Origin of the sequence: Pandoraea sp. 64-18 (genome assembly GCF_001899225.1) — a bacterium.
Lineage (GTDB): Bacteria > Pseudomonadota > Gammaproteobacteria > Burkholderiales > Burkholderiaceae > Pandoraea > Pandoraea cepalis.
The window spans coordinates 233,304-348,222 of the sequence record NZ_MKVU01000006.1 but is presented as its reverse complement, the minus strand read 5'-3'; the positions used below and the strand labels follow the sequence as shown (position 1 = coordinate 348,222).

General features: G+C 63.2%; 106 protein-coding genes, 1 tRNA gene and 3 pseudogenes (2 of these 110 only partly in view). 60 read left to right on the top strand and 50 right to left on the bottom strand.

Features of this window, described 5'->3' with window-relative positions:
• The 8 genes from BGP02_RS04300 to BGP02_RS04265 form a co-directional block, all read left to right on the top strand.
• Positions 1–259: the 3' portion of a hypothetical protein gene (locus BGP02_RS04300; protein ID WP_017233434.1), read on the top strand. 65 nt of this gene lie to the left of the window's left edge; the window shows 259 of its 324 coding nt (coding positions 66–324); its start codon lies beyond the left edge, outside the window; its stop codon occupies positions 257–259.
• Entirely contained in the window at positions 240–1,751 is a 1,512-nt protein-coding gene (locus BGP02_RS04295; protein WP_261938350.1) for an amidase, read from the top strand. Before BGP02_RS04300 ends, BGP02_RS04295 begins: the two co-directional genes overlap by 20 nt.
• A gap of 105 nt (positions 1,752–1,856) precedes the next feature.
• Positions 1,857–3,254, top strand: a complete 1,398-nt coding sequence (locus tag BGP02_RS04290) for an MFS transporter (RefSeq protein WP_017233436.1) — start codon at positions 1,857–1,859, stop codon at positions 3,252–3,254.
• 36 nt (positions 3,255–3,290) lie between these two features.
• Positions 3,291–4,724 (top strand): MmgE/PrpD family protein, encoded by a 1,434-nt coding sequence (locus tag BGP02_RS04285; protein ID WP_286797919.1) that lies wholly within the window; start codon positions 3,291–3,293, stop codon positions 4,722–4,724.
• A 29-nt stretch (positions 4,725–4,753) separates the two neighbouring features.
• A complete protein-coding gene (locus BGP02_RS04280; RefSeq protein ID WP_261938352.1) occupies positions 4,754–5,926 on the top strand; it encodes an acyl-CoA dehydrogenase family protein in 1,173 nt (390 codons plus the stop codon).
• Positions 5,923–7,113 (top strand): CaiB/BaiF CoA transferase family protein, encoded by a 1,191-nt coding sequence (locus BGP02_RS04275; protein ID WP_150610394.1) that lies wholly within the window; start codon positions 5,923–5,925, stop codon positions 7,111–7,113. The genes BGP02_RS04280 and BGP02_RS04275 overlap by 4 nt, the downstream gene beginning before the upstream one ends.
• A 36-nt stretch (positions 7,114–7,149) precedes the next feature.
• Positions 7,150–7,899 carry a GntR family transcriptional regulator gene (locus tag BGP02_RS04270; RefSeq protein ID WP_017233440.1) on the top strand — a complete coding sequence of 250 codons (750 nt, stop codon included), beginning with the start codon at positions 7,150–7,152 and terminating at the stop codon, positions 7,897–7,899.
• Positions 7,900–7,945: 46 nt separating this feature from the next.
• The gene (locus BGP02_RS04265; protein WP_286797915.1) at positions 7,946–8,755 is read left to right on the top strand and encodes an HpcH/HpaI aldolase/citrate lyase family protein; all 810 of its coding nucleotides are present in this window, start codon (positions 7,946–7,948) and stop codon (positions 8,753–8,755) included.
• Positions 8,756–8,788: 33 nt separating this feature from the next.
• Here BGP02_RS04265 and BGP02_RS04260 read toward each other — a convergent pair whose 3' ends face one another.
• Positions 8,789–9,706, bottom strand: coding sequence for a LysR family transcriptional regulator (locus BGP02_RS04260; protein WP_286797913.1), 918 nt, complete (start codon positions 9,704–9,706; stop codon positions 8,789–8,791).
• Positions 9,707–9,825: 119 nt separating this feature from the next.
• Here BGP02_RS04260 and BGP02_RS04255 point away from each other — a divergent pair, with 119 nt between their 5' ends.
• Both BGP02_RS04255 and BGP02_RS04250 read left to right on the top strand, forming a co-directional pair.
• Positions 9,826–11,157, top strand: coding sequence for an MFS transporter (locus tag BGP02_RS04255; protein ID WP_286797911.1), 1,332 nt, complete (start codon positions 9,826–9,828; stop codon positions 11,155–11,157).
• 2 nt (positions 11,158–11,159) lie between these two features.
• A complete protein-coding gene (locus tag BGP02_RS04250) occupies positions 11,160–12,662 on the top strand; it encodes a M81 family metallopeptidase (RefSeq protein WP_286797910.1) in 1,503 nt (500 codons plus the stop codon).
• A 140-nt stretch (positions 12,663–12,802) separates the two neighbouring features.
• On the opposite strand, the gene BGP02_RS04245 is transcribed toward BGP02_RS04250, so the two are convergent.
• Together BGP02_RS04245 and BGP02_RS04240 are read right to left on the bottom strand one after the other, a co-directional pair.
• Positions 12,803–13,081 (bottom strand): hypothetical protein, encoded by a 279-nt coding sequence (locus tag BGP02_RS04245; RefSeq protein ID WP_286797909.1) that lies wholly within the window; start codon positions 13,079–13,081, stop codon positions 12,803–12,805.
• A gap of 28 nt (positions 13,082–13,109) precedes the next feature.
• Positions 13,110–14,279, bottom strand: a complete 1,170-nt coding sequence (locus BGP02_RS04240) for an HPP family protein (protein ID WP_268566494.1) — start codon at positions 14,277–14,279, stop codon at positions 13,110–13,112.
• A 140-nt stretch (positions 14,280–14,419) separates the two neighbouring features.
• Between BGP02_RS04240 and cynR the strand changes: the two genes are divergently transcribed.
• The gene (cynR, locus tag BGP02_RS04235) at positions 14,420–15,391 is read left to right on the top strand and encodes a transcriptional regulator CynR (protein WP_268566493.1); all 972 of its coding nucleotides are present in this window, start codon (positions 14,420–14,422) and stop codon (positions 15,389–15,391) included.
• Here cynR and BGP02_RS04230 read toward each other — a convergent pair.
• The 14 genes from BGP02_RS04230 to BGP02_RS04165 all read right to left on the bottom strand — a co-directional run bounded on the left by BGP02_RS04230 (position 15,372) and on the right by BGP02_RS04165 (position 28,601).
• On the bottom strand, positions 15,372–16,001 hold the full coding sequence (locus BGP02_RS04230; RefSeq protein WP_286798178.1) for a methyltransferase family protein: 630 nt from the start codon (positions 15,999–16,001) through the stop codon (positions 15,372–15,374). The two genes, cynR and BGP02_RS04230, sit on opposite strands and share 20 nt — an antisense overlap.
• Positions 16,002–16,215: 214 nt before the next feature.
• Complete coding sequence (locus BGP02_RS04225) at positions 16,216–17,187, bottom strand: type II secretion system F family protein (protein WP_261938360.1); 972 nt, start codon at positions 17,185–17,187, stop codon at positions 16,216–16,218.
• Positions 17,188–17,210: 23 nt separating this feature from the next.
• Entirely contained in the window at positions 17,211–18,188 is a 978-nt protein-coding gene (locus BGP02_RS04220) for a type II secretion system F family protein (RefSeq protein WP_286797905.1), read from the bottom strand.
• Between the two features lie 42 nt (positions 18,189–18,230).
• Positions 18,231–19,541, bottom strand: coding sequence for a TadA family conjugal transfer-associated ATPase (locus BGP02_RS04215; protein WP_286798176.1), 1,311 nt, complete (start codon positions 19,539–19,541; stop codon positions 18,231–18,233).
• Positions 19,542–19,628: 87 nt separating this feature from the next.
• Positions 19,629–20,837, bottom strand: coding sequence for a CpaE/TadZ family protein (locus tag BGP02_RS04210; protein ID WP_286797903.1), 1,209 nt, complete (start codon positions 20,835–20,837; stop codon positions 19,629–19,631).
• 28 nt (positions 20,838–20,865) lie between these two features.
• Positions 20,866–21,306, bottom strand: coding sequence for a TadE/TadG family type IV pilus assembly protein (locus BGP02_RS04205; RefSeq protein ID WP_150564063.1), 441 nt, complete (start codon positions 21,304–21,306; stop codon positions 20,866–20,868).
• Positions 21,303–21,824, bottom strand: coding sequence for a TadE/TadG family type IV pilus assembly protein (locus BGP02_RS04200; protein WP_130026360.1), 522 nt, complete (start codon positions 21,822–21,824; stop codon positions 21,303–21,305). The genes BGP02_RS04205 and BGP02_RS04200 overlap by 4 nt, the downstream gene beginning before the upstream one ends.
• Before the next feature lie 9 nt (positions 21,825–21,833).
• Positions 21,834–23,066: a pilus assembly protein TadG-related protein gene (locus tag BGP02_RS04195; protein ID WP_286797900.1), complete on the bottom strand. Its 1,233-nt coding sequence runs from the start codon at positions 23,064–23,066 to the stop codon at positions 21,834–21,836.
• Positions 23,067–23,220: 154 nt separating this feature from the next.
• Positions 23,221–23,553, bottom strand: coding sequence for a hypothetical protein (locus BGP02_RS04190; RefSeq protein ID WP_017233456.1), 333 nt, complete (start codon positions 23,551–23,553; stop codon positions 23,221–23,223).
• A gap of 24 nt (positions 23,554–23,577) precedes the next feature.
• Positions 23,578–25,353 carry a secretin GspD/PilQ domain-containing protein gene (locus tag BGP02_RS04185; protein ID WP_286797897.1) on the bottom strand — a complete coding sequence of 592 codons (1,776 nt, stop codon included), beginning with the start codon at positions 25,351–25,353 and terminating at the stop codon, positions 23,578–23,580.
• An 82-nt stretch (positions 25,354–25,435) separates the two neighbouring features.
• Positions 25,436–26,278 (bottom strand): Flp pilus assembly protein CpaB, encoded by an 843-nt coding sequence (gene cpaB, locus BGP02_RS04180; protein ID WP_017233458.1) that lies wholly within the window; start codon positions 26,276–26,278, stop codon positions 25,436–25,438.
• A 12-nt stretch (positions 26,279–26,290) separates the two neighbouring features.
• Positions 26,291–27,724: a DUF8689 domain-containing protein gene (locus BGP02_RS04175; RefSeq protein WP_268566490.1), complete on the bottom strand. Its 1,434-nt coding sequence runs from the start codon at positions 27,722–27,724 to the stop codon at positions 26,291–26,293.
• Positions 27,725–27,755: 31 nt separating this feature from the next.
• Positions 27,756–28,295, bottom strand: coding sequence for an A24 family peptidase (locus BGP02_RS04170; RefSeq protein WP_268566489.1), 540 nt, complete (start codon positions 28,293–28,295; stop codon positions 27,756–27,758).
• Between the two features lie 120 nt (positions 28,296–28,415).
• Positions 28,416–28,601 carry a Flp family type IVb pilin gene (locus BGP02_RS04165; RefSeq protein WP_017233461.1) on the bottom strand — a complete coding sequence of 62 codons (186 nt, stop codon included), beginning with the start codon at positions 28,599–28,601 and terminating at the stop codon, positions 28,416–28,418.
• A 1,205-nt stretch (positions 28,602–29,806) separates the two neighbouring features.
• Here BGP02_RS04165 and BGP02_RS04160 point away from each other — a divergent pair.
• Genes BGP02_RS04160 through BGP02_RS04150 form a run of 3 tightly spaced genes read left to right on the top strand, consistent with a single transcriptional unit; the run spans position 29,807 to position 33,088 of the window.
• Positions 29,807–31,102 carry a glycosyltransferase family 87 protein gene (locus BGP02_RS04160; protein ID WP_286797892.1) on the top strand — a complete coding sequence of 432 codons (1,296 nt, stop codon included), beginning with the start codon at positions 29,807–29,809 and terminating at the stop codon, positions 31,100–31,102.
• 29 nt (positions 31,103–31,131) lie between these two features.
• Complete coding sequence (locus BGP02_RS04155; protein WP_286797890.1) at positions 31,132–32,046, top strand: phosphatase PAP2 family protein; 915 nt, start codon at positions 31,132–31,134, stop codon at positions 32,044–32,046.
• On the top strand, positions 32,027–33,088 hold the full coding sequence (locus tag BGP02_RS04150) for a glycosyltransferase family 2 protein (protein ID WP_017233464.1): 1,062 nt from the start codon (positions 32,027–32,029) through the stop codon (positions 33,086–33,088). The genes BGP02_RS04155 and BGP02_RS04150 overlap by 20 nt, the downstream gene beginning before the upstream one ends.
• A gap of 4 nt (positions 33,089–33,092) precedes the next feature.
• Here BGP02_RS04150 and BGP02_RS04145 read toward each other — a convergent pair whose 3' ends face one another.
• The 5 genes from BGP02_RS04145 to BGP02_RS04125 all read right to left on the bottom strand — a co-directional run bounded on the left by BGP02_RS04145 (position 33,093) and on the right by BGP02_RS04125 (position 36,399).
• Positions 33,093–33,428 (bottom strand): GtrA family protein, encoded by a 336-nt coding sequence (locus tag BGP02_RS04145; RefSeq protein ID WP_502688461.1) that lies wholly within the window; start codon positions 33,426–33,428, stop codon positions 33,093–33,095.
• Positions 33,429–33,470: 42 nt separating this feature from the next.
• Positions 33,471–34,208, bottom strand: coding sequence for a class I SAM-dependent methyltransferase (locus BGP02_RS04140; RefSeq protein WP_261938372.1), 738 nt, complete (start codon positions 34,206–34,208; stop codon positions 33,471–33,473).
• Positions 34,209–34,432: 224 nt separating this feature from the next.
• Positions 34,433–35,482: an aldo/keto reductase gene (locus BGP02_RS04135; RefSeq protein WP_286797885.1), complete on the bottom strand. Its 1,050-nt coding sequence runs from the start codon at positions 35,480–35,482 to the stop codon at positions 34,433–34,435.
• Positions 35,482–35,844 (bottom strand): TIGR04076 family protein, encoded by a 363-nt coding sequence (locus tag BGP02_RS04130; RefSeq protein WP_286797883.1) that lies wholly within the window; start codon positions 35,842–35,844, stop codon positions 35,482–35,484. The genes BGP02_RS04135 and BGP02_RS04130 overlap by 1 nt, the downstream gene beginning before the upstream one ends.
• 18 nt (positions 35,845–35,862) lie before the next feature.
• Positions 35,863–36,399: a cupin domain-containing protein gene (locus BGP02_RS04125; RefSeq protein WP_286797882.1), complete on the bottom strand. Its 537-nt coding sequence runs from the start codon at positions 36,397–36,399 to the stop codon at positions 35,863–35,865.
• 234 nt (positions 36,400–36,633) lie between these two features.
• Between BGP02_RS04125 and BGP02_RS04120 the strand changes: the two genes are divergently transcribed.
• The 5 genes from BGP02_RS04120 to BGP02_RS04100 all read left to right on the top strand — a co-directional run bounded on the left by BGP02_RS04120 (position 36,634) and on the right by BGP02_RS04100 (position 42,007).
• Positions 36,634–36,918 carry a DUF3311 domain-containing protein gene (locus tag BGP02_RS04120; protein WP_286797880.1) on the top strand — a complete coding sequence of 95 codons (285 nt, stop codon included), beginning with the start codon at positions 36,634–36,636 and terminating at the stop codon, positions 36,916–36,918.
• Positions 36,915–38,426 carry a sodium:solute symporter family protein gene (locus tag BGP02_RS04115; protein WP_286797878.1) on the top strand — a complete coding sequence of 504 codons (1,512 nt, stop codon included), beginning with the start codon at positions 36,915–36,917 and terminating at the stop codon, positions 38,424–38,426. The genes BGP02_RS04120 and BGP02_RS04115 overlap by 4 nt, the downstream gene beginning before the upstream one ends.
• Before the next feature lie 136 nt (positions 38,427–38,562).
• The gene (locus BGP02_RS04110) at positions 38,563–39,777 is read left to right on the top strand and encodes a porin (RefSeq protein WP_286797876.1); all 1,215 of its coding nucleotides are present in this window, start codon (positions 38,563–38,565) and stop codon (positions 39,775–39,777) included.
• Positions 39,778–40,257: 480 nt separating this feature from the next.
• A complete protein-coding gene (locus BGP02_RS04105) occupies positions 40,258–40,473 on the top strand; it encodes a DDE-type integrase/transposase/recombinase (protein WP_286797875.1) in 216 nt (71 codons plus the stop codon).
• 196 nt (positions 40,474–40,669) lie between these two features.
• Positions 40,670–42,007: a DEAD/DEAH box helicase gene (locus tag BGP02_RS04100; protein ID WP_286797872.1), complete on the top strand. Its 1,338-nt coding sequence runs from the start codon at positions 40,670–40,672 to the stop codon at positions 42,005–42,007.
• A gap of 265 nt (positions 42,008–42,272) precedes the next feature.
• On the opposite strand, the gene BGP02_RS04095 is transcribed toward BGP02_RS04100, so the two are convergent.
• On the bottom strand, positions 42,273–43,292 hold the full coding sequence (locus BGP02_RS04095; protein ID WP_286797870.1) for an AraC family transcriptional regulator: 1,020 nt from the start codon (positions 43,290–43,292) through the stop codon (positions 42,273–42,275).
• Between the two features lie 177 nt (positions 43,293–43,469).
• Between BGP02_RS04095 and BGP02_RS04090 the strand changes: the two genes are divergently transcribed.
• From BGP02_RS04090 to BGP02_RS04020, 15 genes are all read left to right on the top strand, one after another.
• The gene (locus BGP02_RS04090) at positions 43,470–44,450 is read left to right on the top strand and encodes a quinone oxidoreductase family protein (protein ID WP_261938376.1); all 981 of its coding nucleotides are present in this window, start codon (positions 43,470–43,472) and stop codon (positions 44,448–44,450) included.
• Positions 44,451–44,475: 25 nt separating this feature from the next.
• Positions 44,476–45,324, top strand: coding sequence for a TauD/TfdA dioxygenase family protein (locus BGP02_RS04085; protein WP_286797868.1), 849 nt, complete (start codon positions 44,476–44,478; stop codon positions 45,322–45,324).
• Positions 45,325–45,355: 31 nt separating this feature from the next.
• Positions 45,356–46,411, top strand: a complete 1,056-nt coding sequence (locus tag BGP02_RS04080; protein ID WP_261938378.1) for a beta-keto acid cleavage family enzyme — start codon at positions 45,356–45,358, stop codon at positions 46,409–46,411.
• 130 nt (positions 46,412–46,541) lie between these two features.
• A complete protein-coding gene (locus BGP02_RS04075; protein ID WP_410007591.1) occupies positions 46,542–47,864 on the top strand; it encodes an MFS transporter in 1,323 nt (440 codons plus the stop codon).
• A 40-nt stretch (positions 47,865–47,904) separates the two neighbouring features.
• On the top strand, positions 47,905–48,468 hold the full coding sequence (locus tag BGP02_RS04070) for an RBBP9/YdeN family alpha/beta hydrolase (protein WP_261938380.1): 564 nt from the start codon (positions 47,905–47,907) through the stop codon (positions 48,466–48,468).
• Between the two features lie 151 nt (positions 48,469–48,619).
• A complete protein-coding gene (locus BGP02_RS04065; RefSeq protein WP_261938381.1) occupies positions 48,620–49,291 on the top strand; it encodes a DsbA family oxidoreductase in 672 nt (223 codons plus the stop codon).
• A gap of 3 nt (positions 49,292–49,294) precedes the next feature.
• Entirely contained in the window at positions 49,295–49,594 is a 300-nt protein-coding gene (locus BGP02_RS04060) for a DUF1289 domain-containing protein (RefSeq protein ID WP_315973436.1), read from the top strand.
• Positions 49,591–51,228, top strand: a complete 1,638-nt coding sequence (locus BGP02_RS04055) for a 3-(methylthio)propionyl-CoA ligase (protein WP_261939860.1) — start codon at positions 49,591–49,593, stop codon at positions 51,226–51,228. The genes BGP02_RS04060 and BGP02_RS04055 overlap by 4 nt, the downstream gene beginning before the upstream one ends.
• 82 nt (positions 51,229–51,310) lie before the next feature.
• Positions 51,311–52,438: a porin gene (locus tag BGP02_RS04050; RefSeq protein WP_261939861.1), complete on the top strand. Its 1,128-nt coding sequence runs from the start codon at positions 51,311–51,313 to the stop codon at positions 52,436–52,438.
• A 76-nt stretch (positions 52,439–52,514) separates the two neighbouring features.
• Entirely contained in the window at positions 52,515–54,146 is a 1,632-nt protein-coding gene (locus BGP02_RS04045) for a methyl-accepting chemotaxis protein (RefSeq protein ID WP_286797866.1), read from the top strand.
• Positions 54,143–55,162 carry an AraC family transcriptional regulator gene (locus BGP02_RS04040; RefSeq protein ID WP_286797865.1) on the top strand — a complete coding sequence of 340 codons (1,020 nt, stop codon included), beginning with the start codon at positions 54,143–54,145 and terminating at the stop codon, positions 55,160–55,162. Before BGP02_RS04045 ends, BGP02_RS04040 begins: the two co-directional genes overlap by 4 nt.
• 152 nt (positions 55,163–55,314) lie before the next feature.
• Complete coding sequence (locus BGP02_RS04035; RefSeq protein ID WP_261938383.1) at positions 55,315–57,105, top strand: acyl-CoA dehydrogenase; 1,791 nt, start codon at positions 55,315–55,317, stop codon at positions 57,103–57,105.
• Between the two features lie 14 nt (positions 57,106–57,119).
• Entirely contained in the window at positions 57,120–58,793 is a 1,674-nt protein-coding gene (locus BGP02_RS04030) for an electron transfer flavoprotein-ubiquinone oxidoreductase (RefSeq protein ID WP_286797863.1), read from the top strand.
• A gap of 57 nt (positions 58,794–58,850) precedes the next feature.
• Positions 58,851–60,044 (top strand): beta-ketothiolase BktB, encoded by a 1,194-nt coding sequence (bktB, locus tag BGP02_RS04025; protein WP_261938385.1) that lies wholly within the window; start codon positions 58,851–58,853, stop codon positions 60,042–60,044.
• A gap of 30 nt (positions 60,045–60,074) precedes the next feature.
• Entirely contained in the window at positions 60,075–60,926 is an 852-nt protein-coding gene (locus tag BGP02_RS04020; protein ID WP_286797861.1) for a 3-hydroxybutyryl-CoA dehydrogenase, read from the top strand.
• Between the two features lie 229 nt (positions 60,927–61,155).
• Here BGP02_RS04020 and BGP02_RS04015 read toward each other — a convergent pair whose 3' ends face one another.
• The 8 genes from BGP02_RS04015 to BGP02_RS03980 form a co-directional block, all read right to left on the bottom strand.
• Positions 61,156–62,535, bottom strand: coding sequence for an MFS transporter (locus tag BGP02_RS04015; RefSeq protein ID WP_286797859.1), 1,380 nt, complete (start codon positions 62,533–62,535; stop codon positions 61,156–61,158).
• Positions 62,536–62,607: 72 nt separating this feature from the next.
• Positions 62,608–63,759 carry an FAD-dependent monooxygenase gene (locus BGP02_RS04010; RefSeq protein ID WP_261938388.1) on the bottom strand — a complete coding sequence of 384 codons (1,152 nt, stop codon included), beginning with the start codon at positions 63,757–63,759 and terminating at the stop codon, positions 62,608–62,610.
• A gap of 42 nt (positions 63,760–63,801) precedes the next feature.
• Positions 63,802–64,581, bottom strand: coding sequence for a maleate cis-trans isomerase family protein (locus BGP02_RS04005; protein ID WP_286797857.1), 780 nt, complete (start codon positions 64,579–64,581; stop codon positions 63,802–63,804).
• Complete coding sequence (locus BGP02_RS04000; RefSeq protein ID WP_286797856.1) at positions 64,578–65,066, bottom strand: acyl-CoA thioesterase; 489 nt, start codon at positions 65,064–65,066, stop codon at positions 64,578–64,580. The genes BGP02_RS04005 and BGP02_RS04000 overlap by 4 nt, the downstream gene beginning before the upstream one ends.
• Positions 65,063–66,772, bottom strand: coding sequence for an AMP-binding protein (locus tag BGP02_RS03995; RefSeq protein ID WP_286797854.1), 1,710 nt, complete (start codon positions 66,770–66,772; stop codon positions 65,063–65,065). The genes BGP02_RS04000 and BGP02_RS03995 overlap by 4 nt, the downstream gene beginning before the upstream one ends.
• Before the next feature lie 29 nt (positions 66,773–66,801).
• On the bottom strand, positions 66,802–67,080 hold the full coding sequence (locus BGP02_RS03990) for a hypothetical protein (protein WP_232424593.1): 279 nt from the start codon (positions 67,078–67,080) through the stop codon (positions 66,802–66,804).
• Complete coding sequence (locus BGP02_RS03985; RefSeq protein WP_232424594.1) at positions 67,077–67,724, bottom strand: VOC family protein; 648 nt, start codon at positions 67,722–67,724, stop codon at positions 67,077–67,079. Before BGP02_RS03985 ends, BGP02_RS03990 begins: the two co-directional genes overlap by 4 nt.
• Positions 67,725–67,776: 52 nt before the next feature.
• Positions 67,777–69,063, bottom strand: a complete 1,287-nt coding sequence (locus BGP02_RS03980) for an alpha/beta fold hydrolase (RefSeq protein WP_286797851.1) — start codon at positions 69,061–69,063, stop codon at positions 67,777–67,779.
• A gap of 97 nt (positions 69,064–69,160) precedes the next feature.
• Between BGP02_RS03980 and BGP02_RS03975 the strand changes: the two genes are divergently transcribed.
• Entirely contained in the window at positions 69,161–69,931 is a 771-nt protein-coding gene (locus BGP02_RS03975; protein ID WP_232424595.1) for a TetR/AcrR family transcriptional regulator, read from the top strand.
• Between the two features lie 39 nt (positions 69,932–69,970).
• Positions 69,971–70,165 carry a hypothetical protein gene (locus tag BGP02_RS03970; protein WP_286797849.1) on the top strand — a complete coding sequence of 65 codons (195 nt, stop codon included), beginning with the start codon at positions 69,971–69,973 and terminating at the stop codon, positions 70,163–70,165.
• 125 nt (positions 70,166–70,290) lie between these two features.
• Here the strand turns inward: BGP02_RS03970 and BGP02_RS03965 are convergent, their stop codons facing one another.
• The 4 genes and pseudogenes from BGP02_RS03965 to BGP02_RS03945 form a co-directional block, all read right to left on the bottom strand.
• A complete protein-coding gene (locus BGP02_RS03965; protein ID WP_286798170.1) occupies positions 70,291–71,343 on the bottom strand; it encodes an ArsO family NAD(P)H-dependent flavin-containing monooxygenase in 1,053 nt (350 codons plus the stop codon).
• 76 nt (positions 71,344–71,419) lie between these two features.
• On the bottom strand, positions 71,420–73,183 hold the full coding sequence (arsA, locus tag BGP02_RS03960; protein ID WP_286797847.1) for an arsenical pump-driving ATPase: 1,764 nt from the start codon (positions 73,181–73,183) through the stop codon (positions 71,420–71,422).
• Between the two features lie 9 nt (positions 73,184–73,192).
• On the bottom strand, positions 73,193–74,038 hold the full coding sequence (gene arsD, locus BGP02_RS22315; RefSeq protein WP_150564084.1) for an arsenite efflux transporter metallochaperone ArsD: 846 nt from the start codon (positions 74,036–74,038) through the stop codon (positions 73,193–73,195).
• Positions 74,039–74,175: 137 nt separating this feature from the next.
• Positions 74,176–74,313 (bottom strand): annotated as a pseudogene (locus BGP02_RS03945) (arsenate reductase ArsC); the annotation flags it as partial.
• A 228-nt stretch (positions 74,314–74,541) separates the two neighbouring features.
• On the opposite strand from BGP02_RS03945, the gene BGP02_RS03940 reads away from it, so the two are divergent.
• The gene (locus BGP02_RS03940; protein ID WP_286797845.1) at positions 74,542–75,726 is read left to right on the top strand and encodes a thiolase family protein; all 1,185 of its coding nucleotides are present in this window, start codon (positions 74,542–74,544) and stop codon (positions 75,724–75,726) included.
• A gap of 369 nt (positions 75,727–76,095) precedes the next feature.
• On the opposite strand, the gene BGP02_RS03935 is transcribed toward BGP02_RS03940, so the two are convergent.
• Positions 76,096–76,185: transfer RNA gene (locus BGP02_RS03935), tRNA-Ser, on the bottom strand.
• 313 nt (positions 76,186–76,498) lie between these two features.
• Between BGP02_RS03935 and BGP02_RS03930 the strand changes: the two genes are divergently transcribed.
• Positions 76,499–78,223, top strand: coding sequence for an acyl-CoA synthetase (locus BGP02_RS03930; protein ID WP_017233493.1), 1,725 nt, complete (start codon positions 76,499–76,501; stop codon positions 78,221–78,223).
• A gap of 18 nt (positions 78,224–78,241) precedes the next feature.
• Here BGP02_RS03930 and hemW read toward each other — a convergent pair whose 3' ends face one another.
• Genes hemW through rph form a run of 3 tightly spaced genes read right to left on the bottom strand, consistent with a single transcriptional unit; the run spans position 78,242 to position 80,816 of the window.
• Positions 78,242–79,462 carry a radical SAM family heme chaperone HemW gene (gene hemW / locus BGP02_RS03925; RefSeq protein WP_268566469.1) on the bottom strand — a complete coding sequence of 407 codons (1,221 nt, stop codon included), beginning with the start codon at positions 79,460–79,462 and terminating at the stop codon, positions 78,242–78,244.
• Between the two features lie 5 nt (positions 79,463–79,467).
• Positions 79,468–80,085, bottom strand: a complete 618-nt coding sequence (rdgB, locus tag BGP02_RS03920) for an RdgB/HAM1 family non-canonical purine NTP pyrophosphatase (protein ID WP_150564087.1) — start codon at positions 80,083–80,085, stop codon at positions 79,468–79,470.
• A 2-nt stretch (positions 80,086–80,087) separates the two neighbouring features.
• Positions 80,088–80,816 carry a ribonuclease PH gene (gene rph / locus BGP02_RS03915; protein ID WP_017233496.1) on the bottom strand — a complete coding sequence of 243 codons (729 nt, stop codon included), beginning with the start codon at positions 80,814–80,816 and terminating at the stop codon, positions 80,088–80,090.
• A 211-nt stretch (positions 80,817–81,027) separates the two neighbouring features.
• On the opposite strand from rph, the gene BGP02_RS03910 reads away from it, so the two are divergent.
• From BGP02_RS03910 to BGP02_RS03895, 4 genes are all read left to right on the top strand, one after another.
• Positions 81,028–81,957: a YicC/YloC family endoribonuclease gene (locus BGP02_RS03910; protein ID WP_165385319.1), complete on the top strand. Its 930-nt coding sequence runs from the start codon at positions 81,028–81,030 to the stop codon at positions 81,955–81,957.
• A gap of 5 nt (positions 81,958–81,962) precedes the next feature.
• Positions 81,963–82,640, top strand: a complete 678-nt coding sequence (gene gmk, locus BGP02_RS03905; protein ID WP_017233498.1) for a guanylate kinase — start codon at positions 81,963–81,965, stop codon at positions 82,638–82,640.
• A gap of 90 nt (positions 82,641–82,730) precedes the next feature.
• On the top strand, positions 82,731–82,937 hold the full coding sequence (gene rpoZ / locus BGP02_RS03900) for a DNA-directed RNA polymerase subunit omega (protein WP_017233499.1): 207 nt from the start codon (positions 82,731–82,733) through the stop codon (positions 82,935–82,937).
• A 60-nt stretch (positions 82,938–82,997) separates the two neighbouring features.
• Complete coding sequence (locus BGP02_RS03895) at positions 82,998–85,421, top strand: RelA/SpoT family protein (RefSeq protein ID WP_017233500.1); 2,424 nt, start codon at positions 82,998–83,000, stop codon at positions 85,419–85,421.
• 66 nt (positions 85,422–85,487) lie between these two features.
• Here the strand turns inward: BGP02_RS03895 and greB are convergent, their stop codons facing one another.
• On the bottom strand, positions 85,488–86,051 hold the full coding sequence (gene greB, locus BGP02_RS03890; RefSeq protein ID WP_286797839.1) for a transcription elongation factor GreB: 564 nt from the start codon (positions 86,049–86,051) through the stop codon (positions 85,488–85,490).
• Positions 86,052–86,250: 199 nt separating this feature from the next.
• Between greB and BGP02_RS03885 the strand changes: the two genes are divergently transcribed.
• On the top strand, positions 86,251–87,150 hold the full coding sequence (locus tag BGP02_RS03885; RefSeq protein WP_150564088.1) for a pirin family protein: 900 nt from the start codon (positions 86,251–86,253) through the stop codon (positions 87,148–87,150).
• A 100-nt stretch (positions 87,151–87,250) separates the two neighbouring features.
• Here BGP02_RS03885 and BGP02_RS03880 read toward each other — a convergent pair whose 3' ends face one another.
• Complete coding sequence (locus tag BGP02_RS03880; protein WP_286797836.1) at positions 87,251–89,773, bottom strand: cation:proton antiporter domain-containing protein; 2,523 nt, start codon at positions 89,771–89,773, stop codon at positions 87,251–87,253.
• 191 nt (positions 89,774–89,964) lie between these two features.
• On the opposite strand from BGP02_RS03880, the gene trxA reads away from it, so the two are divergent.
• The 15 genes and pseudogenes from trxA to BGP02_RS03805 all read left to right on the top strand — a co-directional run bounded on the left by trxA (position 89,965) and on the right by BGP02_RS03805 (position 106,534).
• Positions 89,965–90,816 (top strand): thioredoxin, encoded by an 852-nt coding sequence (gene trxA / locus BGP02_RS03875; RefSeq protein ID WP_286798169.1) that lies wholly within the window; start codon positions 89,965–89,967, stop codon positions 90,814–90,816.
• A 32-nt stretch (positions 90,817–90,848) separates the two neighbouring features.
• Entirely contained in the window at positions 90,849–91,226 is a 378-nt protein-coding gene (locus BGP02_RS03870) for a cupin domain-containing protein (protein WP_017231675.1), read from the top strand.
• Positions 91,223–91,810, top strand: coding sequence for a P-loop nucleotide/nucleoside kinase family protein (locus tag BGP02_RS03865; RefSeq protein ID WP_017231676.1), 588 nt, complete (start codon positions 91,223–91,225; stop codon positions 91,808–91,810). Before BGP02_RS03870 ends, BGP02_RS03865 begins: the two co-directional genes overlap by 4 nt.
• A 275-nt stretch (positions 91,811–92,085) precedes the next feature.
• Complete coding sequence (locus BGP02_RS03860; RefSeq protein WP_286797833.1) at positions 92,086–93,054, top strand: amino acid ABC transporter substrate-binding protein; 969 nt, start codon at positions 92,086–92,088, stop codon at positions 93,052–93,054.
• A gap of 136 nt (positions 93,055–93,190) precedes the next feature.
• Positions 93,191–93,319: pseudogene (locus tag BGP02_RS03855) on the top strand (amino acid ABC transporter substrate-binding protein); the annotation flags it as partial.
• 260 nt (positions 93,320–93,579) lie between these two features.
• Complete coding sequence (gene kdpF, locus BGP02_RS03850) at positions 93,580–93,672, top strand: K(+)-transporting ATPase subunit F (RefSeq protein WP_017231679.1); 93 nt, start codon at positions 93,580–93,582, stop codon at positions 93,670–93,672.
• Positions 93,669–95,474 (top strand): potassium-transporting ATPase subunit KdpA, encoded by a 1,806-nt coding sequence (gene kdpA / locus BGP02_RS03845; RefSeq protein ID WP_286797830.1) that lies wholly within the window; start codon positions 93,669–93,671, stop codon positions 95,472–95,474. The genes kdpF and kdpA overlap by 4 nt, the downstream gene beginning before the upstream one ends.
• A 28-nt stretch (positions 95,475–95,502) precedes the next feature.
• Positions 95,503–97,629 (top strand): potassium-transporting ATPase subunit KdpB, encoded by a 2,127-nt coding sequence (kdpB, locus tag BGP02_RS03840; protein WP_286797828.1) that lies wholly within the window; start codon positions 95,503–95,505, stop codon positions 97,627–97,629.
• A 77-nt stretch (positions 97,630–97,706) separates the two neighbouring features.
• Complete coding sequence (kdpC, locus tag BGP02_RS03835) at positions 97,707–98,291, top strand: potassium-transporting ATPase subunit KdpC (protein WP_017231682.1); 585 nt, start codon at positions 97,707–97,709, stop codon at positions 98,289–98,291.
• A gap of 183 nt (positions 98,292–98,474) precedes the next feature.
• Positions 98,475–101,291: a DUF4118 domain-containing protein gene (locus BGP02_RS03830; protein WP_261938408.1), complete on the top strand. Its 2,817-nt coding sequence runs from the start codon at positions 98,475–98,477 to the stop codon at positions 101,289–101,291.
• Entirely contained in the window at positions 101,284–101,994 is a 711-nt protein-coding gene (gene kdpE, locus BGP02_RS03825; RefSeq protein ID WP_017231396.1) for a two-component system response regulator KdpE, read from the top strand. The genes BGP02_RS03830 and kdpE overlap by 8 nt, the downstream gene beginning before the upstream one ends.
• Before the next feature lie 286 nt (positions 101,995–102,280).
• Positions 102,281–102,598, top strand: a complete 318-nt coding sequence (gene sugE / locus BGP02_RS03820) for a quaternary ammonium compound efflux SMR transporter SugE (RefSeq protein WP_017231395.1) — start codon at positions 102,281–102,283, stop codon at positions 102,596–102,598.
• Positions 102,599–102,878: 280 nt separating this feature from the next.
• The gene (locus BGP02_RS03815) at positions 102,879–103,475 is read left to right on the top strand and encodes a DUF4126 domain-containing protein (RefSeq protein WP_026131485.1); all 597 of its coding nucleotides are present in this window, start codon (positions 102,879–102,881) and stop codon (positions 103,473–103,475) included.
• Positions 103,462–106,011 carry an ABC transporter permease gene (locus BGP02_RS03810; RefSeq protein ID WP_286797821.1) on the top strand — a complete coding sequence of 850 codons (2,550 nt, stop codon included), beginning with the start codon at positions 103,462–103,464 and terminating at the stop codon, positions 106,009–106,011. Before BGP02_RS03815 ends, BGP02_RS03810 begins: the two co-directional genes overlap by 14 nt.
• A 79-nt stretch (positions 106,012–106,090) precedes the next feature.
• A complete protein-coding gene (locus BGP02_RS03805) occupies positions 106,091–106,534 on the top strand; it encodes a group II truncated hemoglobin (RefSeq protein ID WP_017233267.1) in 444 nt (147 codons plus the stop codon).
• A 67-nt stretch (positions 106,535–106,601) separates the two neighbouring features.
• Here BGP02_RS03805 and BGP02_RS03800 read toward each other — a convergent pair whose 3' ends face one another.
• From BGP02_RS03800 to BGP02_RS03785, 4 genes are all read right to left on the bottom strand, one after another.
• Positions 106,602–107,522 (bottom strand): hypothetical protein, encoded by a 921-nt coding sequence (locus BGP02_RS03800; protein ID WP_286797818.1) that lies wholly within the window; start codon positions 107,520–107,522, stop codon positions 106,602–106,604.
• Between the two features lie 22 nt (positions 107,523–107,544).
• Complete coding sequence (locus tag BGP02_RS03795; protein WP_286797816.1) at positions 107,545–107,952, bottom strand: hypothetical protein; 408 nt, start codon at positions 107,950–107,952, stop codon at positions 107,545–107,547.
• Positions 107,953–108,249: 297 nt separating this feature from the next.
• Positions 108,250–109,263 carry a hypothetical protein gene (locus BGP02_RS03790; RefSeq protein WP_017233270.1) on the bottom strand — a complete coding sequence of 338 codons (1,014 nt, stop codon included), beginning with the start codon at positions 109,261–109,263 and terminating at the stop codon, positions 108,250–108,252.
• Between the two features lie 38 nt (positions 109,264–109,301).
• Positions 109,302–109,739: a tetratricopeptide repeat protein gene (locus BGP02_RS03785; RefSeq protein ID WP_017233271.1), complete on the bottom strand. Its 438-nt coding sequence runs from the start codon at positions 109,737–109,739 to the stop codon at positions 109,302–109,304.
• Between the two features lie 369 nt (positions 109,740–110,108).
• Between BGP02_RS03785 and BGP02_RS03780 the strand changes: the two genes are divergently transcribed.
• Positions 110,109–110,840 carry an alanyl-tRNA editing protein gene (locus tag BGP02_RS03780; RefSeq protein WP_286797812.1) on the top strand — a complete coding sequence of 244 codons (732 nt, stop codon included), beginning with the start codon at positions 110,109–110,111 and terminating at the stop codon, positions 110,838–110,840.
• A gap of 55 nt (positions 110,841–110,895) precedes the next feature.
• Positions 110,896–111,507, top strand: a complete 612-nt coding sequence (locus tag BGP02_RS03775; protein ID WP_039830161.1) for a DUF924 family protein — start codon at positions 110,896–110,898, stop codon at positions 111,505–111,507.
• A 20-nt stretch (positions 111,508–111,527) separates the two neighbouring features.
• Here the strand turns inward: BGP02_RS03775 and BGP02_RS03770 are convergent, their stop codons facing one another.
• From BGP02_RS03770 to BGP02_RS03750, 5 genes and pseudogenes are all read right to left on the bottom strand, one after another.
• Entirely contained in the window at positions 111,528–112,061 is a 534-nt protein-coding gene (locus BGP02_RS03770; RefSeq protein ID WP_261938412.1) for a DUF2062 domain-containing protein, read from the bottom strand.
• Positions 112,062–112,328: 267 nt separating this feature from the next.
• Entirely contained in the window at positions 112,329–112,925 is a 597-nt protein-coding gene (locus tag BGP02_RS03765) for an LOG family protein (RefSeq protein WP_286797808.1), read from the bottom strand.
• A 3-nt stretch (positions 112,926–112,928) separates the two neighbouring features.
• Positions 112,929–113,597: a TetR/AcrR family transcriptional regulator gene (locus BGP02_RS03760; protein ID WP_017233276.1), complete on the bottom strand. Its 669-nt coding sequence runs from the start codon at positions 113,595–113,597 to the stop codon at positions 112,929–112,931.
• Positions 113,598–113,739: 142 nt separating this feature from the next.
• Positions 113,740–114,135, bottom strand: a pseudogene (locus tag BGP02_RS03755) (diacylglycerol kinase); the annotation flags it as partial.
• A 77-nt stretch (positions 114,136–114,212) separates the two neighbouring features.
• Positions 114,213–114,919 carry the 3' portion of a glycosyltransferase family 4 protein gene (locus BGP02_RS03750; protein WP_261938413.1) on the bottom strand. The gene runs 328 nt beyond the window's last position, so the window shows 707 of its 1,035 coding nt (coding positions 329–1,035); the start codon falls outside the window, past its right edge; its stop codon occupies positions 114,213–114,215.

Here is a 114,919-nt window from a genome sequence, read left to right as displayed (position 1 = left end):
CGTCGGCCCGACCGCAAGCCATTCCACACCCCCTACCGACGGATCCGGGCGGGTCGACGCGACCAGCGCCGCGCGCTGGGTCGATCAGTTCGGCTCGGCGCCGCTGAGCCCAGTGCATGCGGTCGCACTCGCCAACGCCGCACATGGCATCACCGACGCCGTCGCCCGCGCAGCTCGTGCGCTCGACTGGCTGACGCCCGACGCCTTCGACGCCACGCTGCGCCAGCAGGAGACATGCGATGCGCACGCTGCATGTTGATGCACCGGTCTCTGCAACGGCCTCAGCGCCGGGCCGCGAGATGTCCGACGCCACTTGCGTTGAACGAACCGCCCTGGCGCTCGACGCTGCGGGTGTCGCCGGTCTGACGGGCGGCTTCGTGCGCCTGCGTGGCGATGCAGCGCTCGACCAGGCGCGCACCGTCGACAACGCGGTCCGTGACGACGTCGCGCTGCCCAACAGCCGCGTGCTGGGGGCGACCCTCGCGCACAAGGACATGTTCTTCCGCGCCGGCGAGCTGACCGAGTGCGGTAGCCGCATCCTCGCTGGTAATCGACCATTGCATACGGCTACCGTGCTCGCGCGCCTCGATGCAGCAGGCGCGGTCGATCTCGGTGCCCTGCACATGGCGGAGTTCGCCATGAGCCCGACAGGCTTCAACGCGCACCTCGGGCATGGCCGCAACGCCTGGTCGCCGGAGCACGTCAGTGGCGGGTCGTCCAGCGGCAGCGGCGTGGCCGTCGCACGCGGTCTGGCGTTCGCCGCGCTCGGCTCCGATACCGGCGGCTCCGTCCGGATCCCAGCCGCCGTCAATGGCGTCACCGGCATCAAGCCGACCCAGCACGCGGTCTCGACCTACGGCGTGATGCCGCTGTCGCCAAGCCTCGATTGTGTCGGCGTGCTGGCGCGTACCGCGGCCGATGCGGCGGCGGTGCTCGAAACCGTCTGGGGGCCGGACGCCAACGATCCCCATTGCCTCGTCAGCCAAGCGCGTGATTTCACGACCGCGTTGGCGCAGCCCTTGAGCGAGCGCGACGTCGTCGCGGTGCCCGAGTTCGACACCACGGCACCGATCTCCGACGAAATCCGTGCTGCCGTTGCACGGGTGACGCAAGCGCTCGAAGCCTGCGGCGCGACCATTCGCAAAGTCGCGCTGCCCGATCTGCGCGAAGCCGGTGCGCTTGCCACGTTGGTGTTGGGCGCCGAAGCCGCCTCGATCCACGGTCAATGGCTGCGCGAGCGGCGTGACGAGTATGGCGAGCAGGTCTTGCGCCGGCTGGAGCGTGGCCTCCTGTATCCGGCCACTCGTTACTTCGACGCGCTGCGCCTGCGAGCCGGCTACACGCAGTCGTTTGTCGAGCGCTATCTGACAGGCGCACAAGCCCTGCTGCTGCCGACGTTGCCGTACGCGGTGCCGACCATTGCCGAGACGCTCGACGGCGATGCGGACGAGATCGAACGGCGCTTCGGCGACTTCTCCTACTGGACACGTGGCATCAACTACCTGGGGCTGCCGGCGGTTGCCGTACCGGCAGGGCGCACGCAGAACGGATTGCCGACCGGGGTTCAGTTGATCGGTCGCGCGTGGCACGAGGACACCCTGCTGCGTCTCGCGCATCAGTTGCAACAACATACAGACTGGCACCTGCCGTCAGTGGACCGTCTCGGGCCGCTCGATCACGCAGCGATGCCGGCGGGTCTTGATACGGCGCGATCGTCAGTGTCACAGTTAGCCATGGACAGGAAGAAGTAACGCAAGCCCAGAACGATGACGCCATCGTTCGCCGCAAGTCAATTTTTGCTCGCATCACGTTCGCTTCAGACGAACGGATGCCGCCAACGTTCAGGAGACAACCGTATGAACGCAACCTCTGTCAACGCTGGGGCCCGGCTCGACCGGCTTCCCCTGGCGAGGTTTCACTGGAAGATTCTCGGACTCATCAGCGGTGGCGCGCTACTCGACGCCTTCGATGTCTACCTCGCCGCCGGCGTGCTCGCGGCGCTGGTCAAGAGCGGCTTCTCGACGCTGCAGCTCAACGCGGCCTTCATCTCGGCCACCTTCTTCGGCATGCTGATCGGCTCTGCGCTGGCCGGCTACGTCGGCGATCGCTTCGGTCGACGCTATTCCTACCAGATCAACCTCGCCGTATTCGGCATCGCGTCGCTGTTCGCGTGCTTCGCGCCGAACATGGCCACGCTGATCGTGCTGCGTTTCATCATGGGCCTGGGCCTCGGTGCGGAGCTTGTCGTGGCCGCCGGCACGCTGTGCGAGTTCGTGCCGCCAGCCTACCGAGGACGCTGGATCTCATTGATGGGGCTCATCATCAACTCGGGTCTGCTGATCGCCACGAGTGTCGGGTACATCGTGATCCCGAACCTCGGCTGGCGCTGGATGTTTGCCATCGCAGGCGCGGGGGCGCTCGCCATCTGGATCATGCGCAAGCGCATGCCGGAATCGCCGCGCTGGCTCGAATCGGTGGGTCGCACCCAGGAAGCGGAAGCCACGCTCGCCGAGATCGAGGGCCAGGTGAAGCGTCAGTTCGGCGCGCTGCCGCCGGTGCCGCCCGCGCAGCCGGTGATGGCGCGCAACGTGCCCCTGTCGGTGCTGTTCACGAAGCCCGTGATCGGCCGCACGCTCACCGCTGCGCTCACCTGTGTCGCGATCAATGTGGCCGTATATGGCTTCGTGGCCTGGCTGCCGACCTTCTTCGTGAAGCAGGGACTGACGGTGGTGCAGTCGCTCGGATTCACCACGCTGATGGCCTTTGGCGCCCCGGGCGGTGCGTTGGTCGGTTACCTGCTGGGCGATCGCCTTGGACGTCAGCGCGGCCTCGTGCTGTTCTCGGCGGCCACGATCGTGCTCGGCTTCCTGTATCCGCAAATGCGTGATGCGGTGTCGATCTCGGTGGTCGGTTTCTGCCTGGTCACGTCGATCTATACGGTCGTCACGCTCGGTCTGTATGGCTATATCCCCGAGTTGTTCCCGACGGCGTTCCGTTTGCGTGGCACGGGCTTTGCCGGCGTGTGTGGCCGTGCGGCGTCGATGAGCACGCCGTATCTGGCTGTCGCCCTGTTCCAGCACTTCGGCATCTCCGGTGTACTGGCGATGGTGAGCGGCGTGCTGGGCCTGCTGATCGTCGCGCTGCTGGTGCTGCGCGTGGAAACCAATCAACAGTCGCTCGAAGATATCAGCGTGCCCAACGACGTCGGTCTCGGTGGCACCGCGACAACCCGCGCCATGCGTGTAGAGCACTAGCCCCAACACCTTGCATCCGTTCAGAAAGGAGACAGCATGACTTCAGAAGTGAACCACACGCCCCAGGGGATCTCGGCGACGCTGGCCTCGTTCGCTCTGGGCCTTTCGCTCGACGCCGTGCCCACGGTTGTGCGCGAACGCGCCAAGCACTTGCTGCTCGACGCGATTGGCCTGGCCTATGCGTCGCAGCCGGCCGACTTCACCCGGGTCGCGCTCGAAGGTCTCACGGCCCTGAGCGCCGGAGACAAAGCGGGCGCGACGGTGATCGGCCGTGGCCAACGCCTCAACACACGCGACGCGATGGTCATGAACGGCGTGCTCGTGCATGGCCTCGACTTCGACGACACGCATTCGCGCGGCGTGATCCATGCCACCGCGAGCGTGTTGCCGTGCGTGTTCGGCGTGTCGGAACTGCGCGGTGTCGATGGCGCCCAGACGCTGGCGGCTTACATCGCCGGCATGGAAGCGGCCACGCGCATCGGCTCGGTGGCGAAGGGAGGATTCCATCAGGTGGGATTCCATCCGACCGGTGTCGTGGGGATCTTCGGCTGCACGCTGGCGGCCTCACGCCTGTTGGGCCTGACCGCACAGCAGGCTGCAATGGCGCAGGGCATTGCGCTGTCGATGGCCAGCGGCAGCCTCGAATTCCTGCAGGACGGCGCCTGGACCAAACGCTTGCATCCGGGCTGGGCCGCACAGTCGGCGTTCACCGCGGCGACCATGGCGGCGCACGGCTACATCGGGGCATCCGCACCGTATGAAGGGCGCTTCGGCCTGTTTTCGAGCTACCTCGGCGAACAGCGCGGCAATGCCGATCTGGCGCTCGCGACTGAAGGCCTCGGCGAGCAATGGCAGATCGAGGAAGTGGCGATCAAGCCGGTGCCGGCCTGTCATTTCACGCATGCGTTCGCCGATGCCGGCACGGCGTTGCACAAGGTCTGGCAGCAACGAGGCGCGAAGATCAGTGAACTGGGCGATCAGGTCGAGCGCATTCGCGTGAAGGTTCCCGAGGCGGTCGTCAAAACAGTGTGCGAGCCGGTGGCCAACAAGCGCCGTCCGGCGAACAGCTACGACGCGCAGTTCAGCGTACCTTATGTGGTATCGAGTGCCTTGATCAAAGGCCACTTCACGCTCGACGAACTCGAACCGGCGGCGCTGCGCAATGACGCGGTACTCGCGCTGGCGGCGAAGGTCGAGTACGAGATCGACCCGGCCAGCACTTTCCCGCGCCACTATACGGGGGAAGTCGTGTTGGAACTGCGCGACGGCAGCACGCTCGCGCATCGCGAGGCGATCAATCGCGGCAGCGCGGATCGTCCGCTCAGCAATGCGGAAATCGTGGAGAAGTACGTCGCCAATGCCGCGCGTGTACTGCCGCAGGCACGCGTTGACAAGGTACGCGAGACCGTGCTCGCTCTCGACCGCCTGCCGGCGGGCGCCCTGCAAGCCGTGCTCGGCGAGGCGGTCTAGGCCGTGAGTGAATGTCTGGAGATAGTGAGATGACGCAAGTGGAAAACAACACCGCAGGGCAAGGCGAGGACGATACCCTGATCCTCGACATGCTCGACCGCTTCCTCAAGGTGGAGGTCAAGCCCTACGTGCATGCCCTGGAGAAAGCCGACGAGTATCCCGCCGAGATCGTCGAGCAGATGAAGGAGATGGGGCTGTTCGGTTGCCTGATCGCGCCCGAGTATGGCGGATTGGGGCTCTCGACCCGCACCTATGCGCGCATGATCGAGCGCATGTCGGCGGTGTGGATGTCGCTCAGCGGCATCGTCAATTCGCATCTGATCATGGCGATGACGGTGCAGCGCAACGGCACACCGGACCAGAAGGCCGCGTTCCTGCCGCGCTTCGCGACCGGCGAGTTGCGCGGCGGTATCGGCCTGACCGAGCCGGATTGTGGCACCGATCTGCAGGCGATCCGCACGACCGCCACGCGCGACGGCGATCATTACTTGGTCAATGGCGCGAAGACCTGGATTACCAACAGTTTGTACGGCAATTGCCTGGTGCTGCTGGTCAAGACCGATACGACGGCACAGCCGCGACATCGCGGCATGAGCCTGCTCATAGCGGAGAAGGGACCCGGCTTCGAAGTGAGCCGCAAGCTGGAAAAGCTCGGTTACAAGGGCATCGATACTTGCGAGCTCAATTTCGACAACTACCGCGTGCCGGTCGATCGCCTGATCGGCGGCGAGGAAGGGCGTGGCCTGAAGCAGATCCTGAGCGGGCTGGAACTGGGTCGCATCAACGTCGCGGCGCGCGGTCTCGGCATCGCGGTGGCGGCACTCGACGCCTCGGTCGCGTACAGTCAGCAACGCAAGACCTTCGGCAAGCCGATCTGCGAGCATCAGGCGATTCAGCTCAAGCTCGGCGAGATGGCGACACGCGTGCATGCCTCGCGGTTGCTCGTCGATGCGGCGGCGCAGGCGTATGACCGCGGCGAACGGTGCGACATGGAAGCGGGCATGGCGAAGTACTTCGCCACGGAGGCCGGCGTCGAGAACAGCACCGAGGCGATGCGCATCCATGGCGCCTATGGCTATTCGAAGGAATTCGACATCGAGCGTCTGTATCGCGATGCGCCGCTGCTCGTGATCGGCGAGGGGACCAACGAGCTGCAACGCATCATCATCGCGAAGCAACTGATCGAGAGGAATCCGGTATGAGCCTGCCACTGTCCGGACTGCGGGTGATCGCAGTCGAGCAATACGGTGCCGGTCCGTTCGCCACGCAGCATCTGGCCGATCTCGGCGCCGACATCATCAAGATCGAGAACGCGAAGGACGGCGGCGACGTCGGCCGCGCGGTCGGCCCGCACTTCTTCGGCGAGGGCGACAGCCACTTCTACGAAGCGTTCAATCGCAACAAGCGCAGCATGGCGCTCGACCTCAAGAGCGCGGAAGGCCGGGAGATCCTGCTCAAGCTGGTCGAGTCCGCGGACGCCGTGTTCGACAATCTGCGCGGCGACCTCCCCGTCAAGCTCGGCCTCGACTATGCGTCGCTGGCGCGCGCGAACCCCGCGCTGGTATGCGTGCACTTGTCGGCCTACGGCCGCACCGGTTCGCGCAAGGCGTGGCCCGGCTACGACTACCTGATGCAGGCCGAGGCCGGCTATCTGTCGCTCACCGGCGAGCCGGACGGTCCGCCCGCGCGCTTCGGCCTGTCGATCATCGACTTGATGACCGGCACGACCGCCTCGATGGCGTTGCTCGCCGGGGTGCTCGAAGCACGCAAGACGGGCACGGGGCGCGACCTCGATGTCAGTCTGTTCGACGTGGCGCTGCATAACCTGGCCTATGTGGCGACGTGGTACCTGAACGGCGGACACATGACGCGGCGCGAACCGCGTTCGAGCCATCCGTCGCTCACGCCCAGCGAGTTGTACCGTACGCGCGACGGTTGGATTTTCCTGATGTGCAACAAGGAGAAGTTCTGGGGCGTGCTGGCGCAGGAGATCGGCAAGCCGGAATGGATCACCGACCCCGAGCTTTGCAACTATGCGGCGCGGCTGAAGCATCGCAATCGCGTGCGCCGCGAACTCGACGACGTGTTGATGACCGAGGACACGGCGACGTGGATGCAGCGCTTCGCGGGCAAGGTGCCGGCGGCGCCGGTGCACGATGTTGCGCAGGCGCTCGACAATCCGTTCGTAGCCGAGCAGGCGCGCGTGATGGACTTCGAGCACCCGGAACATGGCCCGATCAAGGGCGTGGCGTCGCCGGTGCGCATCGACACGCCGCTGCCGGCACGCGCGGCGCCGCGAATGGGCGAGCATACGGACGAGGTACTGCGCGAAGCCGGGTTCGGCGACGACGCGATTGCTTGGCTGCGCGAACAAGCTGTGGTGCAATGACACCATTACTCCTCACCGGCAACGCCGACCACGCGCATGACCCCATTGCTTAACCAGCAGCCACGCTATCTTCAGCTCGCGCAGACGCTGATCCACGAGATCCGCGATGGTCGATACGCGGTCGGTGACTTCCTGCCGACCGAATTCGATCTGTGCGAGCAGTTCGGTGCCAGCCGCTTCACGGTGCGCGAGGCGGTCAAGCGCCTGGTGCAGATGGGGCTGGTGGATCGCCAGCCCGGTGTCGGCACGCGCGTGTTGGCGCGCGAGGCGGTGAGCGGCTACCAGCAGGTGATGCGCCAACTGGGCGACTTGCAGCAATACACGGCCGACACCGAGCTGGAGATCCTCGCACGCGATCTGGTCGAAGTCGACGAGACACTGGCGCCGGTGCTGCGCGCCGGTAATGGTGAATCGTGGCTGCATCTATCGGCGCTGCGGCGCAGTGGCGGCGAGCCGGACCCCATTTGTGTCAGCGACATCTATATCCATCCGGCGTTTCGTGCGCTGGAGGGGATCGCGGACAGTTCGCACGTGCCGATCTACACGCTGATCGAAGAACAGTTCGGTGAGAAGATCGCGGCGGTGCAGCAGGAGATTCGGGCCACGCTTATCACGCCGGCGCAGGCGCGCTGGCTCAACGTGAAGCCGAAGTCGGCGGCCTTGTGGATTTGCCGGCGGTATCTGAATCGCCGCGAGGAAATCGTCGAGGCGGCGATCAGCATTCACCCGGCCGACCGCTTCAGTTATTCGGAAACATTTCAACGCGACTGGCGCGCCGCCTCCTGACACCCCGTCAATGCGTCGGGAAGGGCGCCCGCGCAAAGGGGCACCCATGAACGCTGTATCCACGTATCTGTTCGTTCCCGGCGACCGTCCGGATCGCTTCGACAAGGCGCTCGCCACCGACGCGGCACGCGTGATCCTCGATCTCGAGGACGCCGTTTCTCCCGACAACAAACAAGCGGCGCGCGACGCGCTGTTTCAATGGCTGGCGCAACACGGTGAAGACGCGCGCGTATTGGTGCGCATCAATGGCGTGCATACGCCCTGGCACGCCGACGATCTTCGATTGGCCGAGATGCCGGGCGTCGCGGGGATCATGTTGCCAAAGACGGAGCGGGCCGACGAGATGCAGTCGTTGCGCGCCCGCTTGCGCGAGGCGCAGACGCTTTACGCGCTGATCGAGACGGTCGACGCGGTGGTACGTTTGCGCGAACTTGCAGGGGCGCCGGGGGTGACGCGCCTGGCGTTCGGTACGGTTGACTTCTGCGCGGACGCCGGCATCGGCGACGACGTTGCCGCGCTCGATGCGATTCGAACGCAGTTCGTGATCGAGTCACGCTATGCGCGGTTGCCGGCGCCCATCGATGGGGTGACGGTCGCCATCGGCGACGACGACGCGTTGCGTGCCGATGTGCGTCATTCACGCGCGTTTGGTTTCGGGGCAAAGCTTTGTATTCACCCGAGGCAAGTCGGGATCGTGCGCGACGGTTTCCTGCCGACGCAACAGGAAGCCGAGTGGGCGACGCGGGTGCTCGATGCGGTCGCCGCAGGAGGCGCAGGCGCGATCGCCGTGGACGGCAAGCTCGTTGACCGACCGGTAGTGGAACGTGCCAAGGCGATCGTGGCGCAACTGGTCTAGGGGCTGCGCCAATAGCGCCCGTTGACCCCAGGTTCAATGGCTCTCCGAAAACATCGTCATCCGCTTCAGAATCCACGTCAGCAACGTTTCCGCCGCCGGGGAAAGCGGACGACGAGACTTCACCAGCACCCGCGCCTTCGCTGCTTCGAAGAGGGGATGTGCGATAGGCAGTGCGACGAGTTCGCCGGCATCGATTTCGCGGTACACGGAGAAGGCGCCGATCAGCGTCGCGCCTTCTCCGCGAGTCACGAAGTGGCGTAGTACCTGAAGCGAGTTTGTGGTCAGCGTTCGGCGGATGTCGACGTTTTCCGTGTAAGCCAGCATCTCGACAACCTGTCCAAGCCCGAATGCGGGCGGCATCAGCGCCAACGGATATTGCAGCATTTCCTCGACGGTGACGGTACCGCCTCGCAGTGCGAGCGGATGCCGGGTATTGACGAGCAGCACGATCGGCTGCGACGACGTTGCGCGGAATTCAATCTCCGGGTGGGCGGGCGGGTTATAGGCCAGACCGATGTGCGCGCGGCTCTGCGCCACCTCCTCCAGAACGTTGTTGACCGGCAGGATATCGACGATCACGTCGAGTCCGGGGAACTGCATGCAGAAGTCGTTGAGCACCTCTTCCATCAGGCCGTCGATGTAACCCTCGCTGATCGCGAGCCGGACATTGCCCCGCTTCAAACCGCGCAGCGCCTCAAGCCGATCTTCGAACTGCTCCTGTTGCGACTGACATCCCCGCCAATATTCGAGGAGGTGCATGGCCGCTTCGGTCGGCCGGACACCCCGCGCACGCCGCTCGAAAAGCGGTGAGCCAATCTCGTCCTCGAGCAGCCGGATTTGCCGAGTGATCACCGACGCCGCCGTATTGAGGCTGTCGGCTGCCGCGCGGATCGAGCCGTGCGTAAGCACTTCGTGAAAATACCGCAAACGCCGTTGATTCAGTTCACGCACCGTGTCCGTCCTCGGTTAAGTGTTGCCAAATGAGCAACGATAACCGACTTAGGTTGCTCTTGCTCTTCGGTTTTTGGCTGTTAATGATGAATTCATCCTAAGCACACCGGAGAACGCTCTTGTCCGCTATTCCTTCCACGCCTCTCACTGAACGGCACGCGGCGCTTTATCGCAAGCTGAACTGGCGGCTGCTTCCGTTTCTGCTGCTTTGCTACACGTTCGCGTACCTCGACCGGGTAAATATTGGTTTCGCGAAGCTTCAGATGCAAAGCGATCTTGGCTTCTCCGATGCCGTGTACGGTCTCGGCGCGGGTATTTTCTTCCTCGGCTATGTGTTGTTCGAAGTCCCGAGCAATCTCCTCTTGCCGAAGGTGGGCGCGCGCAAGACCATCAGCCGGATCATGGTGTTGTGGGGGGTGACTTCGGCGTCGATGGTGTTCGTGCGTTCGGAGCCGATGTTCTACACGATGCGGTTTCTGCTCGGCGTCTTCGAGGCGGGATTCGCACCCGGCATGATCTTCTACTTGACCTATTGGTACGGTCGCGCGCGCATGGCGCAGGTCATGGCGATTGTCATGCTGGCAGGTCCGATCGGCGGCATGTTTGGCGGCCCCCTGTCGACGTGGATCATGACGGCGTTCTCCGGCGCGCACGGCCTTGACGGCTGGCAGTGGATGTTCTTGATCGAGGGATTGCCGTGCGTGGTGTTCGGCGTGCTCGCGCTGTTTGTGCTCGACGACCGGCCAGCCGACGCACGTTGGCTGAGCGCCGACGAGAAGCGCCTGCTCGCGTCGGAACTCGATGCCCGGGGCGGCTCACATCATTCGTTCGCGCAGGTCGCCAAGGATCCGCGGGTCTATTGGCTCGCGTTGCCGTACTTCTGCTTTATCTGTGGGATCTACGCGGTGAGCTTCTGGCTGCCGTCGATCATCAAGGCGGCCGGCGTGCGAGACACCCTGCAGATCGGCTTTTACTCGGCGATACCTTACGTCGCGGCGGCCGTCGCGATGCTGCTCGTCGGCCGCAGTTCCGACCGGCGCGGCGAGCGTCGCTATCACAGCGCAGTGCCCGCACTCATCGGTTCGGTGACGCTGGCGCTCGCCACGCTCTTCAGCAGCGATCTCGCGCTCTCGCTGACCTGCATGACGATTGCGACCGCCATGATGTGGGTCGCCTATACCGTGTTCTGGGCGATGCCGTCCGAATACCTCAAGGGCGACGCCGCATCGGGCGGCATTGCGCTCATCAACACCATCGGGCTGATGGGCGGTTTCCTGAGCCCGACGATCATCGGCTGGGCGCAGGGTGCGACCGGCAGTCTGCACGCCGGGCTGTATGTGATGGTCGCGCTGCTGGCCATCGGCGCCATCGTATTGCTCGCGATGCGTCCGGCGCACCGCTTGACGTCCGTGACGCCCGATCCCGCCCCCACAATCTCACCAGAGGTCTGATTTTGTCCCGTACCCCTCCGACCATTTTGATCGCCGGTTTCCAACACGAAACCAATACCTTTGCGCCGTCGAAAGCCGCTTACGAGAACTTCGAGCGTGGCGAAGGCTTTCCGTCGATGTCGCGCGGCAGCGACGTACTCGCGCTGCGCGACGTCAACATTCCCGCCGGCGGCTTCATTCGAGCGGCGGAGGCTGCCGGATATGCGCTCTCGCCGGTCATCTGGGCAGGCGCGAGTCCGTCGGCGCACGTGACGCGCGACGCATTCGAGCGGATCGCGGGCGAAATCGTGGAGGCGGCGCGCACGCAGCGGTTCGATGCGGTGTATCTCGATCTGCATGGGGCGATGGTTGCCGAACATGTCGACGATGGGGAAGGCGAGCTGCTTGCGCGCGTACGCGAGGTCGTCGGCCCGAGCGTGCCCATCGTCGCGTCGCTCGACCTGCACGCGAACGTCACCGAACGAATGTTGCGCAGCGCGAATGCACTCGTCGCGTATCGCACGTATCCGCACGTGGATATGGCCGAGACGGGGGCGCGTGCCGCCGATCTGCTTGCACGGTTGATATCGGGGGAAGGGCTGCATCGCGCGTCGCGGCGATTGCCCTTTCTCATTCCGATCAATGGCATGTGTACGCTGCTCGAACCATCGCGCGGGATGTACCAGCGCGTCGGCGAGGCGGAAGTGGGCGATGTCGTATCGGCATCGTTCGCACCGGGGTTTCCGGCGGCGGATTTTCCTGAATGCGGTCCGGTGATCTGGGCGTACGGGCATACGGCCGACGCCGCGAATGCAGCCGTCGACGCGCTTTACCGGCGCATGATCGACGAGGAGTCTGCGTGGCGCGTCACGTTCCTGTCCCCCGATGCCGCGGTGCAAGAAGCGATGCGATTATCCGAAGGGGCGAGTCGTCCGGTCGTCATTGCCGATACGCAGGACAATCCCGGGGCCGGTGGCGATGCCAACACGATGGAGATGCTGCGAGCCCTTGTTCGTCATGGGGCTAAACGTGCTGCGATCGGCCTGATATACGATCCGGAGGCTGCGGCGTTAGCGCATCGCGCGGGCATAGGCGCGCAGATCGAGACGTCGTTGGGCGGGCAGTCGGGCGTGCCTGGCGACCAACCGTTCGTCGGCAAGTTCGAAGTCACGTTCCTCTCCGAGGGTCGGTGCCGCTATGACGGCCCCATGATGAACGGCATGCAAGCCGAACTTGGCCCGGTCGCGTGCTTGCGCATCGACGACGTGTTGATTGCGATCAGTTCCAGCAAGGCGCAGATGCTGGACCGCAATCTGTATCGCGTGGCGGGAATCCAGCCGGAGGAGATGCGCATTCTCGTGAACAAGAGCTCGGTGCATTTTCGCGCGGACTTTGAGCCAATCGCCGAGGCGGTGTTGGTGGCGAAGGCGCCGGGCCCCATGACCGCCGATCCCGCCGATCTGCCCTGGACGCGTCTCGCCCCCGGCATGCGCACTCGCCCCGGCGGTGAGCCTTTTGGCGGGTAGCGTCGGTGCTACACATCAAATACCAGGACGTCTGGGCGGATGCCGCCATGCACGACACCGTCGTTAGGCTGGCCTGACTGAGAAATAGGCGAGAGGCATAGGGAAGGGCGATAGTCGCCCGTCCCGGACCACCGCTCGCTCTATGGCATCCGCGGCGACGCTTGCGGCGCCCGATGCACCCGCCTTGGTTCTTCCGTGGCGTCGCCGCGTCGGATCATCTCGTCAATCTCAGCCCGCAATTGCTTGACGAGGACATCCACCGCCTCAAAGCATTTCCCGACCGAGGGCGCCACTTGTCGGTGCGCGACGATCCTGCGCCTGTCGCGATAGCGTATCCACGCGATGTACCCGTGATGCTCAAGCTCGAGCGCAGCCTCGATGTGGACGGACCGATAGGTTTCGATGGTTCTCAGGTTCATGCCCCCTCCTGGTAAGTGCCCGGAAGATCTACGCGGCTTCGAGCTGGTGAATTTGCGTTCCCGCGTGAAGTCCCGCAATCAAGTCGCTCTCCGTAATCATTCCGATGACACGATTGCCGTCATCAACCACTGGAATATGGTGGTGCCCAGTCGTGGAGAACGTGGGCAGCAGGTCGAGAATGGAATCTGAGCCCTTTGCGGTACACACCCGGGTCGTCATTACCGAGCCGACCGATCGGGGGTTGTCCTTCCCGGGGAGAAGCCAACCGAGCGCGTTGCCAATGCTTTGCGGTCCGGCGGCACGTCCAAGCTCGCGATGGATGTCATACCGCGTCACGATGCCGACGATCTGATGATCGGTGTCGCGCACCGGAAGCGCCTTGATGGCGTGACGCTCCAGCAACTTGAGCGCCACCGAGCAATCCGTCTCCTTGAGCACTGTCAATGGCGACTTCGTCATGATGTCCTGGCACGTCAGGCCGTGAAATGTTCGACGGCAGGCGGCGAGTTGGGTTTCTCGCAGGAGCGCCTCCAGGTCGTCGATGTCCACGTCGATGAATTCATTTCGACGCGCCAGCACGGCTTCCAGATCTTTACGCGTGAATCCGCCGCCGGTTTCCATCGAAGCATCCGCCGATTCCGTCGCCTTGATCTTTACCACGCGATGCGGATAGCGGTGCCCCGTGAGCGAGTGATAAATGATGGCGAGCGACACCAGCACCGTCGACTGCAGGGCAACGGGGGCAATGGCGAAGGCATAGCCCATTCCATGGATGCCGGCCCCGCCGAACACGGCGGTCAGTGCCACGGCACCGGCGGGCGGATGCACGCAACGCGCTGCAAACATCGCCAGAATGGCTACGGAAACGGCGATCGCGCCGGCAATCGGCACATTCGTAATGACGATGCCGCACGTGACGCCGACAATGGCGGCGATGACGTTGCCGCCAATCACCGACCACGGTTGAGCGAGCGGGCTGGCGGGTACGGCAAAGAGAAGCACCGAGGAAGCCCCCATCGGGGCGATCAGCAGCGGAAAGCGGCTGGAGAATCCGGGGAATAGATGGATGGTCAGCCCGGCAATCGTCAGCGCTGCTGCTGCGCCCAGGCCAGAGCGCAGGCGTTCCCGTGCACTGAGGCCCGTGGCGTTCGGCAGAAACGCGCCTAACCATGCTTGCATCTGCTTTTGAGTCAACATACCCTTTCGAATTGTTATGGTGTGAAGGAAAAAGCGCCTCGCCGCACGCGTGACTTCGATCGGTGGGCCATCCATGATTCTGCCTTTGCGCGTCGATTGAGTCCAAGACGTGGTTGCAATGGTCCCGATAAGTTCAAGTTATGGAGAACCGCACCGTGGTCCCGCGTCAGATACGGTATTTGCTCGCTGTTGCAGAGCACAAGAACTTCACGCGTGCTGCGGACGCGTTGGGCGTTTCCCAGCCCGGGTTGTCGCAGCAAATCAAGCAGCTCGAGGACTACCTCGGAACGACGTTGTTTGACAGAACCGGACGGTCAATCCGACTCACCGATGCTGGCGAGACATACGTTGCGCATGCGCGCAAGGCGCTGTTCGAGCTTGAAGCCGGATGGCGGGCATTGCAGGAGGTTGAGGATCTGTCGCGTGGGGTACTTCGCGTGGCGTGTACGCCTTCATTTACCGAATCGCTGATGCCGAAATGGGTGCACTCGTTTCACGAGCACTATCCGAACGTCCATGTGTATTTGTCGGAGATGTCGCTCGACGCCATCGAAGCGGCGTTGTGCGCGGACGAAAGCGACATTGGCGTTGGATTCACCGATGTTCGAACCGAAGGCATCCAGGTGACGCCCCTATTCGAGGAGCGGGCAACGCTTGTCGTCAGCTCGACGCATCCATTGCGCTGCGAAGGGGTTGCCATCACCTCGGCGCAATTGGCGAGCCTGCCGCTTGTGATGCTCGTCGAAGGTTTCGCCGCTAGAACGTATGCGGATGCGTATTTCCGAGCGCACAAAATCGCGCCTAACATCGCCGTCGAGGCCAACTCCATCAGTGCGGTACTGAGAATTGTCCAGCTTGGGGGGATGGCCACCGTATTGCCCCAGGTCAGCGGGGATGTGCCGACAGGACTCTCGCATCTCGATCTGCCGGAGCCCATCACGAGCCGTACCGTGGCCATTCTGGAGCGGCAGCGGGTCCACCGAACCGCGGCCGCAAAGGCCTTTGCGAACATCGTGATGTCGTCGACGCGTCAGCTTGGGCTTGCGTCGTCATTCATCGACGACGACCTTCGTCGGCCCGACGGCACTGTCGTCAGAACACCCCGGGAATGACGCGGTAACGCACGATCGCTCGATAGGCCCGATATTCCGGGTCGTGGGACAAGAGCCGTTCTTCCCGAAGCAGACGTCCAATCTGAAGGGCGTACAAGCCGGCATAGACGAGCAGGTTGCGCCAACCGAAGTTCGTCGACAGAAAGCCTATGTCCGTGATGAAGTAGCCGAGATAGATCGGATGCCGGACAAGACGATAGGCACCGCGGGTCACGATGCCCCGGTTTGCTGGCAAGATGCCGAACGACCGGCGCAGCGACGCCTTGGCGAACAGTTGCCACAGAATGCCGGCACAACACAGGGTTGCACCCACCGGCTCCGGAATAAGCCGGATGCCCGGCGCCAGCTCGATAGCCAGGAAGTAGAACGTGCCGCCGACCGACAGCGCAATGCTCACCGGTCGCCAGTCGCGCTTCTCGGGAATGCGGGCAAACAGCGACAGACCGACGGTCAACGACGACGCAAGCGCAAGCAGCAGCACCGTCAGACGGGCGGGGTCCAGGCGCCATTGCAGGATGGCCGAATACGCAAAGATGCTTAGCAGCAGCGCGGAGCCCACTCGCACCGATATCTCCACCGCCATTTCACGCCACTGAGGTCGAGACTGCATGCCCGGTTCGTCACGGGGCAGGGCACCGTCCAGGGGTAGATCCACATAGTTTTTGCTTTCCATGATCCAGGTCCTTGATGCTGGTCACGTCGGCACCTCGCGTGCCGGTCGTTTTTGCTCTGTCCCCCGCGCCGCAAACAACGCGGGGTGTTGCCGTCAAGCGATGCCGGTGTAGTTCCGGAGCCGGCGTCATCGTGGTAATGCCATGCCCGCGCTAATTGATCGAACCGGAAAGCGAAGGCAGCAACACCCGGTAGATCTGAAGGAACGCCGGGCCAAGCAGCACCAGCAGCAACGTCGGGAAGATGAAAAAGATCAGCGGGAACAGTAGTTTCAGCGCGATTTTGGCCGCGCGCTCCTCGGCCCGTAGCCGCCGCTTCATTCGCAAGGTCTCCGACAACACCCGCAACGACGCCCCGATGCTGGTCCCGAAGCGCTCGGCCTGGATCAGCATCGACACGAACGTATCGATATCCTCGACGCCCGTTCGCAGGCTCAGATTGCGCAAGGCACGCTCCTTTGAATAGCCCGACCGGAGTTCGAGCAACATCAAGTCGAATTCGCGCGCGAGCACCGCGCTGCGAACGTGGATTTCCTTCGCGACACGGGCCAGCGCCGCATCCAGGCTCAAGCCCGCTTCGACACACACGGTCAACAGATCGAGTGCGTCCGGAAAATCCTCGAAAATCACGCGTTGGCGCCAGGCGATTCGGCGCGTCAGAATGCCGTTCGGCAAATAGTAGCCGATCGCACCGAGCAACAACAGAACGCTTAGGAGCAGCGTGCGGTTGATCGTCGTGTAGTGCGTGCTCGCAATGTAGTAGCCGATCAACGGCAGCACCAGCGCCAGCAATGTCTTGGCCGCGAAGTAGAGCGCGGGCGCCGACGCATCGCGCCAGCCGGCGTTCATGAACTGCACACGCAGGACGGAACTCTCCCACCCCTCTTTGGGCAATGAGAGTTTAGAGATCGGTTGCGACCATTCGGCGAGGCGCTCAATCCATTCGCGTGTGCCGGTCGGCTCGCCGGGCGCGTCCGCCGACGTGCCGGCGCCGAGGGCCCCCACGCGAGCACGCGTTTTCGTTTTCTGGGGCCAGAACCAGATCGCTGCGACCAGCGCAATGCTGAACGAGATCACGAAGACGCCGACCAGCAGGACCATTTGGCCTTGATTGAGTTGTGGCATGACAGTTCCCCCGCCGTCGCCGTTCACACGCGGATGCGAATAATCATGCGCATCCACACCATTCCCAACGCCATCAGCACCAGCGCCACCACGGCCAGCTTGATGCCGGCGGGGTCGTGCCAGAGAATTTCAAGAAACGCCGGGTTGACCACCATGATGATGCCGGCGGCGCCGAACGGCAGCACCTCCAGAATATTGGCGGACAGACGTCCTTCGGCCGATAGCACCTTGATCTTTTCATACAGCTTGAGCCGCTCTCGCGTGAGCTCGGCGATGTTGCCCATGATCTCGGCGAGATTGCCGCCGCTCTCGCGCTGAATCATCACCGCGATGATGAAGTAGCGCAGATCGGCGACAGGCACGCGTGTCGCGAGGTTCAGCAGGGCGTCGTTGAGGCTGACGCCGTAGTTGATTTCGTCGAACATGATGTGGAACTCGCCGCCGATAGGGGCCGACATTTCATCGCCGACCATCTCGATCGCCCCCGTGAACGCGTGTCCCGCGCGCAATGCGCGGGCGATCATGTCGGCCGCTTCCGGCAACTGGCGTTCGAGTTGCGCAAGTCGACGTCTGCGACGACGCATCACATACAGGACCGGCAAGCATGCCGCCAGCGGCCCCGCGATGAGCGCCAGGCGCCACGGCAGCGGCAATATCAGTACCAGGATCACTGCCCCGGCGCCCAGTAGCAGCATGAACGTCAGCAGGCGGCTCACCGACCACGAAAGCCCCGACTGTATGATGAAGAGATCGAGACTGTGGACCCGCGGCATGCGCATCAGAAGCTGTTCCAGTCTCGGCGAATCGCTCAGCATCCGCGTCTTCAGGATCGACGTGTGCTCCCGATCGACATGGCCGCCGGCCGAGAGCGAGCGAATGCGCGACTCGATCCGTTTGGCGGCCGCGCTGTGCTGGTTGCTCCACCACTGATAGACGGCTTCGATGGCCAGTACCACGGCCGCGAAGAGCAGAATCGCGAAAATGTAGAAGTACGGACTCATCGTTTCCTCCCACTGCGGGACGCCTGTCGGGCGCGGGTATCGTCACACTTCCAAGCGGCGCGACGGATCGTAGATGGCATCCGGCAAAGCGACGCCGAACGCCTGAAGGCGCTCGGAGAACTTCGGACGTACACCGCTGGCGACGAAATGACCTTTCACCTCACCATTGCCACCGACCCCCGTCCGCTTGAACGTGAAAATCTCCTGCATGGAGATGATGTCGCCCTCCATCCCCGTGATTTCCTGCAGGCTGACCAGCCGACGACGTCCATCTGTGAGGCGTGCCGTCTGCACGATCACGGTGATGGCCGAAGCGATCTGCTGACGCATCGCCTTGGGCGGTAGTTGCAGGCCCGACATGCTGATCATGTTTTCCATTCGGGTCAGGGCATCGCGCGGGGTATTCGCGTGGATCGTGGCGAGCGACCCCTCGTGACCGGTATTCATGGCATTGAGCATGTCGAGCGCTTCCGCGCCGCGCACTTCGCCAAGGATGATGCGATCAGGGCGCATCCGCAACGCGTTGCGGACCAGCGTGCGCTGCGTGATTTCGCCCTTGCCCTCGATGTTCGGCGGACGCGTTTCGAGCCGCAGCACATGCAACTGGTGCAACTGCAGTTCGGCGGCATCTTCGATGGTCACGATGCGTTCGGTGTCCGGGATGAAGCTCGAGAGGATATTGAGCAACGTTGTCTTGCCGCTGCCCGTGCCGCCTGAGATCAGCATGTTGACCTTGGCGTGCGTCAGCGCGGACAGTACTTCGGCCATCGGCTCCGTGAGTGTGCCGAGACGGACGAGGTCGGTCATCTGCAACGCGGTGGTGCCGAAGCGGCGAATCGACAACAGCGGACCGTCAATCGCCGACGGGGGAATGATGGCGTTGATACGCGAGCCATCCGGCAGGCGGGCGTCGACCATCGGACTCGACTCGTCGATGCGGCGCCCCACGCGAGAAACGATCTTCTCGATGATCTTCATCAGGTGCGCGTCGTCGTAGAACGTCACGGCCGTCGATTCGAGCTTGCCGAAGCGCTCGACATACGTGCGTTTGTGCGTGTTGACGAGAATGTCGGAGATGGTCGGATCGCGCAACAGGGCTTCGAGCGGTCCCAGGCCGAACATCTCGTCGTAGATGTCGCCGGCGAGCTGCCGGCGTTCCGCGTCATTGACGAGCACGTTCTGCTCGCCCACCACACGATCGATCAACTGCACGAGTTCGTGTTTGACTTGCGTGTCCGACAGGCGTGCGAGCTTTTCCAGCTCGACGCGTGCCAGCACCATCTCGTGCATCTTGCGCTTGAGCTCACCGTAATGCGGACCGATGCCGGAGGCGACCTGGAGCGGTGCAGCCATGCGCTCCGACGACGTGGCCGGACTCAGCAAAGACGGGGCATCGAGGATTGGCGACATGATGATCTCCCAGAGGCAAAGTTGCGACGATCAAACGAGGGTGGGCCGCCCGGCGGACGCCTTGCGGAAGAGCTTGCCGATGAACGAACCGCCATTCGCCGGCGCGATGCCTGCGCTCGCGTGGGCGCCCGCCATGCTCGATGCCAGACCGCCCAGCGCCCGGGTCAAGGCACTGCGCTTGAACAACTTGAGCACCGGCACGCCTTGACTGGTGGCGGCGGCCGCGACGGCGCCATCGTCGGGCAACACCACCAGTGCCGGCTTGCCGATGACCTTCGCCACCTCCTTGGCCGCGACGGCATCGTGCCGTCCGGCCCGATTGAGCACGTAGTGGACCGTGTCCATGGCGACGCCCTGACGGCGCAGCAAGTCGAACAGCCGACGACTCGCCCGCAGGAATGGCATGTTCGCCCGCAGGACCACGTAGATGTGATCGCTGCGTTGCAATGCATAGAGGGTGAGCGGGTTGAGGATCTGGCCGATGTCGAACACCACAAGGTCGTAACGGCTTGCGGCTGCGGCGAGAATGCGCTTCAGGCAAGCTTCCGTCACACCGAGCGCGGCGACCGGATCGCCCGCGCCGGCAAGGACATCGAAACCGTCATCGACGTGCGTCACGCACCCTTCGAGGAACGAGGCGTCGATGCGATCGGCTTGCGCGCAAACGTCCGGCAGGGTCGTCGGCGGCGTCTTGTCGCTTATCAGGAACGCCGCGTCGCCGAACTCCTGGGCGAGATCAATCAGCAGCACGCGGCTGCCGGTCTGCATCGCAAACTGATAGGACGCATTGCTCGCCACGAAGCTGGTGCCGGCGCCGCCCTTGCACGACATGAACGAGACGGCGCGCATCGGGTGCGGCGCATCGTGCCCGTGCTGCATCGACGCCCGGGCGAGGGCGTCGGTCAGCGCGTGTTGATCGACCGGCCAGGGCAGCACGTCGCGGGCGCCGGCGCGCATCGCCGAAATCAGCAAGGCGGGTGACGATTCGGCCGACACGAGGATGCAAATCAGTTTCGGCAACTGCTGGCAGAGCATCTGAATGTCGTGCAGTTCGCCCTGTTGCATGCCTGGCAAATCGATCACCGCGACATCATGCTCGCCCAGCCGTGCGGCCGACGTGAGCAATTGGGCCGGTGTGGCGAGCAGCGTCGAGCAATCGTACTCGGGGCGGTCGCGCGCGAGGCGGGCGATCAACGCCAAACGGTCCGATGCTTGCGAAACGAGCAATACTTTCAGCATGATGGCCTCGTCTGTCTTTTTGCGATGTTCAACTGCACACGTTCCCACCGGACGCGCTGGTCAGGCTTTCGCGCGGCAACGTCGTAGTGAATGGGGGCAACGTGACCGAAATCGGGACAAAGGGAATAAAGGTGTTGACGGTTAGCCCTGTGTAGCTGACCGTGACGAGCGAGCAACTGCTCGTGTCGCAACCCGACGGCGTGTACGCCACCTGGATATTGGCCGTGGCGAGTTGTGGCATGAGGCTGATCATCTTGCTCTGCACCGCGCTCGCGCCCACATCGCAGACGACCGCTACGCGTGCCCCCAATCGCGCCGCTTCCGCAGCGGTATTCCAATAGAAGAGAATGCGCGCGAACTCCATCAGGCCGATCAGCAAGGTAATGAACAAGGCCGACACAATGGCGAATTCGACGGCGGCCGCACCGCGCTGGGGGTCGCGCCGACAGGATAGGCGAGGGGGCTTCATAGCACTTGCCTCATGACGGTCTTGATATCGCCGAACGTCAGACCGGAGAAGTTCAGGATCGCCTGGATCGGCGAGTACTGATATCCCGAAATTTTGACCGACACCAGATTGATGGTGCCGACCGACGTGCCCGCGTTGCTGTTGTTGGTGGCGTCGTACACCATGTAATTGGCGTAGGTCAGGTCCTGGCAGCTTGGCGCGGTGGTGCTGCTGCGATCGCAGACGACGACGTTCGATGTCGTCAGATTGCCGATCAGCGGCGTTCCGGTGCAGCCGGTATTGCCGTACACGGCCAGGCATTTGGCCCCTGCGAGGGGGTAGTTCGGGTCTATCGGCGAGAACTCGGACAGATAGCGCGTGGCGTTGCGAACCGATTTCGTCAAGGTGTCGTACTGGTAGATGGCGTGTCCCATCTCGACCATCCCGCCGAACAGCCCGAGCAGCACGGGCAGCACGAGACCGAACTCCACCGCGACCACACCGCGCTGATTTCCGTGACGATGACGCAGGGGTGTCATGGTCGCCTCCTATTGCACGAGAACCGGCACCAGCGGCCCGACCGCGCCGACCGACCCAGGCGTGCCTTGCGTCGCGCACGGGCTGCCGACATCGCCCGCTTTGCCGCGGTACTCGAGATGGACCGAGTCGATGTCGCCGCCCTGTTGCATCGGATCGAGCATCAGCACGCAGGCCCAGCCTGTGAGCGTGAATATGGCACCGCCGCTGCCGGTCCCAGGGTTCGAGCAGTCGACCATCGGCGCTATCGGCAACCGCCGATCCGCGCCCGCCTGATAGACCGACTTCGCCGCGGCGGTTCCTTTGGTCTTCAGCCCGGTGGCCGTATCGCCCTGATACGCCGCGTTGTTTTTGCGCTGTGTCACGAAATCGCTGTAGGCGTTCGCCTGCGCGCTCCACGTCTTGGCGTCATAGGCGAAGCCTGTGAAGTCCGTGGTGGACGTGCCATCGTTGGGCGGTGTCCCGCCCTGGTAGATGCCGAAGCGCGTGTTGTAGGCGGTATCGAGCGACGCCTTGTTGCCCGCGGTGCCGACCGTGGTGCCCACCACGGGCAGGTTGCATTGCCCCGACCCCGTGAGTTCGCCCGAGAGCGACGGCGTGCCGCTGTTACCGCTGCCGGTCAGGTTCGCCCAGCCGAAATCGCCGCCCGCATAAGTCCCGGTGGAGCTGTCGCCCTTGCCCACCAGCCATTGGCCGATGCTGTAGCTGCTTGCCGGCGAGAATTTCGACGGATCGCAAACGAAGACGGGGATCGCACATGTCGTCTGCGCCGAGGTCGTGGTGGCCACGGCGCGTGCCGACACAGAACCGGGGCCGATGCTGACACCCGGCAGCACGTTGAGCACCTCGATGAGCCAGTTGGCGATGCCGCTCATCGAGGTGGTGCATTGCACGTACTTGATACTGGCCAACGATCCGGTCACGCTGCCCTTGTCGACATAGGCGCCGGTCGCCGTCGTGCTGTACGTCACGCTGCTATCTACCGTCATGGTCACGGGGGTCGACTGGAACAGGGCGGTATTGATATGCCCGGCGGCGATGCCGGCGGCTTCGGACACTGACAGCGGGGTTGCGCCGGTCAGGTCTCGCGCGGCCGACAGCGCGCACGCATCGGCGCTGTTTTGCAGTTCGCTGCGTGTGACATAGAGCTTGCCGAGATCAAGCGCGAGACCGGCGAAACCGATCAGAACCGCCAGCATCAGCCCCACGACAATCGCGATGGCGCCGCCTTCGCGTCGCGGCATCCGACCTCGGGCACGGCGTCGAGTAGGGAGGTTTCGCATGATGAGCAGGCCTCGCTTGAGCGTCAGGGTGATGGAGTGGTGCGCGACGGTCGCGCCTGTCGCGCCCGCCGCACACGCAGCGTTACGAGTGCGTGAAGAACGTGTTACGGACGCGCTACTGACCGGTATCCCCGGACGGCGCCGACATGGGCGAGCCGCCGCTGCTTACTCCGATGACGAACGGGCTGGCCGTTGGCGTTGGCGAGCGCAGCGACTTGTCGTAGTTCTTCATCGCGGCCACGGCAGCACGACCGTCTGTGCCGCGCGCGTCGTCATCCGTCGGCGGCCCGGGATGAATGATCTGGGCGTGCATGACATTTCTCACCGACTCGCCCATATGCGCATCCCAGATCGGCGATGAACTCATGCAGCCGGCAAGCGTGAGGCAAACCGCAGTGCTCGCGCCGATAGCGGCGCAGCGCAACATCATCGTGGTGACTGTTTTCATGATGGTTCCCCAGGATCACGGGTCTCAATGGGTATAAAGCTGGCGCATCGGATCGATCGACGCGGTGCGTTGGGGCGTGCCGACCTCGGGCGCGACGCTCACGTCACTGCGCACGGCGTTCGGCGCCGGCTTGGCCGGGACACTTGATAACGAAGCATCGCGCGCCGCGTTCACCGACGGACTGGCGCCATCGGCGGGCCGGGTGACGGGCGTCGGTTGCAAGCTCGACGGCGGCACGCCCGGTTGCGGCGGCGGTGCGGCGGGCGTGTCTTGTGCCGGGGATTGCGCCGGGGCAGGGGCCTGGACGGGCGCCACTTTGCGACGTCCTTCCATATTGCCGGTGGCGTAGACGTCGATGGCGCTGGGTGTGGTAAAGCTGTCCGTCGGCAATGGCGGGGTTGACGCCGTGCGCAGAGGCTTCACGAGATGCGGCGTGATGATGAACACCAGTTCGGTCAGGTCGTTCTGGAACGACGTGCTGCGCATCAGCGCGCCGAGCACGGGGACTTCGCCGAGACCCGGGAACGCTTTGAGCGCACCGCTCACGTTGTTCTGCAGCAGGCCGCCGATGGCGAACGTCTCGCCGTCGCGCATCTGCACGGTGGTGGATGCGCGGCGTGTCGTAATCAGCGGCAGGATGTTCACGCCGCTGACATTGGTGGACGTGAGCGTTACGCCCGTCGGCGACAGCTCGGAGACTTCCGGTGCCACCTTCAGGTTGATGCGGTCGCCGTCAAGCACGGTCGGCAGGAACCGCAGGGCCACGCCGAACTCTTCTTGCTGAAGCGTGATCGTGGTGGTGCCGTTGGAGCTGCTCTGCGGCACCGGGATGAAAATCTTCCCGCCGGACAGGAAGCTGGCCTCTTGTCCAGACAGCGTCACCAGATTCGGTTCCGCGAGAATCTTCACGAGGTTGTCGGTCTTCTGGGCATCCAGTTGCATATTCAGCGGCAGCCGGTTCGATTTTGACGCCGACAGGAGGGTCCCCGCGCCCGACAGCAGGCTGCTTACGATCCCGCCGGTCCAACTCCCGAAGCCGCCCTGCAGGTTCAGTGCCGACCCCATCTGGTTGATGAGGGTTTTGGAGACCTCCGCGACCTTCACCTCGAGCATGACCTGTTGCGGCGCGTCGACCGACAGCATGTTCAGCACGTTGCCTTCGGTTTTGCCGCGCTTGGCGTACGCCTTCGCGATCTCGACCACCTGCTGGGCGGACGCGGCGCTCGAGACGCGTCCCGCCAACACCAGGTCACCCCCCGCGCTCGTCACGCGGACGTTTCGTTCGTCGGGCATCAACTGTGCGATCGACGACTGCAATCCGCCGGCATCGCTGTTGACGGCGACATTGATCACATCGCAGCCGCCACTGCGTCCCTGCACGATCATGTTGGTCGTGCCGACCGCGAGACCGAGCAGGTACATGGTCTTGGGCGCCACCATCGCGGCCTGTACCACCGTCGGATCGCCGAGCGTGCGGTTGCGCACCGGCTCGTCGAGCTGAAGTATCGTCGACTTCCCGATCGGTACGGTGACGTCGCGTGTGCTCCGCAGATTTCCCGTGCAGTTGGGGCCGCGCACGGTCACGGCCGGTTGCGCTGGGGCCGTCGGCGCCATGCTGATCGTCATCTGCACCGGCCCGCCGGCGGCGACCGGTTTGCCGGGCGAGGATGTCCCGTTGGCAATCACACCGTACTCCGCAGCGGTCTGCGCCCCGGCGTGCGACATCGCGGCGAGCGCGCAACAAGCGACCGCGGCGATGGCCATGCGGCGAGCCTGACTGGTTTTGCGAATGTTTTTCATGATGTTCCCCGGGGTAGCGCGCGTTGGCGCGCAGTTCGGCATTGCCGTGTGACTCGTGACAGCGTTGACAGGCCTGTTGTAATTAGAAGCACTCCACGCCGCCGTGCGCGCCCGACAGCACACCCACGCAGTCGCCCGCGCGGGCTGGCGCGGGCCGCGAAGGCTTGCGTATCACCGCGGCACGCACGGGCTCACGGGCGGCGACTGGCGGTGCCGCCACCGGTTCGTTCAGCAGCGTCATCTTGGTCGCGCCTGTGGTCGCCAATGCCGCGCCGTCGACCTGGTTGCGCAGTACCAGCGACAACGTGCCGACACTTCGCGCGAGGTCGAGCTTTTCGGCCTGCTCGGGCGTGACTTCGAGCGTTACGGCGTTGACGACCTTCGGCGCGGTATCGTCGCGGCTGACTTGCTGTGCCACGGCGAGCACCAGGATCTTCTCCAGCACGATCTTGGAAATGCTCTGATCGGTCGGCCCTTTGCGCTCGGTCTCGCTGGTGTTGACGATGACGTCGACGTAGTTGCCGGGCAGCGCGAAGCCGGCCACGCCGACCACGTCGTTGACTCTCACCGTGATGGCTCGCTTGCCCTCGCCGATGACCGCCGACAGACCGCCCTTGGTCCCCAGCGGGGCGAGCTTCGATTCGAGAATCGGCTCGCCGCGCTGCATGCCGACGCGTGCGACTCGGCCATCGAGCAGCTTCGGATCGTGGAACGCCCCTTGTGGAATGCTGTCGGCGGGCCAGTTGGTCATCTTGATGAGTTCGGTGTTGAGGGGCTGGCCGAGGCTGACGTCGCCGGCGGCTACGGCAACGGAGGTCACCGAAGCCGCGGACTGACGCGACAGCCATTGGGCGGCAAATACCACCGAGGCCAACCCGGCCACGATGGCGATCAGCAACATCGATAACGCCTTCGGGTTTTTCATGATCGTTGCTCCTCAGTGATGATCGAACGGTGTGGCGAAAGGGGCGTCGCCAAGCGAGCGCATGCCATCGTCCTGCCAGCTTCGACGTCCCCGGTGATTCATGTCGAAGTAACGGCGCCATGCATCGTCGAGCAGGTCCGCGGTGACCGTCATCGCGCTTTCCATATAGCGACACTCAGCTTCGACCTGCAGCAGCAAGTCGCGCGGGTAGCAGGCCATCAGCGGCGTGGCCGACATGCCGTGAAGCTTTTGCGTCAGGTAGTCGAAGGCATCGTCCCCAGCGACGAGCCCAAGGCGCCGGCATTCGGCATCGAAGATGCGGCGGTAGGCGTCGGGCTCCATCGCGCCCACGTAAAGCTTGCAGCCCAGCCTGCGCAGGAACGGTTCGTCGCAAAGCTCCCACGGATTGAGGTTCGACGAAAACACGGGCCATACGTCGAACGGCACGATGAAGCGACGTCCGGTGTGGAGCGTATGGACATCGATGTTGCGATCCAGTGGCACGATCCAGCGATTGGCGAGTGCCTGGGGCGGCGCCATCTGCCGGCCGAAGTCATCGATGATGTAGATACCGCCGTTCGCCTTCATGTGCGGGGGCGCCTGATAGAAGCCGGTGGAGGCGTCGTAGCAGACCTCCAGCATGTCGAGCGTCAGCTCGCCGCCCGAGATCACGAGCGGGCGCTCGCACCAGAGCCAGCGGCGGTCCCGCAGGTGCGGCTGACCGGCGATAGTCGCGTCGGCTACTGGAACATGCACGAGCGGATCGAACACCTGGATGACCTCGCCCGACACCGAGATGGCGAAGGGGATCGGCGCCGCGCCTTGAAGCAGCGTGCCCAGGCGCTCGGCCAGATAGGTCTTGCCGCTGCCTGCCGGACCGAACAGCATCAGGGGGCGTCCGGCGTTGAGCGACGACGCGATTTCATCGAGCAAGCGGGCATCCAGCGTTGTGCCCTTGAAAGCTTGTTTGACGAACGTGCGCTTGACCTGCAATTTGCGCACCGAGTGGGCCTTGACGGACGTTACATAGGCGTCGAGCGTCACCGGTGCCGGGCCGACATAGCTGCAAAGGTTCATCGCTTCGCGTGCTCGCGCATGGCCGGCATCGGTCAGCCGAACGTGAACGTCCGCGTCCAGGGCGCCCCGATGGGTGATTTCCATCAGGTGTTCGCGCACGGTGAAGGCGATCAGCTCGTCGAGCACGCTCAGCGGTAGCTTGAGACCGTCCATCAGCGCCAGCAGCGTTGTCTTGCCGCTGACGAAGCAGGATTTGCTGACGAGATCAACGAGAAACGACATGTCGAGTCCCGTATCCGCCACCGACCGGAGCGCGGGCGCGGCGTTGGCGCCTGCCTCGTGGCCGTTCGCAAAATGCGATGGCGTCAATGGCGACATGCCGTCGTTGCCTTGCGGCGTCGTCGAATCGGTTACGCTGTGTTGATCCATGATGCGTACCCCGTGACTGTTTCCGTGGAGTTCAGGCCTGTGCGAACAGGACGCCAATCGTGCCCAGCGCGATCGCCAGTCCGTAAGGAATGGCGCCGACCGATGCGGCAGCCCTCCCTGGAGCCGGCGCGTCGTACCTGCGCGGCCCCCATTGGCCGACGATGGCGCGGGCATTTCTGAACAGTTGCACGGCGTTTCCGTGCAAGAGCGACAAACCGATGCTCCAGACGCCGCCGAGCACGAAGGTGGCGATCGCTACATCGAAGGCCTGATGTGCACCGATCCATGCGCCGACGGCCATCATCAGCTTCACATCGCCGGCGGCCATGCCGCGCAGCAGATAGAACGGCAGGAACATCGCCAATCCAGTCAGCCAGCCAAGCGCCCAAGCGGCGCTCCCGTCAAGCCAACCGTGGACCCAGATCTGCATCGCCAGCGCGGCGAGCCATGCGCTCCCGACCAGGCGATTGGGAATGCGTCGGGATTGCCAGTCGCAGGCGGCGGCCACGACGACCAGCGTCACCGTGCCGAATGCGCTCAGGTTCGGTGCCATGAAAGGGCTGTCGAGCATGATCGTTACCTCGCCTATCGTTCGGAATCCGCGGCTCGCACTTGCGAGGGGAAATATTGCGGGTGACCGGGGGGGAGCGGGGTTCGCTCCTTGAGGCCACCCGCCTTGATATCGGCTCGCTCAACCGTTCGCCGACGTCAGCGCGGAACCAATCTTGCTGAACGTCGAGTTGAGCTGAGTGCCGACGATCGTCACCGAAGCGAGGATCACGACGGCGATCAACGCGGCGATGAGTCCGTACTCCACGGCGGTGACGCCGCTTTCGTCCTGGATGAAACGTTGGCAAAACTTGACGATGGTTTTCATGACAATCTCCTTGCACTTGAGGTGGCGGGATATCCTTCGTTGGCACGATGGATTGGGAATGAAGGGCTGCGGGATGCGTTAGGGCAGCCCTTCGAAAGCAGTGACGTGACGGCACGACCCCGAACAGGGGCGACACCGTGACGTGCTAGACGAGAGGTAGCAGGGACGTGGCGCGTAGCGCGGCAGGGCATCACATGCCGCCGCACGTTGCAAGGCAGGCTCGCCGAAGGCGCAGGGCTTGCGTGCCCGTACGGAAGCCCTCGGCGATCTGCTGACAAGCATGGATCGGGTCCACACATTTTCTAATACCCCTAACGGGCGACCGCATGGCTTGACGACTTCGCCTGCGGCTATTCGCCGGCGCCGCCTCATCCTGCGAGATCCTCATCTCGCTCGGACCGGAGGGGCCTGCCGCGTACGGCTACGATCCTCAACCGGTCCGCCCCGTGATTGAGCGGCACGCCAGGGACTGAGCAAGAGACAGGCCAGCACCCCCCGGGAGGCTGATTCGGCGTGCCTCTCACGGGGGCGTTGCCTCAGCGCAGGGCTGCCAACCCAGGAATGTTTCGCGAAAAATGTTTCAGAACTGAAACATGCAAGCGCAAACCCTGCCGTTTCCACGCCTTATTCGCTAAATCGATGAAACGTGGTTTTTAGCTTTTTTCTAGTGGAAACCCTTTGTTCTCTTCCGGAAAGTAAGGGGGACTACGGGTCGGGAAATCAGCTAAATACATTCACCGATATCTGTATTGAATAAGGGGTATCACTGACAAAAAATGATCCCATTGATCCCATGGATTTTTTTCTTGAAATAACCATGAAATCCAACAGGCAAGCCAATCTTCACGGGATTTAACGTATGACGATGATCTGGATTAGACACTGGTATTCGTTATTTGTTAGACGTTGCTGAGAATCCTTAGACAACCTAAAAGATGGGGTATAGAAAGCTGCAGGAAAATGAAGCAAATTTGAAACGCGCAGTCGTCAATTGACCTAAGCAGAAGATTATTTGGGAGAAACACTGACTTGATATTTGTTTGGGAAGCAGCAAACAATGGTTTTCATAAAGCGCACGACATCCCGAGCCGTCAGCAACGACACTCGCCACGCGCTGCACCGTGGCGATGCACAGTCAAATGAAAAACGAAGCGGCATCGGTTTCACGCAAACGTAGCGTTGAAGTGATCTTTCGGGGATTCAGCATGAAGGCCAGACGCCGGACGGACGTCCATCGTGCGCGCACGGTCATGCGGACCGGCATCGGGTCGTCCGCACGCGGCAGCGGCGCCGCGCCGCCGCATTGGCTCGATGTGCGGCGCTTGAGGCTATACCCTCTCACTGCCCTGATTTGCTACGTCATCCTGGTATTGGGATGGATCGTCCGTCGATCCGTCCTTCATCAACCCGATGTACCGCCGCTCGCCCTCGACTTCCTGCCGTTCTGGAGTGCTTCCTATCTGGGGCTTCACGGGCACGCGCTGGACGCCTATGACGTCATCAAGTTGACGCGGATCGAGACCGTCGTCGAACCGTACATGCGCGACCTGAACGGGATACTGCCGTGGTTGTATCCACCCACCATGCTGCTGTTGGTGCTGCCGCTTGCGTGGTTGCCGTACTGGATGGCGTATGGGGTGTTCGCGATTGCCGCGTTGCTGCTGTTCATTCGTGTCGTGCGTAAGATCGCGCCATGGCCACAGGCGATTTGGCCGATCCTTGGGTTCCCCGGCATTGCGTTGGTCCTCGTCGCCGGGCAAGCCGCCTGCTTCACCGCCGGACTCGCCGGGCTTTCGCTCTGGCTCTTGCGTCGGCACGCCGGGTGGGCTGGGGTTTGTGCGGGCTTGCTGTTCGTGAAGCCGCATCTCGCCATTCTTTTTCCGTTGGCCTTTCTTTGCTGCCACGCCTGGCGCGCGCTCGCGGCATGCCTTGCAACCGTCCTGGCAACCTGGCTGCTCAGCCTCGTGGCGTTCGGTCCGGACACCCTGCTGGCGTTCCTGCACGGTGTACAGGCGGCACAAGGGACGGTTGCCGAAGGGCAAGCGCATCTCTTCAGGATGCCGACCGTTTTCATCATGGTCCGCATGATGCATGCGCCGATATGGGTCGCGTATGCCTTGCATGCCGTGGCGGCGCTAGCGGCGGTCGCGGTCGTCGCGAATGCCTGGCGCAAGCCGTGCGCCTATCCCTTGCGCGCCGCCGCGCTCGTTACCGCCAGCCTGCTGATCAGTCCTTATCTCTATGACTACGACATGGTGTGGCTGGGGCTGGTGATCGCGTGGCTATGTGTTCACGGCGTGACGCATGGCTGGCAGGTTGGCGAACGCGAGTGGTTGGTGGTGCTCTGGCTTGCGCCGTTGCTGGGCCTCGTCGTGGTGGATTTTGTCGGCTTCCAGTTCCTGCCGTTCGTCACGTTGACGACCCTCGTCGGCATCCACCTCAAGATCCGTTCCGGAGCACAGGCAGTCCTTACACGACCGATCGGCGAGGTTGCATCATGAACTGGCTTCGAATCAACGTCTGCGTTGCCTTGGCGGCCGCCATCGGATTGGCCGTGCTGCGGATCGGTATCGTCCCGGGTAGCCTCGTCCTGCCGGCAATGGCCTGCGTGACGCTTGCCGGCGTGTGGCTTGTCTACACGCGTTATCGCCCGGACGAACGGGTTCGCACCGCGTGTTCCCAGGTCATCCTCCTGATCGTCTTCAGTCATGTCGCGGCACTGCTCAGCTATGTCGTGGTCGCGACCGACGCGCCGCTTGTCGATGTCACCCTTGTGAAAATGGATGCCTGGCTGCATTTCGACTGGCCGGCCTGGCACGCGTTTGTGCGTGCCCATCGACCGCTGTCACTGGCGCTCGCGCTCGCCTACGCCAGCGGCATGCTGCAGATCGCTTTCGTGGTGGTGTTCCTCTCGTTGACCGGGCGGTTGGTCGAGGTGCGCGTGTTCTCGACGGCCATGGTGTTGTCTTGTCTGGTGACGATCGCCGTCTCGGGCATCGTGCCGGCGGCCGGCGCTTTCGTTCATTTCGGTGGAGACCCGGCGAAGCTCGCCGATCTGACCCATTTCGACGCGCTTCGACAGCATCGACTCGCGGTCGTCGATCTAGGGCAACTTCAGGGACTGATCTCGATACCGTCCTATCACGCGGTGCTGTCGGTCCTGCTCATCCACGCTGCCCGTGGATCCCGGCGGCTCGCTCGGGTGTTCCTGCCCTTGAACCTGCTGGTGATTGTGTCTGCCATCAGCGAGGGTGGTCACTATCTGGTCGATATTCTCGCCGGCATCGGCGTTGCTGTCCTTGCCATCCTCGTCGCGCGTCGTCTCCTTGGCGTCGTGCCGGAAACCACGATGGCGACGCGTCATGTCATCGCGCGCTCAAGCGGCGCTGTGCCGCCCATCGCCCCTTCGGAACAGGGAGTCCCTCATGTCCAAATCCACGGATAAAAAGCGGATATCGCTCGTCGTGCCGTGCTTCAACGAGAGCGAAGCCATCGACCCGTTCTTCCGAAGCATATTGCCGATTCTGGAGGGCATGACATCGATCGCTTTCGAGATTGTTTTCGTCAACGACGGCAGCCACGACGACACGCTGGAGCGACTTCTAGCCTATCGTAGACGCGACGCTCGCATACGCGTCATCGACCTGACGAGAAACTTCGGCAAGGAAGCCGCGCTCACTGCAGGTATTAGCGAAGCGACCGGCGATGCGGTCATCCCGATCGACGTCGACCTGCAGGACCCGCCGGAGTTGATGGTGCGGATGGTGACGTTGTGGCAGGAGGGCGCCGACGTGGTCCTCGCCAAACGAGCGAACCGCGCTTGCGACCCTTACCTCAAACGGGTCACGGCGGGTATGTATTACCGTGTCCACAACTGGCTTTCCGACGTGAAGTTGCCGGAGAACGTCGGCGACTACCGTTTGATGGACCGCCGGGTGGTGAACGCGCTCAAACGTTTGCCCGAGCGACGCCGGTTCATGAAGGGATTGTTTGCGTGGGTCGGATATCGCACTGCCGTCATCGAGTACGAACGCCTGCCTCGCAGCGCGGGTCAATCGAAGTTCTCGGGATGGCGCTTGTGGAACTTCGCGCTCGAGGGCATCACGAGCTTCAGCACGTGGCCGCTGCGAAGCTGGACCTACGCGGGGCTTTCCATTGCACTCATCGCCTTTTTGTATGGATCGTTCATCATTGTGCGCACCTTCATCCTCGGTATCGATGTGCCGGGCTATGCGTCGTTACTGAGCGTGCTCCTGTTCATGGGGGGCATCCAACTGATCGGCATCGGTGTCGTGGGCGAATACGTGGGCCGTATTTACGACGAATCCAAAGGACGGCCGGTGTACCTGGTGCGGCACCGGTATCAGGGCAGTGGCAAGGTGAGTCAGCTTCCCACGCAGGCGCTGCCGCGCGCTCGCCAAGCCACGACACGCCTGCGTGAACATCGGTCGCACACGGTCGCCGCGAGGCATTGGGGCACGCACTGAGCGTTTAGCGATACGTCCAGTGGCGATGCATCAGGTACGTGACGGGTGGCACTGTCGCTACGACCGTGGCAATGCCGAGCCATGCTGCGCCCCCCATTGCGGCCACGGTGTGGGCAATCGCCGTGGTCATGCTCAGCCCGACCAGTGACACCAACGCAAAGCGGACGACGTTGGCGTGATCGATACGCGAGGAGAAGCTCCACAACGTGTTGAGCAAATAGGAGCAGATCGTAGCGGTGCAGAACGCGGCGGCGTTCGCGTACGTCGGTCCCACCGGCGTCGTCGCGAGCAACGTCGCCGCAGTCGCCACGTGCACGCCGGTCGATGCGACGCCCGACATCCCGAATCGAACGAAACGCCCCTGCATCACCGGGATCATGGGCTAGGGATTCGCGCGCAGCACGGCCAGCAGCGACACGCCGAACGGCAGGTCGACGTAAGGCAGGACCCAACGCTCCGCACTGAAAATCCGGTAGAGCGAGGTGTTGAGCCACGAGGCGGGGAGGTTGGTGCCGGACGCCATCTTGGCGTGAAGGAGCCGATCTTTCATGCGCGCGACGACCGCCAGGGGGAACAGGGCGGTGTTGAAGTAGGTCACGCGCTCGATGGCGAGCCCGGCGGATTCAACGGTCTTTCTCAACGTCTGCCGGCTGTAGCGCCGATGATGGTGCAGCATCACGTCATGCTGGCTCCACATCCATGCGTTCGCGGGCACGGAAACCAGGACGGCGCCGCCCGGCGCGAGGCGATCGCGGACGCATTGCAGCGAAGCGACATCGGGCCCGATGTGTTCCAGGCAGTCGAACAGGCAGACCAGATCGAAGCGGGCGCCCCCGAAGGGCATGTCGTCGGGGCAGTGCCCTTGCCGAATGTCGAAGCGTCCACCGGTCTTTCGACGGGCGATGGCACATGCCTCGGTGTCCATCTCGACAGCATGGACACGCCCGTGGGCGGCAAGCATGTCGAGGTTGCCGCCGGTGCCCGAACCGATTTCCAGAATCGCGGCATTCGCAGGCAAGGACAAGCGACGGATGACATCGCCGAGAATGCTTCTGCGGCCTTGAAACCACCAGTGATGGTCTTCGGTGCCGGCCATATCGAGATAGGCTTCAGGCGACATGGCGCTTTCCCCCGTATGAACGACTGCGTCGCATGTTCGACGCGAGTATGCGATCAGTATAGGCAGGGGAGGCGGGCGAAGCCAGACGTTATCGGGTAATCCTGAGTCCGACACCTCAATCCGACACCTCAAGGATGATCGTGGCACGCCCCGGTGAGCCCTGCTGCAACGGCAGACCAGGCCACCAGTTCATTGCTGCATACTGCTTCAGCGATGCCGCGCCCTTAGCTCTTGTTCAACTCATATTTCATGATCCGGCCGTGACGTCCGTGGATATCGCGCTCAAGGCTATACACGTCACCCTCGAGTCCCGGGCTCTGCGCGTGAATCTCCGCAATCGCCCGCCGATCATCGTCGTCGAGGGAAACATCGAATACCTTGGTGTGCTCGGCAAGGTGATCGCCGCGGCGCACCCCGACGATCGTCGCTGCCACGTTGTCCTGATCCAGCACCCAACGGGTGGCAATGGTTGCGATCGACACGCCGTGCTTCACCGCGATCGTGTCGAGCGTTTGCAGCAGTGCCTGAAATAGATCCCACCCGCCGAAGTCCTCGATGATGAGCTTGTATTTGACCAGCGAGCGGTTCGCGATCTCGTCGGATTCGGCTACCCCGAGCCAGCGCTTCGACAGGAAGCCGCCGGCCACGGTGCCATAGCACAGCAGGCGAATACCATGCTCTCGTGCGTACTTCGCGAATTGTCGTGCCGGCCGCTGATCGAGAAGCGAGTACTGCACTTGCATGCTGACGAGCGAAATTCCGGCCTCAACCAATTCCGAGGTACGCGCGGTGTCGAAATTGGTGGCCGCGAGGTGATCGATCTTGCCAGCCTGCTGCAGATTCTTCAGCCACCCGGCAACTTCCAGATAACGCGGCACCGAATAATCCCACCAGTGAAACTGCACCAGGTCGAGCCGCTCGGCCTGTAGCCGCGCGAGAGAACGGTCAATGATCTGCTCGACCTGCCTGCGGTCGATGCTGGGCAGCAGCGAGAGGTCGGGCACAAACTTGGTATGTACCTTCAGCTTCTGCAGGCTGTCCGCGCCGCGCCGCTGCCGGTAGTCGTGACGGAACGCGCCGATCATTTCTTCGACGCCGGTGTAGATATCCGCGCAATCGAACGCAGTGATGCCCGCATCGTAGTACGCGCCCATGTCGGCGAGTGCACCCAGCCGGTCCACTTCGCCGTGATCGCCGGCCAGTTGCCAGCCGCCCTTGATAAGTCTGGAGATCGAATAGCCGGGCGCGAGCTCGGTAGTTTGAATCTGGGCCATCAGTTTTCCTCGTTGTTCAGCCTGACTGCAGTGGTATCTGCGTGCTTGAAGCCGCGCGTGCCAACCCGTGAAATCCGGAAGCGTGACGGACAGTTCGGATCGGGGCAGGCGACTTCCGCGTCGGTCGACATCCAGTCGCTGGGGGCGGTGCTGCGCTGCTTGGCGGGCAAGAGCGGCAGCAGTGCCGCGAGCGAGTAAATCGAAAAGCCCTGGCCGGGCGGTAGATGCAGCATTTCGCCACGTAGTTCGAAATAGTCGCCGACCTTCGCGCCGCAGTACAGCTTCGCGCCCTCGGGCGCGACCACTTCGACACGCAGGTCGTACAGATTGAATTCGCCGGATGGCGAGTCGGCTTGTGACATGGACTTGGGTTCGACCGATCAGGGGTTGGGGGGCGTTACCGACAGGATGATTTCGGTCGGCGACGACGACGTGTTGCGGTACCGGTGTGGCAGGCGCGCGTCGAACGAAATGCTTTCACCGGCCGCAATCGTGTAGTCAACGCCGTCGATCTGCGCGATCAGGTTGCCGGCGATCACATATACGCATTCCGACGATGGATGGCCGCGCGGCTCGTCAGCGGACATTTCGCCTGGCTGCAGCACCGCGCGCAGCACTTCGAGCTGGCCATTGCCCGGCGTGAGGCGTTCATAGCTGACGCGGCCTTTCGGGGCGGTCAGCATCGAGCGGTTGCCGGGCCGGCTGATCGACACCGACGACACCGTCGCGTCCGAGAAGAGTGATGACACCGATTCACCGAACACGGCCGCGAGACGCCGCATGGTGTCGAGACTGGGGTCGGTGACCGATCGCTCGATCTGACTCAGCAGTGTGGCCGACACTTCTGCCTGCGCCGCGAGTTGCCGCAGCGACATGCCGTGAAGCGTGCGCAGTTCCTTTAGTCGTTCGCCGATCATCTTTTCACCTCAGCGTCGTGCAGTTAAATCGTACTTGTGTGTGCAGTATAGATGCACGATTGTATGGCGTCAATGACATGGGCAGTGTTTCTATTTTTCGTGAAAACGTTATGAAATTAAGGGTAAACATAATAACGATAAACCCGTACTTATTAATTTGCCACTTGAAGTTTGTGCAGCCTAAGTGGACACTTTAGTCGGTGATGTGCAGTGTAACTTTACATGAGGTATGTGATGAATCAGCTTCCGATAACGGCCGTTCCAGCGCGTCGCACTTACCGCTGGCTGTTGGCCGTCCCATTCGTCTGGCAGGCGGCTCTTGCGCCCGCGATCAACAACGTCGCATGGACACCGTTCGGCTTCCCGTTTCCGATGTTGTGGCAGATGGCCGGCATCGTGTTGACTAGCGCGCTCATCGCGGTCGTGTTCCATATCGACCGTGCTCGCGGCATCGAGGAAGAGGAAGCCGCTTTCCTCGCGGCTACATCTGCTGCCCAGGCGGCGGAGGGCGCGCGATGAAACTTACTATCGTCTTGGTGATCCTGCTCGCCACAGTGAGCGGCGCGGTGTGCTATGGGCGTACGACTCGCAAAGGCCACACGATGGCCGACTGGGCCGTCGGCGGCCGCAGCCTCGGCACGGTGATCTTCTGGTTCATGAATGCCGGGGAGGTATACACGACCTTCGCGGTGCTTGGCATCTCGGGCTATGCGTGGGCGCTCGGCGCGCCCGCGTACCTCGCGTTCTGCTCGGTGTCGCTCAGCTACGCACTCGGCTATTGGCTGATGCCGAAGATCTGGCGTGCCGGGCGGGCGCAGCGGCTCATGACTCAGGCGGACTTCTTTGCGAAACGCTATGACGCGCGTTGGCTCGGCATCTTGACCGGTGCGATCGGCATTGCGTCGCTCATCGTCTATGTGCAGATTCAACTCGTCAGTCTCGGTCTGATTGTCCAGTTGACGCTCGACGGCCTCGTCTCGACCCAGGTCGCAACGATTATCGCTGGCATGCTGATGGTGGCCTTCGTGTTCGTCGCAGGGGTGCGCTCGGCGGCGTTCGCGGCTGGCGTAAAAGACGTGCTGATGATCGCGGTCGTGGTGCTGCTGTGCGCGACGATCGCGAGCAAGGTCGGGGCATTGTCGATTGCCGACATCTTCCAGCGCGCGGAGCAGTTGCATCCGGGCATTGGCCGACTGCCCGGACTCGATCCCACTTCGCCGACCTCCGCAGTCTGGCTGCTGACGTCGGCGCTCAACATTGCCTTTGGCAACTGGGTGTTCCCGCATCTGTTCCAGATCTCGTACACGTCGGCGAGCGGCACCGCGATCCGCCGTAACGCGATCTGGCAGCCGCTTTATTCGCTCGCTTACTTCTTCATCATCCTGCTCGGTTTCGCGGCGCTGGTCGCGGGCACGAAACCGCCGGGCAACAACCTGAACGCGGCATTGCTGCAATTCGTCTCCGATCACTATTCGGCGCCCGTCGTCGGCTTTGTCGCCGGCACCGGCTTCCTGCTCGCCCTCGCCCCCGGCGCACTGCTGTTGCTCACGGCCGGCTCGATCTTCACCCGCAACGTGGTTGGACCGTTTCGCGAACGGCTCGACGAGCGCGCGTCGCTACGCCTGTCGCGAGGGTCTCTGGTGGTATTCGCGGCGATCGCGGTGTGGCTGTCGATCAGCCAAAAAGGCTCGCTCGTGAAAATCCTGCTCGACGCCTATTCGGCCATCGGCATGCTCGCGCCCGGTGTGTTCCTCGGTTTCCTTTGGAGGCGCACCACCGCGCTTGGGGTGCTTGCGGGTCTCGTAGCCGGGTTCGTCGCACTGCTCGCGCCGTTCGCCGCGCAGTTTTGGGCCAGCACGGTGCCGCAATGGGAGCCAGGGCTGATCGCGATGGCGATCAATGCCGTGGTGGTCTACGGCGTGAGCCTGCTGACGCCACAACCGTCAGCGCACGCGGTGCAGGTGGCGTTCCCCTCTGCTCGCCTGCCCGCTCAGGCTGTGGATGGGATCAACGCGATGCGACCGTGAGGGCGTGGCGATGCAACGTCCACTGCGCAAACCGGAAGGTGCCCGCGGCCTGACCAAACCCCAGCAAACAGCTATTAACAACACAGAGGAGATTTCCGTGGGAAAGCGCATTCGAAACAACTGTTCTGGAAAAGCCGTGAATCGAACGGCCTTCGGCGCGGCCGTGCTGGCCATGCTGAGCGCGTTGCCCGTGGCCGCCCAGGCGCAAAGCAGCGTTACGCTATACGGCCGCGTGGTGGCCGGCGTCACAATGGTGAACAACGCCGGGCGCGGCCATGTGTGGGAAGGCGATACCTGCGGGCCGCCAGGCTGCAATGAGTGGGGCTTGAAAGGGCGCGAGGACCTGGGCGGCGGCACAGCGGCGATCTTTACGTTGGAGAATGGCTTCAACATACAGAACGGACGTCTGGGGCAGGGCGGCGTGATGTTCGGCCGGCAAGCGTTTGTCGGCCTGACGAATCAGCAATGGGGCACACTGACGCTCGGGCGTCAGTACGATCCGCCGTCCGAAACGGTTGGCTATTTCCCGTCCAGCAACAACTTCGCGACGGGCTACGGCTCCCACTTCGGCGATCTCGACAACCTGAACCAGTCGATCCGCATCAATAACTCGGTCAAGTACGTGAGCCCGACGTGGAGTGGCCTGCGCGTGTCGGGTCTGTACAGCTTGGGAGGCGTTCCAGGCAGTATGTCGACGAACCAGGTACGGTCGCTCGCCGCAATGTACACGCGTGGGCCGTTCGCGTTAGCCGTCGGCTATCTGGACATCCACAACCCCGCGACCTCTCCTGACGGAACCGGTGGCGTGTACGCGTCGAACGGCAATTACGTCGGCTCGCTTGGACGCTATGTCGCATTACAGGACGCGAAGTCGATGAAGTCCTTTACGGCAGGCGGCTCATACGCACTCGGCCGTGCGACGCTGGCGCTGAACTTCGCGCACACCGCGCTCGACCAGAGCCAGTACTTCGTGGCCAACGGCTTTGCGGGCGCGGGCAGCGGCAGTGACTTCACGATGAACAGCTACGAAGCGAGTGTCACCTATCAGTTCACGCCGGCGTTGGTCGGCGGTGCCGCCTACATCTACAACGCGGGCAAAGCAACTTATCAGAACCTCAAGCCGAATTTCCAGCAGGTCAATCTCGGGCTGAGGTATTCGCTGTCAAAGCGCACGAGCCTCTACGGCGTGGCGATTTTCCAAAAGGCGGCCGGGGATGGCATTGCGCCCGTGTTGAACGCGAACGGCCAGGCCGTGGGCCGTACGGCGATCGCAGAGATTCCCGGCGCCGGGGTCGATTCAGGTTCGGCTCGGCAACTGCTGATTTCGGTCGGGATGTACCACTCCTTCTGAGCGAGTGTAGCCGGAGACCATGATCAGACCGTGTTGAGCAGCCGGTGTGCAGCCTGTTCGGCAAAGTCGCGATCATGGTCGCCGACGCACGAATCTCCCACGAAGCGATCTACCACGCGCTATATATTCAAGGTCGCGGCAGTTTGACCAGGGCCTGGGCCAGCGATAATGCTGGCAAAGGAACCGAGGAAATGACGAGGAGAACCCGACGGATGCACTCCGAGGCGTTCAAAGCGAAGGTGGCGCTGGCGCGCCTGTTGTGCCGGGAATGCCATGAAGTGGGTCGCCGTCGCGTGCGCACGCTGATGAAGCGCATGGGCGCCGAGGCGCTGTACCGTGAGTTGAGCACGAGCCGCCGCAACGCATTGCACAAAATCTGGCCGTATCTTCTGCGTGGCGTGAAGATCGAGCGGGCCAACCAGGCGTGGGCACTCGACACGACGTACATTCCGATGGCGCGCGGATTCGCGTATCTAAGCGGTGGTGGACTGGGCGAGCCGCAAGGTACTCTCGCACCGGGTCGCCATCACGCTGGAATCCGTGCACTCCGTCGAAGCGCTGGAAGAAGCGTTCGCCCGTTACGGGCTGCCGGACATCGTGAACACCGATCAGGGTAACCAGTTTACGGCAGGCGCGTTCATCGAGGCTGTGCTGGGCCGAGGCATCCGACTGTCGATGGACGGCAAGGCAAGCTGACGCGATAACGGGTTTGTCGAGCGGGTGCCGCCGGCAGTGTGGCTCATCGGTGCCTCGCAGTACCGCTTGCCGGCGCGACGCCGCGCACCGCTACGTTTTTCTGAGGCGATCAACGTCGATAATTTTAAGCATGGACCTGCGAGATGCAACCCGCGCGGTAACCGCTAGAATTACGGTTTTAGCCCTGAATACGTCCATGTCTTTTGCTTCGCTTGGTCTGATCGATCCGTTGCTGCGTAATGTGCAGGACCTCAATTACCAGACGCCTACACCGGTGCAGGCCAAGGCGATCCCTGCCGTGCTCAGTGGCAAGGACGTCATGGCTGAGGCACAGACCGGCACTGGCAAAACGGCGGGCTTTGCGCTGCCGCTGTTGCAACGACTGGTGCAACACGGCCCGGCGGTGTCGAGCAACCGTGCGCGCGTTCTTGTTCTAGTGCCCACGCGTGAATTGGCTGAACAATTGCTGCAAAGCTTTATCGCTTACGGCAAAGGCCTCGATCTGCGATTTCTGGCGGCCTACGGTGGAGTGAGTCTCAACCCGCAGATGATGAAGTTGCGCAAAGGCGTGGATGTGCTCGTCGCCACGCCGGGTCGTTTGCTCGATCTCAATCGCCAGAATGCAGTGCAGTTTGATCAAGTGCAAACGCTCGTGCTGGATGAAGCCGACCGCATGCTGGATCTGGGCTTTGCGCGCGAACTCAATGCCGTCTTTGCTGCCTTGCCCGCTCAGCGCCAGACGCTGTTGTTTTCCGCCACATTTACCGAAGATATCCGCGCCATGGCGGCGAGCGTTCTGCGCGGTCCGATCAATATCAGCGTCAGCCCGCCCAACGCCACGGCCAGCAAGATCAAGCAGTGGGTGGTGACGGTGGATAAAAAGAACAAGCCGGACCTCTTCATGCACCTTGTGGCTGAGAACCACTGGGATCACGCGCTGGTGTTCGTCAAAACTCGCAATGGGGTGGATTATCTGGCGGCCATGCTGGATGAAGCGGGCTATGCGGTCGACACCATCCACGGAGACAAACCCCAACCCGCGCGCTTGCGTGCGCTGGAGCGCTTCAAGACGGGCGACGTTCAAATGCTGGTAGCCACCGATGTGGCTGCGCGCGGGCTGGATATCGACGACCTGCCGCTGGTGATCAACGTTGATCTGCCGATCGTTGCGCAGGACTATGTACACCGGATTGGCCGTACCGGCCGCGCGGGCGCCAGCGGCGTGGCGGTGTCCCTCGTATGTGCCGATGAAGCGCCGCAACTGGCCGCGATTGAAGCGCTGATCCGGCAAACCCTGCGCCGTGAAGAAGCGCCGGGTTTTGAAGCCGAACACCGTGTGCCGCAAACCAGCGCGACGGGCCAGATCATCAAGAAACCTAAAAAGCCCAAGAAGCCCAAAGTGCCGTTGGCCGGGCCGGTTACGGTGCAGACGCTCAGCAAAAAGCCGCGCACAAAACCCGCCGGCAAACCCGCTACGGGGTCGCGCAAACCCACCGGTAAACTCGCGGGTGGTCGCGGCAACCGCCGGCCCTGATTTCTGCCTTTGCGGCGCAACCCCGGGAAAAATTGCGGGGCACAGGTCACGAACGCCAGTAACCACAACCGATAAGAATTACGAAAGCTGGCAGAGGGGGGCGCTCGCTTCCCCGGGCACTGAAACCACGCCATCGCCAAACGCTCATCACGGAACTTCTTATGTGGGGAAGCGCTTATAAAGCGGAGGCGCTAAATGTCAGGGGGCGGGGCGCTTTCACGACGCTGCCCTGACGATAGCAATATCAGTTGGCGTCTTACCCGTTCTAATCAGGGTGCGACTCGGTGCTCGATGGAGAAGCGCGCCAACGGGTTGGCGAGCGGCCGTATTCGCTCTTGAACCAACGCGCAAATGCGCTCTGGCTTGTGTACCCAAGCAGCGTGGCGACATGCTCGATCGAGTACCGCTTGTTCATCAGGTACTGTGCGGCCAGATCACGTCGTAGCGTGCCCACAAGATCGGAGAATTGCTGCGCCTCGTCGTCAAGGCGACGTTGCAAGGTCCTCACGCTCATATGAAGATGGTCCGCCACCTGATTGATGGATGCACGGCCAACAGGGAGGAGCAGCACGATCGCTCGCTGTACCGCAAGGGTTACCGAGTCGCGGTCGACTTCAAGTCGCGACTGAATACTTCGCTCAAGCTGCTCGACCATGAATGGATCAGCGAGCGGGTTCAAGCCATCGAGATCGCGGCTAAAACACGTGAAACCGTTGAGCTCGCTGTCGAACGCCACTTCGCATCCGAACACCCGCTCATGGAACATCAGTTCCGATGGCGGCGAGTGCGTAAAGTGCATCGAAAGGGGGCGCCATTTTGCTCCGAGCAGCAGTCGGCACGCGTTAACCAAAACCCCCATGGCAAGCTCCGTCGCCTGACGTGAGTAGTGTCCTGTTACGGGCATGACCTCCTGACGAATAAACACGACATTGCCGTTGTCAGTGATGTCGGTGACCAACATCGCATTGAGCAATTGCCGGTATTCGATCAGCGTCTCGATCGCGTCGCGCAAGGTACGTCGATGCGGAAGCAGCATACCGACAACCCCCATTCCGGAGGCTTTTCGCTGGTCTGCCATGCGCAGCCCGAAATTGATCTTCCCCGTCTGCGTAGCGGACTCTTCGATCAACCAAACCATCGCTTTGGCGGAGATCAACTGTTCCGGCGTCGCCAAGACGGCGGGATCTATTCCAGCCTTGCGCAGCAGTTCATGAGGACTGAAGTGAAGCGCCTGGGCAACTTCGAGATAGCCACTGAACGTGGCCGCGCGAATCTGCAAATCCATTAGAAAGCTCCGTCGCCCGACACACCGTCGCTGCGATGCAATCAACGCGCTGTGGCGTGAAATGTTTAATGAAAGGCATCAAAAGTATAACCATTTTCTGTCAATCCCATAAGCTGGCAAAAAATCGCTGCCGTAAGTTTCCCGCATGGTGGCCCAGGGATAGTCAAAGGAAATAGCATGGCTCAGATTGTTCGCTTTCACGAAACCGGTGGTCCGGAGGTCTTGCGCGTCGAGGCGCTTGAAATAGGGGAACCGGGGCCGGATGAGGTCCGGTTGCGTCACGTTGCGGTCGGCCTGAACTTTGCCGACATTTACTTCCGCACCGGGCTCTATCCGGCGCCGTTGCCATCAGGCCTGGGGACCGAGGCCGCAGGCATCGTCGAAGCCGTTGGCAAGAACGTGACGAATGTTGTCGTTGGCGATCGCGTGACCTACACGGGTGCGTATAACACCTTGGGCGCGTACAGCACTGAGCGTCTCATTTCAGCCGCGCCGCTGATCAAGCTGCCAGACGCGATTACATGCGAGACAGCGGCTGCGATGACGATGCGAGGTCTCACGTCGGCCTACCTGTTGCGACGCATCTACGACTTTAAGGAAGGGGACGTCATCCTGCTACACGCTGCCGCTGGTGGTGTCGGGTTGATCGTCTCTCAGTGGGCCAAGCTGCTCGGTCTTACGGTGATTGGCACCGTATCGAGCGAAGCCAAGGCCGAAATTGCCCGCGCTCATGGTTGCGATCATACGATCAACTACAGCCTTGAGGACGTCGCAAAGCGTGTTCGTGAACTGACCGGGGGCGTCGGTGTGAGCGTGGTGTTCGACAGCGTTGGCAAGGATACCTTTGACGCGTCGCTCGATTCCCTCAAACGCCGTGGGTTGATGGTCTGCGTAGGAACCGCGTCGGGTCCGATCGCCCCGTTTAACCCCCAGATACTGGCCATGAAAGGCTCACTCTTCCTCACGCGGCCGGCCTTGGCGGACTATATCTCCGATCCGACGGAGAAGGCCGCGCTTGCGCGGGAGCTGTTCGATCACGTCGGCGCTGGCCGTATCAAGATCGAGGTCAACCAGCAGTACGCGCTTCAAGACGCCGCGCACGCGCATCGCGACCTGGAATCGCGCAAGACCACTGGTTCGTCGATTTTCGTGATCTGAACCCACCACGAGGAATGAGTGAACCATGCAAATTGAGCAACTGACGTATTCGATTGGCGCCGAGTTGACCGGCGTCAAGCTGGCCGACGCTGTTCACGACGACGGCCTGTTCGACGAAATCCGCACCGCTCTCGTCAAACATCGGGTTTTGTTCCTGCGCGGCCAGGATTTTACGCGCGCCGAACACGTCGCCTTCGCGCGCCGGTTTGGCGATCTTGAAGATCACCCTGTGGCAGGCAGCGACCCTGAGCATTCCGGGCTCGTGCGGATCTACAAGTCGCCCGAGCAGCCCAACGACCGCTATGAAAATGCCTGGCATACCGATGCCACATGGCGAAATGCGCCTCCGTTCGGATGCGTGTTGCGCTGCGTCGAATGTCCCCCCGTCGGCGGCGACACGATGTGGGCGAACATGGTGCTGGCTTACGAAAAACTCCCCGACGACATCAAGCTCCAGATAGCTGATCTGCGCGCACGTCACAGTATCGAAGCCAGTTTCGGTGCCGCCATGCCGATTGAAAAACGACTCGAACTGAAAGCGCGCTTCCCGGATGCAGAACACCCCGTTGTGCGCATTCATCCGGATACCGGCGAAAAGATCTTGTTCGTCAACGCATTCACGACACACTTCACGAACTACCACACCGCGGCCCGAGTCCGCTTCGGGCAGGACGCCAATCCCGGCGCCGCACAGTTGCTCAGCTACCTGATCAGCCAAGCCTACATCCCTGAATTCCAGGTGCGCTGGCGTTGGCAGCCAAACAGCGTCGCCATCTGGGACAACCGGAGTACGCAGCACTATGCCGTTATGGACTACCCGCCGAGCCACCGAAAGATGGAACGCGCGGGCATCATCGGCGATATTCCTTTCTGACCTTCGAACAGGCAAGCACCAGGAGTAGAAGATGCAATTTTTTGACGATTCCCTGCACCCAGAAAACCAGGAAAAGGTGGTCATCACCGTCGCGCCATACGGCCCTGAGTGGATGCCTGCCGATTTTCCGGAAGACATTCCGGTGACGATGGACGAGCAGATCCAGAAGGCCGTCGATTGCTACGAGGCCGGCGCCACCGTGCTCCATTTGCATGTGCGCGAACTCGACGGTAAAGGCTCCAAGCGCCTGTCGAAGTTCAACGAATTGATCGCGGGCGTGCGCGCTGCCGTGCCCGACATGATCATTCAGGTCGGCGGATCGATTTCGTTTGCGCCCGAGGACGACGGACAGGCCGCGAAGTGGCTGTCCGACGATACTCGTCATATGCTGGCCGATCTCGATCCGAAGCCGGATCAGGTGACCGTGGCGATCAACACCACGCAGATGAACATCATGGAGCTCCTGTATCCGGAATACCTGGAAGGAACCTCGCTGGCCCACCCTGCGCTCATGGCAGCCTACAGCGAAATGACCGTGCCCGCAGGGCCGGCCTGGGTGGAGGAACATCTGCGCCGTCTTCAGGTCTCGGGCATCCAGCCTCACTTCCAACTGACCGGCATCCACGCATTCGAGACACTCGAACGCCTTGTGCGCAGGGGCGTCTACAAGGGGCCGCTGAACCTGACCTGGATCGGCATCGGCGGCGGCTTCGACGGGCCGAATCCGTTCAACTTCTTCAACTTCGTGCATCGGGCGCCGGACGGCTGCACGCTGACGGCCGAATCGCTGCTGAAAAACGTGCTGCCGTTCAACATGATGGCAATGGCCATGGGGCTTCATCCGCGGTGCGGCATTGAAGACACCATCATCGATCAGCACGGCAAACGCATGACCTCCGTGCAGCAGATCGCGCAATGTGTCCGCGTTGCACACGAGTTGGGGCGGGACGTGGCCAACGGCAAGGACGCGCGCAAGATCTACAAGATTGGCGAGCAATACCAGACGGCCGATGAAACGTTGGTCAAGCTTGGCATGTCACCCAACCGTACGCCTGGTGTGAAAGGCGTGCCGATGCGTTTGAACTGAGCTTGGTAGTACCGGGTGCGGCCGAAGTTGCCGCTTGACTGAAAGACTCCCCCGGCGCGCACAGGAAGCGATCCGCTGCACTCGTATGCAGATGAGAAAGCCCGGCCGCTGGGACCTGGAGGAGACAATCTTGGACGTCCATTGCTTTGACACCGCCGTGAGCGGTGTTCCTGCGACTCCCACCGTCGGTCGTACCTATGCGTGGGTCGTATTCGCGCTGACATTTGGTCTGCTGCTGTCGGACTACATGTCGCGTCAGGTGTTGAACGCGGTTTTCCCGTTGCTGAAGAGTGCGTGGGGACTCTCGGATACCCGGCTCGGCTCGCTGAGCGGTATCGTAGCCTTGATCGTCGGATTATTGACCTTCCCGCTTTCGGTGATCGCCGATCGATTGGGGCGCGTCAGAAGCATTGTCGCGATGGCAATGGTCTGGAGTCTTGCGACGCTGGGTTGCGCCCTGGCGACGAACTTTGGTGAACTGTTTGTCGCACGCGCGTTCGTCGGGCTTGGCGAAGCCGCCTACGGCAGCGTGGGCGTTGCCCTGATCCTGAGTATCTTTCCTGCCCACCTGCGTTCCACCCTGACCGCAGCATTCATGGCGGGCGGCGCTTTCGGCTCCGTGCTCGGTATGTCGCTCGGCGGTGCTGTCGCCGTACATCTGGGCTGGCGATGGTCTTTCGGCACGATGGCGCTCCTGGGTATTCTGCTGACCACGGCATTCTGGCTGGTCGTCACCGAGAAGCGGATCGGAACCGATGCTCGTGGGCTTCGCCAGCAACGATCGAATGGTCAAGGTATCGGTACCAGTCTTCGTGTGCTGATCAATGGGCTCTTTTCTACCGTCTCCGTGGTCTGTGCCTATGTCGGGAGCGGGCTGCAGTTGTTCATTCTCGGCTCGCTGTTCGTCTGGATGCCAAGTTACCTGAACCGCTACTACGACATGGCGCCCGATAAGGCCGGTGCTGCCGCGGCGGCATTCGTCATGATCGGCGCGGTCGGCATGGTCATGTGCGGCATGGTGACCGATCGTGTGAGCCGTCAGGAACCGTCCCGCAAGTGGGTGAGCGCAATCGCCTATTGCCTCATCTCGTTCGTCTTGCTGGGGATCGGCTTTCACGTGAAGCCCGGCGCATTGCAGCTCGTATTGATTGGCGTTGGCATGCTGGTCGTGGCCGGAACATCTGGGCCCGCCGGGGCGATGGTGGCCAATCTCACGCCGACAACCATTCACGCCTCGGCATTTGCCACGTTGACGCTTGCGAACAACCTGCTTGGCCTGGCACCTGGCCCCTTCCTCACAGGCGTGGTTGCCGACAAGGTAGGCCTGCACGGGGCGTTGCAATTGATTCCGTTCATGGCGCTGCTTGCCGCGGTGGCGTTTTCGGTCGGCAAGGCGAGCTACGCAAACGATCTACGTCGCCTCAATGAGTTGCGCAGCGCCGCGAAGCGTTAATGCTGACTGCCGCACTCTACAAAATCAACAGAGATTCCCAATGAATACCGTGGTGTCGTCTCCAACCGTCTTGATTGTCCCTGGCCTGCGGGATTACGTTGCTGACCACTGGCAAACGCATTTGGCGTGCAGACTGCCCAATGCCCGTGCGGTGCCGCCGCTGGAACATGACAAGTTGTCGTTGGCAGCGCGGGTTGCGGTGCTCGATGCAACGCTTGCGTCGATCGAGGGACCGGTCATCCTGGTTGCCCACAGTGCGGGCGTGATGATCGTGGCGCATTGGGCGATGCGCCACAACCGAGCCATCCTCGGCGCGCTGCTGGCAACCCCGCCCGACCTCGAAGCGCCAATGCCCGACGGCTACCCGCGTCTGGACGACCTTCGCGCACAGGGCTGGCTCCCAATGCCACGCCGGAAATTGCCCTTCCCGAGCATCGTCGCGGCAAGCACGAATGATCCGCTCGCACGGGTCGAGCGTGTTGCGGAGTTGGCTCAAGTATGGGGTAGCCGGTTTGTGGATCTCGGTGCGGTGGGGCACTTGAACCCGGCGGGCGGTTACGGCGTGTGGCCGCGTGCCACCGAGCTTATCGCCGAACTGTCCTGAATCTCGTGTCGTCGACGTAGCGTCCACACCCCGCGCATTCGGCAACGGGTCGGAGGGCTCGCGTGCGCATCCCGGCGGAAGTGACGTCGAACGCTGATGCGTGGACGTTTATTGAGTTTGCGGCATTCGTGTTGCCAAGGCGGAAATGGGTATGAAACAAGCGCTGAACATTGATGTTTTTTTTGATCTGATTTGCCCTTGGTGTTTGATCGGTAAACGGAATTTGGCCGTCGCGCGGGACAGCTTTGCAGTGCTCCATCCCGAAGTGCAAGTGTCTGTGAAATGGCACCCGCACCGCTTGCTACCCGACATGCCGCGCGAGGGCGTGCCTTTTGAGGCCTTCTACCTTGCGCGGCTGGGAAGTCCGGAAGCCGTTGCGATGCGTCGGGAGCAAGTACGGCGGGCAGGAACTGCCGCTGGCATCTCGTTTGCGTTTGATCGAATTCAAATGATGCCGAATACGCGCGCAGCCCATCGCCTGATCAACTTTGCGCAGCGCTTCGGCACAACCAAACAACACGAGAGGCTCATCGAGCGCCTGTTCGTCGGGTACTTCCTGCTTGGGGAAAACATCGGCGATACGGCGACGTTGGCACGTATCGCACTTGAATGCGGCTTCACCGGCGCGTCCAAAGCTTACCTCGATGTCTCGACTGAACGCGGGCGTATTGCCAGCCCTGAACGGACGTACGAAATGCCACCGGGCAGCGGTGTGCCGTACTTCGTGTTCGATCGGCGCCAGGCGTTGTCCGGCGCCCAGCAGCCGCAAACGCTCTTGACCGCCATGCAGGCCATGGTTTGCGCTGAACGGTTGGAGCGCTAAGCGATGGAGCCGCTGATGGAGGCGTTGCCGATGACTGACGTTTTGCAAGGCGTTGCCGACGCGGACGCAACGTGCAGCGGTCCTCCGATTGCCAATCCGTGTATCAACATTTGCCGAATGGATCTGAGCGGCAAGTTCTGTCAAGGGTGTCGGCGCACCGCGGTCGAAATCGGGCTATGGGATCGCATGTCTGCGTCGCAAAAGATGGAAATTGTTTGCCGCATCGAGCGCCGCGGACACGTTCAGAAGCGTGGTGCCAACGCGATCTTAGGTCCTTCAATAGAAAGTGGAATGCAAAAATGAACGGATTGATGCTTGAAAAGCAGTTGCTGATCTCCTCGTTGATCGCACACGCCGATCGTCACCACGGCGATACGGAGATCGTGTCGCGACGAGTGGAGGGTGACATCCATCGCTATACCTTCCGAGACTGTCACCGCCGCGCACGTCAGATGGCCAATGCGCTTACCCGCCTGGGCGTAAGCGCATCCGAGCGCGTCGGCACGCTGGCATGGAACGGTTATCGGCACATGGAGCTGTACTACGGCATCTCCGGCATGGGTGCGGTCATGCACACGATTAACCCGAGATTGCACGTTGACCAGATCACGTACATCGCCAATCACGCACAAGACCAGTACATCTTCTTCGATCTCAGCTTTCTGCCGTTGGTCGAGGAGATCGCCGGTCGCTGTGAGTCGGTCAAGGCATTTGTCGCCATGACCGACCGCGCGCACATGCCGCAAGCCCCCCGCATTGCCAACCTGCTGTGTTACGAAGACCTGATCGACGAGAGCTCACCTGACTACACCTGGCCGGAATTTGACGAACGTAGTGCATGCGCGCTGTGCTACACGTCGGGCACCACCGGCAATCCTAAGGGCGTCCTGTACTCTCACCGATCCTCGTTGCTCCACACTTATGCCGCCGCGTTGCCGGATGCGCTGAACTGCTCCGCAAAAGACGTGCTGCTGCCAGTGGTGCCGATGTTTCACGTGAATGCGTGGGGCATTCCGTACGTCGCGTGCATGGTCGGTGCCAAGCTGGTGTTCCCCGGCCCGGGGTTGGACGGGAAATCGCTGTACGAACTCATCGAAGCGGAACAAGTGACGTTCGCGGCTGGCGTTCCGACAGTTTGGCAAGGCCTGCTAAACCATGTAGGGGAGGGCGATCTGACATTCTCGACCTTCAAGCGCACCGTCATTGGCGGAGCGGCATGCCCGTCGTCCATGCTTCGTACTTTCCAGGAAGCCCATGGCATCGAGGTCGTGCACGCATGGGGAATGACCGAACTGAGTCCGATCGGCACCGTTGGCGCGATGAAGGCGAAACACCGGGCAACGTCACCCGAAGATCGTTACACCACACAAGCGAAGCAAGGTCGAGCCGTATTTGGTGTCGACATGAAAATCGTTGACGGACTCGGAAACGAGCTTGCGTGGGATGGTGCGACGGCGGGCGATTTGCTGGTGCGCGGGCCGTGGATTGCGAGCGACTACTTCCTCAACCAGGGCGATAGCCCATTGGTGCGCGATGCCGCCGGGCAGGGTTGGTTCCCCACCGGCGACGTTGCGACGATCGACGCCGATGGCTTCATGCAGATCACCGACCGCAGCAAGGACGTGATCAAGTCCGGCGGTGAATGGATCAGTTCGATCGAGATCGAGAACATCGCCATATCGCATCCCGCCATCGAGAGTGCCGCATGCATCGCCGCCAGGCATCCGAAGTGGGACGAGCGACCGCTTCTCCTCGTTGTAAAGCGCGCGGGTGAGCCACTGACGGCCGACGAAGTGCTGACATACCTGCGGGGAAGAATTGCGAAGTGGTGGACGCCGGACGCTGTTGTGTTTATTGACGCGCTGCCGATCGGTGCCACCGGCAAGGTATTGAAGAACAGGCTGCGAGAAGCATTCCAGGATTACCTGCTGAGGTAGTGAATCGGCCGGCGGCGAGCATGCCATCGGCGTGTGTTGGATTGGCAACTTGAAATTTTACAAAAAAGAGATTGGAGGAGACATGAAGTTGAAGTGGATTGCAGTGGCCGCGCTGGCCGCAACGGGGCATGTGGCTTACGCACAATCGTCGGTAACTCTGTACGGTAACGTCGATACAGGGATGTTGTATCAAAGTACCTCCGCGGCGACGTTCAACCCTGCGTCGGCCAACCTTGGCAAGGTCTATCGCGCCAAGGATGGCGGCATCTACGCCAGTAATTGGGGCATCAGGGGCACCGAAGACATTGGCGGTGGTTATCACGTGAACTTCAAGCTGCAAGGCACGTTCGATACCACCAGCGGAAAGTTGGGCCTTGCGGACACAACCGGCGGCACGGCGATCTTCAATCAGCAGGCCAACGTCGGTATTTCGGGGCCGTTCGGCAGCGTGACCGCTGGGCGTCAAATTGTGCCAATGGCCTGGGCAATGGCGGAAACGGACGTTCGCTCGGCACAATACTTTGGCAGCATTTTGACCGCGTGGTTGGGCATGAACCAAGCCGCAGGTTGGCCCGGCACCAATACCAACGCGCCCATCGGCGCGCTGTACGACAGTAGCGCGATCGTTTATGAATCACCCAAGTTCGGCGGCGTCTCCGCCGTACTCGAATACGCGCCGGGCGGTTCGCCGGGCAGCTTCCAGGGCGGCACGCGAGAGTCGGCCGTACTCAAGTACTCGAACTACGGACTTGCCGTGTCGGCCGTTTATTACAACGGGCACGATACGAATCCGATGCCCGGTGCTTCCGCAACCGGCGTCGACAACAACCGCTTCATCTATCTGGGCGCGAAATATACCTTCAGCAACGGCCTTTCGGCATCCGCGTCATACAGCAATGGCAGGAATCCATCGAATTCCGGAGCCGTCAATATCGATATGTATTCAGCGGGGTTGGGCTATCGGATCACGCCCGCGTTGCAGCTCACCAGCGCCGTTTATTACCTGAGGGACAAAAACAACTCGACCAACCACTCGACCGAGTTCGCAGCGGGGGCGGAATATCACCTCTCCAAAACGACCATGGTCTATGGACAGTACGGGTATGTGAACAACAAGGGCACGATGACCACCACGATTACCTACGGTCAGCCGGTCGCGCCTGCCATGGCGACAACGGCGGTCATGCTGGGTATGCGGCACTCCTTCTAATCGCCCCGCGCGGGGCTCGCATGTGCCGGACGCGTGCGAGCCCCCGCCGCTTGCTCAATCACTCCCCGATTCCCGGATGAATAACTTCAGCATCAAGACCCGTCTGGTTCTGTTGGTGACTGCACTGCTTGCCTTATTTTTGCTCGTCGCCAGTCAGAGTGTGCTTCGACTTCACAACGCCAATGCGTCGATCGAGATCCTCTACAACGATCGCGTTCTGCCGCTTGGCGAGCTCAAGGTGGTATCGGATGGATATACGCGGAGCATTGCGGGTGCGGCGCGCAAGGTAAGCGATGGCACCCTGCCCGCCACCGACGCCGTCAAGGTAATCGATGAGGCACGAGCGCGCATGGATAAAGCGTGGACGAATTACGCGGCGACCCAACTGACTGCGGATGAAAAGCAGCTTGTCAACGAGGCGGCTCCGCTCAGAGACCGGGGCAACTCGGCTGTCGCCCGATTGCGGGAGCTGTTGCGCACAGACGACAAGGACGGCTTGAGAGAATTCATCGACAGTGAAATGTCTCCGGCGATCGAACCGATGACGCGTCTGCTTGACCGGTTGATCAAACTTCAGATGGATGCCGCACGCCAGGCGTATGAGCAGGCCGATGCGACCTATCGACGCGTGGTGTGGACAAACGTCATTGGAACCACACTCATTGTCGGCACTTTCGGGTTCATCTGCTGGGCGCTGATTCGCTCCATCTCCCGACCGCTTGCGGAAGCGGTACGCATTGCGGAAACGGTTTCAGCGGGTGACCTGACTTCTCACATCGAGCCGTCGGGGCGCGACGAGACAAGTCATTTGTTGGTTGCGCTCAAGTGCATGAACGACAACCTCGTTGGCATCGTCAGTGGCGTTCGCACGAGCGGTGAATCAGTTGGGACGGCGACGCGTCAGATCGCGGCGGGCAATATCGACTTGTCTTCACGCACCGAACAACAGGCGGCGTCGCTCGAACAGACGTCAGCGACCATGGACGAGTTGACGGGCACGGTGCAGCATAACGCTGAAAACGCCCGGAAGGCGAGCGTGCTGGCGGCCAACGCAGCGGAAATCGCCAATCGCGGAAATGCGTCCGTGGCCCGTGTCGTGGACACCATGGGCGAGATCAGTGAGAGCGCGTCCAGGATCGTCGATATCATTGGTCTTATCGAGAGCATCGCGTTTCAAACGAACATTCTGGCACTCAACGCAGCGGTAGAAGCCGCGCGTGCCGGCGAGCACGGGCGCGGTTTTGCGGTCGTTGCCGGCGAGGTCAGGGTGTTGGCACAACGTACGTCAAGTGCATCAAAGGAAATCAAGGGGTTGATCAACGCGTCGGTCGCTCGCGTCGCAGTGGGAACGGAACTCGCGAATCGAGCCGGTCACACCATGTACGAAATCGATCAGGCCGTCTCCAGAGTCACGAACATCATGGGCGAGATCGCAGCGGCTTCGGACGAGCAGAGCCGGGGAATTGAGCAGGTCGGGCAGGCCATAGCGCAGATGGACAGTGTGACCCAACAGAACGCCGCGTTAGTCGAGGAGGCGGCGGCAGCCGCACAGTCGCTCGAACAGCAGGCGACAACGCTCATCTCGGCCGTGACTGTGTTCAAGCTGAACGACGCCGTTTCCAGGCCACTGCCTGTGACGATCGCCCAACGACACCGCGGCCCCCGCCTGATCCCGCGATTACGCAGCGTGTTGGCACAAAGCCATTGAATCCGCTTTCGGCTACCGTTCCCGTCTCGCTCGTGAACAGCATTCTTGTCGGTGCTGCTCGGAGCGAAATCGAGCGTCTGGCCGGCTGCGCGGGCATTTCCTACGAATTGCTCCGCGAGCCCGGCGCCCGCCTGACGGAAGAGCAATTCGCAATACTCTACCGGATGCGTGCCCATGCGCTGGACGACGAAATGCCGGGCATCTTCGGCCGGCCGTTGCGCAACGGCACCTTGAAATACCTCAGCTTGAGCCTACTCGATGCACCGAATCTAGAAGTTGCGATGCATCGGTTCGGCCAGTTCCTGCGTTTGCTCATCGACGAGTTCAGCGTCAAGACGCGACGCGAAGGGAATGTCTGCAGTATCGAACTCGTCGCCAAGCACGATGGTTCCACCTCGAGCAGGCTTGGTAGGGAACTGATACTCAAGCTCGCTCACGGCTTGGCGTCATGGCTGATTGGTCAACGGATCCCGCTGCTCGGCGTAGATTTCGATTTTCCGCGTCCGCCGCATGCGGTTGACTACCGCTATCTGTTCCCGGGGCCAGTTCGCTTCGATTGTTCGCGAACGCTTATGCGTTTCGACGTCAACTTTCTCGACATGGTTATCCGGCGGCAAAAGTCGGATTTACGGGTGTTCCTGGCACATGCGCCAAAGGACTGGCTCTTCGTGTCGTCGGCGGAGCCCATGGTGTGCCATCGGGTTCGCGACTACCTGAATGCATATCTGCCAACGATGCCGACTATCGAGATCGTGGCACGGGATCTGCATCTCTCTGTCCGCACCCTATGCCGCCGACTTTCGGCCGAAGGGACCACCTTCCAAGCTATCAAGGACGAGTTACGGCGTGATCTCGCGATTCACCGCCTGACGCGCTCGGCGGACGCCATTGCGGCCATCGCCTACGACATCGGCTTCGACGATCCCAGCGCGTTTCACCGGGCGTTTCGGCATTGGACGGGAAGCACGCCGCAAGCCTACCGAAAGGCAGGGCCGCGCACGCCACCATTGCGATGAAACATGGCACGTTTTGTCAATGAAAGGGCGGCGTTTGGCATTGGTGTTCAAACGGCAGATCGCTACGATGGCTCGTCTGGGTCGAGTCGCCGCGGGATCACGTCCGTGCGCTGGCCTCCCATTTCGCAAAGATCACACAGGAAGGACGCGCGATGAGCTACGCCGCACCATTGAAGGACATGCTGTTCGTCATGAACGAGCTTGCCGGACTCGACGACGTGGCGACGTTGCCGGGCTTCGAGGAGGCCAATCTTGAAACAGCGCAGGCAGTGCTGGAAGAGGCGGCAAAGCTATGCAGCGACGTGCTGGCGCCATTGAATGCGCAAGGGGACCGCAACCCAAGCGCATGGAAAGACGGTAGCGTGAGCGCATCACCTGGTTTTGCGCAGGCATTCCGCCAATTTGCAGAAGGGGGGTGGCAGGGATTGCAACACCCGGTTGCCTATGACGGCCAGGGATTGCCCAAGCTGATCTCGACGCCCTGTGTGGAAATGCTGAACGCGTCGAACCTGTCGTTTGCGCTGTGTCCGCTCCTGACAGACGGTGCGATCGAAGCCTTGCTCACGGCCGGCTCCGATACGCTGAAGCAGGCCTATGTACCGAAGCTTGTCTCAGGCGAGTGGACCGGCACGATGAACCTGACCGAGCCGCAGGCAGGCTCGGATCTTGGGCTATTGCGCGCTCGCGCAGAGCGGCAGGAAGACGGCAATTATCGCGTGTTCGGGACAAAGATCTTTATTACGTGGGGCGAGCACGACATGGCCCGGAACATCGTGCATCTCGTCCTTGCACGCACACCGGATGCTCCGGAAGGCATCAAGGGCATCTCGCTCTTTGTCGTGCCGAAGTTTCTTGTCGGCGCCGACGGCTCGCTTGGTGAGCGTAACGATGTGGATTGCGTGTCCATCGAGCACAAGCTGGGCATCAAGGCGAGCCCGACGGCCGTGCTGCAATTTGGCGATCATGGCGGGGCGATTGGCCATCTGGTCGGCGAGGAAAATCGCGGCCTGGAGTACATGTTCATCATGATGAACGCCGCACGCTTCGGTGTAGGCATCCAGGGCATCGGCCTGTCCGATCGCGCCTATCAGCAGGCGGCCGCCTACGCGAAAGAGCGCGTGCAGAGCCGCCCGGTCGACGGTTCGGCCCGAAAATCTGTGACGATCATTCACCACCCGGACGTGCGTCGCGTGCTGGCGACGATGCGAGCGGCAACCGAAGCCGCGCGTGCGCTCGCCTATGTCGCGGCAGCGCATTCGGACATCGCACATGCGCATCCGGACGAACTCACGCGTGCCCAGCACAAGGCTCGGTATGAATTCTTGGTGCCAATCGTGAAGGGTTGGAGCACGGAGACATCCGTCGATGTAACCAGCCTCGGCCTACAGGTGCACGGCGGTATGGGCTACATCGAAGAGACGGGTGCCGCTCAGCTTTACCGCGACGCTCGCATTTTGCCGATCTACGAAGGCACGACCGCGATTCAGGCAAACGACCTGATCGGCCGAAAGACGTTGCTTGACGGCGGCGCAGCGGTACGGTCCTTGCTCAGTGATGTCGCGACAACGCTCGAACAGATCGAACCGCTGGAGGGTCCGGCGTTTCGCTCGACACAGCGCTATTTGAAACAGGGTCTGCGCTCGCTGGAAGCCGCGTTGGCATTCGTGCTCGAAAATGCCAAGCACAGTCCGAACGCGGTGTATTCGGGGGGCGTCGCTTACCTGAAGCTTGCGGGCGTTGTGCTCGGTGGCTGGCAGATGGCGCGGGCGCTGATTGTCGCGACCGACAAGCTCGACGAAGACCCTGCCTTCTATGGCGCAAAGATTGCGACGGCGCAATGCTACGCGGAACATATCCTGCCGCAAGCGTCCGCGCTTGAGGCCGCGATTGTCTGCGCCAGGGAAAATGAAGGGCTGCTTGCCTTGTCCGAAGATCAGTTTTAAGGCCGCGGCTAACGATGTCTCCCGAACACCTGCTTGAAAAATTTGGTCCCCGTGAGTCCATGCAGTACGACGTGGTCGTGGTTGGCGGGGGGCCCGCGGGGTTGTCTGCCGCGATTCAGTTGAAGAAGCGCGCACTGGCGCTGGGCCGCGAGATCGGCGTTTGCGTGTTGGAGAAAGGTTCGGAGATTGGCGCCCACATCCTCTCGGGGGCGGTGATGGATCCACGCGCGCTTGATGAGCTGATTCCTGACTGGAAGGCACGTGGCGCACCGCTGAATGTCCCGGTCACGGAGGATCGCTTCCTGTTTTTGAGAGAGGGTGGCGCAAACGCGGTCCCCAACTGGGCATTGCCCGACAATTTCAAGAATCACGGCAACTATGTCGTCAGTCTGGCTAACGTCACCCGTTGGCTCGGGCAGCAAGCCGAGGCGATGGGTGTCGAGATGTTCCCCGGATTTCCCGCGGCCGATGTCATTTATCACGACGATGGTGCGGTGAAGGGCGTGGTGACCGGTGACATGGGACTCGGCAAGGACGGCGAACCCACCGCCAACTTCCAGCTTGGCATCGCGCTGCATGCCAAGTACACGTTGTTCGCCGAAGGGGCGCGCGGTCATCTTGGCCGAGAGCTTCAAGATCGCTTTGCGTTGCGTAACGGCGTCGATCCGCAGGTTCACGGCATTGGCATCAAGGAGCTGTGGGAGATCGCCCCGGAAGTGCACCAACCCGGTCTCGTCATCCACACTGCGGGATGGCCGCTGCGAAGCGACACCTACGGCGGATCGTTTCTCTACCATCTGGACAATCGCCAGGTCATGGTGGGGTTCGTGGTGGGTTTAGGCTATCAGAACCCGTATCTGTCTCCTTTCGACGAGTTCCAACGCTACAAGACACACCCGTCGATCCGAGAATACCTCGAAGGCGGCAAGCGCTTGTCCTACGGCGCACGAGCCATCACGGCGGGCGGTTTGGTGTCATTGCCGAAGCTGACATTTCCAGGAGGGGCGCTGATCGGCGATGATGCCGGGTTCCTCAACGCCTCACGCATCAAGGGCAGCCATGCCGCGATCAAGACCGGCATGCTCGCGGCCGACGCGGCCTTCGACGCGGTGCAAGGCGGTCGCCAATCGGATGAGTTGTTCGCTTACCCGGAGGCCTTCCGGAAATCGTGGCTGTACGCCGAGCTTCGCCGAGCTCGCAATTTCAAGCAGTGGATGGGCAAGGGTCTCTATTTGGGAGCGCTGATGGTCGGCGTCGAGCAGAAGCTGCTAGGCGGCAAGATGCCTTGGACGCTGCACCATAAGCACGCCGATCACGAGACGCTTAAACCGGCTGCTCGGTGCAAGCCGATTTCGTATCCGAAGCCAGACGGAAAATTGACGTTCGACAGGCTCTCATCCGTGTTCGTCTCCAACACGAATCACGAGGAAAACCAGCCATCTCATTTGAGGCTGAAAGACGCAGCCAGACCGGTCAACATCAACCTGCGCACGTACGCCGGTCCTGAAAGCCGCTACTGCCCCGCAGGCGTGTACGAATTTACAAAGCACGACGACGGTGCGCACCGATTGACGATCAACGCCCAGAATTGTGTGCATTGCAAGACCTGCGACATCAAGGACCCTACGCAGAACATTATCTGGACGCCCCCGGAAGGCGGCGGGGGGCCGAACTATCCAAATATGTGAATTGCCGTGCGAGGCCAGCGAGCTGGCGCACTTGGCCGATAAATCGAGGAGCGTGACGTGAAAAAAGAAGTCGTGGTGGTGAGTGGCGTGCGAACGGCAATCGGGAAGTTCGGCGGCAGCCTGAAAGCGTTTGCCCCTACCGAATTGGGCGCACTGGTCGTGCGAGAAGTGCTGGCACGTGCAACGGTCGGCGGGGATGAAGTCGGGCATGTCGTATTTGGCAACGTACTTGCCACCGAGCCCAAGGATCTGTATTTGGCGCGCGTTGCCGCAGTCAATGGCGGTGTTGCGGTAGCCACGCCAGCCCTGACTGTCAATCGGCTGTGTGGTTCCGGCTTGCAGGCAATCATATCGGCGGCACAAACGATCCTGCTCGGCGACGCCGACATCGCCATCGGCGGCGGGGCCGAGAGCATGAGCCGCGCGCCCTACGTCACGCCTGATGCACGGTTCGGCGCTCGCATGGGCGATGCTCGTTTGATCGATATGTTGCTTGGTGCGTTAGACGACCCGTTTCACAGCGTTCCAATGGGAGTCACGGCGGAGAACGTTGCTCGGAAATACACCATCCACCGGGAGCAGCAGGATGCCCTGGCCGTCGAATCGCACCGGCGCGCTGCACGAGCGATCGACGAGGGACGGTTCAAGACGCAGATCCTGCCCATCAGCCGCGATGTGAAAGGGCAGGTGCTCACGTTCGACACCGACGAGCACGTTCGTCGACAGCTTGATCCGAGCGAGCTTTCCGGACTGCGGCCGGTGTTCCAGAAGGATGGGGGCACGGTTACGGCGGGCAACGCCTCAGGCATCAACGATGCGGCGGCGGCTGTCCTCATGATGTCCCGGGACGCCGCCGAGGCGCGGGGTGTGAAGGCAATGGCGCGTTTGGTGTCTTATGCGCACGCCGGCGTTGATCCGCTGTACATGGGGATTGGCCCGGTCCCCGCTACCCGCATTGCACTTCAGCGCGCAGGGCTGGAAATCTCGGACCTGGATGTCATCGAGGCCAATGAGGCGTTTGCGGCACAGGCATGCGCGGTAATGCAAGCGTTGCAACTCGATCCGGCCAAGGTGAATCCGAACGGGTCGGGTATTTCGCTCGGCCATCCAATCGGGGCCACCGGCGCACTGATTACCGTCAAGGCGTTATACGAGTTGCAGCGAATCAATGGTCGCTACGCCTTGGTCACCATGTGCATTGGTGGCGGGCAAGGCATTGCTGCCGTGTTCGAGAACCTTCAGCAGGTGTAATTCGGCAAGTTGAAGACCATGGAAGTCCCAATGACAATTGAATCCGTAGGCATCGTTGGTGCTGGTGCGATGGGCAGCGGCATCGCACAGATCGTCGCCACTGCTGGCCTGAACACAGTTCTGATCGACATTAACGAATACGCACTTGCTGGCGGCATTGAGTCGTTGACCGCCAGCCTTGACCGGATGGTGACCAAAGGTAAGCTTGACACCGCACAGCGAGCCGTCGCCATTTCGAGGGTTGAAGCATCGACAGATTATCGGCGACTTGCGGACGTTGATCTAATCATCGAGGCCGCGACCGAAAATCGCGAACTCAAGATGCGCATCCTGACCCAGATCGAGTCGATCGTCCGCCCCTGCGCAATCATCGCTTCAAATACCTCGTCAATCTCGATCACCGCGCTTGGCGCGGCGATGTCGGACCCATCGCGCTTTATCGGTATGCATTTCTTCAACCCGGTGCCATTGCTACCGCTTGTCGAGATCATTAAAGGTGTTCAGACAAATGCCGAAACCGTGCGCGCGGTGCACGAGTTAGCGCTACAGCTGAGCAAAGCGCCTATCAACGTCAAGAATTCGCCGGGTTTCGTGGTCAACCGGATTCTGGTGCCGATGATCAACGAGGCTTTTTTTGTGCTGGCGGAGGGCATTGCAAGCGCAGAAGAAATCGACGCGGGAATGCGGCTTGGCGCCAATCATCCACTCGGACCGCTGGCGCTTGCCGACCTGGTCGGGCTCGACGTATGCCTGTCGGTCATGGACGTCTTCTCGAAAGACTTCGGTGACCCTAAGTACCGAGCCTGTCCGTTACTGCGCGAGTTAGTGGCCGCGGGGCGCTTGGGCAGAAAGTCGGGCTATGGTGTGTATCGCTACGCATAGATACCGCTACTGAAACAGCAACGGAGCATCGCTGCGATTGCGCGGCAAGGTCAATTTTGTCGCCGCCGAGACGCTTCCGATCGATGGAAATCTGGTTGGGGACACGCGGGCTCAGGATTGATTTTCAGTCCGCGTGCAAGACATCGAGCGCGGCGCGTTGTCCTGCATTCACGAACTGGCCCGACGCAAGCAACGACGTCCGTCGCTACCTCAGGCCGGTTCGCCATCGTCAAATCTCCGAGAGCGACACGGGCGACTCGGTGGTGATGGCCTCACTCTCCACGGCTCGCCCATGCTTTGCGCCCGCGAGCAGAATCCCCAGCGCGGCCAGCACTGCCGGTATCGCGAGAATCATGAACAGTCCGGCATTGCTCCAACCCGCCGCGAGCAGCATGGCGCCACCGAGCGATCCCGCCACCGCCCCGATGCGGCCGATGCCGAGCGCCCACGCCACGCCGGTCGCGCGATTGGATGTCGGGTAATAGGCGGATGCAATCACGTTCGCGCAGACCTGCGAACCGCTCACGCAGAATCCTGTCACGAAGATGCCCAGCGCCAGCCCTACCGCATCGCCGGCAATCGCCAGCGACGCTAGCGCGAACGCACCCACGACATAGGCTGCGGCGACCACTTTGTAAGGATGGAACCGGTCGATCAGCACGCCCAGCACAATCGCACCCAGCACGCCGCCGCCTTGCAACAGTCCGGCAAACATCGACGCCTGCTTGAGCGTCAGGCCGCTGCGCTCCGCCAGGATCGGCAGCCAATTGATGAGCAGGTACAGCAACAGCAAACTCATGAAGAATGCGAGCCAGAGCAGCAGCGTGCCGCGCCGGTAGTCGCGATGGAACAGTTGCACCACGGGCGACGACGGGAGGCGATCGTCGGCAGCGGTGTACTGCGGACCGGCCACAACCCGTTGCGGCGCGACGCGCGCCAGAATCGAGATGATCTGCGTCTGCGTGCCGCCTCGGATTGCCAAAAAGCGCACCGACTCCGGCAGCGTGAACCACAGCACCGGCACAAGCGCCAGCGGCAGCAGGCCGCCGACGGCGAGCAAGCCGCGCCAGCCGATCCCCGCCACGAGGTACGCCGTCACTACGCCGCCGAGCGCCGAGCCGAGCGAGAAGCCGCAGAACATCAGCGTGAGCAGAGTGCCGCGACGCCGCTCGGGACTGAACTCGGACGTCAGCGTGATCGCGTTGGGCATGGCACCGCCCAATCCTAGGCCGGTCAGGAAGCGAAGCGCGATCAGCCATTCGACGTTCGGCGCGAACGCAGCCCCTACGCTTGCCGCACCGAACCATGCGACAGACAAGATCAAGACACGGCGGCGTCCGATACGGTCCGCCATCGGCCCGCTACAGAACGCGCCCACCATCAGTCCCAGCAGCCCGGCGCTGAACAGGGGGCCGAGCGAGACCATCGACAACTGCCATTCGGCGCGAATGTGAGGGGCGATAAAGCCGATGATCGCGATGTCGAACCCGTCCAGCGCCACGATCAGGAAGCACATCGCGCTGATCATGATCTGGAAGCGCGACACTGGGATCGCGTTGATGAAGTCCCGTACGTCCACTGACGTGTGCCGGGTGTCTTGCTTGTCCATGAAAGTGTCTCCTGTCTCGATGCGGCGATACGATGTCGCCCTTTATGTGGATGTGCTGAATGCGGCTGGCAGCTATGCGGCGCGCCCGTGCACTGGGACGGCGGCATTGGTCTCTACTTGTGCGATGAACGCAGGATCTCGCCGACGAAGGTCTTCGTGACTGACGCGTCCCGTGCGCAGCATGTAGTCGTATGCAAAGCTCACGGGATCGAGGTGCATGCGCTGGCCAACGGACTCGTACCAGTCGAGGCTCCGTCTGGCGGCATCCTGAAAGCGATCAGAGGCGCTGCGACGGCTTTGCTCGAACGAAGCGAACGCCGATTGCACGTCATTCCGATGCGCCGACAGCGCTTCGAACAAGGCGATGGCATCCTGCATGGCCATGCGCGTGCCCGAGCCGAGCGAGAAGTGCACACTGCGCAGGGCGTCGCCAAGCAGAACCACGTTGCCGTGCGACCAGCGCGCATTGCTGACCACCCGTGCCTGAAACCAGTTCGACCGGTTGGTCAGCAACGAATGACCTTGCAGGTCGTCGGCAAAGATCTGCTCGCAGAACGCGCGGCTCTCGTCCTCGGCGGCGGTGTCGAGGCCGCAGCGCTGCCATGTCTCGGGATCGACTTCCACGAGGAACGTTGAGCGATCGGGACTGTATTGATACGCGTGCGCCATGAACACGCCGTGCGGCGTCTGACGGAAGATCAACGACACCGGGTGGAAGCGCTGCGACGTGCCATACCACGCGAACTTGTTGCGTCGCTCGTCGAAGCTCGGCATGAAGTGTTCGGCCAGATGGGTGCGCACTTCGCTGTTCACGCCGTCGGCGGCGATGATCACGTCGGCGTCGGGCAGTTGGGCCGGATCGGTGACGTGGCTTTGATAGCGAACATCGACACCGGCTTGCGCGCAGGCTTGCTGTAGTACGCGCAGCATATCGATGCGGGACGTGCGCGAAAAGTGATTGTTGCTCAGGCGCACCGGCACGCTTTGATGCACGATCTCCATGTAATCGCAGCGGGTATGGTGCGCGGTGAACTTGCGGAAGAATGCCTCGTCCGCCTCTTTCAGGAACGCAAGTGCGATGTCGGAGAAGACAACGCCCCAGCCATAAGTGGCATTGGCGGCGTTGCGCTCGTGCACGACGATCTCGTCTTGCGGATGACGCTGTTTCATCAACAGCGAGAAGTACAGGCCGGCAGGCCCGCCACCGATGACGGCGATTCTCATGATGGGCTCCTTGATTTTTGGCTGGCGAAGATGGCGGGGGCGTCAGGCTATACGTGTCAGCGGTCGTGCGCTCGGCACGGCCAGCAGGGCACCGGCGTTGGGCACCTCAGGGGCCAGACCGAGGTGATCGAGCATCTGGCGCACGGTGCTCACGGCGGTCGACGTCACGGGAAGGCCGAGCCGGTCCTGCGCGAGCTGGATTGCAGGCAGCGACGGCATCTGCACGCAGGCGGACAGCACCACGACGTCTGCATTGGCCGTATTCAGCCGCTTGACGTCGTTGAGCAACTGCATGGGGTCGCGGCGTCCAACCTCAAGGTTGTCGGGAATTTCGAACGACAGAGCATCGAGCACCTCGATGCCCTCGTGCTCGATATACTCGACCACAGCTTGCGTGAGCGGCTTCATGTACGGCGCCATCAGCGCGATCTTGCGCGCGCCCAGCGTCTTTAAACCGGCGACGAGTGCACCGGCCGACGTCATGATGGCGGCTGTGCAGTGGTTCTCGCGGCTGACGCGGCGCAGGTCTTCCTCAACCTGGCGGTGGTAGCCCGGCCCCATCGCCATGATGGCCACGAGGCAAGCGGTACTCATGACATCCACACGCGCGTCGGCGAGTTCGGCGGCACAGCGCAGGCCCTCGGCGTTCATCGCCTCAAGTTCCTCCTTCACCACGCGATGCATGCGCATGCGGCTCGAATGGAAGGTGAAGCGCTCGGGCAGGACCTGTTCACGCGCGCGCAGCATGGCGGGAATCTCGGTCTCCATCGTGGTGTTGGAACTGGGCACGATCTGACCAATGCGAAATGGGGTAGGCGTCATAGGGTGATGTCTCCGGCGAGTGAGGGGGCTGCGGCGTGTTCGTTGCGGGCTCGGTATCGCTCGAGCGCCGTGCGCAGCACCAACGGCATCTCGATCGACTCGCGCGCGCCGCGCTGGATGCAGATCGGCGTGAGTCGTGCAATGAAGGCGATGTCGTTGTCGGCTTTGCGCGCCGTCATCAACAAGGTGAAGGTTCGGGTGCGAACTTCGGCGACTTCCACGGTGACGTCGAACGCGTCATCCGGCCAGAGCGAGCGGTGGAAGTCGAATGTCAGCGCGCGGGTGGGGGTGCCGAATCCGTTTCGGTTCTTGACGGCCTGTGGTGTGCCGCCAAAGAGCGATCCATAGAACAATTCGGCGATGGAGATGACATAGTCGGAAAAGGTCGCCGTGTAGACGACGCCAGCCGGGTCGCACTCGCCCCATCGCACCTGACGGCGCACTACGAAGGGCTGCTCGCTCACCACGTATTCGGTGCTGATCATGCGTCCGCCTTTGCCGTCTGGGCGGTGGTGGTACGCGCGGTTTCGGTGGCAAGGCGTTCGGCGATGGCCGCCCGCAGCGATGCCTTGTCGACCTTGCCGACGCGGGTCACCGGAAATTCGTCGACCGTCTCGATACGCTCCGGGCACTTGAACTTCGCCAGCCCCTGGCCGACGAGAAACGCGGCGAGTTCGGTGACGGAAGGCGCAACATGTCCGGGGCGCAGGATGAGATAGACACAACCCCGCTCGCCGTAAATCGGATCGGGCATGGCGACCAGCTTGGCGTCGGCAACGGCCGGATGACGGCTGACAAACGCTTCGACCTCTTCGCAGCCGATCTTCTCGCCTCCGCGATTGATGTTGTCGCGCAGACGCCCTTCGAAGGCGAAGCAGCGCACGCCGTCGATGACCTTTTCCGTGACCATGTCGCCGGTGCGCACGAAACCGTCCGGCGTGAGCGTCTGCGCCGTTGCGTCGTGCGCCTTGTAGTAGCCGCGCAGGCTCGACGGTCCACGAAAGCAGAGTTCGCCTGCGGTACCTGCTTCGGCGGGCGTCTCCGTGCCCGGAAACAGCACACGAATATCGTCGTCGTCGCACCCGGATAGCCCTTGCGTGTAGTGACGCAGCGTCGCTGGCAGATGCGCGCCGGCCCCCATAAGCAGGCCTTCGGTCGTGCCGTAGAGGTTGAAGCACGGTACGCCGAGGTGGGCTTCAAGCGAGTCGGCGCGGCTCATCGTGCCGAAGAGTTGCAGCGACGAAAGATCGTGTTTGCCAACATCCTTGTACGCGATCATTTGCGGTGCGACTGGCCCGATGGAGAGGCCATGCGTGACGCGGTGCATCTCGATCAGCGTGAGCATGCGGGCGATGTCGACACGGGGCATCAGCACGGTCGTCATGCCGGTTGCCACGGTGGACGCAAGCACGTAGAGCTGGCCGGCGTTGTGCAGCAATGGCAGCGACCAGATCATGCGGCTGTGTTCGGACATGCCGATATGGCGCATCCATGTCAGCGATTGACCGATGTACTCCGCATGAAAGCGTGGGATGATCTTCGGCACACCGGTCGTGCCGCCCGAGAGTTGGAAGCTCAGCACGTCCTCGCTACCGATGCGAAGGTTGCCCAGCACGTCGCGCGCGCGCTCGAGTGGCATCGCGTCGATAAGACGTTCGATGGCGTGATGGCCGGTGCCGGCACGATCATCCTGCTTCCCGCGCGCCACCAGCAGATGCTCCAGCGACGCGTGCCGCGCCATCATTTGACGGGCAAACCCGACGAGATCGAACGCGGAGAAATCCGCTTGCACGAAGTAGCCGCGCGCCTCGGACTGTGAAACCAGTTGGCCGATTTCCACTTCACGGTATTGCGGCACCGCACACACGGGAACGACGCCCGCCTTGTAGGCCCCCATCAGTGCGACGACGGTGTCGACGTTGGTGCCCATTTGGAAGACCGCTCGGTCGCCCGGGCGCAGGCCCAGTTCGATGAGCGCCGCACCAAGCCGTTCGCTGCGCGAGTCGAGTTCGGCGAAGGTCAGCGTAGCCTCATCACTGAGGTAGGCCGAGCGTGCCGGGACACGCGCGGCGGTCGCCCGCAACGCGTCGCCGAGGGTGGTGTCGACCCAGGCGTTCGACGCGAAATAGCGCTGCGCCAGGTCCGGCGGACAGTACGTCACGCCGTCGATACGGTGATAAATACCGCTCATAGTGTCTCCTGCACGTTCCGGTGGCGACGTTATGCGCGCGGGGCGATCCGCACGATGTCGCGTTCATAGCTTTCGATTCGGCCGTCGAGGCCGCCCGTGAACAATCCGTACCAGACGGCGGGCTTCAGGCCCAGTGCGCGACGCTCGAAAGCAATCGGCACATCGCTGGAAATCACGGTGTAGTCGCCGCGGGCTTCGACCCGGCACGACGGCAACTGCCGTGCGGCTTCGGTCAGCGGCGCAAATTCGGGCACATTAAGGACGAAGATTTGCAGCGGTTGGCGGGGCTGTGGCGTTTGAGTCCTCATGACTGACGCTCCCCATGCAGACGTTGGCCGAGGCGCTGAGCCTTGCGTTGCCAAACGGTGTCGATGCAGGTGAAGGGGGCGCCTCCTGCGAGGGCTTCATCTTCGATTTCCATGGCGGCCTCGAGCGTGGCCGACGCGTCGCGCGCATCGATGCCTTCCAGCGCGCGCAGCTTGCGGGTGATCTCGATGAAGTAGCCGTTCGGGTCGCGAAAGTAAATCGACTCGATCACCTCGTGCGCCGTCTCGGTCGAGACTTCCACGCCACGCGCTTCCAGCCGGGTCTTCCAGGCCCGCAATGCCTCCGGGCTGTCGACCCGCCATGCGGTGTGCGTGGCGTCGAATACGTGGTCGTCGGGCAACGGAGCCCGGCCAGGACGATTGGCGAGGAATGCCGGTTCCGCACTGCCCAGGTAGTAGAAGAAGGCGATCGTGCTGCCGTGGCCGCTATCGAAGAAGAAGTGCAGGAAGTCGGGGTGCGTTGCCGGCCCCCAGCCGCGAGCGGAAATCGTGTGAATCAGCGGCAGGCCGAGAATGTCGCGATAGAACTCGACCGTTTGCCGCAGTCGCCAGGTCGGCCGCGCCGTGTGATCCACGCCGTGCAGACGCAAGGCGAGATCGGCTGCGGGGATGTCGTTCAACTTCATGTCGGGTCTCCCGAAGTTCGGTAGTGCATTGGGGGGGTAGGGGCAGGGCGTGTCATTGCGGGAAGGTCTCGCGCAGCCAGTCCTGCAGCAGGCGACCGGCGATGTAGCGTCCGGCTTCTTCGCCATCGGCCAGCGCGCGGCCGTGGTGGTCGCCGCGTACACGCCGGTGCGACTTCCGCGTCGAGCCGAGACTGGCGTAGATGTCGGCGATGACGCTGGGAAAGCAGGCCTGATCGCCCGTGTACTCGATGAGCAGCGTAGGCTGCACGATGGCCGATGCGGTTTTCGACAGCAATGCGTTCGCGGACAACCCGGACCATGTGGAGAGCCACGCCTCGGGAGAGCAGACGCGGCCGAAACCGACCGAACCGTAGTTCGAGGTGAACGGATCGCTGCCCCAGAGTGAGCCGAAACGCCGGTCGGACGGGTCCAGCGTCAGGTCGAAGCAGCGCAGGTCGGCGTCGGTTCGCCAGATCGTCATCACGGGCGTGTGCGCGGCTATGCGGCGCAGGCGTGCGTCGGTCCGATCCGAGTCGTGTTTGAGGCGCTCGCGTGCGCCTTGACGCGTCGCGATGAGATCGCGCGCCATGGCGTCGAGACGCGCCACACGAGCGGTTTGCGCGGCGCGGTAGCGCGCTACGAAGTCGGCGTCGTAACGCGTCGCGGGGGCGTCCCCCGACTGCCGCGGCGAAAACCCGTTGGCCGGGTCGAACGGGTCGAGCGTCGGGTCGACGGAAAGCGCATCCTGCTCGTTGGTCACCGACGGATCGATGCAGGTTTGCAGCAGGGCACCTTGTCCGGGGTGGGGGGCGACGAAAACCACACCGTCGATGGCCGGCATGTCGAGCGAAGCCAGTTTCGTCGGACGTCCGCCTGGTGTGCGCTCGATTCGCGCTTCCGGCGCCAGCCCGGATTGCTGCGCGTAGAGGGCGTAGAGGCCACTTCCGCCCGAGTTGCCGAGCAGGATGATGCGTTTGAACCCCGCCTCGCGCAGGAATCGCATGCTGGCGGCGACGTCGTAGAGCGCGAACTCATGTTCCAGCCGCATGTCGTTGCCGACGGATCGCGGGGCCTGTGTCCATGCGGCATAGCCGGCATTCACGATATCCGGGATCAGGTAATGACATGCCATGAACTCACGCGGATGCATGATGCAGACAACAGTATCGGGCGAACCGTCGGTATAGAGTGCGCCGCTCGTTGCCGCGCCGTCTGCCGTGCGAAGGACGACATTACGCGTCGTCGCGCCCAATGGCAGATCTCGCGGATTCCAGTCCGTGTTGAGAAATCCCGCCGTCGCCCCGTGACCGACGTTACGACCTTGCAGTTGTTGACTCATCTCCTCACCTCCTTTTTTACATATTAGTCCAGTTTTTTACGAATAAGTAAACATTCGTGTTGAAATTTGACGGAGATGTAAAAAAGTCTGGGGCGAAATGCTTGCGGGGCTTTGCGCTGCAAGGGAATTTGGTTATCGTTGGGGTTTTCTGACGCCTGCGTCAAAAGAGGAACTGAAGGTCGTCATGAGCAAAGCACAGACAAAGAGCGACGCGCTGCGGGAGAACATTCTGGAGGTCGCAACGCGGCTGTTTATCGAGCGGGGTTTCGACGGGACGAGCTTCAACGACATTGCGGATGTCGTGGGCGTGAGTCGTCCGGCGCTGTACTACTACTTCAAGAGCAAGGAAGCGATTCTCGAAGTGTTGACCACGGTGGTCACTCGCGCAGCGGGGGAGTTGGCCTCCGAGGCGTTACCGGAGGATTTGCGGCAACCGGCCGCGATGTTGCGGCATCTAGTGTTGCGGCATGCTCATCTGATCCTCACGCATCCGTTGCAATTTCGTGTGGTGGAGCGCAATGAGGACAACTTGCCGCTCAAGCAAAGGAAGCTCGCCGAGCAATCGCGGCGCGCGGTGCTTGAACAGTTCCGGCAGGCGATTGAGTTGGGTATCGAACGCGGTCAGTTTCGTATGATGGACGCCAAGGTCGCCGCGTTCTCGATCATCGGCATGTGCAACTGGACAGCCTGGTGGTTCACGCCGTCCGGCCCGCGCAAGGCTGACGAGATCGCGGAGCAGATTGCCGACATGGCGCTGCGCTCGGTCGAGCAAGATGCGGGGCGGCAGCTCAGCGAGCAAAGTGTGGCGGGCGTGTTGAAGCTATTGCGTGACGATATTGATTTGCTCGAGCGACATGTCAAGCCGTAAGTGAAGGGGACTACCAGCGAGCTATGTGACTCGATTCTGATGACCCGCAACGAAGTCGAACTTCATTGGCAGGAAAAAAGGCGCGACAGGACTTTTGATCGTTTCCCAATTCAGCTCGTCCGTAGCGACGCGGCGCCGAGCGCATCGGGCGGGGTGGTCGAGGCGTTGATGCAATGGGACATCGATCAGTGGGTGCTCGAATCCATCGCCTTTCAAGTGCGTCGCCCTGTGTAATGGCTCATGGCCGGTGGCGCACACACGGGAAAGGCCGAGATCGGCTGTGGATTCAACCGGTCATTCGCAAGCGGCTCTATATGGCCTTGCGAGCGTCCGCTTAACGCGAAGGAACGGTCCTGTTTTCATCGTACATATTGGACTATGTTCCCCGCCGCCTCTCGAGCGCTACGCATTACACCAATGAGCGTGGCCGACGCAGCCCCGCACCACTCGCCGTAGCCAACCAACCACAAGCGTTCCTCGTTTCGGGCGTGCGTCCCATCTGTCCTTGGTAATCCGTCGCTGTCGCAGATCTGCAGCGGGTCAAGATGTCTGAGTGCGGGGCGGAACCCTGTGCACCAGATCACGACATCGACGCAGGAGTGCGTGCCGTTGCTCCACACGACGCCGTCTGCATCGAAGTGGTTGAACGGACGCATTGAGTGCAGAACGCCTCGCGCACGCGCGTCGCGTACAGGCGGAACCATGACGATGTCGCCCAAACCGCCCACCGGCGCCGTCATCGTGTGCCCATCGCGAAGCGCCTGCCATTTGGCTGTCGCGCGTTCGAACAAGACTCGGCCATCCACGTCATCTGGAAGAAAAGCGGGCTCCTGCAACGTCACCCACATAGCGTTGCAGACTGTCGATACCTCCGCCAGGATTTGCGCACCCGAGTTGCCGCCGCCCACCACCAGCACGTTTTGTCCGCGCAGATCGTCCGGGTTGCGATACTGCGCCGAATGCATCTGGCGACCTCGAAAGATCTCGCGTCCAGCGTAGTCTGGGATATAGGGTGCGCTCCACGTACCGGTCGCGCTCACCACTGCCTTAGCCAGCCATTCCCCACGATCAGTGGTGACCAGCAAGCCATTCTGGACACGTGAAACGGATTCGACATGAACGGGGCGTCGCACCGGGAAGTGATAACGATCCTCGTATCTCGCCAGATAGTCGATGACCTCGTTGCGCGTCGGGTACGTGTCTTGTGATACGGGCATCGGCCAGCCTGGCAGCGAACTCCATTGCGCCGGCGAAAACAGATGCAGCGAGTCCCAGGTATGTCGCCAGGCGCCTCCGGGGGCGCTCTGGTCATCCAGCACGATATGGTCGAGTCCCGCACGGCGCAGGAAGTAGGAGGTGGCAAGCCCGGCCTGGCCACCTCCGATGACTACGGCGTTAATGTCTGTAGGCATGCGTTTTCGTTCCATCTCCTGATTCGAATTTCAGCGGTGTCGCAGCCTATTGCGCTTCAAGGCGATGGTCGGCGCACTACGTGGCCGCCCGCGACGTGATCACATGCTTGAGGCCGGCTGCCCCGACCGGTGCCTCGGCAAGCCACGGAATCAATGCGGTGCGCTGCGCCAGATTGTCCGCCACGCGGCGCACGAACGGCACCTCGCAAGTCCCTCGCTGACATAGCATCGAATCGGTCGTGCCGCTCGCCAGCAACGACTGGTTGATGACCCACGCGTACGGCGAAATCCCGGCGCGCGCGAGGTCGGCGCGCAGGCGCTCCGCTTCGTGAACCGGCGTCGCTTCCGGCAACGTGACGATGAGGATTCGGCTGTAGTCCGGGTCGCGCAGGCGCGGCAGCAACTGACGGACCGACTCCGGCATGTCACCCTGTGTACGCATCACTTCGCGGTGATAAGCCTCGGCTGCATCGAGCAGCAGGATGGTGTGCCCGGTGGGCGCGGTGTCCAGAACCACAAAGCCGGATTTGCCTTGATCGACGGTACGCGCGAAGGCCCTGAAGATGGCGATCTCTTCGGTGCAGGGCGAGCGCAGATCTTCTTCGAGCATCGCCCGGCCGCCCGCGTCGAGATGCGATGCCGCTTTGCCCAGCACTTCCTCGGTGTACTGCTGCACTTCGCGCGCCGGGTCGATGCGGGTGACGCTCAGCCGAGGCACGACGCCATCGACGGTGGCGGCTACATGCGAGGCCGGGTCGGTGGTTGAGAGGATGACGTCGTGTCCACGGCCCGCCAGCGCGACAGCGATAGCCGCCGCTACTGTAGTCTTGCCCACGCCGCCTTTTCCCATCGTCATGATTACGCCGTGGCCCGTGGTTGCCAGCTCGTCGACGAGTCTCCCCAAGCCCGGCGGCAAGGCGGTTTCGGGCATCCGGCGCTCGGTCGGCATGCGCACGCGCTCGGGATGCGCCATGTCGCGCAGCGCGTCCAGGCCGACCGTGCCGCGCGGCAGAAACGGAGTGCGCGTCTGCGGCAAGCCAGCCAGTTCTCGCGGCATGTCGGCCAGCGCCTGCTGCGCACGCTGCGCCATGGCGGTCGCGATGGCGTCGTCACGCCGGTCCGTGGCAAAGAGCCCATTGATGGCCAGCACCTGGTTGTGAATGCCGAGTTCGGCCAGTTCGTGCCGCGTGCGATTCGCTTCGCGCAACGCCGCAACTTCCGGGCGACTCACCAGAACGACGGTGGTCTGCGCTGCGTTCGAGAGGCGTTCGACAGTCGCCGCGTACAGCGCCTTCTGTTTCTCTAGCCCGGCCAGTGGCCCGAGGCACGAGGCGCCCCCAGTCGACGACGAGATGAACTCGTTCCACGCCGACGGCAACGTCAACAAACGCAGCGTGTGGCCCGTCGGGGCGGTATCGAAAATCACGTGATCGAAATCGACCGTTGCCGCCGGGTCGCCGAGCAGTTTGGAGAATTCGTCGAAGGCCGCTATCTCGACCGTGCAGGCCCCGGAAAACTGTTCCTCCATGTCGCGGATCGCCGCGGCAGGCAAGACGCCGCGATACGGCCCGACCATGCGTTCCCGGTAGGCCTGCGCGGCGGCTTCGGGGTCGATATTCAACGCGAACAGCCCCGCGGCGCCGGGCACTGCCGTCGGCAACTGACTCAGGCCGACGCCAAGTACCTCGTCGAGATTGGAGGCCGGATCCGTGCTGACGATGAGCACCCGCTTGCCGCCATCCGCTAGGGCGAGCCCCGTGGCACAGGAAAGCGATGTCTTGCCGACGCCGCCTTTTCCGGTGAAGAACAGATATCGGGTCTGCGTTTCAGGAAGGGACATGAGCGCCCCCTAGCAGCAGCCTGAACCCGGCGTGCAGCAGTTGCCGGCCTTGATGTGCGGCTTTTCCGCCGCAGTCAGCGCAATGCCGAGTTTCTGCGCGAGTTGCTGGCGGGACGGATACATGCCCGTCGATACGATGTGGCCGTCGATCACGAGGATCGGCAGCCGTTCCATACCGGCTTCCATTTCCTTGACCACCGCCGCGTTGGCGGCGAACGCTTGCGGCGCCTGGCCGAGGTTGTAGCGGGCCACGGTGACGCCGTGCGCGTCGACCCACTTCAGGTCAGCAGCGAATTGCGCCAGCACGGGGTCCACGTCCACACCGCAAACGCCTGTCGAGCAACACATGGCGGGATCAAACACTTCGAGTTTCTTCATGGCAGGCACCTTGGAGCCATCGGGATTCAGCGGTTTCCACAAGCACGGGTGCGTCTGCGGGCAGAGATGAGTGAATTCGGGCAGAGCGCGGATCGCTTCGGGAATGTGGTTTCGCTCGATGCGAATGAACCCGCGCCGTGCAAAGAATGTGTGGGCGGATTCGTCGTTCGGAATAAGGTACAGCGCGCGCAGCGATCGCGTTTGCGCTAGCGCAATAGAAGCGTCGATAAGGCGACTACCGAGACCGGACGCGCGCAGCCGCGGGTGAACAGCGACCGAACGCAGCAGGGCTGCCATGCCGGCCTGTTCCAGTCCCGCCACCCCGACAATCCCGGCGTCGCGCACGGCGACGTGGAAGCCGTCGAGGCTTTGCGTCGTGAGGTCGCTGGCGGGTAGCCCGCAGGTGTCCAGCAACGCGCGGATGGCATCGAAGTCGGTGGCGGCTGCCGGGCGAATTTCGTCATCACGTGTGCTCATGCCGATGCTCCTCTACGGTCGTTGCCGGGACATCACGGACATGTCTGCCGGAGGGGGATGCATCGCGCCCGGATCGTGTCCAGCTATCGCATCGTGCCCATAATCGCACAACTGGGGCGTCGAACCCGTCGTGCCGCGCGGCGACGAGGCGCACCTTCCGCAGCGAATTTGCCCCAACTCTTACTGCAATAGCCCCGGGCGTCGGCGCTCGGGTTCGACAGGGCATCCAGCGCAAACGGGTCGATACGGCCGCTTGGCGCGCTGCCGGCGCTATACGTGTCTTGACATACGTCAAGAAGGCCACGACTGCCTCTGCCATCATAGAAGGCCGTCAACGCGGGAACAGAACCGCACGGGGGCCCAGGGGTCCGGACAAGCCTGTAGTGTCATCTGAACCTGAAGAAAGGCGGGACGGTCCTTAACACCCTCGTACCAGGACTGCATTGGCCGGCATCATCTTCCGTATTACCTGATTCCGCGTCATTCCTTTGAGGAGCAAGGTCATGAGCAACGTTGAAGTGGTCCTATGCAGCCCTGTGCGTACGGCGATCGGCACCTACGCCGGGACACTCAAGGACGTGCCGGCGCCGACGCTTGGCGCTGCCGTTATCCGCGAAAGCCTCGGGCGCGCTGGATTGGCCGCCGACAAGGTTCATTCGCTGGTCATGGGCAATGTGATTCAGGCCGGCGTAAAAATGAATCCGGCGCGGCAGGCGGGCGTCGGCGGGGGATTGCCGGTCGACGTTCCGGCGCTTACGGTCAACCGCGTCTGTGGGTCGGGAGCGCAGGCCATCGTCAGTGCGGCCACCGAAATCTGGGCTGGCATGATCGAGTGCGCGATCGCAGGTGGCATGGAAAACATGGATCGCAGCCCCTATCTGCTACCGCAAGGGCGCTGGGGTGCTCGAATGGGCGACGTGACGTTGTTCGACAGCATGCTGCTCGACGGGCTCAATGACGCCTTCAGCGGTCAGCATTCAGGCTGGCACACTGAGGATCTCGTAGCAAAGTGTGGCATCTCTCGTGAAGACCAGGACCGTTGGGCGCTGCGATCTCAACAGCGCTTCGCACAGGCTCAGGCAGCTGGACGCTTCGATGCTGAAATCGTCCCGGTGGAGGTGCCAGGTCGCAAAGGCCCAACGGTGTTCGACCGCGACGAGCACAATCGGCCGGATACCAGCGCCGAATCGCTTGCCAGGCTCAAGCCGGCCTTTCGCAAGGACGGGACGATTACCGCAGGCAACGCGCCCGGCCTGAACAGCGGCGCGGCTGCGATGGTCGTCGCCGAGCGGGGCTGGGCCGAACGCAATGGCCTGACACCAATGGCCCGGCTGGTCAGTTATGGCGTGGGAGCGGTGGAGCCGGGTTTCTTCGGCCTGGGCCCGATCCCTGCGGTGCGACAGGCGATTGCGCGCGCCGGCTGGTCTATATCGGACGTGGATCGCGTAGAAATCAACGAGGCGTTCGCGGCCATCGCACTGGCGTGTCTGCGCGAGCTGGGCTTTGCGGAAGACGTTGTAAATGTGGAGGGCGGCGCGATTGCTCATGGACATCCGATCGGTGCGAGCGGCGCTGTGCTGACTACGCGACTGTTACATCAGATGCAGCGTGGCGGCGGTCGGCGCGGGATCGTGACGCTTTGCATTGGCGGAGGACAGGGCATCGCGCTGGCACTCGAACTGCTGTGAACGCTCGTAGCCGTTGCGCGCGCAAGCCATGATTCGTTGAAGCGGTGCCGACCTTAGACATGAAAGCACCAGATCAACTGCTCCAGCCACTACATGGTTCTTCGTAGAGGTGACGTGGAGATCGTCAGCAATGTGTCCGCGCGGACGTCTCCTTATAGGCTCGAAGCTGTCGTCGGCTCTGCTACTTGTAGAAGGACTGGTTTGGGTCGAAAGCCGACATCAATTGCACCTAAGCGCCTTCGTCACCGCCTTGTCCAAACGACGTCTCACACGGCGTAACTTCCTCCTTTTGCGGAGCAACCCCGAAAAAAGTTGCGGAGCACTGCCTGAAAACGCCAGTGGCTACTACCGGGAAAACCAAGGAAAAACTGGCGGAGGCGGTGAGATTCGAACTCACGGAAGGGTTACCCCTTCGCTGGTTTTCAAGACCAGTCCATTAAACCACTCTGGCACGCCTCCGAGGCGTTGCGCACGACCGGGTGTCGTGGCAGGGGAGGTCGTCTGGTGCGACGACTTGGGATGCGTGCGGTCCGGGAGAATCGGCGTCGGAACCCCGGCGCAGACCGGTACCGCACGGCAGCCGGCATTATACCCGCTCATCCCGCCGTGTGAAGCCTTCATTCCACCCAAATCGCCTCACACCCCGCCCAAACGCTCACGCTTCCCCCGTCCCCCTCTTGTTTTGTGCCCGTCCGGCATGCATCATGCTTGAAGACGTACGGTGAACGCCCCTCGCGTTACCGTGCGAGGCCTGACATGACCGGAGACACTCATGGATGCCGACACCTCCCGCGATTCCGCCCAAGAGACGTCAAATGACGCCAGCGGCGAGCGCGCGACCGACACGCCGACGGCCAACGCCTTCACCTGGCAGATTCCGATCCTGTTCAACATCGGTGTCGACGTTTGCGACAAGTGGGCCGATGGCACCAACCGGCTCGCCCTCATCCACGAAAGCGCCGACGGCTCGCACGTGCGACTCACGTTCGATGTCCTGAAACAACTCTCGAATCAGCTCGCCAACGAATGGCGCGCCCACGGCGTCAAGGCCGGCGACCGCGTCGGCATCTTCCTGCCGCAATCGCCCGCCACCCTCGTTGCCCACGTCGCCGCCTACAAGCTCGGCGCCATCGCCGTCCCGCTCTTCACCCTCTTTGGCCCCGAGGCGCTCGCCTATCGTCTGCAAAACTCCGGCGCCGCCGTGCTCGTGACCGACCTCGCGAGCGTTGCGAAGATCGACGACATTCGCGCCGAACTGCCCGACCTGCGCCTCGTATATGTCGTCCACGACGACCTCCCCGAAGCCCATCATCACGTCGCCGACGACCAGGACTGGGGCGTCGCCGAAGATGGCCTGCTCGCGCTCTGGCCCGCCATTGCATCGCGCGACACCCATTTCGAACCCGTCCAAACCCGCGCCGACGCCCCCGCGCTGATCATCTACACCTCCGGCACCACCGGCAAACCCAAAGGCGCACTGCATGCGCACCGGGTACTGCTCGGCCACTTGCCCGGCGTCGAGACGTCGCACAACGGCTTTCCGCAAGACGGCGACCTGATCTGGACCCCTGCCGACTGGGCCTGGATCGGCGGACTGCTGGACGTTCTGCTCCCCGCGCTGCATCACGGCGTGCCCGTGCTCTCGCGACGCTTCGAGAAGTTTGATCCGGTCGCCGCGTTCGATCTGATGGCCCGCCACGGCGTGCGCAATACCTTCCTGCCGCCCACCGCGCTCAAGATGCTGCGCACCGTCCCGTCGCCGCGCGAACACTGGCCGCTGCAACTTCGTTCCGTCGCCAGCGGTGGCGAGTCACTCGGCCCCGAACTGCTGGCCTGGGGGCGCGAGCACCTCGGTGTCGATATCAATGAGTTCTACGGGCAGACGGAGTGCAATATGGTCGTCTCGTCATGCGCGGCTGAATTTCCGGCGCTGCCCGGCGCTATCGGACGCGCTGTTCGCGGGCATGACGTGACCATCGTCGACGACGACGGCACGCCGCTGCCGGTGGGCGCCGTCGGCAACATCGCGATTGCAAGACCCAACCCGGTCATGTTCCTCGGCTACTGGCATAACCCGGAAGCCACGATGGACAAGTATCGCGGCGACTTCCTGCTCACGGGGGACTCGGGATTCGTCGATGCGCAGGGCTACATCACGTTCACCGGGCGCTCGGACGATGTGATCACCAGCGCCGGATACCGTATCGGCCCCGGGCCCATCGAAGACTGCTTGATCCGACACCCGTCCGTGCAGTTCGCCGCTGTCATCGGTGAGCCGGATGAACTCCGCACGGAGATCGTCAAGGCCTTCGTAGTGCTGCGCGAGGGGTATGAGCCGTCCGCCGCACTGGCCAAGGAAATTCAGGATTTCGTGAAGCACCGTCTGGCAGCCCACGAGTACCCGCGCAAGGTGGTGTTCCTGCCGGAATTGCCAATGACCGTCACCGGCAAGATCATCCGCAAGGCGCTGCGCGAGATGGGCACCGTGCTGGGGTAACGCAGCGGTGCCAGGCCGTCACTTCGTGTCGCGCTCGAGGAACATTCCCTGAAGGTCGTTCAGGAAGCGCTGCCCCAGCTCGGTTGGGGCGATGCGCAGCGGGTCGTCGACGAGCAACCCCTTCTCGACACCGGCCGCCAGCGCCTTGGCAAGCCGTGCCATCGGCAACCCGGTGCGATCGGCGAACAGCTCGCTCTTCACGCCTTCGGTCAGCCGCAAGGCGTTGAGCATGAACTCGAACGGCAAATCACGCACGTCGACCTCGTTTTCCTCCTGCACCGCGTTGCCAGCCGCAGCCGCGTCCATGAAGCGCTGCGGATGCTTGTGGCGGATCTGTCTCAGCACCCGGTGCGGGAACGAAATCTTGCTGTGCGCGCCGGCGCCGATGCCGAGATAGTCGCCAAACTCCCAATAATTGAGGTTGTGCTTGGCGCGTCGGTGCGGTTGCGCATAGGCCGACACCTCGTAGTGTCCATACCCGGCCAGCGCGGTGCGCTCGGCAATCCAGTCCTGCATGTCGGCGGCCGTGTCGTCGTCGGGCACGGTGGGCGGGTATTTGTGGAACTGTGTGTTCGGCTCCAGCGTGAGGTGATACAGCGACAAGTGCGGCGGCGCGAACGACAACGCCGTCTCCACATCCTGCTGGCACTGCGCCAAGGTCTGGTTCGGCAACGCGAACATCAGATCGAGGTTGAAGTTGTCAAAGTTCGCCTGGGCGATCTCGATGGCATGACGCGCTTCGTCGCCATCGTGAATGCGCCCGAGCGCCTTCAGATGCTCGCTATTGAAGCTCTGAATGCCGATCGACAAACGATTGATGCCGCTTGCGCGGAAGCTGCGGAACTTGTCCGCCTCGAACGTGCCGGGGTTCGCTTCCATGGTGATTTCGGCATCGGCGTCGAGCGGCAGCAGCGCGCGCAGATCCGAGAGCAGGCGGTCCAGACCGGCGGCCGACAGCAGGCTCGGCGTGCCGCCCCCGATGAACACTGTGTGCACGGGACGACCCCACACCAGCGGCAACGCCTGCTCCAGATCCTGACGCAATGCATCGAGATAAGCTTGCTCGGGGAACGCTTGCGCGCCCCCGTCGCCACGCCACTCATGCGAGTTGAAGTCGCAATACGGACACTTGCGCACGCACCACGGAAAGTGCACGTACAACGACATCGGCGGCAGCGCCGGCAGACTGATCTTGCCGGGTCGCAGGAAGTTCTGCACGGGCAACTCGGATTGACTCATGCCGTTCACGCCTCCCGGCCCAGCTTTTCCAACAACACGCGCAGCGCGCGCGCCCGATGGCTGTGCGCATTCTTCACAGCGGGATCGAGTTCGGCCGCCGTCTGATTCAACGCGCGGATGAGAAAGTGCGGATCGTAGCCGAAGCCATGCGCGCCGCGCGGCGTGTCGATAATTTCGCCATCCCAGCGGCCTTCGGCAATGATCGGCTGCGGATCTTCGGCGTGACGCACCAGCACGAGCGCGGCGAAGTAGTATGCGTCGCGATAACCGGGGGTGTCGGCGTGCGGCGCGAGTTGCTCGATCAAGTGGCGATTGTTCGCGGCATCCGATTTCTCGCGTCCGGCGCGTGCCGCGTAGCGCGCGGAATACACGCCCGGCGCGCCGCCGAGGATCGGCACGCACAGACCGGAGTCGTCCGCCAGCGCCGGCAGCCCCGTCGCGGCCGACGCATGACGCGCCTTCGCCAGCGCATTCTCGACGAAGGTCACATGGGGCTCGTCGGCTTCGGACACGCCGAGCATTCCCTGCGGTACCAGCTCGATGCCGAGCGGCGCGAACAATGACGCGAACTCGCGCAACTTGCCCGGGTTGTTCGACGCCAGCACGATCTTCTGCATGCCCATCCTCAGACTCCGAGCGCGCGCTTCTGGGCGTCGATCAACTGACGAATGCCGGCGTCCGCCAGATCGAGCAGCACGTTGCTTTGCGCACGGGTGAACGGCGCGCCTTCGGCCGTACCTTGAATTTCCACGAAGCCGCCCTCGCTCGTCATGATGACGTTCATGTCGGTGTCGCACGCGGAATCTTCGACGTAGTTCAGATCGAGCACCGGAGCGCCCTGATACAGCCCGACCGAAACGGCGGCGACGTGCGCGCGAATGGGCGACGTTTCGAGTTTGCCGTCGGCGAGGAGTTTCGAGACCGCGTCGTGGGCAGCGACGAAGGCGCCGGTGATCGAGGCGCAACGCGTGCCGCCGTCGGCCTGGATGACGTCGCAATCGATCTGGATGGTGCGCGGGCCGAAGGCCTCGAGGTCGAACACGGCGCGCAGCGAGCGGCCGATCAGGCGCTGGATCTCCTGTGTGCGTCCACTCTGCTTGCCGCGCGCGGCCTCACGATCGCCGCGGGTGTGCGTGGCGCGCGGCAACATGCCGTACTCGGCCGTGAGCCAACCCTGGCCGGAGTCGCGCAGGAAGCCCGGGACTTTCTCTTCCACGCTGGCGGTGCAGATGACCTTGGTATCGCCGCATTCGATCAGCACCGAACCTTCGGCGTAGCGGGTGTATTGGCGTGTGATGCGCACGGGGCGCAATGCGTCGTGCGCACGGCCGTCCGGGCGGGGAATTTGCGTCATGAGTGAGTGTCCTGCAAGGTGAATGGGTGCGGCAATACCCGAATGGTATCGCTAAACGCCGCAGGCTTGGCGGCGCGGCCCGGCAGCGCGGGCCGATTCGGGAGCACAACGCTGGAAAGTGCGATAATCGCGTTTCATCCATGCATGCGAATCCGGTTGCTGCATTGCCTCGCGACAATACTGCCGCGCGGCTGTGGTTCCGGTCACCCCGATGAAAGACAATAATATTTTCAGTATGACCGGCTACGCCAGCGTCACGCGCGACATTGCGCATGCCGATGGTGCCGCAGGCGCGAGCGTGTCGGTCGAATTACGTACGGTCAACTCGCGTTTCCTCGATCTGGCATTTCGTATGCCCGAAGAGGCGCGTGCCTGCGAACCGGTACTGCGCGAAGCGCTCACCGGCAAGCTCTCGCGCGGCAAAGTCGACATCCGTATCAACGTGCAGCGCCCCGAGAATGGCACGAACGGTGCCCTCAATCTCGATGCCGTCAAACAGCTCGCCGATCTTGAACGGCAAGTGCTCGCGTGCTTCCCGGATGCCGAGCGCATGCGCACCGGTGAGATCCTGCGCTGGCCGGGCGTGCTCGGCGAAGAGTCGGTCACGGCCGACGCGCTGCGTGATGCCGTGATCGACGCCGGACGTGCCGCCATTGGCGACCTCGTCGACGTGCGCAAGCGCGAAGGCGCTCAGCTCAAGGCAAGCCTCATCGAGCGCATCGAGTTCATGGAGAAGATCCTCGTGGGCCTGCAGCCGATGGTGCCGGAGCTGATCGCACGTCATCAACAGAAGATCGTCGACCGACTTCTGGAAGCGCTGGGTCTTGTGGTGCCGGAAGGTTCCGCCGCGCCGAGCAAGGACGAAATCGCCGAGCGCATTCGTCAGGAAGTCACGATTTACGGTGTGCGCATCGACGTCGCGGAAGAACTTACCCGACTCGACGCCCACCTGAAGGAAACCCGCCACATCCTCGACAAGGGGGGCTTGGTGGGCAAACGGCTGGACTTCATGATGCAGGAGCTCAATCGCGAAGCGAACACGCTCGGCTCGAAGGCCGCCTCGAAGGAACTCGCCGATGCCTCGATGGCGCTCAAGCTGTACATCGAGCAGATGCGCGAGCAAGTGCAGAATCTGGAGTAAGCCGCATGTCCGCGTCATCGCCAATCCCGCAAGCTACCCTGCACGCCGAGTATCCCGGCAATCTGTTCATGGTGGTCGCCCCCTCGGGGGCGGGCAAGTCCACGCTCGTCAACGCGCTGCTCGCGCAGGACGCCGACATCTGCCTGTCGATCTCCAGCACCACGCGCGCGCCGCGTCCGAACGAGGAAGAGGGCGTGCATTACCACTTCATTTCGGTCGAGCAGTTCCTGGCAAGCCGGAAGGCCGGCGAGTTCCTGGAAAGCGCCGAAGTGCACGGCAACTATTACGGCACGTCGCGCGTATGGATCGAGGACCAGATGCGTGAAGGTCGTGACGTGTTGCTGGAAATCGACTGGCAAGGCGCACAGCAGGTGCGCAAGCGCTTTTCGAACGCGGTCGGGATCTTCATCCTGCCGCCGTCCATCGCGGCGCTCGAGGAGCGCCTGAAGAAGCGTGGGACGGACGAGCCTAATGTCATTGCGCGTCGTCTGTTGGCGGCCGGCGGCGAAATCGCCCACGCGCCCGAAGCGGATTTCATCATCATCAACGACGAATTCCAGCGCGCGCTCGATCAACTGCAATCGGTGTTCACCGCCGTGCGTCTGCGCTTCGCGTCGCAGTATGCGCGGCACCGAACCTTGTTCACCGACCTGGACATTCACGCACCGAACGATCCCTCGTAACACCCTCGCATTCGCCGAGCGCGCTGGCGTTTTTCGCGAGCGTGCCGCGGCTGCGATAGAATACGCCTCATATCAAGAAGGAAACTCCTTATGGCCCGAATTACCGTTGAAGATTGCCTGAAACGTATCCCCAATCGCTTTGAGCTGGCGCTCGCCGCGACGTACCGCGCGCGCCAGTTGGCGCAAGGTCACACGCCGAAGCTCGAGAACAACAAAGACAAGCCGACCGTTGTCGCGCTGCGCGAAATCGCGGCGGGTCAGGTGGGTGTCGAGATGCTCAAGAAAGTGCCGCTCTGATCGGGAGACAGCACTGATGCGATGTGACGTTCCGGGCCGCTCGACGATGCAGGTACACGTATGAGTCATGCAAAATCACCGGCCGCGTCCATCGCTGCGGATGAACCCAAAGCGGGGGAGCCGAAGCCCGAGCGTAAAAAGAAAAAGGGCGAAAGCGCCACGCGGCAGTACATTGACGCGCTGCTCGAGCAGTCGTATCGGCACCTCTTCGGTCCGACGGCGACGCCAGAGCAGCCGCGCAAGCATGAGGTCGTCTCGATCGCCCGTCTGAAGGGCATGCTTGGGGAGTACCTCAAGGAGAGCGACCTCGCGCAAATCAAGGAAGCTTTCCAGTTCAGCGACGAAGCCCACCTGGGCCAGTATCGCCAGAGCGGACAACCCTACATTACCCATCCCGTCGCCGTTGCCGAGATCTGTGCCGAGTGGAAGCTCGACGCCCAGTCGATCATGGCCGCCTTGTTGCACGACGTGATGGAAGACCAGGGCGTGACCAAGGCCGAACTCGCCGAGCGATTCGGCCCGAAGGTCGCGGAACTGGTCGACGGTCTGTCGAAACTCGACAAGATGGAGTTCAGCAGCCGCGAAGAGGCGCAAGCCGAGAGCTTCCGCAAGATGCTGCTGGCGATGGCGCGCGACGTTCGTGTCATTCTCGTCAAGCTCGCGGACCGGCTGCACAACATGCGCACGCTGGGCGTCACGTCGACGGAGAAGCAGCGCCGCGTGGCGCGCGAGACGCTCGATATCTACGCGCCCATCGCGCACCGCCTGGGCCTGAACAATACCTACCGCGAGCTGCAGGATCTGAGCTTCGCGAATTATCATCCGCGTCGCTACGCCGTGCTCGACAAGGCCGTGAAGGCCGCGCGCGGCAACCGGCGCGAAGTGGTCGGCAAGATTCTCGACGCCGTCGAGAAAGCGCTCACGGAAGGTGAGGTAAGTGCCGATGTTTTCGGTCGCGAGAAGACGCTCTTCAGCATCTACAACAAGATGCAGGAGAAGCAATTGTCGTTCTCGCAGGTGCTCGACGTGTACGGCTTCCGCGTCGTCGTCGAGTCCAATGCGCAGTGCTACCTCGCGCTCGGCGTATTGCACGCGCTCTACAAGCCGGTGCCGGGCAAGTTCAAGGACTACATTGCGATCCCGAAGGTCAACGGCTATCAGTCGCTGCATACGACGCTCGTCGGCCCCTTCGGCACCCCGATCGAATTCCAGATTCGTACGCGCCGCATGCATGAAATTGCGGAAGCGGGCGTAGCCGCTCACTGGCTATACAAGAATGGCGGCGCGGATATGAACGATGTGCAGAAGCACGCGCATCGTTGGCTGCAATCGCTGCTCGACATCCAGAGCGAGACCGGCGATTCGACCGAATTCCTCGAACACGTCAAGATCGACCTGTTCCCCGATGCCGTCTACGTCTTCACGCCGAAGGCGCGCATCATGGCGCTGCCGCGCGGTGCCACGGCGCTCGACTTCGCGTATTCGGTCCACAGCGACCTGGGCAATCAGTGTGTCGCCGTCAAGATCAACAACGAGCTGCTGCCGCTGCGCACCGAACTGAAGAACGGCGACATCGTGGAAGTCATCACGGCGCCGTATTCGAAGCCGAACCCCGTCTGGCTTGGGTTCGTGCGCACCGGCAAGGCGCGCTCGGCGATTCGCCATTACCTCAAGACGATGCGCTTCGCCGAGTCGGTGCAACTGGGCGAACGGCTGGTGGAGCAAGCGCTCAAGGGCTACGGCCTGACAATGAGCGAAATTTCGCCGGAGACCTGGGACAAGCTCGCGCAGTGGACGGGCAACAAGGATCAAGAGGATATCTTCGCGGACATTGGTCTGGGCCGTCGGGTCGCGGCGGTCATGGCCAAGCGCCTCGCGGTGCTCTCGTCGGGCAAGGAAAGCGAGAACGACACCGACAGCCCGGACGATCCGGACTCCCCGCGTAACGGCGACGAGACGGTCGGGCCGCCGGTGCTCATTACCGGCACGGAAGGCATGTCGGTGCAGTTCTCGGCATGCTGCCGCCCGATTCCCGGCGACGCGATCATGGGGTATATCGGCATCGGGCTCGGTATGGCGATCCACACGACCGATTGCCCGGTCGCGCGTCGCATTCACCGCAAGGACCGAACCCGCTGGATCGATGTGGCGTGGTCCCCGCAGCCGGGGCGTCTGTTCGATGTGGGCATCAAGGTGCTCGTGCGTCACAATCGCGGCGTGTTTTCGCGAGTGGCGGCCGACATTACCGCCTCGGACGCGAACATCGTGCACATTGGCATGGACGAAGTGGTGCCGGACGAATCGGCAACGCTGCGCTTCCTCATTCAGGTGAGCGACCGCGTGCATCTGGCCAACGTCATGCGCCGCATTCGCGTGAATCCGGATGTGATGCGCGTGGCGCGCGAGCGACCGAGCGAGCGCCATCAGGAAGAGCTGCACGCTAACCACGCCATGCGCATCACGCGCGAGCGCGGCGACTACTGACGCGCGGGCCGGTGCCCCCGTCGAACGGGCGCGCGCCGGCACACACTGCCTGGATGGCCTGATTCGCTAGCCGTCCGACGGCGGGTAGTGCACGTCCAGTATCTCGATCTGTTCGAGCCCGGCCGGCGTGCGCAGCGGCACGGTGTCGCCCACTTTCGCTTTGGTGATCGCGCGGGCCATCGGCGAAATCCAGCTCACATATCCCCGGTCGAGATCGACTTCGTCGATGCCGACGATCCTGATCGTGTGCTCGTCGCCCTTGCCGTCGGCATAGGTCACTTGGGCCCCGAAAAACACCTGATCGACGTTCTCCTGACGCCGCGTATCGACCACTTCAGCGTTATCGAGGCGTCGCGTAAGAAAGCGGATACGCCGATCGATCTCGCGCAAGCGCCGCTTGCCGTAGATGTAATCGCCGTTCTCCGAGCGGTCGCCGTTGGACGCCGCCCACGACACGATCTTCACCACCTCGGGGCGTTGATTGTCGATGAGGTCGAGCAATTCGTTCTTCAGACGTTGATAGCCCGTCGGCGTGATGTAGTTCTTGGTGCCCGCGGGAATGGCCGGGGTGCCGGCGTCGAGATCGTCATCGTCGTCGCCACTGTCTTCCTTGACAAAGGCTTTGTTCATAAGTCGGTGCACGCGCTGCGCGCGTGTGGGGAGCGTTTCGGGATCCCTGCATTATAGGAGCGATGCGCATCGACCATGGGCGCAGGCGCAAAAAGGCGCTCGGCAATCATGCACAGGTGTCATGGAGCGAGCCGGCAATGTCCTCTACAATCGGTTCACATTCGCCCCATTGCCCATCCGAACGCAGGAGAGCTGCACCATGACCGATTCCACCAGCCCCTTCCTCGCCGTGCTCAAGCCGCACCTGAGCGACATCGGCGCCTTTACCGTGCAGCGCAGTCTGCCCAGTCTGCCGTTCAAGACGGTCGGGCCGTTCATTTTCTTCGACCACATGGGGCCGGCCACGCTGTCGCCGGGCCAGGGCATGGACGTTCGTCCGCACCCGCACATTGGGCTGGCGACGGTCACGTATCTGTTCGACGGCGAGATCTGGCATCGCGACAGTCTTGGCAGCGATCAGCGTATCACCCCGGGCGCGGTGAACTGGATGACGGCGGGGCGCGGCATCGTTCATTCCGAACGCACGCCGCACGATGTGCGCGAGCGCGGCGGCGACGTTCACGGGATTCAGACGTGGGTGGCCCTGCCGCAGGCCGACGAGGAAACCGAGCCGTCGTTTGCGCATCACGAGGCGTCGTCGCTGCCGGACATCTTCCTGCCCGGCGTGCATATGCGCCTGATTCTCGGCCAGGCGTTTGGCCAGACGGCGCCGGTGAAGGTGTTTTCGCCGATCTTTTATCTGGCTGTCGATATGGCGCCGTGCTCGGCGTTCGTGCTGCCGCCCGAGTATGCGGAGCGCGCCGTGTACACCGTGCAGGGCGAGGTGACGGTGAACGACGAGGTGCTGCCCGAACATCGTATGGGCGTGCTCGCTCAGGGCGCGGATATGCGTATTGTGGCAGGCGACCAACCGGCGCGATTGATGCTGCTCGGCGGCGCGCCGCTCGACGGCGATCGGTTCATCTTCTGGAACTTCGTATCGTCGAGTCGCGAGCGCATCGAACAGGCCAAGGCCGCCTGGACGGCCCAGCAGATGGGCACGGTGCCCGGCGAGACGGAGTGGATTCCGCTGCCGGAGCGAAAGCCGTCGGCTAACTAAGCTTCGTTGGCGTGCCTCGACGCCGGTTGCCGAAACGCTCGGCCACCGACGTTTTTATTCGGGGACGTGGGCGCTGGTGGGCAATGCCGCACGGCCCACCTCACGCGCTCAGCACGATGACCGAGCACCGGCGGTCTTCCAGCAGACGGTGCGAGACGGCGCCGAAGTTGAGGCGGTCGCCGAAGCGGGGTTGCACGCCGAGCACCAGCAGATTGTGTTTGCCGTGATGGATCTGGTGCAGCACGGCTTCGTCGACCTTGCCGCCGGCGAGCAGACGGGTGCGAAGCTTCACACCGTTACGCCTGGCCAGCGCATGCAGGTTCTCCATCATGGCGGCTTCGGCGGCGTCAGGCTTCAGTACGCGCGGGCGCCAGCGCCGATGCAGCATGCCGGGCGCAACCCGCGCGGACACGTGGAGCGCCGTGACGGGCGCGTTCGCCGCGCGCGCCAGCGTGATCGCGAGTTCGGCCGCGTGCCGCGAGTAGTCGGTGCCCGATACGGGCACGAGGATGTTGAGCGGCGCATCGGGCTTGCGCGCATGTTCGCCGTGGGCCAGCACGATGCCGATCGCGCCATCGAACGCCTTGGTGAGCGGTAGCACGCCCGTGGGCAAGGGCAGCGGCGGGACGTCGGAGTCCGTCTCCTCGCCCGGGGCGTCGAATCCGGCGATCACGAAGCCGTAGCCCTTGGCGATTTCGTCGGAAATGCGATTGGCTTCGTGGCTGCGGTCGGGTTGCAATGCTTCCTGCTCGCGCGCCGCGTCCGACGGATCGCTCGCCACGAAATCGCCTGTCTCGGTCGCGTTGCTCACGCGCTTGTCGTCGTGCGCTTCACCCACCGGGTCATGCTTCGGGGCGCCATGATCGTTCGACGTGTCTGCCGATGGCACCTTGCCGGCGCTCTCCTTGACAGGCCCATGCGGTAAATCCGGCGTCTTCTGCGGCGCCTTGCCCGTGCGCTCGCGCAGCACCAGACGCGCCGCCTCGCGCGCCTTGTCGGCGCCTGAATCGTCTTCGACCCCCGGTGTGCCGGGCGCGCGTGGCGCCGCCAGTGTGGCGGCCGCGAGCGCGATATCGTAGGCGTCGCGCCCGTCGCTTTCGCCGTCGGCCGCGTGGGCGGGTGTGTCCTGGCCGGCTGGCTTGTCCGAGGCTTCAGAGGGCTCGCGGGTGTCACGCGCCGCCGCGCCGTCGTTCGTCTTGGTGGGCGATGGGGCGAGTACGGTCGTCAGTGTGCCGCGCACGCCGGCCGTCAGCCCGGCGATCCATGCGGCGAAGCGCCCGTTGGCGCTGCCGTCCACGGCGGCCAGAATCCGTTCGACGTTCGGCAGGAAGTCCTTCTCCTCGGCCGCCTCTTTCTCGAGCCGCGCTTTCTCCTGCGCCGAGAGCGGAATGCGCACGAGTGCCCGTCGCAGCACAGGCGGCATGATGAGTGTGGTGATCAGCGCCATGACGACGACCATGGTGAACAGGTCCTGGCTGAGCACGCCCAGCGAAAGCCCGATGCTCGCCACGATGATCTCGGTGGAGCCGCGCGCGTTCATGCCGGTCGCGAGTGCCAGCGCTTCGGCCGACGACATGCCGCCCAGGCGCGCGCCAGCGAAGCCGCCGGTGAATTTGCCCACGCTCGCGATCAGGATCAATCCGGCGACCAGACCGAGCATGCGCCAGTCGAGCAGGATCGTCAGATCCACCGACAGGCCCGCAACCCCGAAGAACACCGGCGCGAAGAGCGCAACGATCAACCCGCGCAGCTGTGCCTCGATCTGTTCGGTGAGAATTGGCGACTGCCCAATCATGACGCCGGCCATGAACGCGCCCAGGGCGGTATGCACGCCGAGCTTGTCGGTGGCGAGCGCCAGCACGAAGGTGATGACGAGAATCGCGCTGAGCGCGGGCATCTCGGCGGTGAAGCGATCGTTGGTCCAGCGAATGGCGACAGCCACGGCACGTTTGCCCACGGTGAAACACAGCACGATGAACAGCAACGTGCCCCCCAGGCTGATCGACAGATGGCCGAGATCGATCGAGCCGCTCGCCCCCAGGCCGGCGATGGCAGCGATGATGATCCAGCCGGTGGTGTCGTCGAGAATGGCGGCCGCCAGGATGATCTGGCCGATGTTGCGGCGCAGATAGTCGACTTCGCGAATGACCGTCGCCACGACTTTGACGGACGAGATCGACAGCGCGGTGCCGAGGAAGAGGGAGGTGACCAGCCGGGCCTCGGGATGCGGCAGGAGATCGTCGGGTAGATGCCAGCCAAGCGCAAAGCCGCAGGCGAAGGGAACCACCATGCCGCCGGCCGACGCGAAGATGGCCATTCGCTTCATGCGGCGAACGAGGCCCAGATCGGTTTCCAGCCCGGTGGACAGCAGCAGTAGCAGTACGCCCAGTTCGGCGACCGCGTCGAGCATCCTTTTCTGCGCTTCGGTATCGGGAAAGACGGCGTGCTGCCAGGCGGGCATCAGAGCGCCGAAGACGGACGGGCCGAGCAGCACGCCGGCCAGCAACTGCCCCATGACCGCCGGCTGGCGCAGGCGCTGCATGACCTCGCCCAGCAATCTGCCGACAAGGACCAAGAGGAGTAGTTGGGTGAAGAAAATTGCCGTGCCATGGCCTGCGTGCATGTGCCTCCCTGCAAGTCGTCCGACAGGTGGGACGACGCACGGCCGGGTCGGGAACCCGGCGCGCGCATGCGCGTCCGTACCGATTTGCCCAGTTTTGCGATTACCATGCATACCATGCGTCAAGCGGGCGGCTGCATTCGATGAGTGACGGCCACCGTCCACGCAATTTACCACGCTCGATAGGACCTATGATCGATACCCAACTCGCCAGTTTCGATGCCGACGTGCTGGCCGTCTCGCATCAAGTGCCGGTGCTCGCCGATTTTTGGGCGCCGTGGTGCGGCCCGTGCAACGTGCTCGGACCGTTGCTGGAAAAGCTGGAAGCCGAAGCGCAGGGTCGCATTCGTCTCGTGAAGATCAACGCCGATGAGAACGCGCAGCTTTGCGCGGAGTATGGCGTGCGCAGCCTGCCGACGGTGGTCGCCTTCGTCGACGGCGAGCCGGTCGACCAGTTCGTAGGCGCCTTGCCCGAGGGGCAGTTGCGCGCGTTCATCGATCGGATCGTGCCGAATCCGGCGGAGATGGCGCGCCGCGTGGCGCGCGAGGCGTTGACGGCAGGTAAGCCCGAGGTCGCGCGCGACGCGTTGCAAGCCGCGCTGGCGCTGGATCCCGCGCATGACGAAGTGCGTCTCGATCTGGTCGACGTGCTGCTCGGCATGGGCGAGGTCGACGGCGCGCGCGCGGAGCTGACGCTGCTCTCGCCGCGCACGGCGGCCAGTGGCGACGCTCGCATCGCCGCGCTGAACACGCGCATTGCCGCCGCCGAGCAGGCGAGTCATCTGCCGCCCGCGCAGGCGCTGCTTGCGCGCGTGCAAGCGGATCCTGACAATCTGCAGGCGCGGCTCGATCTTGCCAACCGCTATCTGGCGGATCGCACCTACGAACCGGCATTGCAGGCGTTGCTGGACATCGTGCAGCGCGACCGCGCGTTTGGCGACGACGCCGCACGCAAGTCGATGCTGGCCATCTTCGATGCGCTCTCGGAGACGGACCCGGCCACGGTGGCCGCGTGGCGCCGCAAGCTGAGCGCGGCGCTCAATTGAGTCCACTTTGTTGACATTTTTTCCTCACGCTGATGACTGCTCCCGCTCTGATCACTTTCGCACCCGCCCAGGCGGGTGAAGCCATCTTCGACCACCCCGCGCAAGCGCGTCGCCTCGAAGGCAATCCGCAACGGGTGACGCGACCGTTCTACACGGACGCGCTGGGCGAGTTCGATTGCGGCGAATGGACGTGCGAACCCGGCGCGTGGCGCATTGCCTTTGGTCCGCATCGTCAGGAATATTTTTCGGTGATCGAAGGACGTATTCGCATCAGCGACCTCGACGGCAACGCGTCGGAGTTCGGGCCGGGGGACGCCTGTGTGATTCCGGCGGGCTTCGAGGGCGTGTTCGAGGTTGTCGAACCGGTGCGCAAACACTTCGTGATGTTCGAGCGCAAGGCGCAATCATGAGGCGCCTCATTTTTTTCTGCGGTCACGCCGGGGCGGGCAAGACGACGCTGGCGAAGCGCCTGATCGGCCCGCTGATTGCGCGCAGTGGGGAAGCGTTTTGTCTGCTCGATAAAGACACGCTTTATGGTGCTTACAGTGCTTCGGTGATGGGCGCGTTGACGGGCAATCCGAATGACCGCGACAGTCCAGTGTATTTGCAGACGTTGCGCGACCCCGAGTACGCGGGACTGCTGGACACGGCGCGCGAGAATCTTCGTCTCGGGGTGAACGTGCTGGTGGTCGGACCGTTCTCGCGCGAGTTGCGCGAAGGGCGGTTGTTCGATCGCGCGTGGCTGGGTGTCGATGACGACGTGGGCGTGCATGTGGTCTGGGTCGAGCTCGGCGAGGCCGATGCGAAGGCGCGCATCGTGAGCCGAGGCAATCCGAACGACGCTTATAAGCTGGCGCATTGGGACGATTACCGGCTGCGCCGGTTCTCGCCGTCCGCCGAGGCGTTCCCGCAGCTGGCGCGCTACGACAATACCGCGCCGACGGCGGAAGACGACGAGCGTCTGCTGCAAACGTTGCTGGTGCAGACTCGCTGATATTCGAAATACGTTCCTAGGGAATTGTCCGAAAAGGGATTCCCGCGAGGAAGATCGGGGCAGGGCGTTGCTAAGGTACGGACACTTTTCGCTCTGTCCCCGCCTCGATCATGTTCCTGCCACCTTGCTGGTTGTCATCGTCTGCGGCCCGTGTCGCAGGTCGCTTACGCGCATGTTTGCTTCGTGCGTTGACGGCTTCGGCCGGGTTGGCGGTCGTTATCCCGATTGTGGCGCACGCAGGCGCGCCGCCTGTGCCCGGACTGCCACGGGTGAATATGGCGGCGATCCCGTGGTCGTTGGCGGAGTCGGCGGCGGCCTATGGCGACGACGCTTCGGCGCTCGCCTCGATGTCAGATGCCTCCCCGACGATGGCACGCATTCGCGAACGCGGACGCATCGTGCTGGGCTATCGGCAAACGGCGGTTCCATTTTCTTATGTGGATGCGCAGGATCAGCCAATGGGGCTGGCGTGGGCGCTGTGCCAACGCGTTGTGCAAGCGTTGCAACGCGAGATGGCGATGCCCGACCTGCGTATTACCGCCGTGCGCGTGATCGAGCAGATGCGCGGGCCGCTGATCAAGGGGGATGCCATCGACATCGATTGTGCGCCGTCGACCGTCACGGCCGCGCGCGAGCGACAGGTGGCCTTCAGTCTGCCGTATTACGCCGCGAATGTCCGCCTCATGGTTCGGCAGGGCGCCGGGATTCGTTCGATCGACGATATGCGCGGATTGCGGCTGGCCGTGGTGCAAGGCACGACCGCCGAGCGGCTGGTGCGCGCCCGGCACGCGCGGGCAGGATTTCAGCTCTTGATGGCGCGCGACTACGACGACGCGTTTCGTATGCTGCGCGAGCATCGCGCCCAAGCGCTCGCGCTCGACGACGTGCTGCTCGAAGGCCTGCGCGCCACCAGCAAGTCGCCTGACGCTTTCCGTATCGTCGGACCACCGCTGGCGACTCAGCCCGAGCACTACGCCTTCGTGCTGCCCAAGGACGATCCGGCGTTCAAGACGCGTGTCGATGCCGCACTCGCGGACATCTTCCGCAGCGACGGCATGCGGCAACTCCAACGCGAGTCGCTTCAGACCGCCGTGCCGCCTTTCGGGCATGTCCTTCGGGTCGTCCCGTCGCCCGACGTGCTCGCGATTTGGGAAGCTGGGGCGCGTTACGGGGCAAGCGCTGATGGCATCACCCACGCCCCGGAGCGCGACACCTCCGCTGCGTCTTCCTCCCCACGCGGCTGACTCGCCTCGGGAATCCACTCGCGCCCCGTCCCTCAAGACGCGATATCGCCCCTCCTCGACGGACCGGGGCCCCTTTCCGCCGCTCAGACATAAACCCAACTCGCTGCAGAAAGGGGCCCCGGTCCGTCTCTTCCCCGCCCGCGATCACGGCGAGTCGATGTTGACGCTGGAAACCGGCCGCGCCAAAGCCTTCGCCCTGGACGACGCGCTGCTCGCCGGTCTGCGCGCCACCGCGCGCAAGCCAGGCGACTTTGTCATTGTCGGTGGGCTTTTTGCATTGTCGGGGCGCTGTTTTTACGCGTTGTTTACACCCCGTTTATCCCTTTTATCTCCGTCTTTACGCGTCGATCCGTATCGTTCAAGGCACGGCTGGCATGCGCATGCAAGGGCGCGTCGCGTCCGTGGCGTGCCAGCCGCCACACGATAGGGAGTTGTCATGGACTGGCTATATCTCGGCGTCATCGCGGTGTTTGCTGCCTCGACCGTCGGCTTTGTCGCGTTTTGCGCGTCGGTAGGAGGGCAGCAATGACCGCCATGTATTGGCTGAGCGGCGGACTCACGATCGCGCTGCTCGCTTATCTCGTCTACGCGCTCTTCAAGCCGGAGGATCTGGCATGACGCTCAACGCCTGGATTCAGCTCGGCGTTTTCCTCGTCGTGCTGCTGGTGCTGGCACGCCCGCTCGGCCGCTTCATGGCCGACGTGCTCGCCGGCGAATCTCGCGTGAACCGCTGGTTCGCGCCCCTGGAACGCGCGCTCTACCGCCTGTGTGGCATCGATCCCGAAAAGGAAATGCACTGGCGCGCGTACGCGATCGCGCTCGTCGGCTTCAACGCGCTCGGCGCCTTGGCGGTCTACGCCCTGCAACGCTGGCAAGTCTGGCTGCCGTTCAATCCGCAAGGGTTGGGGGCCGTTACCCCGGACTCGTCGATGAATACGGCCGTGAGCTTTGTGTCCAATACCAACTGGCAAGGCTACAGCGGTGAGTCGACCATGAGCTATCTCACGCAGATGCTCGGTCTGGCCGTTCAGAACTTCATGTCGGCTGCCACCGGCATTGCCGTGGTGGTCGCACTCATTCGCGGCTTTGCCCGTCACACGGCACAGACGATCGGCAACTTCTGGGTCGATATGACCCGCATTACGCTCTACATTCTGGTGCCGCTTTCGGTCTTGCTTGCAGCGGCTTTCATGAGTCAGGGCGTGATTCAGAACTTCAGCGCTTATCAGGATGTCACCACGCTGCAAGCCACGCATTACGACAATCCGGTGCTTGGCCCGGACGGTCAGCCGAAGCTCGACGCCGCCGGCAAGCCGGTGACAACGCCCGCCGTGACGCAGACGCAAACCCTGCCGATGGGCCCGGTCGCCTCGCAGGAAGCGATCAAGATGCTCGGCACGAACGGTGGCGGCTTCTTCAATGCGAATTCGGCGCACCCGTTCGAGAACCCGACGCCGCTGTCGAACTTCCTTCAGATTCTGGCGATCTTCCTGATCCCGGCGGCGCTGTGTCATATGTTCGGACGCATGGTCGGCGATCGTCGCCAGGGCCTGGCGCTGCTCGCCGCGATGACGATTGCGTTCTCGATTGCCGCCGTGGCCACGGTCTCTGCCGAGCAGGCCGGCAATCCGGTGCTGACGACGCTCGGTGTCGATCAGCAAGCGAGCGCCACGCAGGCAGGCGGCAACATGGAAGGCAAGGAGACGCGCTTCGGTATCGCGGCCTCGGGCATTTTCGCCACGGTGACGACGGCGGCGTCGTGCGGCGCGGTCAACGCGATGCACGATTCGCTCACGCCGCTGGGCGGGCTGGTGCCGATGCTGCTGATGCAGTTGGGCGAGGTGATCTTCGGTGGGGTGGGCTCGGGCCTGTACGGCATGCTCGTCTTCGCGATGCTCGCGGTGTTCGTGGCCGGGCTGATGATCGGCCGCACGCCGGAGTATCTCGGCAAGAAGATCGAAGCGTTCGAGATGAAGATGGTCGCCGTGGCCGTGCTCATGACGCCGCTGCTGGTGCTGCTCGGCACGGCGCTTGCGGTGCTGGTACCGGCAGGGCAGGCGGGCGTAGTGAATCCGGCGACGCACGGCTTCTCGGAAATTCTCTACGCCTATAGTTCGGCCGCGAACAATAACGGCAGCGCATTTGCCGGGCTGTCGGCCAACACGCCGTTCTACAACAGCACGCTGGCGATCGCGATGTGGTTCGGCCGCTTCTGGGTGATTGTGCCGGTGTTGGCGATTGCCGGTGCCCTCGCCCGCAAGAAGCGCATCGCCGCGACCTCGGGCACGTTGCCTACGCATGGTCCGCTGTTCGTCGTGCTGCTGCTCGGTACGGTGCTGTTGGTGGGCGCGCTGACGTATATGCCCGCGCTCGCACTCGGTCCGGTCGCCGAACATCTGACGATGATCGGCGCGCATTGATTATTGAAATGAGGCATTCGAGGCACTCATGAATCAACCCTCAGGAAATACCGTCACCCGGCCGGCGGGCAAAGGGCACACGTCGACGTCACTGTCGATGTTCGACCCCGCGATCGTCAAGCCGGCCATTGTCGACTCGTTCCGCAAGCTGCATCCGCTCACGCAAGCCCGAAACCCGGTGATGTTCGTGGTGTACGTGGGCAGCCTGCTCACGACGGTGCTGTTCGGCATGGCCGTGGCGGGCCACGCCGAGGCGAGCGCGCCGTTCATCCTCGCCATTACGCTGTGGCTGTGGTTCACGGTCTTGTTCGCGAATTTTGCCGAAGCCCTGGCGGAAGGCCGCAGCAAGGCGCAGGCCGCCTCGTTGCGCCAGGCCAAGAAGAACGTGCCGGCCAAGCAATTGCGCTCGGCCCGGCGCGACGCGGAGTGTCTGGTTATCGATAGTGCCAGTCTGCGTCGCGGGGATTTCGTGCTGGTCGAGGCGGGCGATGTGGTCCCGGCCGACGGCGAAGTGGTGGAAGGCGTAGCGTCGGTCGACGAATCGGCGATCACAGGCGAATCCGCGCCCGTGATTCGTGAGTCGGGCGGCGATTTTTCGGCCGTCACCGGTGGCACGCGCGTGCTCTCGGACTGGCTGGTCATGCGCGTGACGGTCAACCCGGGCGAGGCATTCCTCGACCGCATGATCGCCATGGTGGAAGGCGCGAAGCGGCAGAAGACGCCGAATGAAATCGCGCTCACGATCCTGCTCGTCGCGCTTACGCTGGTGCTGCTGCTCGCCACGGCGACGCTGCTGCCGTATTCGATCTACAGCGTGTTCGTCACGCAAGCGGGGCATCCGGTCACGATTACCGTACTCGTCGCGCTGCTGGTGTGTCTGATTCCGACGACGATCGGCGGGCTGCTCTCGGCCATCGGCGTGGCCGGCATGAGCCGCATGATGCAAGCGAATGTGATCGCCACGTCGGGGCGCGCCGTGGAAGCCGCGGGCGACGTGGATGTGCTGCTGCTCGACAAGACCGGCACGATTACGCTGGGCAACCGTCAGGCATCGAAATTCGTGCCGGCCCCGGGCGTGGACGAGCGCACGCTGGCCGACGCCGCGCAACTCGCCTCGCTGGCCGACGAGACGCCCGAAGGGCGCAGCATCGCTGTGCTCGCCAAGCAGCGTTTCAATCTCCGTGAGCGCGAAATGGGCGGTCTGCACGCGCTGTTCATCCCGTTCTCGGCGCAAACGCGCATGAGCGGGGTGGACCTTGCGGACAAGCAGATCCGCAAGGGCGCAGCAGACGCGCTCAAGCGCTACGTGGAATCGGCCGGCGGCGTATGGCCGGTGGCGCTGGCCAGCGCGGTCGACGAGATTGCGCGTCGCGGCAGCACGCCCCTGGTGGTGGCCGAGCAAGACACACTCGGGACCCGCGCGCTGGGCGTGATCGAGCTGAAGGACGTGGTCAAGGGCGGCATCAAGGAGCGCTTCGCCGAACTTCGCCAGATGGGCATCACGACGCTGATGGTGACGGGCGACAACCGTTTGACGGCGGCAGCCATTGCGGCCGAAGCCGGGGTCGACGACTTCCTCGCCGAAGCCACGCCGGAAGCGAAGCTCGCGACGATTCGCAAGTACCAGGCCGAAGGCAAGCTGGTGGCGATGACCGGCGACGGCACGAACGACGCCCCGGCGCTTGCCCAGGCGGATGTGGCGGTGGCGATGAACTCGGGCACGCAAGCCGCGAAGGAAGCGGGCAACATGGTCGACCTGGATTCGAATCCGACCAAGCTGATCGAGATCGTCGAGATCGGCAAGCAGATGCTGATGACGCGCGGCAGCCTCACCACGTTCTCGATTGCGAACGACGTGGCGAAGTACTTCGCGATTATTCCGGCGGCGTTTGCCACGACGTATCCGCAACTCGATGCGCTCAACGTGATGCGCCTGGCGAGCCCGTCGTCGGCGATTCTGTCGGCCGTGATCTTCAACGCGCTGATCATCGTGGTGCTGATTCCTCTGGCGCTCAAGGGCGTGAAGTATCGCCCGGTCGGGGCCGCGACGCTGCTGCGCCGCAATCTTCTGATTTACGGTCTGGGCGGGATCCTGGTGCCGTTCGTCGGCATCAAGGTCATCGACATGTTCATTGCCGCGATGGGCTGGGCCTGATCGCGCGGCGCCCGAACGCAATGGCCGATGGGTCTTGCGTTCGGGCCACATTGCTGAAACTTCAAGGAATCGATGTCATGAAATCCCTTTTGCGTCCGATGCTCAGTTTGTTCGTCGTGCTGTCGGTCATTACAGGGCTGGTGTATCCGCTGGTCGTGACCGGCATCGGCCGCGCGGCATTTTCTCGCGAAGCCGTCGGCAGCCTCATCTACAAAGACGGCAAGGCGGTCGGCTCGTCGCTGATCGGCCAGAATTTCGATGAACCGAAGTACTTCTGGGGACGTCTGTCGGCCACCGCGCCGATGCCCAATAACGGCGTGTCCTCGGGTGGCTCGAACTTCGGCCCGCTCAACCCCGCCCTCGCCGACGCCGTAAAGGCACGCATCGCCGCGTTGCGCGCGGCGGATCCGAGCGCAACCCTGCCGGTGCCGGGCGATCTGGTCACGGCCTCGGCCAGCGGTCTCGATCCGGCCATCAGCCCGGCGGCCGCCGAGTATCAGGTCACGCGCGTGGCGAAGGCGCGTGGCCTCGCCCCCGACGCCGTGCGCGCGCTGGTTGCGCGATACACGCAAGGCCGTCAGTGGGGCATATTCGGAGAGCCCCGGGTGAATGTTCTGGCGCTGAACCTCGCGTTGGACGCCCTGACGCACGGCAGCGTCTGAAATGGGTATCCACCGGGCGAGGCAGACCGGAGAATGGCTGGTCTTGCCTCGCCGCCTGCGGTAGATTGGCGGCACGCCCGGCGCGTATCGCCTTTTGACGTCATCGGGCAACCGATGCATCGACGCGAGCCTCGCCTGATGGCGAGGCGCTCGCTTTTCTGATGGATGAATTCGATGGCTGGCATGGAACGCCCTGATCCCGATGAACTGCTCGGCAAGCTGCAGCGCGAGGAAGCCCGCGAGCAGCGTGGCCGGCTGAAGATTTTCTTCGGCGCGTCCGCCGGGGTGGGCAAGACGTTCGCGATGTTACAGGCGGCGCGCAAGCTCAGCGAGGAGGGTACCGACGTGGTGGTCGGTGTGCTGGAGACGCATGGCCGCGACGAAACGGCGCGCTTGCTGGCGGGGCTGGAAGTCCTGCCGCAGAAGTCGGTCGACTACCGCGGCCGCGTGCTGCGCGAATTCGATCTCGACGGCATGCTGGCGCGCAAACCGGCCGTGGCGCTGATCGACGAACTCGCCCATGCAAACGTGCCGGGCATGCGTCACCTGAAGCGCTGGCAGGACGTGCAGGAATTGCTCGCCGCCGGCATCGACGTGTACACCACGCTCAATGTGCAGCATCTGGAGCGACTCAATGACGTGGTCGGACAAATCACCGGCATTCGTGTGTGGGAGACGGTGCCCGATCGCATCTTCGATCTGGCCGACGAAGTGAAGTTGGTCGACCTGCCGCCGGACGAACTGCTCGAGCGCATGCGCGAGGGCAAGGTGTACATGGCCGCGCAGGCCGAGCGCGCGGTGCGCAACTTCTTCCGCAAGGGCAATCTCATCGCATTGCGCGAACTGGCGCTGCGTCGCACGGCCGATCGCGTCGATGCGCAAATGCGCGAGTACCGCGCCGATCAATCGATCAGCCAGGTGTGGCAAGCCCGTGAGCGGCTGCTCGTCGCTATTGGCCCGGGCCCGGAGGGCGTGGCGCTCGCCCGCGCGGCCGCGCGGCTCGCCGCGAGCCTGCGTGCCGACTGGCTGGCCGTACATGTCGAGACGCCCGCCATCCTGCGGCAATCGCCGGTGCGTCGAGAAAGCACCTACGCAACGCTCAAACTCGCTCAGGAATTGGGCGCCGAAACGCTCACGCTCGATGGCGCGGACGCGGCGACCACGCTGCTCGCCTACGCCCAGATGCGCAACGTCTCGAGATTGGTGGTGGGCGCGAGCGGCGCACGGCGCGGGTGGACTGCCCGCACGCCGCTGCACGAGCAACTTTTGCGTCGCGCACGCGGCGTGGACGTCGTGTTGATCGGACCGGCGGCAGGGGACGCCGTGGCCGACAAGCGCGTGGTGCGCGGCGACTGGCGCGGCTGGTTCGAAACGGCCCCGGAGCTGGGGCTCGTGGGCGGGCCCTGGCGTGCCTATGCATGGGCCGTCGGTATCTGCGGCGCCGTGTCGCTTGTCGCGGCGGAACTCACGTCGTTCCTCGATCTGGCCAATATCGCCATGTTGTACCTGCTCGGCGTGATCGTGGCGGCCATGCGGCTTGGGCGTGGTCCAGGGGTGCTCGCGTCGTTTCTGTCGGTGCTGGCGTTCGACTTCTTTTTCGTGCCACCGAAGATGTCGCTGTCGGTGTCCGACACCCAGTACCTGCTGACGTTCGCCGTCATGCTCACCGTCGCCCTGGTCATCAGCCATCTGACAACCAGCTTGCGGTTCCAGGCGCGGCTGGCCACGTGGCGCGAGCGTCGCACGGGCGCGGTGTACGCCATGGCCCGCGAACTGGCGGCGGCGCTCACTACGCCACAGATCGTGGAAATCGGGTCGCGCCACGTGCGCGAAGTGTTCCAGGCGCGCGTGGCGCTGCTGCTACCCGACAGCCAGGGCAGTGTGCGCCAGCCGGTCGAGAACGCGCAGTCGGAAACCATGCCGGCGCACATCGATACCGATGTCGCCCAGTGGGTGTATGACCGTCAGCAAGCGGCGGGGCGGGGGACCAACACGTTGCCCGCGTCGGACGCCTACTATCTCCCGCTTCGCGCGCCGATGCGCACGCGGGGGGTGCTGGTGGTCGCCCCGGCGCCGGAGGGCGGCGGCGCCATCGACACGCCGGATCAGCAGCGTTTGCTCGATACGTTTGCCGCGCAGATCGCGCTCGCGCTCGAGCGTGTTCATTACGTCGAGATCGCGCAGGATGCACTGGTGACGATGGAGTCCGAGCGGCTACGCAATTCCCTGCTCTCGGCGATCTCGCACGATCTGCGAACACCATTGACGTCCATCGTGGGTTTTGCCAGCATGCTGAGCCGCAATGCCCAGACGCCCGGGCCGTTGCGCACCGAACTCGTCGAGGCCATTCACGAGGAGGCGCAGCGCATGACGGGGCTCGTGACCAATCTGCTCGACATGGCGAAGTTGCAAGCGGGCGGCGTGCAGCTCAACCGTCAGTGGCAGATGCTCGAGGAAGTGGTGGGTACGTCGTTGCGCGCCTGCCGCCGATCGCTCGCCGGGCATGAGGTGAGCACGCGGCTGCCGGCCGACTTGCCGTTGCTGCGCTTCGATGCCGTGCTGATGGAGCGGTTGTTCACCAACCTGCTGGAGAATGCCGCGAAGTATTCGCCCGCGGGCTCGCATATCGAAATCGCCGCATGCGTGCAGGGCGACGAGGTCGAAGTGAGCGTAAGCGACGACGGGCCGGGTCTGCCCCCGGGCATGGAAGGGCGTATCTTCGAGAAATTCATGCGCGGGGAAAAGGAGTCGGCCAAGCCCGGTATCGGACTCGGACTAGCGATCTGTCGCGCCATCGTGGAAGCGCACGGCGGTAGAATTCACGCCACCAACGGACCCGACGGTCGTGGCGCGCGCTTCATCTTCACGTTGCCGATCGAAACGCCGCCGATGGCGCCGGAGAGTCTGGAGGGCCCGGAAGACGTCCATGCGGATTTGCCCGCCGACCCGCCGCAGACATCCCGTACCCCCGACGCCAACGCGACCCAACAACATGAGTGAACCGACCATCACCGTCGTGGTGATTGAAGACGAACGACAGATCCGCCGGTTTTTGCGCACCTCGCTTGAGGCCGAAGGCATGGTCGTGCACGAGGCGGAAACGGGGCGGCAGGGCATGGTCGAGGCCGCTACGCGCAAGCCGGATCTGCTCATCGTCGATCTGGGACTGCCGGATGTCGACGGCGTGGAGGTCATTCGCGAAGTGCGAAGCTGGACCGATATGCCGATCATCGTGCTGTCCGCTCGCAACGAGGAGGCAGAGAAGGTCGTGGCGCTCGATGTCGGTGCGGACGACTACCTCACCAAACCGTTCGGGGTGTCGGAACTGCTCGCGCGGATACGGGCGCAATTGCGACGTCATCATCGTGGCGGCAATTCGGAAACGCTCGACGAAGCGTTCTCGTTCGGCGACATCCACATCGATCTGGCGAGACGCAAGGTCACGCGCGCGGGAGACCCGGTGCATCTGACACCGATCGAGTACCGGCTGCTGATCACGCTGGTGCGTCATGCGGGGCGCGTGTTGACACACCGGCAATTGCTCAAGGAGGTGTGGGGGCCGTCGCACGTCGAGAGCCATCACTACCTGCGCATCTACATGGGACACCTGCGGCAGAAACTGGAGGTCGATCCGGCACAGCCGCAACACATTCTCACGGAGACGGGGGTCGGCTACCGGCTCGAGATCGACGCCATCGGCTGAGTGCTTGCGGAGCATGCCGCAAGGGCGAGTTCGCGTAGCGGTGCGATCCCGGAGGCCTGGGCATCGGTGCAAGGGGTGACCGCGGCGCGCGAGCTTTGCTAAAATCGTGCGGTTCCCTGAGCGATGTCCGGCGATCGCCCTGGCGGTGAGATGCCAAGTTGCAGCTTCGCGACGTTGGCGTTCTGCCATGTCATTCGACATCCAAAGGAACCCCGTGACGGGACGACCCGTTACGAGGATCGCTTGTCTTCCGGGGACGACCCCGATTTCTCTATCGGAGTCAGTCATGGCCTGGATGCTATTGGTTATTGCCGGTTTGCTGGAAGTGGCGTGGGCCGTCGGCCTCAAGTACACGCAGGGTTTTTCGCGTCTCTGGCCGTCGGTGTTCACGATTGGCGCAATGATCGGCAGTGTCTGGCTGCTCGCATTGGCCGTGCGTTCGCTGCCATTGGGCACGGCATACGCGATCTGGACCGGTATTGGCGCCGTCGGTGCATTCGTGCTGGGCATTATGCTGTTCGGCGAGTCGGCCTCCGCCGCCCGGATTGCCAGCGTGACGCTGATTCTGGCGGGCCTGGTCGGGTTGAAGTTGACCGCAGCCTGAAGGGCGCCTGCCGTTTGCGCCGGCCACGCCAAATCCTCAATGTCCGGCATCGGTGGTGCGTTGCCCCAGCGCGCGGCATAATGACGCGGTAGCGGTCGAGTGACCGTTCGGTGGCTGTTCCGCGAGGGTCGTTCGCCGACTGTACGCCACCGACGCGTCACTTGTGACGTCAGTCCGGCGGGTAGGGGCGGTTCGCGTCCTCCCCGATGGCCATTGCCGCGTCGGCGGTACCCGACGCGTGATCGTGCGACGCCGTCATATCGGCGGCAGTGAGGTCGCCATGCTTGAATCGATTGCACTGGGTGCGGGGCTGTCTTGGGGCAGTGGCCTGCGGTTGTACCTGACGGTGTTCTGCGCGGGAATGGCTGCGCGTCTGGGCTGGTTGCATCTGCCGCCCTCGTTGGTGGTGCTGACGTCGACGTGGGTGATTGCCACGGCCGGCGTGCTGGCGGCCATCGAGTTCTTCGCCGATAAAATTCCCTTTGTCGACAGTGCCTGGGACGCCGTCCACACGTTCATCCGCATTCCGGCCGGCATCGTGCTCGGCGCGGCGGCGCTGGGACAAATGGATCCGACCGTCACGGTGCTGGCGGGGCTGGCGGGCGGTGCGTTGGCAGGCACGGCCCATCTGGCAAAAGCGGGTAGCCGGGCGCTGATCAACACGTCGCCGGAACCTTTCTCCAATGTCGCGGCCTCAGCCGGCGAAGATGTGTCGACGGTGGGCGGACTGGCGCTGGCGTTTTTCCTTCCCGCCGTTTTTCTCGTGATGTTATTGATCTTCGTCGTGCTTGCGTGGTGGTGGCTGCCCCGCGTGTGGCGAGGTTGGCGCTCATTGCTGGCGCGGGTCAAAGGATTGAAAAACGATGGGGTTCACTGACGTTGCTCGCCAGGCATGGCGGATGTTCCTGCGCGATTGGCGCGCAGGCGAGTTGCATCTGCTTCTCGTGGCGTTGTTGCTGGCGGTCGGTGCACTCTCCAGCGTGGGGTTTCTCTCGGATCGGATGCAGGGCGGGCTTGAACGCGACGCCCGCCAGATGCTCGCCGCCGACCTCGTCGTGCGCAGCGACGCTCCCCTGTCGCCGGCATTTGCGCGTCAGGCGCAGGCCGATGGACTGGCCACCGCCGTCGTCGCCAACTTTCCCAGCATGGCCAGCGTCCCGGGCGAACACGGGCAAGTCGGCGCGAGCCGTCTATCGTCGCTCAAGGCCGTGAGCGACGGCTATCCATTGCGCGGGCGAGTGCGCACCGCCCCCGATGCCGGCGCCGATACGCCGGATGCACCCGCCGCGGCCATCCCCGCGCCAGGCACGGTGTGGGTCGACGCCGCGTTGCTCGATGCCCTGCACGTCAAGCCCGGCGAGTCCATTCGCGTGGGCAACCGCACGTTGCGCATCGCCGCCGTCATCACGCGAGAAATGGATCGCGGTTTCGGCTTCGGATCGCTGGCCCCACGCGTCATGATGCGCTTCGACGAATTGCCGTCGACGGGGCTGGTGCAGTTCGGCAGCCGGATCACCTACCGGCTGCTGGTGGCGGGCACGGACGCGCAGGTCGCCAGATTCGCCGCGTGGGCGCGGCCGGCCGCTGAACAGGCGCGCGGCGTGCATCTCGAATCGCTCGAGGAAGGACAGCCGCAGGTGCGCCAGACGCTCGATCGCGCCGAGCGTTTTCTCTCGCTGGTGGCCTTGCTCGCCGCCGTGCTGGCGGCGGTGGCGGTGGGCATCGCGTCGCGTCGGTACAGCGAGCGCCATCTCGATGCCTGCGCCGTCATGCGTTGCCTGGGCTTGTCGCGCCGCGCGTTGCGCGGGATGGTGACGCTTGAATTCATCGGGCTTGGCCTAATCGGTGGCGTATTGGGCATCGCGCTCGGCTACGCGGCGCATTGGGTGCTGCTCGCCCAGTTGGGAGACGTGATCCCGGCGGGGTTGCCGGCGCCGACGTGGCGACCGGCGGTCGTCGGTCTGGCGAGTGCGCTGGTCATGCTGCTCGGTTTCGCGTTGCCGCCGTTGCTGCCGCTCTCCGAAGTCGCGCCCCTGCATGTGTTGCGTCGCGATGTCGTGGGTGGGGCGCGCAGGCAAGGGGGGCTGGCGTATGGCGCGAGTGCGCTGGCCTTCGGCGCGCTGTTGCTGTTCGCGGCGCGAGACCTGCGTCTCGGGGCGATGGTGGCGGGCGGCTTCGCGGCGGGCGCGGTGGTGTTCGGCGTGCTCGCCTGGCTCGCCATCCGCCTGCTGGCAGCCTGGGCCAGGCGTCGCGGTGCGGCGGGCGGGGCGATGGGCGGCATCGGGTGGCGCTACGCCGTGGCGGGATTGCGTCGCCGCGGGCTCGGCAGTGCGTTGCAGGTGGTGGCGCTCGGGCTCGGGTTGATGGCGCTGTTGCTGCTTGCCGTCACGCGTAACGACCTGGTCGCGGGCTGGCGTCAGTCGAGCCCGCCCGACGCGCCGAACCGCTTCGTCATCGATATTCAGCCGGGGCAGGACGCGCCGGTGTTGGCTCAGTTGCGCGCGGCGGGACTGCCAAACGTGCAGCTCTCGCCGATGATTCGTGCGCGTCTGACGGCGATCAACGGCAAGCCGGTGACGGGCGATAGCTACGCGGAAGTGCGGGCGCGGCGACTTGCGGAGCGTGAGTTCAACCTGTCGTACACGGCGGTGCTGCCCGAAGGCAATCGCGTGACGGCCGGACAGTGGTACGGCGATGCCTCGACGCCCCAGGTCTCGATGGAAGAGGGCATCGCAAAGACGCTCGGGCTGACCCTTGGCGACACGCTGCGCTTTGAAGTCGCGGGCCAGCACATCGACGCACCGATCACGAGTCTTCGCAAGCTGGACTGGGGATCGATGCGCGTGAATTTCTTCGTGGTGATGCCGCCCGCCGCGCTGCGTGATTTTCCGATGACGTGGATCACGTCGTTCCATCTCGCGCCAAAGCAACAGGGCGTGGCCGATGCTCTGGTGCGCCAGTTCCCCAATGTGACGGTGATCGACACGGGCGCCTTGCTCGCGCAGATCCAGCAAATCCTGTCGCAAGTCATCGACGCCGTGCAAGCGCTCTTTGTCTTTACGCTCGCGGCGGGCGTGCTGGTGCTGTATGCGGCGCTTGCGGGCACGCGAGACGAGCGCATGCGCGAGAGCGGTATCTTGCGCGCGTTGGGGGCGTCGTCGCGGCAGCTTCGCGATGTGCATCTGGCGGAACTGGTGACCGTGGGCGCGTTGGCCGGGTTGCTGGCCGCGTTGGGCGCCGGCGCTCTCGGATGGGCGCTGGCACGCTACGTCTTCGAGTTCGCGCTGCACTTCAATCCATGGCTGCCCGCGCTGGGCGTCGGGGCGGGCGTGCTGTGCGCGCTGATCGGCGGATGGAGCGGTCTGCGGGCGGTCCTGCGTCAATCGGCGCTGCGCACGTTGCGCGAGGCCTGACGCCCGTCAGCGAAGGTGCGGCATCGTGCCGCTCGCGCACGCGTGGCAGACGCGATGGGCCTGGGGCACAATAGCGGGCATGACGACCGAAAACACTCCGCAAACTCCGCAGACGGACGACGACGCGCAGGACGCTGCCGCGCAACCGACGGCCTTTACCCTGCTTGGCGGCGAGGATCGCGTGCGCGAACTCGTCGACCGCTTCTACGACCTGATGGACCTCGAGTCCGAGTTCGCGGGCATTCGTAGCCTGCACCCAGAGTCACTTGGCGATTCGCGCGACAAGCTCTTCTGGTTCCTGTGCGGATGGCTGGGCGGACCGAATCACTACATCGAACGGTTCGGGCATCCGATGTTGCGCGCCCGCCATCTGCCGTTCCCAATTGCCACGAGCGAGCGCGACCAATGGTTGCGCTGCATGGCGTGGGCCATGCAGGACATTGGCGTCGAAGCATCGCTACAGGAACGGCTGATGCAGGCGTTCCATGGCACGGCGGATTGGATGCGCAATCGGGCGGGTTGAGGCAACCGGTAGCGCCTCGGCAGGCACCCTTTGCCCCCGTCGCGGCGACAGGGGCGATTGGGATGTGTCAGACGTTCGTGGCTCGTTCGGGCAGGGCGGCACGGGCGTGCGACGACGGCGGGTCCGGATCGGGCGTGCCAGCGCGTTGCGTTGCCTGTCCGAATTCGGATGTGTCCGATCGGTATCGGCCTTCCTGTCCGAACGGGCTCTCATAATTCAACTGATGCTCGACGAGATCCAGCGATCGACGCGCCTCCATCGCCGTCATCCACTCGATCAGCCCTTCGGTGGCGATGCCCCCGAACGCACGATAAGCGGCAGCCGAAAACCCCATGCAGGATTGCAGCGAGTCGATGTCGAGCGTGTCGCCGGGCGGCGCTTCCGACGGGGCCGCAGACGGCGTTGGCCCGACACGGTTCGATAACTCGGCCATGGCGTGATGCTCACCGGCGATTCTGCCGGCCTGATTGAAGAACACCATCATCGAGGCGCCCAGCAAGGTCGTCTGGTATTTGGCCCCATACCGCTCGAGGTGTTTCGACCCCAGAAGGGCACCCGCCGAGGTCAGCCAGGCGGTGTTCTTGATGTCGGCCGTCGTCGTCGAGGGCGTGCAGTACTTGCCAATGGCGACCGTCAAATCCATCAGGCTGGACAGCGTCGCCAGGGACGCCGTTGCGAGCGTCACGTTGTGGGCGGTCGCCAAGGCACTGTCGTCGTAGATCTCCTTGATGTTGTTCAGGCTGGCCACGCTTAACGACGCCAGGCTGAGTCCGAAATTTCCCACGTGTTGCATCAAGGCGGTAAAGCGGCCAACGGTGGACGGCGACGGCCGTAGTCGATGCGGCGAGTGTGCGTCGTCTTGCATCGCGCCGAGGGCGATTCGCACTTCGCCCGCAAGCGATGCTTCGTTCGTCGCAGTGGCCGACGCGTTGACGGGGGCAGGCTGGGAGACGTAGTGGGGCGTGGGCAGGGCGTCAAGTCTGGGCATGAATGGGCTCCGAGGGATGGGGTCAGGGGGCGTCGATCAGACGCGTCAGCTTGTCGTGTAGATCAGAGGGGCGGCCGGTGCGACGCACCATGTCGAGCGCATCGCTTGCCATCTCGCGGGCGGTCTCGACATCGCCATTGCGCTGCATGCACACGGCGGCGAAATACAAGGGCTCGGGGTCGCCATAGTCCCGCGCAACCGCGATCATCAAGGGGGCGACGGCGTGTCGATAATCGCCGAGCTGACAAAGCACGTAGCCGAATGCCTTGTGGGCATCCGTGCGTTTCGGATAGGCGAGGCAGAGGTCGGCAAAGGCGCGTGCGGCACCGACGAAGTCGTTGGCCGCGCAGAGGGCATACGCATGAGAGAAGGCTTGCGACGCGATCGGCGAATCGATCGACGACGTGGCCGGTGATGCGGTCGGCGACACGTTGGGTGAAACCGCGTCAGAGGCGCAACGCTGGGCGCCGTCGGTTCGTGGGGGGAAATGCGTTTGGCCGTTTGGCACCGTGTGGCTGGCCCGGACGTGGGTTTCACCGGCGGCGTGGGGGGCTGAATATCGCTGCATGGAACGTCGTTCCTCCTAAGGGTTACGGCATGGATCCGGCTGCGGCACGCGCGCGCCTGCGGCGCGGCGGGGGGCGTGTACGCTCCGTTTGGTCCTGTCGGTGCGCGCGTGGCCGCGTTTCATCCTGGACTGCGCAGGCGCAGCCCATTGCGATGACGCTTACGGGCGCGAACCGACGTCAGGTGTGACGGTGTCCAGCGCATCGTGAAAGGCCTCGTTCGACAGATCGGAGACGACCGAATGCAAATCCGATTCGGCATCGAAGAACTCGTCGTCGACGCCGGTCGCGAGTGACTGGATGTCCGCGTTGTCGCCCGGGATGGCCGGTGGCACCGGGATGGACGAGATGGACGCGAGCGCCGAGTCGTCCCGAGACAGTCTCGGGACGACGGTCACCCCCTCAAGTTCATAGTCGAGCTGCGGGCGGGGGGCCATGTGCACGTAGTCGCGTTCGCCGTCCAGCACGACGTAGTTCACGGTGGTCTCGGCCGCCGTGACCCTGTCCACGGACGCGCGCCGCTCACGGCCATCGATGATCGTGCCGAGCACGCGGTTTTGTAGGAAATCGGTTGCGGTCGCCACCCCGTCGGCGATGGCCGAACTCGCATCGTCAACGGCGGCGTCTTTCAGCCATGACGGCACCGGGATACCCAGCGTCTCGAGCAACGGTGCGGCGCCATTGTGAACGGCGCCAAACACCAGCGGACCGTTGGTGATCGCCAAATTGACCACCCCGCCGTACTCCCGCAGCAGGTCGATGCCGGTCCACTGGCCGATGGTCTGGAAGAAGTTGGTGTCGCGAATCTCCGCGCCCGGGATGTCGTCAGGGCCGTGCCAGAACTTGCTGGCTGCGAGCATCAGGCTCGCGATTTCCGTGGATGCCGCGAGCACATGGAGGGGGATGTCGACGTATCCCTTCCAGTCGTCGTCCATCGTGGCGATCGCGAAGCCCAGTGCGGTGCTCTTTGCGATGGCGTTGACGACGTGTCCGATGAGGGCCGCGTTGCGCGCGCCGCGATGCGTTTGAATGGCGCTTTGAAACTGCTCCCAGCACCCTGCCATCAGGTCCTTCGGCGGCTCCGGCATCGCAATGTGTACTTGCGGGTTCGCGCCGACATTGCTGGCGTTCGAGAGGGACTGGAGGGGCGTCGGCAGAGGGGAAGACGAGGGCATACCTATCGTCATGGGGGGCTCCCGGGAATGAATTGGCGTTAAATCGTGGCGAGAAAACGTTCGGCGCGCGCACCGATGTCGGCATGCGCCGCGTTCTGCCGAGAGGTCTCGAGCGCCTGTATGGCGAGATCGCGAGCGAGCGCGCCATCGCCCAACTTCGCCAGGCAATGCGCGCAAATCAGTATCGGTTCGGGGTCGTCGGGTGTGAAAAGTGCCGCCGAGGTGAGCGGCACCAGCGCGAGCGCATAGTCTTCGCGCCCGAAATGCGCGTAGCCGATCAGCTTGTTCACGCTGACGTCCAGCGGAAGTTCCTTGAGCAGGGGATAGAGCACATGCAGTGCCCTTTCGTAATCGGCGGCGAGGTACGCGTCGCGTGCTTGCTGGTAGCGCTGGGGCGCGGTGTCGCCAGCGTCGGGCGGCAGACGCCCGGCGACATCGTGGCGGGGCAGCGAGGGGGGAGGGTGCGTGACATGCATGAGAGGATGGGGGCCGGTTGACAACGTTTCGGATTTTTCCAGGCGCCATGGGTGGGGCGCCTGGGCGGATCCTACGGTTGACGCGGTATCCGTCTCTTTCGATTCGAGGACAAAGCTGTCGTCCGATCGCTCGGTGGGCGCGCATTGGGAAAAGCATGGCGTACCGTACGCCGCGTATGCCCAATTCGACGGTGTTGGGCCGATGCCGCGAAACCTTCGCCCGGCGGGCAGTGTCGGCGTCTCGCTGTTTCGGCGGAGACCTTGCCGCAAGCGGCGTACCGACCGTACTGGCGTTGCGGCGCCGGATTGTCCCTTGTCACTCAGGCCCGGTTCGCGCGACCATGGCGGATCACCTATGGAGACGCCCCAATGACCACCGAAGCCCTTTTTCGGCAGGACGCCTATCTGCGCCAGTGCGAGGCGCGCATCACGCATATCGACGAGACCGGCATCAGGCTCGATCGCACCGTCTTCTATCCGCTGGGCGGGGGACAAGCGGGCGATGCCGGTGAGTTGGTGCTGGTGGACGGCACTCGCCTCGCCATTGCCGACACGCGCAAGTCAAAACACGAGGGCGCGACGCCCGACGATGCGGTCCATGTGCCCGGCGAGGGCCAGCACGATGTGCTGGCGCGACTCTCGGTCGGCGATATCGTGCAGGCGGAGATCGACTGGGCGCGACGCTTTCGTCATATGCGCTTTCACACGGCGTCGCATCTGATGTGTGCGGTGTTGCCGCATCCGGTGGATGGGTGCAGCATCACCACGGAGTACGCTCGGCTCGATTTTGTGACGAACGAGCCGATCGAGCGAGAGGCCGTCGAAGCCGGGTTGGCGGCGCTCGTGGCGGCTGCACGACCGGTGGCTATTGACAGCATTAGCGACGACGAGATGGCGGCGCGTCCCGAACTGGTGCGCACCATGAGCGTGAAGCCGCCGGTGGGCCTGGGACGCGTGCGTCTGGTGCGTATCGAGGGTATCGATTTGCAGCCGTGCGGTGGCACGCACGTGGCCAATACGGCGGAAATCGGCGCGCTGCGCGTGGCCAAGATCGAGAAGAAGACGTCACGCACGCGTCGTGTGGTATTGGCCTTTGCGTGAGTCTGGCATCATGAGCGCCATCCTTCTCACGCGCGCTCACCTTTCAGGATGATCGATGACGACACCCGCAGGAGCACCTGCTTCGCAAGTACCCCCGTGGCAAACGGTGCTCGATTTCTGGTTCGGCCGTCCGGACGCTCCCGAGTATGGGATGGCGCGGCCCGAGTGGTTCCGTAAGTCGGACGCGTACGACGCGTCGATCCGTACCCACTTCGGCGTGTTGCACGCGCAGGCGCTCGACGGCGAACTCGACGACTGGGCGCAGACGCCGCTCGGGGCGTGCGCGCTGATCGTGGTGCTCGACCAGTTCTCGCGCAATCTCTTTCGGGGGCACGCGAAGGCCTTTGCGGGCGACGCACGGGCGTTGGCCGTGGCGCGGCGCCTGGTCGAGGCGGGCGACGATCAGCGCCTGCCGACACCACAGCATCGTGTTTTCGTCTATCTGCCGTTCGAACACGACGAATCGCTGGAGAGCCAGCACCTTTCGCTGGCCCTGTACGAACCCTTGGCGAAGGCGTTCGGGCTGGTCGATAACCTCGATTACGCGCGCAAGCATGCGGTCGTCATCGAGCGTTTTGGGCGATACCCTCACCGCAACCAGGCCTTGGGACGGACATCGACGCCAGAGGAAATCGCGTTTCTGAAGACGCCGGGATCGTCGTTCTGACGACGGGGATGACGTGTCGCTCAGTCCCGGGGGGCGTCAGACGCCCTCAGCGTTGTCCCGACGCGGCAACGTTGGTGCCAACGGATCGCGCAGAAGCCGATCACGTAGGCGAGCGCTCCGCCGGCCGCCGCACAGGCGGCGAGGCCAGTCGCGAGATGCAGCGTTGCGGTGCCGAAATCGAGGTTCGTCAACTGCGTCCACAAGCTCTCTCTCGCCTGTGTCGCGGCGGCCACCGTCGCTTCGATCTCGGTCTGCGGTGGCCACTCGAACATCCAGCGGCCCAGACGGTGCGCGCCCCAATAGACAAAGGGCGCCGTCAGTGGATTGGTCACCAGCGTGCCGACCGCCGCGAGGAATAGATTTCCGCGTAACAGCGCTGCGGCGAGTATCGCCACGAGCATCTGGCCGACGGGAATCAGAATCCCGAAAAAAACACCGCATGCCAGCCCGATGGCCACGCCTCGCGGCGTGGCTTGCCACAAGGCGCGGCGCAGCAGCAAGCCGGCGTGTGGGCGCAGCCAGCGTGAACGCAGCAGTCGCATCGGGCGAAGCATCTTTAACATCATAGGCAGGTTGCACGTCGAGGAAAGCGTTGACCCAGGCGGGCATGGGGCAGGCGCGCACACGGTGGTCCGCATGCAACGGATGTCTGAGTCCCGGGGGCGGCAGGAGTTCAATCACGCCGCGGGCGACGGCGTGCCGAGCGGTCGTGGTCCCGTGTCTGGCACGAAGAACGGGCGACGGGTGAGGGGGAGGGCTGAAGCGCTAGGGGAACCGACACTGCGCAGCCGATGGACTGCGCAGCGATGACGCGGCTGCGCTTAGATCTGTGAACGCTGGTGGGACCAGCGATCGATTTGCGACGGCGTGAAGTGCCGCAGGGTATCGAGCAACGCTTCGGGCGACGCACTGATCTGCAACTGATCCAACTGCGGCCCCTTGAGGAACTGCTCCGTCACCATCGATTTGAGGAACACAATCAACGGATCGTAATACTGATCGACGTTGAGCAGACCGATCGGTTTCGCGTGATAACCGATCTGCAGCCACGTAAAGACTTCGAACAGTTCTTCGCAAGTGCCGATGCCGCCGGGCATGGCAATGAAAGCCTCCGACAGATCGGCCATCATCTGCTTGCGCTGATGCATGTTCTCGACAACATGCAATTGCGTCAGCCCGGTGTGACCGACTTCCCGTTCCATCAGGGCTTTCGGGATGATGCCGATGACTTCGCCGCCGTGCGCCAGCGCGGCGTCGGCAACGATGCCCATCAGCCCGACCTTGCCGCCGCCATACACGAGACGAATGCCCGCTTGCGCCATGCGTCGGCCCAGGTCACGCGCCGCCTCGGCGTAGGCAGGACGTACCCCCGGGGCGGCACCGCAGTAAATACAGATCGATTTGACTTCCGACGCCATGCCTTAATGCGCCCCCTTAGCCGACGATTCTCGCGCCATCCTGTCGTACATCTCGCGCGAGCTGCCTTTCAGATACGGGGCCATTTGCGAGAGGATGTGATAGCTCGACTGATGCAACCCGGCACCGATCTCCGCCGGGTCGTTGTACTTGCGCGGATTCATCACGAACTGGTAGGACAACCAATAGGTGGAGATCACCACCATGTTGGTCGTGACCACCTCGATCTGCTCGGGCGTGATTTCCATTTCGCCCTCGGCCACGAGCAGGTCGCACATTTCGCGCGCAAACCGTTTCTTGTGGCCGACGATCACCTTGAAGTGCGTCTCCAGTGTGCGGTTGCGCGCAAGCAGGTCGTTGAGGTCGCGGTAAAGAAAGCGGAAGCGCCACAGAAATTCGGACATGTATTGCAGGTACGTCCAGACTTCGTCGAGCTTGGGCTTGTGATCGTCGGGCAGCCGCAGTCGCCGTTCGATTTCCTGCTCGAACTGGGCGAAGATGCTGTTGATGATGTCGTCTTTATTGCGGAAGTGATAGTACAGATTGCCCGGGCTGATTTTCATCTCCTCGGCAATCGTGGTGGTCGTGACGTTCGGTTCGCCGATGTCGTTGAAGAGCCGGAGTGACACCTCAAGAATTCGTTCGCGGGTACGGCGCGGCGGCTTTGCTTCCATGTCTGTCGGCCCCGGTAAGCGGCAAGCGTGACGAACGATGTTCTCCGCTTGCGTCTATGAGTTGAATATCAGGTATACGGCGACCGATTATACCCGGCAGCCGCGCGCTGCCAAGCATGGGGGAGGAGGGCGGCGAACGTTATCAGAAAAACGCTGTACGTACCCGTTCGACAATGACGGGCCCGGCGAGCAAGGCCCAGGTGAGCAGGCAAAGGCCGAGCGCGATGAGGACCGCCGCGCTGCCGAAATCCTTGGCACGTTTGGACAGTTCGTGCCGCTCCAGCGAAATGCGGTCGATGGCCGCCTCGATGCTGGAGTTGACCAGCTCGATGATGAGCACGAGCAGCACCGAGCCGATGAGCAGCACGCGCTCGACGGAGGTCACGGGCAGGAAGACCGCCGCCGGCAAGAGGATGGCGGCGAGCGCCAGTTCCTGCCGGAAGGCGCTCTCTTCGAACACGGCGAACTTGAAGCCGGACAAGGAGTATTTCAGGGCACGCCAGGCACGCATGATGCCCCGATTGCCCTTGTACGGATTCGGTTGTTTGTCGCGTGGCGGCGGGTGATCGATGAACAAGCGTCGGGTTCCTCGCCGCAACGGGCTCTGGAGGTGGATCAGACCGCGCTCGCGAGCGACAGCTCGGGTTTGCGCGGATGCAGATGCGAGGCGAACTCTTCGGAGGCCGCCTGCCACGAGAACCGCTCGGCCCAGGCACGCGCACTCGGGCGCGAGACCTTGAGCGCATCGAGACAAGCCTCGCGCAAGTCCTCTCGCAGCGCGCCGCCTTCGCCTTCCGGGCAGCCGTTGAGGACATCGACCGGGCCGGTCACCGGGAAGGCCGCGACCGGAAGGCCGCAAGCCATCGCTTCGAGCAGCACCAGGCCGAACGTGTCGGTACGGCTGGGAAAGACGAATACGTCGGCCGACGCGTAGACCTTCGCGAGTTCGGGCTGCGAAAGCATGCCAAGGTAATTCACGTCGGGGTAGCGCGAGCGCAGTTCGGCCAGTTGCGGCCCTTCGCCCGCAACCCATTTCGAGCCCGGCAAATCCAGTTTCAGGAAGGCCTCGATGTTCTTCTCCACGGCGACACGCCCCACGTAGAGGAAAATCGGATGTGCCGAATTTAGCACATGTGCGTCTTGCGCACGGAAGATGTCAAGGTCGACGCCACGCGTCCAAAGCACCACATTCTGGAAGCCGTTCGCTTCGAGATCGCGCTTGACCACTGGCGTGGGTGCCATCACGGCGTGCGACGCCTTGTGGAACCAGCGCAGAAAGCGGTAGGTTGTCGAGAGTGCAAAGCCGAAGCGCGCCTGCACAT

Bases quoted from the DNA above. Each gene is read 5' to 3' on its own strand.
- BGP02_RS04295 (WP_261938350.1), top strand. From the start codon at position 240: ATGCGCACGCTGCATGTTGATGCACCGGTCTCTGCAACGGCCTCAGCG.
- BGP02_RS04290 (WP_017233436.1), top strand. From the start codon at position 1,857: ATGAACGCAACCTCTGTCAACGCTGGGGCCCGGCTCGACCGGCTTCCC.
- BGP02_RS04285 (WP_286797919.1), top strand. From the start codon at position 3,291: ATGACTTCAGAAGTGAACCACACGCCCCAGGGGATCTCGGCGACGCTG.
- BGP02_RS04280 (WP_261938352.1), top strand. From the start codon at position 4,754: ATGACGCAAGTGGAAAACAACACCGCAGGGCAAGGCGAGGACGATACC.
- BGP02_RS04275 (WP_150610394.1), top strand. From the start codon at position 5,923: ATGAGCCTGCCACTGTCCGGACTGCGGGTGATCGCAGTCGAGCAATAC.
- BGP02_RS04270 (WP_017233440.1), top strand. From the start codon at position 7,150: ATGACCCCATTGCTTAACCAGCAGCCACGCTATCTTCAGCTCGCGCAG.
- BGP02_RS04265 (WP_286797915.1), top strand. From the start codon at position 7,946: ATGAACGCTGTATCCACGTATCTGTTCGTTCCCGGCGACCGTCCGGAT.
- BGP02_RS04245 (WP_286797909.1), bottom strand. From the start codon at position 13,081: ATGAACCTGAGAACCATCGAAACCTATCGGTCCGTCCACATCGAGGCT.
- BGP02_RS04240 (WP_268566494.1), bottom strand. From the start codon at position 14,279: ATGTTGACTCAAAAGCAGATGCAAGCATGGTTAGGCGCGTTTCTGCCG.
- cynR (WP_268566493.1), top strand. From the start codon at position 14,420: ATGGAGAACCGCACCGTGGTCCCGCGTCAGATACGGTATTTGCTCGCT.
- BGP02_RS04230 (WP_286798178.1), bottom strand. From the start codon at position 16,001: ATGCAGTCTCGACCTCAGTGGCGTGAAATGGCGGTGGAGATATCGGTG.
- BGP02_RS04225 (WP_261938360.1), bottom strand. From the start codon at position 17,187: ATGCCACAACTCAATCAAGGCCAAATGGTCCTGCTGGTCGGCGTCTTC.
- BGP02_RS04220 (WP_286797905.1), bottom strand. From the start codon at position 18,188: ATGAGTCCGTACTTCTACATTTTCGCGATTCTGCTCTTCGCGGCCGTG.
- BGP02_RS04215 (WP_286798176.1), bottom strand. From the start codon at position 19,541: ATGGCTGCACCGCTCCAGGTCGCCTCCGGCATCGGTCCGCATTACGGT.
- BGP02_RS04210 (WP_286797903.1), bottom strand. From the start codon at position 20,837: ATGCTGAAAGTATTGCTCGTTTCGCAAGCATCGGACCGTTTGGCGTTG.
- BGP02_RS04205 (WP_150564063.1), bottom strand. From the start codon at position 21,306: ATGAAGCCCCCTCGCCTATCCTGTCGGCGCGACCCCCAGCGCGGTGCG.
- BGP02_RS04200 (WP_130026360.1), bottom strand. From the start codon at position 21,824: ATGACACCCCTGCGTCATCGTCACGGAAATCAGCGCGGTGTGGTCGCG.
- BGP02_RS04195 (WP_286797900.1), bottom strand. From the start codon at position 23,066: ATGCCGCGACGCGAAGGCGGCGCCATCGCGATTGTCGTGGGGCTGATG.
- BGP02_RS04190 (WP_017233456.1), bottom strand. From the start codon at position 23,553: ATGAAAACAGTCACCACGATGATGTTGCGCTGCGCCGCTATCGGCGCG.
- BGP02_RS04185 (WP_286797897.1), bottom strand. From the start codon at position 25,353: ATGAAAAACATTCGCAAAACCAGTCAGGCTCGCCGCATGGCCATCGCC.
- cpaB (WP_017233458.1), bottom strand. From the start codon at position 26,278: ATGAAAAACCCGAAGGCGTTATCGATGTTGCTGATCGCCATCGTGGCC.
- BGP02_RS04175 (WP_268566490.1), bottom strand. From the start codon at position 27,724: ATGGATCAACACAGCGTAACCGATTCGACGACGCCGCAAGGCAACGAC.
- BGP02_RS04170 (WP_268566489.1), bottom strand. From the start codon at position 28,295: ATGCTCGACAGCCCTTTCATGGCACCGAACCTGAGCGCATTCGGCACG.
- BGP02_RS04165 (WP_017233461.1), bottom strand. From the start codon at position 28,601: ATGAAAACCATCGTCAAGTTTTGCCAACGTTTCATCCAGGACGAAAGC.
- BGP02_RS04160 (WP_286797892.1), top strand. From the start codon at position 29,807: ATGAAGGCCAGACGCCGGACGGACGTCCATCGTGCGCGCACGGTCATG.
- BGP02_RS04150 (WP_017233464.1), top strand. From the start codon at position 32,027: ATGTCCAAATCCACGGATAAAAAGCGGATATCGCTCGTCGTGCCGTGC.
- BGP02_RS04145 (WP_502688461.1), bottom strand. From the start codon at position 33,428: ATGTCGGGCGTCGCATCGACCGGCGTGCACGTGGCGACTGCGGCGACG.
- BGP02_RS04140 (WP_261938372.1), bottom strand. From the start codon at position 34,208: ATGTCGCCTGAAGCCTATCTCGATATGGCCGGCACCGAAGACCATCAC.
- BGP02_RS04135 (WP_286797885.1), bottom strand. From the start codon at position 35,482: ATGGCCCAGATTCAAACTACCGAGCTCGCGCCCGGCTATTCGATCTCC.
- BGP02_RS04130 (WP_286797883.1), bottom strand. From the start codon at position 35,844: ATGTCACAAGCCGACTCGCCATCCGGCGAATTCAATCTGTACGACCTG.
- BGP02_RS04125 (WP_286797882.1), bottom strand. From the start codon at position 36,399: ATGATCGGCGAACGACTAAAGGAACTGCGCACGCTTCACGGCATGTCG.
- BGP02_RS04120 (WP_286797880.1), top strand. From the start codon at position 36,634: ATGAATCAGCTTCCGATAACGGCCGTTCCAGCGCGTCGCACTTACCGC.
- BGP02_RS04115 (WP_286797878.1), top strand. From the start codon at position 36,915: ATGAAACTTACTATCGTCTTGGTGATCCTGCTCGCCACAGTGAGCGGC.
- BGP02_RS04100 (WP_286797872.1), top strand. From the start codon at position 40,670: ATGTCTTTTGCTTCGCTTGGTCTGATCGATCCGTTGCTGCGTAATGTG.
- BGP02_RS04095 (WP_286797870.1), bottom strand. From the start codon at position 43,292: ATGGATTTGCAGATTCGCGCGGCCACGTTCAGTGGCTATCTCGAAGTT.
- BGP02_RS04090 (WP_261938376.1), top strand. From the start codon at position 43,470: ATGGCTCAGATTGTTCGCTTTCACGAAACCGGTGGTCCGGAGGTCTTG.
- BGP02_RS04085 (WP_286797868.1), top strand. From the start codon at position 44,476: ATGCAAATTGAGCAACTGACGTATTCGATTGGCGCCGAGTTGACCGGC.
- BGP02_RS04080 (WP_261938378.1), top strand. From the start codon at position 45,356: ATGCAATTTTTTGACGATTCCCTGCACCCAGAAAACCAGGAAAAGGTG.
- BGP02_RS04070 (WP_261938380.1), top strand. From the start codon at position 47,905: ATGAATACCGTGGTGTCGTCTCCAACCGTCTTGATTGTCCCTGGCCTG.
- BGP02_RS04065 (WP_261938381.1), top strand. From the start codon at position 48,620: ATGAAACAAGCGCTGAACATTGATGTTTTTTTTGATCTGATTTGCCCT.
- BGP02_RS04060 (WP_315973436.1), top strand. From the start codon at position 49,295: ATGGAGCCGCTGATGGAGGCGTTGCCGATGACTGACGTTTTGCAAGGC.
- BGP02_RS04055 (WP_261939860.1), top strand. From the start codon at position 49,591: ATGAACGGATTGATGCTTGAAAAGCAGTTGCTGATCTCCTCGTTGATC.
- BGP02_RS04050 (WP_261939861.1), top strand. From the start codon at position 51,311: ATGAAGTTGAAGTGGATTGCAGTGGCCGCGCTGGCCGCAACGGGGCAT.
- BGP02_RS04045 (WP_286797866.1), top strand. From the start codon at position 52,515: ATGAATAACTTCAGCATCAAGACCCGTCTGGTTCTGTTGGTGACTGCA.
- BGP02_RS04035 (WP_261938383.1), top strand. From the start codon at position 55,315: ATGAGCTACGCCGCACCATTGAAGGACATGCTGTTCGTCATGAACGAG.
- BGP02_RS04030 (WP_286797863.1), top strand. From the start codon at position 57,120: ATGTCTCCCGAACACCTGCTTGAAAAATTTGGTCCCCGTGAGTCCATG.
- BGP02_RS04020 (WP_286797861.1), top strand. From the start codon at position 60,075: ATGACAATTGAATCCGTAGGCATCGTTGGTGCTGGTGCGATGGGCAGC.
- BGP02_RS04015 (WP_286797859.1), bottom strand. From the start codon at position 62,535: ATGGACAAGCAAGACACCCGGCACACGTCAGTGGACGTACGGGACTTC.
- BGP02_RS04010 (WP_261938388.1), bottom strand. From the start codon at position 63,759: ATGAGAATCGCCGTCATCGGTGGCGGGCCTGCCGGCCTGTACTTCTCG.
- BGP02_RS04005 (WP_286797857.1), bottom strand. From the start codon at position 64,581: ATGACGCCTACCCCATTTCGCATTGGTCAGATCGTGCCCAGTTCCAAC.
- BGP02_RS04000 (WP_286797856.1), bottom strand. From the start codon at position 65,066: ATGATCAGCACCGAATACGTGGTGAGCGAGCAGCCCTTCGTAGTGCGC.
- BGP02_RS03995 (WP_286797854.1), bottom strand. From the start codon at position 66,772: ATGAGCGGTATTTATCACCGTATCGACGGCGTGACGTACTGTCCGCCG.
- BGP02_RS03990 (WP_232424593.1), bottom strand. From the start codon at position 67,080: ATGAGGACTCAAACGCCACAGCCCCGCCAACCGCTGCAAATCTTCGTC.
- BGP02_RS03985 (WP_232424594.1), bottom strand. From the start codon at position 67,724: ATGAAGTTGAACGACATCCCCGCAGCCGATCTCGCCTTGCGTCTGCAC.
- BGP02_RS03980 (WP_286797851.1), bottom strand. From the start codon at position 69,063: ATGAGTCAACAACTGCAAGGTCGTAACGTCGGTCACGGGGCGACGGCG.
- BGP02_RS03975 (WP_232424595.1), top strand. From the start codon at position 69,161: ATGCTTGCGGGGCTTTGCGCTGCAAGGGAATTTGGTTATCGTTGGGGT.
- BGP02_RS03970 (WP_286797849.1), top strand. From the start codon at position 69,971: ATGACCCGCAACGAAGTCGAACTTCATTGGCAGGAAAAAAGGCGCGAC.
- BGP02_RS03965 (WP_286798170.1), bottom strand. From the start codon at position 71,343: ATGCCTACAGACATTAACGCCGTAGTCATCGGAGGTGGCCAGGCCGGG.
- arsA (WP_286797847.1), bottom strand. From the start codon at position 73,183: ATGTCCCTTCCTGAAACGCAGACCCGATATCTGTTCTTCACCGGAAAA.
- arsD (WP_150564084.1), bottom strand. From the start codon at position 74,038: ATGAGCACACGTGATGACGAAATTCGCCCGGCAGCCGCCACCGACTTC.
- BGP02_RS03940 (WP_286797845.1), top strand. From the start codon at position 74,542: ATGAGCAACGTTGAAGTGGTCCTATGCAGCCCTGTGCGTACGGCGATC.
- BGP02_RS03930 (WP_017233493.1), top strand. From the start codon at position 76,499: ATGGATGCCGACACCTCCCGCGATTCCGCCCAAGAGACGTCAAATGAC.
- hemW (WP_268566469.1), bottom strand. From the start codon at position 79,462: ATGAGTCAATCCGAGTTGCCCGTGCAGAACTTCCTGCGACCCGGCAAG.
- rdgB (WP_150564087.1), bottom strand. From the start codon at position 80,085: ATGGGCATGCAGAAGATCGTGCTGGCGTCGAACAACCCGGGCAAGTTG.
- rph (WP_017233496.1), bottom strand. From the start codon at position 80,816: ATGACGCAAATTCCCCGCCCGGACGGCCGTGCGCACGACGCATTGCGC.
- BGP02_RS03910 (WP_165385319.1), top strand. From the start codon at position 81,028: ATGAAAGACAATAATATTTTCAGTATGACCGGCTACGCCAGCGTCACG.
- gmk (WP_017233498.1), top strand. From the start codon at position 81,963: ATGTCCGCGTCATCGCCAATCCCGCAAGCTACCCTGCACGCCGAGTAT.
- rpoZ (WP_017233499.1), top strand. From the start codon at position 82,731: ATGGCCCGAATTACCGTTGAAGATTGCCTGAAACGTATCCCCAATCGC.
- BGP02_RS03895 (WP_017233500.1), top strand. From the start codon at position 82,998: ATGAGTCATGCAAAATCACCGGCCGCGTCCATCGCTGCGGATGAACCC.
- greB (WP_286797839.1), bottom strand. From the start codon at position 86,051: ATGAACAAAGCCTTTGTCAAGGAAGACAGTGGCGACGACGATGACGAT.
- BGP02_RS03885 (WP_150564088.1), top strand. From the start codon at position 86,251: ATGACCGATTCCACCAGCCCCTTCCTCGCCGTGCTCAAGCCGCACCTG.
- BGP02_RS03880 (WP_286797836.1), bottom strand. From the start codon at position 89,773: ATGCACGCAGGCCATGGCACGGCAATTTTCTTCACCCAACTACTCCTC.
- BGP02_RS03870 (WP_017231675.1), top strand. From the start codon at position 90,849: ATGACTGCTCCCGCTCTGATCACTTTCGCACCCGCCCAGGCGGGTGAA.
- BGP02_RS03865 (WP_017231676.1), top strand. From the start codon at position 91,223: ATGAGGCGCCTCATTTTTTTCTGCGGTCACGCCGGGGCGGGCAAGACG.
- BGP02_RS03860 (WP_286797833.1), top strand. From the start codon at position 92,086: ATGGCGGCGATCCCGTGGTCGTTGGCGGAGTCGGCGGCGGCCTATGGC.
- kdpF (WP_017231679.1), top strand. From the start codon at position 93,580: ATGACCGCCATGTATTGGCTGAGCGGCGGACTCACGATCGCGCTGCTC.
- kdpA (WP_286797830.1), top strand. From the start codon at position 93,669: ATGACGCTCAACGCCTGGATTCAGCTCGGCGTTTTCCTCGTCGTGCTG.
- kdpB (WP_286797828.1), top strand. From the start codon at position 95,503: ATGAATCAACCCTCAGGAAATACCGTCACCCGGCCGGCGGGCAAAGGG.
- kdpC (WP_017231682.1), top strand. From the start codon at position 97,707: ATGAAATCCCTTTTGCGTCCGATGCTCAGTTTGTTCGTCGTGCTGTCG.
- BGP02_RS03830 (WP_261938408.1), top strand. From the start codon at position 98,475: ATGGAACGCCCTGATCCCGATGAACTGCTCGGCAAGCTGCAGCGCGAG.
- kdpE (WP_017231396.1), top strand. From the start codon at position 101,284: ATGAGTGAACCGACCATCACCGTCGTGGTGATTGAAGACGAACGACAG.
- sugE (WP_017231395.1), top strand. From the start codon at position 102,281: ATGGCCTGGATGCTATTGGTTATTGCCGGTTTGCTGGAAGTGGCGTGG.
- BGP02_RS03815 (WP_026131485.1), top strand. From the start codon at position 102,879: ATGCTTGAATCGATTGCACTGGGTGCGGGGCTGTCTTGGGGCAGTGGC.
- BGP02_RS03810 (WP_286797821.1), top strand. From the start codon at position 103,462: ATGGGGTTCACTGACGTTGCTCGCCAGGCATGGCGGATGTTCCTGCGC.
- BGP02_RS03805 (WP_017233267.1), top strand. From the start codon at position 106,091: ATGACGACCGAAAACACTCCGCAAACTCCGCAGACGGACGACGACGCG.
- BGP02_RS03800 (WP_286797818.1), bottom strand. From the start codon at position 107,522: ATGCCCAGACTTGACGCCCTGCCCACGCCCCACTACGTCTCCCAGCCT.
- BGP02_RS03790 (WP_017233270.1), bottom strand. From the start codon at position 109,263: ATGCCCTCGTCTTCCCCTCTGCCGACGCCCCTCCAGTCCCTCTCGAAC.
- BGP02_RS03785 (WP_017233271.1), bottom strand. From the start codon at position 109,739: ATGCATGTCACGCACCCTCCCCCCTCGCTGCCCCGCCACGATGTCGCC.
- BGP02_RS03780 (WP_286797812.1), top strand. From the start codon at position 110,109: ATGACCACCGAAGCCCTTTTTCGGCAGGACGCCTATCTGCGCCAGTGC.
- BGP02_RS03775 (WP_039830161.1), top strand. From the start codon at position 110,896: ATGACGACACCCGCAGGAGCACCTGCTTCGCAAGTACCCCCGTGGCAA.
- BGP02_RS03770 (WP_261938412.1), bottom strand. From the start codon at position 112,061: ATGCTTCGCCCGATGCGACTGCTGCGTTCACGCTGGCTGCGCCCACAC.
- BGP02_RS03765 (WP_286797808.1), bottom strand. From the start codon at position 112,925: ATGGCGTCGGAAGTCAAATCGATCTGTATTTACTGCGGTGCCGCCCCG.
- BGP02_RS03760 (WP_017233276.1), bottom strand. From the start codon at position 113,597: ATGGAAGCAAAGCCGCCGCGCCGTACCCGCGAACGAATTCTTGAGGTG.